Source organism: Streptomyces sp. NPDC007907 (assembly GCF_042959365.1).
Taxonomy (GTDB): Bacteria; Actinomycetota; Actinomycetes; order Streptomycetales; family Streptomycetaceae; genus Streptomyces; species Streptomyces indiaensis.
Genome location: NZ_JBIBKR010000009.1, coordinates 151588 through 264066, shown reverse-complemented (window position 1 = coordinate 264066; position 112479 = coordinate 151588). Strand labels below are relative to the sequence as shown.

Sequence of the window (112479 nt, the reverse complement as noted above, 5' to 3'; positions counted from 1 at the left end):
GAGCCGATCGCCGTCACCCTCTGGTCGCCGCACTGGGCGTACAGCGACTACGAGCTGACCAAGCTGAAGGACCCGAAGAAGGCCTTCGGCGAGGGCAATACCATCCGCACCATCTCTCACACCCGGTTCCCCGACGAGTACCCGCAGCTCACGAAGTGGATCAAGAACTTCACCATGAGCGAGGAGGAGCTCGGGAGCCTGGAGAGCGAGATCAAGGACCGCGGTCAGGGCCATGAGGAGGAGGCCGTGGCCGACTGGCTCCAGCAGCGCCCCGACATGGTGGGGAGGATGACTCCGCAGTAGGGTTCCGGGGTGGGACGCGCGACACGCCGCGTCCCGCCCCGGCCCTCGCTCCACGAGCGGGATCCGGACAACCACAGAGTGCTACCCCACCCCCAGAACCCCCTCTCCCCGCCTGTTACCACAGCGGCCGGGCCACCTGCCCCGCCCGGCTCGGCGCGGATCACCTGGCGTGAAGTGTGAGGTCGCGCACCGTCCCGTATGACGGCTATGTGACGGCCGCCTGCAACGGTTTGCCGAACATGCGTAGGGTGCAGACAACTCAACAGAAGCAGTGCGCCGGGACACCGTCGCACGGGGAGCGGATCGACGGGCGAAGGAGGGAGCCGGAGCGATGGGCGACCACAAAGAGCAACCCCTTCGGGTGGGCGCGGCCGTGCGCCGGCGGCGCCGCGCGCTGGACCTCACCCTCGCCGTCGTGGCCGCGCGCAGCGGCCTGTCGGTCCCGTTCCTGAGCCAGATCGAGAACGACCGGGCGCGGCCCAGCACCAGTTCCCTGGAGAAGGTCGCCGACGCCCTGCGCACCACCGCCGTGGAGCTCCTCGCCGCGGCCGACCCCGCGTGCAGCGTGGACGTCGTCCGCGCCGACGGCACCGAACCGGAGCCGCTGCCGCGGACCCGCTCCCTGGTCCGCGGCCATCACCAGATGCACGCCTCCGAATTCACCGGCGACCATGACGCCGGCCGCGAATTCCAGTACCGCAACGACCAGTTGTTGTACGTCGCCGACGGCGCGGTGGAGATCGAGGCGGAAGGCCGCGCCTACCGCCTCGGCCGGGGCGACACGCTGTACCTGACCGGCGGCGTACGGCACCGCTGGCGGGCCGCGGATTCCGACACGCGCGTGATCGTCGTCGCCGTCGCCGAGCACATCGAGGCGGTCCGCGACCGGCCGCGGCGCCGGTGAGGGTCGTCTCGCTGGTCCCCTCGCTGACCGAGGCCGTGGCCCGCTCCGCGCCCGGCATCCTGGTCGGCGCGACCGACTGGTGCACGCATCCCGCGGACCTGGACGTCGTACGCGTCGGCGGCACCAAGAACCCGAAGACGGACCGCATCCTCTCCCTCGCGCCCGACCTGGTGATCGCCAACGAGGAGGAGAACCGGGCACCCGACCTGGCGGCCCTGCACGCGGCGGGCACCGAGGTCCTGGTGACGGAGATCCGCGACGTACCGCAGGCCTTCCGGGAGCTGGCCCGGGTGCTCGACGCCTGCGGGGTGGCGGCCCGCCCCCGCTGGCTGGACGAGGCGGAGGAGGTCTGGTCGGCCCTGCCGGAGCCCGGGACGCGGCGGACGGCCGTCGTGCCCGTCTGGCGCCGCCCGTGGATGGTCCTGGGCCGCGACACCTTCGCGGGTGACGTCCTCGCCCGCCTCGGCGTGGACCCTTTGCACGCGACGCACCCCGAGCGCTACCCGCGCGTTGCCGTGGAGGACCTGCGCGCCGCCGCGCCGGACGTCGTGGTCCTGCCGGACGAGCCGTACCGCTTCACCGCGGACGACGGCCCCGAGGCCTTCCCCGGCCTGCCCTGCGCGCTCGTCAGCGGACGGCACCTGACGTGGTACGGGCCGTCACTGGCCGAGGCACCACGGGTGCTGCGCCGGGCGCTGCGAGCAGCTCGCCCCTGAGCAGCCCGCGCACGGTGCCCGCGACGGCCGTGCCCCACGCCGCGGCCAGCACCGCGGAGAGCAGCACCGCCGCACCCGCGTAGGCGACGAGCCCCGTGTGCCGTGCCAGCGCCTCGCAGCCCGTGACACAGGTGCCGACCGGGAAGGTGAACGACCACCAGGTCATCGAGAACCGCATCCCGTTCCGCCGGGCGCGCAGCACATGGGCGGCGGCCAGGCAGAACCACAGCAGCGCGAATCCCATGACGGGCACGCCGTAGAGCACGGCGAGGGCACCGAAGCCCTCGCTGTACGGCTCCGGTACGGCACCGGGCGCGACGTCCGCGAAGGCGCCGACGGCGGTGGTGGACTGCCCGAGCGGGCCCAGCACCAGGAACAGTGTCGGGGTGAGGGCGAGGGGCAGCGGCCCGCCGGCGAGGGACCGGGCGAAGACCAGCGGCAGCATGACCAGGGTGGCGAGCAGGCTGAGCCCGAACAGCGCGAAGCAGCCGAGCAGCAGCGTCTCGCGGGCCTGACCGGGCGGCAGGTGCGGCACCAGCTGCGGCCCGACGGCGGCCGACACCATGGGCGCGACGAGCGGCAGCAGCCAGACCGGTGTGGCCTGCCCCGGCTCCACCCGGTGCCGTACGGCCATCAGGTACGGCACCGCCACGGCCGCGGCGAGCCCGACAGCCGTGCCGGCGGTGAACAGCACCGCGTCCAGCGCCACGGCGGCGCGCAGGCCGATCCAGTCCCGGCCCACGGTGAGGGCACCGCCGCCCACGGCCAGCAGGGCCATGGCGAGGCAGCCGTAGAAGGGCGCCACCGCCGGGTCGAGGAGGTGGGCCACGGCCCGGTCCCGGTGGCGGGCCCAGTGCACGGCCCGGGCGGCGAGCAGCGACAGCAGCAGCACGAGGGACAGGGTCCACACCCCGGCGAGCACGCCGCGCAGCCCCGGGACGTGCGCCGGCAGGGCGGCCCCGGCGGCGGCGACGACGGCGGTGCCCATCACGGTGGCGTACCAGTTGGGTCCGAGATCGCGGACGGAGAGCGGGTACGCGAGGGGCTGGGCTGCGGTGACCATGACTCCACGATCGTTCCGGGCGAGGTGCACCACCAGGGACCATGCCTCTATGGCGGCATAAGCTGGGCTTATGAGCAACGCGGAGGAGCGGGCCGGACAGGGGACGACCGGGTCCCTGGCGCACCGGGTGCCGGATCTGGGCGCCCTGGAACTGCTGCTGGCGGTGGCGCGGCTCGGCAGCCTCGGCGGGGCGGCCCGGGAACTGGGCATCACCCAGCCCGCGGCCAGCAGCCGGATCCGCTCGATGGAACGGCAGCTCGGCGTGGCGCTGGTCGACCGCTCGCCCCGCGGTTCCCGGCTCACGGACGCCGGGGCCCTGGTGACGGACTGGGCGCGGCGGATCGTGGAGGCGGCGGAGGCGTTCGACGCGGGGGCGCAGGCGCTGCGTGTCCGCCGCGATTCCCGGCTGCGGGTGGCGGCGAGCATGACCATCGCGGAGTACCTGCTGCCCGGCTGGCTGCTCGCGCTGCGCGCGCAACGGCCGGACACGGCGGTGTCGCTGCACGCGGGGAACTCGACCGTGGTGGCGGAGCGGCTGCTGTCGGACGAGGCGGACCTGGGATTCGTGGAGGGCCTGTCGGTGCCGGCCGGACTCGACTCGGCGGTGATCGCCCACGACCGGCTGATCGTGGTGACGTCGCCGGGGCACCCGTGGGCCCGGCGCCGGGGTGCGCTGCAGGCGTCGGAGCTGGCCGCGACGCCGCTGATCCTGCGGGAGAAGGGGTCGGGCACGCGGCAGGTCCTGGACGCGGCGCTGGGCGGTCTGGCGCGGCCACTGATCGAGTTGTCCTCGACGACGGCGGTCAAGGCGGCGGCGGTGAGCGGGGCGGGGCCGGCGGTGCTGAGCGAACTGGCGGTGGGGGAGGAACTGGCGATGCGGCGCCTGGTCCGCGTGCCGGTGGAGGGGGCCGCCCTGGCCCGGGACCTCAGAGCGGTCTGGCCGACGGGACACCGCCCCACGGGACCAGCCCGAGACCTGCTGTCGCTGACGCGGGGCTAGTGCCGCGGCAGGCAACGTTCGCCCCGTCGCGACGCCCGGCACGCCCTCTCGCCGCACCGGCCGGAAGCCCAAGTACGTCCAGTACGAGGGCTTCCCGCCGGCACTCCCCCAAGGTCTTCGGGCAGGGGGCACCCCCAGAGCACGCACCGGACGCCGCTCCTTCACGGGCGAACGTTGCCTGCCGCGGCACCAGTTCCTCGCCCCCGCCGCCCCTACCCGTCCCGTCACCAGGGGCGCTGCCCCTTCGACCCCGCCGGGGGTTGCGCCCCAGACCCGCTTCGGCCTGAACGGCGTCGTCCTCGAACGCCGGACGGGCTGAGTCTGTCGAGTCCGGCTTCCCGGCGGACTGTTTCGGGTGGTGGGTGGGCGCAGGCCGGGGGTCCAGGGGGCGGAGCCCCCTGGGGGTCAGCCCCGTGCCGCCGCCTCCACAAGGGCCCCCATCACCCGTGCGTCCTCGCCCATCTCCGGGTGCCACTGCACCCCCAGCACCCAGTTCGCCGACGGCAGTTCGACCGCCTCCACCGTGCCGTCCGCCGCGTACGCCGACGGGACCAGGCCCGTGCCCAGGCGGTCCACGGCCTGGTGGTGGTACGTCGGGACGAACGTCTCCTCCGGCACCACCTCCGCGTACAGACTCCCCGGCACCGGCTTCACCGCGTGCCCGCCGAAGACGCCCACGACCTCCGTGTGCCCCTCGATGTGCTGCAGGAGCGTCCCGCCGAGGGCGACGTTCAGCAGCTGCATGCCCCGGCAGATCCCCAGCAGCGGCAGCCCCGCGGCCAGCGCCGCCTCGATGAGCGCCAGTTCCCACGCGTCCCGCTCCGGCGCCGGCGGCCCCGTCCGCGGCTCGCGCTCGGCCCCGTACCGCACCGGCTCCACGTCCGGGCCGCCCGCGATGACCAGCCCGTCCAGCCGGGCCACGGCGGCCGCCGCGTGCCGCGGGTCGTCCGGCGGCAGCATCGCGGCCAGGCCGCCGGCCCGCTGCACCAGCCGCGGGTAGCCCACCGGCAGCAGCGCGGCCTCCAGCTCCCACACGCCCCAGCGCGCAGCGGACTCCAGGTAGGTGCTGACCCCGATCAACGGCCTGGTCACGAGAACTCCCTCACGGTCAGACGACTCAGTCCCTTGCCAACTCTGCCTCCGCGGCCGCCAGGGCCGCGAACTCCTCCTCCGGCGCCTTCGCCACCAGGTGCTTGCGGCTGTACAGGCCGAAGTAGGCGACGGCCACGGCGTACACCACGAGCGCGATCAGCGCCGCCGTCACGTCCACCAGGAACGTCGCCACGAGCGCGGCGCACGCCAGCACCAGCGCGACCGACGACGTCAGCACCCCGCCCGGCGTGCGGTACGGCCGCTCCAGCTCCGGCTCCCTGCGGCGCAGCACGATGTGCGACAGGGACATCAGCGCGTAGGAGATGGTGGCGCCGAAGACGGCGATGTTCAGCATCCGCGCGCCGTTGCCCGAGACCGCCGCCAGCAGGAAGCCGATCGTGCCGGGAACCAGCAGGCCCAGGTAGGGCGCCTTGCGGCGGCTGGTGAGCGACAGGAACCGGGGCAGGTAGCCCGCGCGGGACAGGGCGAACAGCTGGCGCGAGCCGGCGTAGATCAGGGAGAAGAACGACGCCACCAGGCCGGCGAGGCCCGCGTAGTTCACGATCCGGCTCAGGGTCGTCGCCTCGCCGTTCGGCTGGAGCGCCTCGACCAGCGGGTTGCCCGCCTCCTGGACCGCGGCGGACCCGCGCGCCCCGGCCGCCGCGAAGAACGTGACCACCGCCAGCACCACCAGGATGCCCATCGACCAGCGGATCGCCTTGGGCAGCGTACGGGCGGGGTCCTTGGTCTCCTCGGCGGCCAGCGGCACGCCCTCGACGCCGAGGAAGAACCACATGCCGAAGGGGAACGCGGCCCAGATGCCGAGCAGACCGAACGGCAGCCAGGAGTTCGCCCCCGCGGCGGAGGAGTCCACCGGGATGTCGTCCAGCGAGGCGAGGGAGAAGTCGGGCAGCGCCGCCAGCGCGAACACGATCAGGGCGGCCACGGCGATGCCGGTGACGACGAAACTGAAGCGCAGCGCCTCGCCGACTCCCCACAGGTGGATGCCGAGGAAGATCGCGAAGCAGACCAGGTACATCGGCCAGCCGGACTCCAGGCCGAACAGCCCCAGCGACTCGACGTAGTCGCCGATGAAGATGACGATGGCGGCGGGCGCGAGGACGTACTCGATCAGGATCGCCGTGCCGGTCAGGAAGCCGCCCCACGGGCCGAGCGCCCGCCGGGCGAAACCGTAGCCGCCGCCCGCCGTGGGCAGGATCGACGACAGCTCGGCGAGGGCGAAGACCATGCACGCGTACATCGCGCCCATGAGCACCATGGCGATCGCCAGGCCTCCGAAGCCGCCCTCGGCCAGGCCGAAGTTCCAGCCCGAGTAGTCGCCGGAGACGACGTAGGCGACGCCGAGACCGGTCAGCAGCACCCAGCCGGCGCTGCCGCGGCGCAGTGCTCTGCGCTCCAGATAGTCGTCGCCCTCCGGGGCGGCGGGTGTGACGGTGGGTTCCTGGGGCATGGGTGGTCTCCCGACGGGGCGGCGGCGGTCACGGGGTCGAGCGGGCTCCGAGCCAATGGAATGGAGCCATACCTTTGCGGGCCGACCGGGGGATGGCAAGACCCGTGCGTTAATCGGCGGTAAATCCTCACCGGGGCGACGACACCGCCCGGCTCAGCCGAGGAAGCCGCGCAGCAGCGCCGCCGTGCCCCCGCAGTGCTCGCGCATGATCTCCCGCGCCTGGTCGGCGTCGCCCTCGATCACCGCCTCCACCAGGGCGGTGTGCTGTCGCTGGGAGTGCTCCAGGTTGCGCACCAGCAGCGGGATGCAGTCGAGCAGGTCGTTGACGGTCGCGCGGACGGCCGCGTACTGGGCGGTGAGCGTGGGGGAGCCGGACAGCTCGGCGAGCGTCAGGTGCAGCAACGTGTCCAGGCGGCGGTACTCGGCGAGCGGCGCGTCGTGCGTGCGGGCCAGGGCCTCGCGCAGCCGGTCCGCCTGCTTCTCCTCCAGCCCGTGCGCCGCGCACAGCCCGGCCGCGCCCACCTCCAGCACCTCCCGGAACCGCAGCACGTCCTCGATGTCGACCTCGGCGACCCGGCGCCGCAGCTCGTCCTCGCCGACGGCGTCGGCACGCGGCAGCACGAACGTCCCGCCGTACCGGCCGCGCCGCGACTCGACCAGTCCCTGGTCCTGGAGCACCTTCAGCACCTCGCGCAGCGTCACCCGGCTGATCCCCAGCCGCTCCGCCAGCTCCCGCTCGGCCGGCAGCCGCTCGCCCCCCGGCACCAGACCCAGCCGTACGACCTGGAGGATCTGCTCCAGCGCCTCCTCGAAGCCGTTGCCCGCGCGCACCGGCCGCAGCACCGGCGTCAGCCCGTCCCGCACCCCGCCGCCCCCAACTTCCTCCGGCATGTGGCCGTGCCCCCTTCCCAAGCAATGGTTCTCGGCAATACCTTATGGCTCCCGGCGGATCCAAGGCAGCGGATCCAAGGAGCCTAGGAGGCCTTCCCGTGGCAGACCGCACACCCCCGCTGAGCGTCGAGGAACTGCACACCCTCGTCGCCGGCGGTGAGATCGACACTGTCGTCCTGGCCTTCCCCGACATGCAAGGGCGGCTCCAGGGCAAGCGGTTCGCCGCACGCTTCTTCCTCGACGAGGTCCTCCACCACGGCACCGAGGGCTGCAACTACCTTCTCGCCGTCGACACCGAGATGAACACCGTCGACGGCTACGCGATGTCCTCGTGGGACCGCGGCTACGGCGACTTCGCCATGCACCCGGACCTGTCCACCCTGCGCCGCGTCCCCTGGAACGCGGGCACGGCGATGCTCCACGCCGACCTCGCCTGGAACGACGGGTCCCCGGTTGTCGCCGCCCCCCGCCAGATCCTGCGCCGCCAGCTGGAGCGCCTGGCCGAACTCGGCTACACCGCCCAGGTCGGCACCGAGCTGGAGTTCATCGTCTTCAAGGACACCTACGAACAGGCCTGGGACGCCGGCTACAAAGGCCTGACCCCGGCCAACCAGTACAACATCGACTACTCCGTCCTCGGCACCGGCCGCATCGAGCCCCTGCTGCGCCGCATCCGCAACGAGATGGCGGGCGCCGGCCTCACGGTCGAGTCCGCCAAGGGCGAGTGCAACCCCGGCCAGCACGAGATCGCCTTCCGCTACGACGAGGCCCTGGTCACCTGCGACCAGCACTCCGTCTACAAGACCGGCGCCAAGGAGATCGCCGCCCAGGAGGGCATGTCGATCACCTTCATGGCCAAGTACAACGAGCGCGAGGGCAACTCCTGCCACATCCACCTCTCGCTCGCCGACGCCGACGGCACCAACGCCATGGCGGGGGATCTCGAAGGCGGCATGTCCGAGGTCATGCGCCACTTCCTCGCCGGCCAGCTCGCCGCCCTGCGCGACTTCTCCCTCCTCTACGCCCCCAACATCAACTCCTACAAGCGGTTCCAGCCCGGCTCCTTCGCCCCGACCGCCGTCGCCTGGGGCCAGGACAACCGCACCTGCGCGCTGCGCGTGGTCGGCCACGGCCGCTCCCTGCGCTTCGAGAACCGCCTGCCCGGCGGCGACGTCAACCCCTACCTCGCCGTCGCCGGGCTGGTCGCGGCCGGACTGCACGGCATCGAGCAGAAGCTGGAGCTGCCCGAGCCCTGTCCCGGCAACGCCTACGCCGCCGACCTCGACCACGTCCCCACCACCCTGCGCGAGGCCGCCGAGCTCTGGGAGAACAGCCCCATCGCCCGGGCCGCCTTCGGCGACGAGGTCGTCGCGCACTACCGCAACATGGCGCGCGTCGAACTGGACGCCTTCGACGCCGCGGTGACCGACTGGGAGCTGCGCCGCTCCTTCGAACGCATGTGAGGTCCTTCGTGTCTTCCGAGCACCTTCTGGAAGTACTGAACCCCGCGACCGAGGAGGTCGTCGCCGCCGTCGCCGGGGCGAGCCCGGCCGACGTCGACACGGCCGTCACCTGGGCCGCCAGAGCGCAGCGGACCTGGGCCGCCCTGGCGCCCGCGGACCGCGCCCGGCTGCTGCGCCGCTTCGCGGCCGCCGTCGACGACCATCTGGAGGAACTGGCCCGCCTGGAGGTCCGCGAGGCCGGCCACCTCATCGGCAACGCCCGCTGGGAGGCCGGCAACGTCCGCGACCTGCTGGACTACGCGGCCGGGGGAGTGGAGCGGCTCACCGGCCGTCAGATCCCGGTCCCCGGCGGCCTGGACGTCACGATCCTCGAACCGCTCGGCGTCGTCGGCGTGATCGCGCCCTGGAACTTCCCCATGCCGATCGCCGCCTGGGGCACCGCCCCCGCCCTCGCGGCCGGCAACGCCGTCCTCCTCAAACCCGCCGAGACCACCCCGCTCACCGCGCTGCGCCTGGCCGAACTCGCCCTGGAGGCCGGTCTCCCCGAGCACCTCTTCCAGGTCCTGCCGGGACGCGGGGACATCACGGGCGACGCCCTGGTCCGCCACCCGGGAGTCGCCAAGATCGTCTTCACCGGCTCCACCCGCACCGGGACCCGCGTCGCGGCCCTCGGCGCCGAGCAGGTCAAGCCCGTCACCCTCGAACTCGGCGGCAAGAGCCCCAACGTCGTCTTCGCCGACGCCGACCTCAAGACCGCCGTCGACCCCTTCTCCTTCCTGGACAACTCCGGCCAGGACTGCTGCGCCCGCACCCGCATCCTGGTCCAGGAGCAGGTCTACGACGAGGTCCGCGAACTCCTCGCGAAGAGCCTGGCCGACGTGGTGGTGGGCGACCCGGCCGACGAGAAGACCCAGATGGGCCCGCTGATCTCCCGGCAGCAGCTCGACCGGGTCCGCGGCTTCGTGCCCGACACCGCCGAGGCCTTGCGCGGCAGCGCACCCGAAGGACCCGGCTTCTGGTTCCCGCCGACCGTCCTCACCGGCGAGAGCCCCGACTCGGCCGCCGCCTGCGAGGAGATCTTCGGCCCCGTCGCGGTGCTCCTGCCCTTCACCGACGAGCAGGACGCGATCCGGCTGGCCAACGACACCCCCTACGGCCTCTCCGGCTCCATCTGGACCCGCGACGTCGGCCGTGCCCTGCGCGTCTCCCGGGCCGTCCGCGCCGGCAACCTGTCCGTCAACTCCCACGCCAGCGTCCGCTACTGGACCCCGTTCGGCGGCTACAAGCAGTCCGGCGTCGGGCGCGAGCTCGGCCCGGACGCCCTGGCCGCCTTCACCGAAACCAAGAACGTCTTCATCAGCACGGAGGGCCCCGCACAGTGACTGCCCAGGAGAACATCTGCCGCCGTCTGGTCGGCCGTACCGCCGTCGTCACCGGAGCCGGCAGCGGCATCGGCCTCGCCGCGGCCCGCCGCCTCGCCTCCGAGGGCGCCCACGTCGTCTGCGGCGACGTCGACGACACCCGCGGCAAGGCGGCCGCCGAGGAGGTCGGCGGCACCTTCGTGAAGGTCGACGTCACCGACCCCGAGCAGGTCGAGGCCCTCTTCAAGACCGCCTACGACACCTACGGCAGCGTCGACATCGCCTTCAACAACGCCGGCATCTCCCCGCCCGACGACGATTCCATCCTGGAGACCGGCCTGGAGGCCTGGAAGCGCGTCCAGGAGGTCAACCTCACCTCCGTCTACCTGTGCTGCAAGGCCGCAATCCCCTACATGCAGCGCCAAGGCCGGGGCTCGATCATCAACACGGCGTCCTTCGTCGCCCGGATGGGCGCGGCGACCTCCCAGATCTCGTACACGGCCTCCAAGGGCGGCGTCCTCGCCATGTCCCGTGAACTGGGCGTGCAGTTCGCCCGCGAGGGCATCCGCGTGAACGCCCTGTGCCCCGGCCCGGTCAACACCCCGCTCCTCCAGGAACTGTTCGCCAAGGACCCGGAGCGGGCCGCGCGCCGCCTGGTGCACATCCCGCTGGGGCGGTTCGCCGAGGCCGAGGAGATCGCCGCCGCCGTGGCCTTCCTCGCCAGCGACGACTCCTCCTTCGTGAACGCCACCGACTTCCTGGTCGACGGCGGGATCGCGGGGGCGTACGTCACACCCCTGTAGGCCGTGTCCCGGGGGGCCGGGTCGCGCCCTACAGTGCCGGGATGAGCATGACGCCGCCGCCCGGCTGGTACCCCGACCCGCACGCCCCCCACCGGCAGCGCTGGTGGGACGGTACGGCCTGGACCGAGCACCGCAGCGCGCCCGGGGCCCCCGCCGCCCCGCCGCCGGGCAGCGGCACGGCGGGCCGGACGAAGGCGATCGCCCTGACCGCCGCAGGCGCCGTCCTGGTCGCGGCGATCGTCACCGGTGCCGCCGTCGCCCTCGGCGGGGGCGACGGCGACGGCACGGAGACCGGGACGGCCCCCACCTCCGCGCCCGGGACCGGGCCCGGCTCGCCGGAGCCGGCCCCCGGGGCGTCCACGTCGAAGCCGTCCGCGGCCGACTCCGCCGTCGTCGAGGACCAGCTCAACGGCATCACGTTCCCGCTCCTCGACGGCTGGGTCCGCCCGCAGTACGTCGCCCAGGACGACGTCGTCATGACCACCGACGGCACCTACGACTGCCCCGCCGGCGTGGGCCTGTGCCGCCACGGCATGGTCTTCTCCCGCACGGTGACCGAGAACGACGAGAAGTCCCCCGAGGTCCTCGCCCGGGCGGACATCTCCGAGGCCGCCGACGAGGCCTACGACCGCGACCGGCTCGGCCGCGAACTCCACGGCGGTCTCACCTCGCACCAGGTCGTCAAGTCCGGGCCGGTCGCGGTGGCGGGCCGCGCCGGGTACCTCGTGCGCTGGCGCGTGAAGACCGCCAAGGGGCCCGGCGGCTACGTCCAGTCGCTCGTCTTCCCCTCCAGCGTCGGCACCGAGTCACCCGTCCTCGTCCGCTACGTCTTCGACGCGGGCGAGGACGGGCCGCCGCTCGCCGACATGGACCGCATCACCAAGGGCATCCGCCCGTTCGGCGACGCGGACACGGGCGGCGGCGTGGGCAGCAGCATCGGCCCGGCGGACTGACGCCCCACGGGACTCAGAGGAACGTGTGACCCTCGCCGCGGTACGTCGGCACCGTCTCGGTCACCGCGTCGCCCTGGATCAGGTGCAGCCGGTCGAACCGCTCGCACAGCTCACCGGCCTTCGCGTGCCGGAACCACACCTTGTCCCCGATCAGCAGATCGTCGGCCGGCGAGCCGAGCAGCGGCGTCTGCACCTCGCCGGCGCCCTCCTGCGGGTCGTAGCGCAGCCCCTCGGGCAGATACGGCACGGGCGACCGGTCGGGTCCGGCCGCACCCGAGGCGGGATACCCACCGCCCAGGACCGTCACCACTCCCACCCCCGGCCGCCGCACCACCGGCTGGGCGAAGAGAGCCGCCGGACGGCCGCTGAACGACGTGTAGTTGTCGAACAGCCGCGGCACGTACAGCCCCGACCCGGCGGCGATCTCGGTCACCGCGTCCTCGGCCGCCGTGTGCTGGACCGAGCCCGTGCCCCCGCCGTTGACGAACTCCAGCCCCGGCACGACGGCCCGCACCGCCCGCACCACCTCCGCACGCCGCTCGGCCAGTTCACGCCTGGCGGCGGCCTGCATCAGCCGGATGGCGCGCGACCGCAGCGGCCGTCCCGCCACCGCGTCCCCGACACCGGCGACATGACCCTCGTACGCCATGATCCCCACGACCTCGAAGCCGGGCCGCCGGGTCACGGCCCGCGCCACCTCGGCGACCTCGGCGGGGGAGTGCAGCGGCGAGCGCCGGGCCCCGACCCGCACCCGCCCGCCGAGCAGCTTCAGCGAGGTGTCCAACTCCAGGCACACCCGCACCACTTCACGTCCGCCGCCCCGGGAGGCGTCGATCAGGTCCAGCTGGGCGACGTCGTCGACCATGACGGTCACGGCGGCGGCGAGCTTGGGATCACCGGCGAGTTCGGCGTAGGCCGCGCGGTCGGCGGACGGGTAGGCGAGCAGCACGTCGTCGCATCCCGACCGGGCCAGCCACAACGACTCGGCGAGGGTGAACGACATGATCCCCGCGAAGCCCTCCCGGGCCAGGACGCGTTCCAGCAGCGCCCGGCAGCGCACCGACTTGCTGGCGACCCGGACGGGCTTGCCCCCGGCACGGCGCACCAGGTCGGCGGCGTTGGCGTCGAAGGCCTCGAGATCCACGATCGCGAGAGGGGCCTCGAGATGGGCGGTGGCCCGGTCGTAACGGGCCCGGTCGGAGGCGCGCGCAGTCATGAACGCAGCCTGCCAGACCGGATTACCGCAGGGTAGGGGGACGTTCCGGGCAGATGCCCCGGCCTCGCGGACTGGTTCCCGTTCGCCCAGGAACAAGCCGTAGAGTGACGCGCACGTACGGCGGATGACGCCGGCCGGGAATCCGAGCCGGGATGACGCTCCGTCCGTACGGGTAGGTGTGCCCGGGACGCCTGTGTACCGGGCCTCGGGCAGGACGACACCGGCCCGCGCGAGACGAGCGGCCCGGGGACGCGGAAACGGGGGGTGCATGAGCACGGAAGCGCAACGCGCCTCTTTCCCCCCGCGCCCCACCACCCCACCCCGTCCGTCGCACCCCCCGGCCGCGCAGCAGGACCCGGCGGACCGGCGGGACACGGCGGCCACGGCCTCCGACACCGCGACGGCCCCGGAAGCCGCCCCCGCCGGCACGGCCGGAGTCACGCACGGCGAGAAAGCCGCCGACAGCCCGAACGGCCACCCCCGATTCCCGAGCCTCGGCGCCACCACACCCGCAGCCGTCACACCCCGGCGCACCGAGTCCCCCGGACTCCGACGCCCCGAGCCCGCACCCCGGCGCCCCGAGCCCGCCGCACCCGTGCGGCCCTCGTCCGCCGCGCCCGGGCGTGCCTCGTCCGCCGCGCCCCTGCGCACCGAACCGGATGCGCCCCCGCGCCCCGAGTCCGCCGCGCCCCGGCACCCCGAATCAGCCGCGCCCCGGCACCCCGAGTCCGCCGCGCCCCGGCGGGCCGAGTCCGCCGCGCCACCCCCGCCCCGCGCCTCCAGCCGCCTTCCGGACGCGCCGCCGAGCGTCGGCGGCGCCTCGCGCCCGATCCCGCCCGCACCGTCCGGTGCCGGTGCCGGTGCCGGTGCCGGTGCCGGTGGCTCGGCCCGGCCCGGGCCGAGCATGCCCTCCACCCGCCCGGACCCGCCCACACCGTCCGGTGCCGGTGGCGGGGCGCGCCTCGATGCGAGCATGCCGTCCACTCGCCCGGCCCCGCACACACCCTCCGGTGCCAGTGCAGGGGCGTACCCCGATGCGCGCAGGTCCGCCACCTCCCCGGCATCCGGCTCCGTCCCTCCGCGGCCGCGTCACCTCCCCACAGCGGACTCCTCGGCGGGGACCGGGCCGGAGGCGACCTCCCGGCCCTTCCGCCTCTCCGTACCCGGCCGTCCGGACGCGTCGGCGGAGTCGGCCGGTCGGCCGTTCCGCCTGCCCACGCGCCGCCGCACCGACGCCCCCGGCGAGCGTTCGTCCGAGACGGCAGCGGGCCTGCGCCCGCTCCCCACCGACCCGGCCCCGGACGAGCCCGCCGCTCCCTCCGGCCGCCCTGCCGCGCACACGACGCAGGCCCGCCCCGGCCCCGCGCGCCCCACCGCCCCGCCGCGCCCCGCGCACGAGCCGTCCGTACCGGCCGGTGCCGATCCGGGCGCCACGGCCGGGCCGGGCCTGCGCATGCCCCCGGCGCCCGACCGGCGGCCCGCCCCCTCCGCACCTCCCCGCACCCCCGCCCCCGACCCCGCACTGTCCTGGAGCGCCACGCGCCCTCTGGTGTCGTTCGGCGAGCCCGAGGGTTACGACGGTGACGCCCGGCCCCGTCCGCTCGGGCGGCGCGCAGCGCCCCGGGCCGCCGCGGCCGCCGTCTGCCTCGTGCTCGGCCTGGGCCTCATCTCGGGGGCCGTCACCGGCAGTTGGCTCGTCGGGGACTCCGGCGCCGAGGGCTCGCCCAGCGCCTTCGCCGCCGCCGGCAGCCTCTGGCACCGCGTCCCGGTCGACCAGCTGTTCCCGCCCACCGTGCAGGGCCGGGGCGCCGGGCCCGGTGGAGCCGACCGCACCTGGACCCGGATCGCCGTCGCCCCGGACACCGGCTGCAAGGACGCCTTCGACCCGCTGCTGCGCAAGGCCCTCGCGCCCGTCGGCTGCGACCGCCTGCTGCGCGCCACCTACACCGACGCCACCGAGAGCTACGTGACCACCGTCGGTCTGCTCTTCACCACGGCCGACGCCCCCGGCATGACCGCCCTCGCGAACCGTTTCCGCAAGGAACGCCTGGACCGCCGCAACGACCTGATGCCCCTGCCCTACGCCGCGAAGGGCACACCGGCCGCGGACTTCGGTGCCCGGCAACGCGCCTCCTGGACCGTCTCCGTGCTTACCGAGGCCCCCGTCGTCGTCTACGCCGTCTCCGGCTGGGCCGACGGCCGCACCGTCGACGACCCGCAGCCCGCCGGGGACGCCGTCGAGGCCGACGCCACCACCGCCGCCGCCCAGGCCGGCCTCGGCTACGAGGCACAGGGCCTGGCCGACCGCGTCGAACGCGACTTCCGCAAGAACGTCCGCTCGGCCTCGGAGCAGCCCTCGTGACCGCCGCGCACAATCCGGCCGGGACCCGCCCGCGCACACCGTCCCGGACGGCCACCGTCCTCTGCGCCCTGCTCACGGCCGCTCTGGTCCTCCTCCCCGTCGCCACCGCCCGGGCCGACGGGATCCGCGCCCAGCAGTGGGCCCTGGAGGCCATGCACACCCAGGAGGCCTGGCAGACCACGAAGGGCCGCGGCATCACCGTCGCCGTCCTGGACACCGGCGTCGAGGCCGACCACCCCGACCTCGCCGGCAACGTCCTCCCCGGCAAGGACCTGGTCCGCTTCGGCGCCGAGCCCGGGGACCGCGCCTGGGCCCGCCACGGCACCGCCATGGCCGGGATCATCGCCGGCCACGGGCACGGCCCGGGTGACGCCGACGGCGTCGTCGGCATCGCCCCCGAGGCGAAGATCCTCCCCGTCCGCGTGATCCTGGAGGACGGCGACCCCTCCCGGGCCAAGGCCCGCAGCACCCGCGGCAACGCCCTCGCCGAGGGCATCCGCTGGGCCGCCGACCATGGCGCCGACGTCATCAACCTCTCCCTGGGCGACGACTCCGCCTCCGCCCACCCCGAACCCACCGAGGACCAGGCCATCCAGTACGCCCTGGACAAGGGCGTGGCCGTCGTCGCCTCCGCGGGCAACGGAGGCGAGAAGGGCGACCACATCTCCTACCCGGCCGCCTACCCGGGGGTCATCGCCGCCACCGCCGTCGACCGCGCCGGAACCCGCGCCTCGTTCTCCACCCGCCGCTGGTACGCCACCGTCAGCGCACCGGGTGTCGACGTCGTCATCGCCGACCCCGACCACAAGTACTACGAGGGCTGGGGCACCAGCGCCGCCGCCGCCTTCGTCTCCGGCGCCGTCGCCCTGGTCAAGGCGGCCCACCCCGGCCTCAAACCGGCCCAGATCAAGTCCCTCCTGGAGGACACCGCCCGCAACGCCCCCACCGGCGGCCGGGACGACTCCCGGGGCTACGGCTTCATCGACCCGGCGGCCGCCATCCGGCAGGCCGCCCGCCTCGAGCCCAAGGATCTGAAGCCGGCGGCGTACGGGGCGGAGTACTTCGGCCCGGGCCCCGACGGGCCGGGGCCGGACGACGGCCCGTCCGGCTGGGCCGCGTGGCTCGCGGGCGCTACCGGCGGCGTCCTCCTGGTCGCGGCGGTGCTCGTGTGGCGCGGACGGCGCGAGGACCGCACCGGCTTCTAGCGAGGACCGCACCGGCTTCCAGCCCGGTCGCCCGGACGGCCTGGAGGAGACAAGGGCAGGCCGCAATCAGGGGTGCCCCGGGGCCGGGCGAGGGCGGCGTCCCGCTCCCGATAGGCTCGACGACCGTGGCGAACAAGAACATCCCGGACTCCGGCTTCTCCGACGACGACGGCTCCGCCGACCCCCGGCTGAGCGAGGCACTCGCCGCCTGGTCCGAGGACCGGGGCGCGCTGGGCCGGGTCCTCACCGCCCTCAAGGACGCCCGGCTGCTCGTGCCCGTCGTGGCGGTGCTGGGCGAGGTCGAGGAGGACGAGAACGGGCTGCGCCGCGAGAAGACCAGCGACATGGCCGTCCCCACCCTCAAGGCCGGCGACCGCACCGCCCTGCCCGCCTTCACCTCCACGGACTCCCTCGCCCGCTGGGACCCGCAGGCCCGCCCCGTCGCCGTACCGCTGCACCAGGCCCTCCAGGCGGCCGCGCACGAGAAGGCCGACACGATCGTGCTCGACCTGGCCGGACCGGTGCCCTTCGAGCTGACCGGCCCCGCCCTGCTCGCCCTCGCCGAGGGCCGCGCGAGCACCGACCCGCTCGTCGACCCGGCCGTCGTCGGAGCGGTACGGGACGCCGTCGCCGCAGAGCCGGCCGTGCTGCGCGCCCACCTCGGCCCCGGGCAGGCCGACGGCACCCTGGCCCTGGTCCTGGACCCGTCCGTGGCCCCGGCCGAAGCCGCCCGCGCGGTGGCCCGGCGGCTCGCCGCCGACGAAACACTGAGGGCCCGCCTGGTGCGCGGCCTCGACCTGGCACTCCTGCCGGCCGAGGCGACGCCCCCGGGCGAGCCCCTGTTCGTGCGCTGAGGTACGGGTCAGACCACGACCTAGCCGTAGACCGGGCCCGTGTACTTCTCGCCCGGACCCTGGCCCGGCTCGTCCGGGACGAGCGAGGCCTCGCGGAACGCCAGCTGCAGCGACTTCAGGCCGTCGCGCAGGGGAGCCGCGTGGAAGGAGCTGATCTCGGTCGCGGTGGCGTCCAGCAGACCGGCCAGGGCGTGCACCAGCTTGCGGGCCTCGTCCAGGTCCTTGTGCTTCTCGCCCTCCTCGGTCAGGCCGAGCTTCACGGCGGCGGCGCTCATCAGGTTGACGGCGACCGTCACGATCACCTCGACCGCCGGGACCTCGGCGATGTCGCGGGCCATGGCGTCGAAGTCGGGGGACTCAGGAGGGGTCTCACTCATGCCCCACACGATAGGCGCAGGGAGCGGCCCGCCCCCACGTGACCCCGGCCCGCACCGATTGGCCGTTCCTGGCCCCTGCTGGTAATCTCGTGTAACGACCGGTCGGACACGTGTGCCTCACAGCCCGCGAGACCGACCCACAAGTGGAGGCTTCGAACTCCCACCCGATCACCCTCAGGGCGGCGGGTCACCGGTCAGGCGGTCCCGCCCCAGCGGCGTCGATCCGTCCGAAAGCGCGCCCCGCGGCCCCCCGCGGCGGTGCTCCGGTAGTTCGAGGAGCCCCGCCTGGGATCGTCCGGGGCATTTTTCTTGCTTCGGCGCGGTTAGGTCTATCGATACAAGACGTTACGCGGCCGTCCGCCAGACCGTCGCGTGGTGCTACCGAGGAGGATCCATCAGCGCCGAGCCCCGCATCAACGACCGGATTCGCGTTCCCGAGGTGCGACTTGTCGGTCCCAGTGGCGAGCAGGTGGGCATCGTCCCCCTGGCCAAGGCACTGGAGCTTGCGCAGGAGTACGACCTGGACCTGGTCGAGGTCGCGGCGAACGCCCGTCCGCCCGTGTGCAAGCTCATGGACTACGGGAAGTTCAAGTACGAGTCGGCCATGAAGGCCCGTGAGGCGCGCAAGAACCAGGCGCACACGGTCATCAAGGAGATGAAGCTCCGGCCGAAGATCGACCCGCACGACTATGACACCAAGAAGGGTCACGTCGTCCGGTTCCTCAAGCAGGGCGACAAGGTCAAGATCACGATCATGTTCCGTGGTCGCGAGCAGTCCCGCCCCGAGCTGGGCTACCGACTGCTGCAGCGTCTCGCGGAGGACGTCCAGGACCTCGGTTTCGTCGAGTCGAACCCGAAGCAGGACGGCCGGAACATGATCATGGTCCTCGGTCCGCACAAGAAGAAGACCGAGGCGATGGCCGAGGCTCGCCAGGCGCAGGAAGCCCGCAAGGCGGAAGCGAAGGCCAACCCCGGCAAGTCGCAGAACGCCGCGGAAGCCGAGGCGCCCGCTGAGGAGCCCGCCGAGGCGTGACTCCCGGGACGCGAGTCCCAGGAAGCAACCGATACAAGACGACGCTCCACCGTGCCCGGTTTCACGACCGGGCACCGGAGCGCCACCGACGAGGAGAGAACGGCGCTATGCCGAAGAACAAGTCGCACAGCGGTGCCAGCAAGCGCTTCAAGATCACCGGCTCCGGCAAGGTGCTGCGCGAGCGCGCCGGCAAGCGCCACCTGCTCGAGCACAAGTCGTCCCGCGTGACGCGTCGCCTCACCGGCAACGCCGAGATGGCCCCGGGCGACGCCGCGAAGATCAAGAAGCTTCTCGGCAAGTGACGTCCGGGCGCGTGAGCGCCGGACGCACAGCAGACCGGGACCCAATCGATTTCGGGTCGTGTGAGGACCCCCACGACCCCGCTACAAGGAGTTAACAAGTGGCACGCGTCAAGCGGGCAGTCAACGCCCACAAGAAGCGCCGGGCGATCCTCGAGCAGGCCTCCGGCTACCGCGGTCAGCGCTCGCGCCTGTACCGCAAGGCCAAGGAGCAGGTCACCCACTCGCTGGTCTACAACTACAACGACCGCAAGAAGCGCAAGGGCGACTTCCGTCAGCTGTGGATCCAGCGCATCAACGCCGCTGCCCGCGCCAACGGCATGACCTACAACCGCTTCATCCAGGGTCTGAAGGCCGCCAACGTCGAGGTCGACCGCAAGATCCTGGCCGAGCTGGCCGTCAACGACGCCGGTGCGTTCGCCGCCCTCGTCGAGGTCGCCCAGAAGGCGCTGCCGAGCGACGTGAACGCGCCGAAGGCTGCGTGACGCCGGCTCGAAGCCGATGTGACTGAAGGACCCGCAGGCCGGATGGTCTGCGGGTCCTGCTGTGCAGCAACCGAGAAAGCGAACAGGATGCCCCCTGCCACCCCCGAGCTCATCTCCCCCCGCTCACCACGCGTCCTGGCCGCGCGGCGCCTGGCCAAGCGGAACTTCCGGGGGAAGGACCGGCTGTTCCTGGCCGAGGGGCCGCAGGCCGTGCGCGAGGCCGCGGGGCACAGCACCGGGGCCGGGGCCACGCTCGTGGAGCTGTTCACGACGCTGGACGCCGCCGAGCGCCACGCCGACATCGTGGGGGCCGCCCGGGAGGCCGGAGCCCGGGTGCACCTCGCCGCCGAGCAGGTCATCGCCGACATCTCCACCACTGTCACCCCGCAGGGCCTCGTCGGCGTCTGCCGGTTCCTGGACACGCCGTTCGAGGAGGTCCTCGCGGCCCGGCCCCGGCTCGTCGCCCTGCTCGCCAACGTCCGCGACCCCGGCAACGCCGGGACCGTGCTGCGCTGCGCCGACGCCGCGGGCGCCGAGGCCGTCGTGCTGACCGACGCCTCCGTCGACGTGTACAACCCCAAGGCCGTCCGCGCCTCCGTCGGCTCCCTGTTCCACCTGCCCGTCGCCGTCGGCGTCCCCGTGGAGCAGGCCGTGGACGGGCTGCGGGGCGCCGGTGTCCGGATCCTCGCCGCCGACGGGGCCGGTGACCGCGACCTCGACGACGAGCTCGACAAGGGCACCATGGGCGGCCCCACCGCCTGGGTCTTCGGCAACGAGGCCTGGGGGCTCCCGGAGGAGACCCGCGCCCTCACGGACGCCGTCGTGCGGGTCCCGATCCACGGGAAGGCCGAGAGCCTGAACCTCGCCACCGCCGCCGCCGTATGTCTCTATGCGTCGGCGCGTGCACAGCGCGCCTCCGGAGGGTGCCGCTCCGTCACCGGGAACTAGTAGGGTGACCAGCTCAGGACCCCTCTGCGGAGCCTTGGAGGTGGGGTACGGGGATGAGCGTCGGCACGAGCAGCGCACCGGGAGCCCAGGACGCCGGGAGCCCGCCCGCCGCGTCCCGGCCGCCCGGTGACCACGCCGGCCTCGGCATCGACCCCGACCAGCTGCCCGACGGGCTCGTCGTCGCCGACGAGCGGGGCCGCGTCATCTGCTTCAACGCGGCCGCCGAGCGCATCACCGCCGTCCGCGCCCGGGACGCCCTCGGGCAGCGCCTGGAGAAGGCCCTGCCGTTAGAGGACCTCGAGGGCCGTCGCTGGTGGCAGCTGACCGACCCCTACGGCGGCCTCGCCATCCGCGTCGGACAGCCCGAGCGCAACCTGCTTCTGCCCGGCGGCCGAGAGGTGCTGGTCTCCGCGCGCTACGTCCGCGCCCGGCCCACCGGACCCGTCCGGCGCCTGGTCGTCACCCTCCGCGACACCGAGGCCCGCCGCCGCACCGAGCGCAGCCACGCCGAGCTCATCGCCACCGTCGCCCACGAACTGCGCTCCCCGCTGACCTCTGTCAAGGGCTTCACCGCCACCCTGCTCGCCAAGTGGGACCGCTTCACCGACGACCAGAAGCGGCTGATGCTGGAGACCGTCGACGCCGACGCCGACCGGGTCACCCGGCTCATCGCCGAGCTGCTCGACATCTCCCGGATCGACTCCGGCCGCCTGGAGGTACGGCGCCAGCCCGTCGACATCGGCGCCGCCGTCGGACGCCACATCCAGGCCTACGTCGCCGCCGGGCAGCCCGCCGACCGGTTCCTGCTACGCGTCCAGCAGCCGCTGCCCGACCTGTGGGCCGACCCCGACAAGATCGACCAGGTGCTCAGCAACCTGCTGGAAAATGCCGTGCGGCACGGCGAGGGAACTGTCACGATCGACGTCACGGCCACGGCGTCCCCGCGTGAGGGCGAGGACACCGGCACGTCGGTCACGGTGAGCGACGAGGGGCCCGGCATCCCGGAGGAGTCCATGAACCGCGTCTTCACCCGCTTCTGGCGGGGCAGCAAGCGCGGCGGGACGGGCCTCGGGCTCTACATCGTCAAGGGCATCGTCGAAGCCCACGGCGGCACCATCGCCGTCGGCCGCGCCCCCGGCGCCGGCGCCGAGTTCCGATTTACGTTGCCCGTGAGCGCTCCGGCCTATCTCGCCTGAGCCCGCGGGCGCATTCCTGTACCTGAGGGGTCCTCTCCGACCGGGCGTCCGAGAGGGACCCTCCACCCCGTTAGACTCGGCCATTGGCACCTTTGTGTCCCACCAGACGGCCGTCCGAGTCGGTGACGGGGACCTTCAGCCAGCCAATCGGAAGCACGGGAAGAGATGTCGGCACCGAATAAGTCGTACGACCCGGTCGAGGTCGAGACGTTGAAACCGGAAGAGATCGAGCGCATGCGGGACGAGGCGCTCGCCGCCTTCGCCGCCGCGGACTCCCTCGAAGCGCTCCACGAGGCCAAGGTCGCCCAGACCGGCCCCACCTCCCCGCTGGCCCTCGCCAACCGCGAGATCGGCGCCCTGCCCCCGCACGCCAAGGCCGAGGCCGGCAAGCGCGTCGGCCAGGCCCGCGGTGCCGTGAACAAGGCCCTCGCCGCCCGCCAGACGGAGCTGGAGGCCGAGCGGGACGCGCGCGTGCTCGTCGAGGAGGCGGTGGACGTCACGCTGCCCTACGACCGCGTGCCGCCCGGCGCCCGGCACCCGCTCACCACCATGATGGAGCGGGTCGCGGACGTCTTCGTGGCCATGGGCTACGAGATCGCCGAGGGCCCCGAGGCCGAGGCGGAGTGGTTCAACTTCGACGCCCTGAACTTCCTGCCCGACCACCCGGCCCGGCAGATGCAGGACACCTTCTTCGTGCAGGGCCCCAAGGGCACCGACGAGTCCGGCTCCGGCGTCGTGCTGCGCACGCACACCTCCCCGGTGCAGGCCCGCGCCCTGCTCGACCGTGAGCTGCCGGTCTACATCGTCTGCCCCGGCCGCGTGTTCCGCACCGACGAGCTCGACGCGACGCACACGCCCGTCTTCCACCAGATCGAGCTGCTGGCGGTGGACGAGGGCCTGACGATGGCCGACCTCAAGGGCACCCTGGACCACATGGTCCAGGCCCTGTTCGGCGCGGACATGAAGACCCGGCTGCGGCCGAACTACTTCCCGTTCACCGAGCCCAGCGCCGAGATGGACATGCTCTGCTACGTCTGCAAGGGCGAGTCCATCGGCAACCCGGACCGCCCCTGCCGCACCTGCTCCTCCGAGGGCTGGATCGAGCTCGGCGGCTGCGGCATGGTCAACCCGCGGGTGCTCACCGCCTGCGGCGTCGACCCCGAGAAGTACAGCGGGTTCGCCTTCGGGTTCGGCATCGAGCGGATGCTGATGTTCCGCCACAACGTCGACGACATGCGAGACATGGTCGAGGGTGACGTCCGGTTCACCCGGCCGTTCGGGATGGAGATCTGATGCGGGTCCCGCTTTCTTGGCTGCGGGAGTACGTCGACCTGCCGGAGACGGAGACCGGTCGTGACGTGCAGGCCAAGCTCATTTCGGCCGGTCTGGAGGTCGAGACCGTCGAGCAGCTCGGCGCCGACCTCAAGGGTCCGCTGGTCGTCGGCCAGGTGGCGACGATCGAGGAGCTGACGGAGTTCAAGAAGCCGATCCGCTTCTGCACCGTCGACGTCGGCCAGGCCAACGGCACCGGCGAGCCCCAGGAGATCATCTGCGGTGCCCGTAACTTCGCCGTCGGCGACAAGGTCGTCGTGGCCCTGCCCGGCGCCGTACTGCCCGGCGACTTCCAGATCGCCGAGCGCAAGACCTACGGCCGGATGTCCCGCGGCATGATCTGCTCCAGCGACGAGCTGAACATGGGCGACGACGGCACCAAGGGCATCATCGTCCTGCCGCCGGAGACCGAGATCGGCAAGGACGCCGTCGAACTGCTGGAACTGGTCGACGAGGTCCTCGACATCGCGGTCACGCCCGACCGCGGCTACTGCCTGTCGCTGCGCGGCGTGGCCCGCGAGACCGCCATCGCCTACGGTCTGCCGCTGCGCGACCCGGCCCTGATCGACGTGCCCGCGCCGAACGCCTACGGCTACCCGGTGCAGATCTCCGACCCCACCGGCTGCGACCGGTTCACCGCCCGCACGGTGACCGGTCTGAGTGCCGAGGCCCGCTCCCCGATCTGGCTCCAGCGCCGGCTGCAGAAGGTCGGCATGCGCCCGATCTCCCTCGCTGTCGACGTCACCAACTACGTGATGATGGAGCTCGGCCAGCCCCTGCACGCCTACGACCGCGGCCTGGTCCAGGGCACGATCGGTGTGCGCCGGGCCGAGGCGGGCGAGAAGCTCACCACCCTCGACGGTGTAGAGCGCACGCTGGACGCCGAGGACCTGGTGATCACCGACGACCGCGGCCCGATCGGGCTCGCCGGTGTCATGGGCGGGGCCAACACGGAGATCGCCGACCACGACGACGTCGAGAACGCCACGGCGGACGTCGTCATCGAGGCCGCGCACTTCGACGCGGTCTCCATCGCGCGCACCGCCCGCCGCCACAAGCTGTCCTCCGAGGCGTCCCGGCGCTTCGAGCGCGGTGTGGACCCGCAGGCCGCCGCTGCCGCCGCGCAGCGCACTGTCGACCTGCTGGTCCTGCTCGCGGGCGGCACCGCCGAGGCCGGCGTCACCGAGGTCGTCGCGCCCTCCGCGCCCCGCACCCTCACCATCCCGGCCGACCACCCCGACAAGGTCGCGGGCGTCGCCTACGGCCGCGAGACCGTCGTCCGCCGCCTCCAGGAGATCGGCTGCGACGTGTACGGGCAGGACGAGCTGATCGTCACCGTTCCGTCCTGGCGGCCCGACATCACCGACCCGAACGACCTCGCCGAAGAGGTCATCCGGCTGGAGGGCTACGAGAACCTGCCCTCCACGCTGCCCAAGCCGCCGGCCGGCCTCGGTCTGACGGACCGGCAGCGGCTGCACCGGCGCGTCGGCCGGGCCCTGGCCGGTGCCGGATACGTCGAGGCGCTGAACTACCCGTTCATCGGCGAGCAGGTCTTCGACCAGCTCGGTCTGGAGAAGGACGACCCGGCCCGCCGCGTCGTCAAGCTCAGCAACCCGCTCAGCGACGAGGAGCCCGCGCTGCGCACCTCGCTGCTGCCGGGCCTGCTCACCGCCCTGCGGCGCAACGACGGCCGGGGCTCGCACGACCTCGCGCTGTTCGAGACCGGTCTGGTCTTCCACCCGCGCGAGGAGCAGCGGATCGCCGCCGTCCTCCCCGTCGACCGCCGTCCGACCGACGAGGAGCTCGCCGAGCTGAACGCGGCGCTGCCCGAGCAGCCGCGGCACGCCGCCGTCGTGCTCGCCGGTGCCCGCGAGCAGGCCGGCTGGTGGGGCAAGGGCCGTCCGGCCGACTGGGCCGACGCGATCGAGGCCGCCCGGTCCGTCGCACGTGAGGCCGGTGCCGAACTCGTCATCCGCAAGGGCCAGTACGGCCCGTGGCACCCCGGGCGGTGCGCCGAGCTGGCGGTCACCGTGGACGGTGCCGAGCGGGTCGTCGGGCACGCGGGCGAGCTGCACCCGCGGGTCGTGAAGGCCCTCGGGCTGCCCGCGCGCACCTGCGCGATGGAGATCGACCTGGACGCGGTGGAGACCGCCGGTGACGCCACGGTCACGGCGCCCCGGATCTCCGCGTTCCCCGTCGCCACGCAGGATGTCGCCCTGGTCGTCGACGCGTTCGTGCCGGCCGCGGACGTCGAGGCGGCGTTGCGGGACGGTGCCGGAGAGCTGCTGGAGTCCATCCGGCTGTTCGACGTGTACGAGAACGCCGAGCAGCTGGGCGAGGGCCGGAAGTCGCTGGCGTACGCCTTGCGGTTCCGGGCGTCGGACCGGACTCTGACCGTGGACGAGGCTTCCGCGGCCCGGGACGCGGCGGTGGCCCTCGCGGGCGAGCGCGTGGGCGCTGAGCTGCGGAGTTAGTGCCGTGCGGGCCTGCGCTTCGTCGTCGGCCGCGGCTTCGCCGTGGCTTGGTGCGCAGTTCCCCGCGCCCCCAGGAAACGGGGCGGGTCACCTCACTCGTTTGAGTGGTCAAGGCGGGTGATCTCCCCCTTTCCCGGCGTGCTGTCGACAGAATCGGACCGGCCTTCTCGGGCCGGTCCGGTTCTGTGTGTCAGGGCCTATTGGGGGGCCATCGGCATGATCCGCGTCAGGGGTCGGGTACGCAGCCTCGGTCTTCCCACCGCGTGGGGCGCGGTGGCCGTCACGTACAAGGTGGTCTGTCCGCTCGCCCAGGAGACCGGTCTCCTGGCGCGGCTCTTCACCTGTGCCGTGTTCTTCGCCGTCGGGACCGCGCTGATCCTTCATGTGCGGCACTCGCTGATGCGGGAACTGCGGCAGGTGCGCCGGATCGCCGGGGCCGCGCAGCGCGCACTGCTGCGGCCGCTGCCGTCGTGGATCGACGGGCTGGACGTGGCCGCCGCGCAGTTGCCGGCGGAGCGGGGTGCGGCGGTCGGGGGCGACCTGTACGAGGTCGTCGCCACCGAGCACGGCGTCCGGGCCGTGATGGGCGACGTACGCGGGCACGGCATCGGCGCGCTCGGGACCGTCGCCGCCGTCCTCGGCTGTTTCCGCGAGGCGGCGCACGACGAGCAGGACCTCGGCGGTGTGCTGCGCCGGCTGGAACGTGCCCTGGACAGGCATCTGCGCCAGGAGCATCCCGCGAGCGCCGCCGAGGAGTTCGTGACCCTGCTCCTCGTGGAGATCCGTCCCGACGGCGAGATGTTCGCGCTGAACTGCGGCCATCCCTGGCCCTACCGGCTGAGCGGCACGCGGGCGGAACAACTCGCCGCCGGCGACCCGCATCCGCCTCTGGGCCTCTCCCCCTGCCGCCGGTTCTGCCGACGGTGGGACTCGGCCGTCTCGAGTCCGATGACGCGCTGTTCCTGTTCACGGACGGTGCGCAGGACGCCCGGGACTCCCATGGCGCGTTCTTCCCGCTTGCGACGGCGCTGACGGGGGCGGCGGCGGACGGTCCGCTCTCCTCGCAGGGCGTCGTCGGAAGGATCTCGGCCGCTCTGCGGCACCACACCCGGGGCACACCGCCGGACGACATCGCGCTGCTCGTCCTGAGGAACGGGCGGTCTGCCCACCTGGGGGCGCGGGGAACTGCGGGAACGACCACGACGCACCCGCAGACCACGACGGCACCTTAGACACCGCGGCGCACGACCCACGGCCGGCGGAGCCGTCCGCCCCGCCACGGAGTGTCGGGCAGGCGGCCGGGCGGACGGCGGAAGCGGGCCGCCGCACTGTACGAGGGGGAGCCGGCGGCCCGGCCGGCCTCTTTCGAGGCAATTCAGTCAACCGGTCCGCGACTGTGAGCGACAGTGCGCACACCGTGCGGATTCGAGCACTCCGTTCACACCCCGTGTGAAGGAGGAACCACTAATCTGTCCGCACCGAGCCACCGGGGGGCCCACATGCAGCCCAACACTCTGCTCGACGCGATCCTGGACGAAGCCGGGATCTCGCACGCGGGGCTGGCCGCACACGTCAACCAGGCAGGGCGGGCCCGTGGCCTGGCCCTGCGATACGAACACACCGCCGTCGCCCGGTGGTTGAAGGGACAGCGCCCTCGCGGCCAGGTGCCCGACCTGATCTGCGAGGTGCTCGCCGCCCGGCTGCAACGACCCGTCACCCTCGACGACATCGGCCTCGGCGTACCCGGCGAGCCGTCCGCACCGCACACCGGCTCCCTGTCCGGGTTCGTCGAACGGGCCACCGCCCTGTGGCGCTCCGACCAGCAACAGCGTCCGCACATCCTGGGCGCGCCCGCGCTCACCGGCACCCCCGCCGTGATGCCGGTGTGGGAATGGGAGAACCCGCCCGAGGACGTGGACGTCTCACGCGGCGGCAGACACCGGGTCACCACGGGCGACTTGGAGATGCTGCGGGCCGCCCGCGCGCACTACGAGCAGATGTACCGCAAGGCCGGGGGTATCGCGACCCGGGCCCGGATCGTCGGCTTCCTCAACGCCGAGGCCGCCCCGCTGCTGCGCGGCAGCTACACCGACCAGACGGGCCGTCAACTGCACCGGGCCACGGGCGGGTTGGTGGCGGTCGCCGGCATCTGCGCCTACGACTCCGACGCCCACGGGCTCGCCCAGCGCTACTTCCACCAGGCGCTGCGGCTGGCCAAGGCCAGCGGCGACCGGGGGCTCGGGGCGTACGTGATCGCCCTGCTCGTCAACCAGTCGCTGTTCATGCGGGAGTACCGGCAGTCGGTGGCCTTCGCGGAGGCCGCGCTGCGGGCCGCGGGCAAGCACATCACCCCGGCGCTCGCCTCCGACCTGTACGCGATGCAGGCCAAGGCGTACGCGCATCTCGGCGACGGCGGCAGCGCCCTGTCCTGCATCCGGCGGGCCGAGCAGGCCGCCGAGCGCATCCGGCGCGGCTACGAGCCCGACGAGACCGGGTATGTCCAGCCCGGGCTGGTGAACGTGCAGGTGGCGGAGGCGCTGTTGAGCCTCGGGGAGATCGCGGCCGCCGGCGAGCACGCCGCGGCCGCCGTGGACAACCCGGCGCACGACCGCGGCCGGGTGCACCGGCTGGCGATGCTCAGCACCATCGAACTGCGGCAGGGCAACGCCGACAAGGCGGTGGCCATCGCGGTGCAGATGGCCGAGCAGGCCCGGGGCATGGAGTCCCAGCGGCTGCGCGACCGGCTGCGCGCGGTGCGGGAGCACCTGGTGCGCAGCGGCTGCGCGGGCACGGCCGAGGCGGCCGAACTCATCGACGGGGCCTTGCGCGTACCGTTGTAGATCCGGGCAGTGGTGCCCGTGTCGCTCCGAGGCGCTTGCCGTGCGCCTGCTGCCAGTCCGTCCCTGCTGCGATATTGCCCCTTACTCGACGGAAGGTGGCAGAACCGTGCAGTGGACGAAACGCAACGAACAAACTGTGTACTCAAACCGCTGGTTCAGCGTCAATCTCGCGGATGTCGAACTGCCCGACGGCAGGCATCTGGACCACTTCCTCATACGGCTGCGGCCCGTTGCGGTGGCCACGGTCGTCAACGAGGCCAACGAGGTGCTGCTGCTCTGGCGGCACCGCTTCATCACCGACAGCTGGGGGTGGGAACTCGCGGCCGGGGTGGTCGAGGACGGTGAAGACATCGCCCGCGCGGCCGCCAGGGAACTGGAGGAGGAGACCGGCTGGCGGCCGGGACCCCTGCGCCACCTCATGAGCGTGGAGCCGTCCAACGGGCTCACCGACGCCCGGCACCACGTGTACTGGGCCGACGAGGGCGAGTACGTCGGGCACCCCGTGGACGACTTCGAGTCGGACCGCCGGGAATGGGTGCCCCTCAAGCTCGTCCCCGACATGGTCGCCCGCGGCGAGGTCCCGGCCGCCAACATGGCGGCCGCGTTACTCCTGCTGCACCATCTCAGGCTCGGTCAGGACGTGTTGCCCTAGCGCCCCAGTGCCTGCCAGATCGTTACGACGAGGGCACCCACGGCGGTGAGGGCGGCGACCGCGGGCAGCGGCCAGCGCGCGTGTTCCAGCGAGTTGATCCGGGTGTTGAGCTCGTCGAGTTCCTTGGCGGTCTCCTCGGTGCGGTGGCTGAGCAGAGCCAGTCCGCCCTCGACGCGGGCGTACGCCACATCGAGGCGGCGTCGTAACTCTGCGAGTTCTCCATGGACGACGGGATGCTCGGGATCGGCGGTCACGAGTCCGCTCCTTTCCGTAGTCGTTTCACATCCCTTGCATGCGCATGTGGAGTCAACTCGCCTGGTGGGCGCCTGGGGAGAGTGTGCGTAGGGCATATGCGAGCCCGGCGCGCACACGGTGTGTGAATGCCGCGGGCCCGGCACCCGTCCCGGTGCCGGGCCCGCCACTTGGCCGAAATCTGACCGTCCGTGACCGGCCGCGACGGGTACCCGGAACGTCATGACGAAGGGGCAGAAGAACGCGGCCTGCACGCTGGCGCTCTACGCACTGGTGGTCGTGATGCTCCGCTCCTCCTCCGTGGAGGAGTGGGACACGGCGCTGCTGATCGCGCTCGTGGTCACACCGCTCGCCCTCTGGATGGGCTGGCTGCGCCGGCGCATGAACGAGCAGGCGGCGGAATGGGGACGCCGCCGGTTCCGGCCGTGGCCGGAGGAGCGGCGGCGTTGAGATGGCCGTGTCAGCCGGTCGGTCAGGCGTATGTGTAGAAGCCCGAGCCCGTCTTGCGGCCCAGCCGGCCCGCGTCGACCATGCGCTGCAGGAGCGGGGGAGCGGCGTACAGGGGCTCCTTGTACTCCTCGTACATGGACTGCGCGACCGAGGCGACCGTGTCCAGGCCGATCAGGTCGGACAGCTTCAGGGGGCCCATCGGGTGGGCGCAGCCCATCTCCATGCCGTTGTCGATGTCCTCGCGGCTGGCGATGCCCGTCTCGAACATCCGGATCGCGGAGAGCAGATACGGGATCAGCAGCGCGTTGACCACGAAGCCGGAGCGGTCCTGGGCGCGGATCGCGTGCTTGCCGAGCAGCTTCTCGGTGAAGAGCTGGGCGCGGCTGATCGTGCCCTCGGAGGTGGTCAGCGCCGGGATCAGCTCGACGAGCTTCTGCACCGGGGCCGGGTTGAAGAAGTGGATGCCGATGACCTGGTCGGGCCGCGACGTCGCCACCGCCAGCTTCACCAGTGGGATGGAGGAGGTGTTGGAGGCCAGGATGGCGTCCGGCCGGGTCACGACCTGGTCGAGCACCTGGAAGATCTCGGTCTTGACCTGCTCGTTCTCGACCACGGCCTCGATCACCAGGTCACGGTCGGCGAACTCGCCGAGGTCCGTGGTGAAGCTCAGGCGGGCCAGCGTGGCCTCCTGCTCCTCCTCGGTGATCTTGCCGCGCTCCGCTGCCTTGGCCAGGGAGGTGAACAGCCGGGTGCGGCCGATCTCCAGGGCCTCGCCGGTGGTCTCGGCGACCATGACGTCCAGGCCGGCCCGGGCGCACACCTCGGCGATTCCCGCGCCCATCTGACCGCAGCCCACGACACCGACGCGTGCAATGTCTCCCGCTGGGATGTCCGTCACATCGTCCCTTTCGCTGCTGATCTACGTCCGGGCAGACCGGCCGGGTCTCGGCGCCTGCTCCGTTCGTGCACGTTACTCCGAAGTATCGATGATCGATCGCGGGGGGCGGGTCCGCTTCGGGCATGCTGGCCCCGGAGTGATCCGCGACCGGGCGGATCCGCGGCTTATTGGGGCATCCGGATGGGACGAGTCTCACGCAGGGCGTTCGCGGTCGCGGCGCTGTCGGCTTTCACGGTGATGCCCCGGGCGTCGGCCGCGTCCGGACGCGGGGGAGGGGTGCCGGATCCCGAGATGCGGGGTGTCTGGATCGCGTCCGTGGCCAACCGCGACTGGCCGTCCAAGGCCGGACTGTCCGCGTCCCGGCAGCGGACCGAACTGCTCACCCACCTCGACACGGCGGTCCGCAACCGGCTCAACACCGTGTTCTTCCAGGTCCGGCCGACGGCCGACGCGCTGTGGCCCTCGCCGTACGAGCCGTGGTCGCAGTACCTCACCGGCACCCAGGGCAAGGACCCCGGCTGGGACCCGCTGGGCACGGCCGTCGAGGAGGCGCATGCCCGGGGTCTCCAGCTGCACGCGTGGTTCAACCCGTACCGGATCGCCGTCCACGCCGACCCGTCCCGGCTCGCGCCCTCCCACCCGGCGCGCCGGCACCCGGACTGGGTGGTGACGTACGGCGGGAAGCTCTTCTACAACCCGGGGCTGCCCGAGGTCCGTGCCTTCGTCCAGGACGCGATGCTCGACGCGGTGGCGAAGTACCCCGTGGACGGCGTCCACTTCGACGACTACTTCTACCCGTACCCCGTGGCCGGGCAGACCTTCGACGACGCCGCCGCCTATGACGAGCACGGCGGCGGCTTCCCGGACCGGGCCGCCTGGCGGCGGGACAACATCGACCGGCTGGTGCGCGAGACGGCGGACCGGGTGCGGGAGGTCCGGCCGGGCACCCGCTTCGGCATCAGCCCGTTCGGCGTGTGGCGCAACGCCTCGACGGACCCGGCCGGTTCGGACACCCGGGCCGGTGTGCAGACCTACGACGACCTGCACGCGGACACCCGGAAATGGGTGCGGGAGGGCTGGATCGACTACGTCGTCCCGCAGCTGTACTGGAACATCGGCTTCGCCGCGGCCGACTACGCCAAGCTGGTGCCCTGGTGGGCGGAGGTCGCGCGCGACAGCCCGACCCAGCTCTACGTGGGGGAGGCGCTGTACAAGGCCGGTGACCCGGCGCAGCCCGCGGCGTGGCAGCAGACGGGCGAGCTGTCCCGGCATCTGACGCTGGCCGGGGAGTATCCGCAGGTGCGCGGGCACGTCTACTTCGCAGCGAAGGACGTGGCGGCCGACCGGATCGGGGCGATGGCGCGGGTCGTCACCGACCACTACGGGCAGCCGGCGCCACCGCCGCGCTGAGCGGCCGACCAGGACGGGCGGGACGCGCAGCCGGTGCCGCGGCGCGTTGAGCGGCCGACGAGCAGGAGCGGCCGCCGCCGCTCCCGCGCCGGGTCACGACCCGGTGGTGATCGCGCCGCGCTACGGTCCGGTGGTGGTCTCCCGGTGCCGGATCTCCGTGTCGGGGCCCGGGGAGCAGACGCCTTCGTGCCCGTCCTCGAAGCGGACGCGGTACGGGGGGTTGCCCTCCTGGCCGAGCACTTCGACGATCTCGCCGATCTTGTCGTGCTGACCGACCACCCTGCCGTGCTGGACAAGCTGGTCGCCCACGGTTGCGCGCATCTGGGGCCTCCTCACGAAGTGCGGAGCAGCGGTCCGTGGCCTCCGAGTCTACGGCGCGGGGCGCCTGCCGGCAGGGGCCGTGCGCGCTCCCGCTCAGCCGCGTGATCGCTGTGTGACGGCGATGCAGACCAGCACCGCCGCTGCCGTCAACGGGGCGGCGACCGTGAGGCGCTCGCCCAGCAGCAGCACCGACCACACCAGTGTGAGCAGCGGCTGGGCGAGCTGCAACTGGCTCGCCTTGGGGATGCCGATGGCCGCCATGCCGCGGTACCAGACGACCAGCCCCACGAACTGCGAGCCCGCCGCGACCCAGAGCAGGCCGGTGACGCTGTGCGCGGTCAGCTGCACGGGCTCGTGTACCAGGGCGAACGCGGCGACCGGCACGGTCAGCGGCAGACACAGCACCAGCGCCCAGCCGATCACCTGCCAGCCCGGCATGACCCGGGCCAGCCGGCCGCCCTCGGTGTAACCGGCCGCGCAGACCAGCAGCGCGGCGAACAGATACAGGTCGGCGGTGGTCAGGGCGCCGCCGCTCTGCTGCACGGTGAAGGCCAGCACGGCCGCCGCACCCGCGAGGGCGGCGAACCAGAACGTGCGCGAGGGCCGGGTGCCGACGCGCAGAGCCGAGAAGAGCGCCGTGGTGAGGGGGAGCAGACCGACCACGACGGCGGCGTGCGCGGTGGTGGAGGTCTCCAGCGCCAGCGTGGTCAGCAGGGGGAAGCCGAGGACGACACCGCCTCCGACCACCGCGAGGCCCGGCCGGTGCCGCCGGGCGGGCAGGGGCACCCGCAACGCCAGGAGGGCGGCGCCCGCGATCACCGCGGCCAGCACGCTGCGCACGGCGACCAGGGACCAGGGGCCGAACCCTTCCAGTCCCCAGGCCGTGGCGGGGAACGTGAGCGAGAAGGCGACCACGCCGAGGGCCGCCTGGAGGGTGCCGAAGCCGCGGCTCTCCGGACCCGGGGTGGCGACTGCTATCGCAGGTGCCGCAGTAGCGCTACTCTGTGCTCTCATGCAAGAGCGTAGCAGTGTGGCTGAACTGGCGGAACAGCTGCGGCGGGAGCTCGACCGCTACTCACCCGGTGGAAAGCTCCCGTCGAGTCGGGCTCTGGTCGAGCGGTTCCGGGTGAGCCCGGTGACGGTGTCCCGGGCCCTGGCCCGGCTCGCCGCCGAAGGGCTGGTGGTCACCCGGCCCGGCGCGGGCGCGTTCCGCGCGCGGCCCCGGACGGCACCGGCGCCCGCGGGCGACACCTCCTGGCAGGAGGTCGCGCTCAGCGCGGACGGCACCGCCGACCTCGTGCCGCGCTCCGTGGACGCCTCCGGGGTGCTGGCGTCACTGGCCGCCCCACCCCCCGGCGTCATCGAGTTCAACGGCGGCTACCTGCACCCGTCCCTTCAGCCCGAGCGGGCGATGGCCGCCGCCCTGTCGCGGGCCGGACGCCGCCCCGGCGCCTGGGGACGACCGCCCATGGAGGGGCTTCCGGAGCTGCGTGAATGGTTCGCGCGGGGCATCGGCGGCCCGGTCACGGCCGCCGAGGTGCTGATCACCGCGGGCGGGCAGTCCGCGCTCACCACCGCCCTGCGCGCCCTCGCCCCGCCCGGCGCGCCCGTCCTGGTCGAGTCCCCGACCTACCCGGGCATGCTCGCCATCGCCCGCGCCGCGGGGCTGCGCCCGGTGCCCGTCCCCGTGGACACCGACGGCGTGCGGCCGGAGCTGCTCGCGGACGCGTTCCGCGCCACCGGCGCCCCCGCCTTCGTCTGCCAGCCGCTCTTCCAGAACCCCACCGGCGCCGTGCTCGCGCCCGAGCGGCGCGCCGAGGTGCTGCGCACCGCCCGGGAAGCGGGCGCGTTCGTCGTCGAGGACGACTTCGTGCGGCGGCTGGTGCACGAGGACGCGGGGCCGCTGCCGCGCCCGCTGGCCGCCGACGACCCCGACGGCGTCGTCGTCCACGTCTCCTCCCTCACCAAGGCGACCTCGCCGAGCTTCCGGGTCAGTGCCCTGGCCGCCCGCGGGCCGGTCCTGGAACGGCTGCGCGCCATCCAGGTCGTCGACACGTTCTTCGTGCCGCGCCCCCTCCAGGAGGCCGCCCTCGAACTCGTCGGCTCGCCCGCCTGGCCGCGCCACCTGCGGGCCGTCTCCGCCGAACTGAAGGCCCGCCGGGACGCGATGACCGGCGCCCTCGCCCTGCACCTGCCCGAGTTCGTCCTGCCCCGCGTCCCGTCCGGCGGCTACCACCTGTGGCCCCGCCTGCCCGACGGCACGGACGAGTCGGCCCTCACCTCCGCGGCCCTGCGCGCCGGTGTCGCCCTCGCACCCGGCCGGCCCTACTTCAGCGCCGAACCACCGGCCGCGCACGTCCGGCTGAGCTTCGCGGCGGTCGCCGGGACCGGGGAGATCGCGGAGGGCGTACGGCGGCTGCGGTCGGCCTGTGACAAGGTGCTGGGATAACCGCTCGACGCGCCCTCCGGCGGCCTGCGAGCATCGCCGGCATGACCGACACACCGAGCCTGCCCGAGGGCTACGAGATCTCCACCGACCCCGCCCGCGTCGACCGTGAGCGCGTGCACCACTGGCTGTCCACCGACGCCTACTGGGCACTGGGGCGCCCCCGGGAGAAGCAGGACCTGGCGATCGACGGGTCGCTCAACTTCGGGGTGTTCGACACGGTCTCGGGGGAGCAGGTCGCCTACGCCCGGGTGATCACCGACCGGGCGACCTTCGCGTGGCTGTGTGACGTGTACGTCGATCCGTCGGTGCGCGGCAAGGGGGTCGGAAGCGCTCTCGTGGCCGCCGTGCGGGACGAGACGCGGTCGTACGGGGTGCGGCGGGTGCTGCTCGCCACCCATGACGCCCACGGGGTCTACGAGAAGATCGGGTTCGCCCCGCTGGAGCGCCCCGAGCACTGGATGGCGCTCATCTTCCACCAGTGAGGGTCGCGGCACCCTCGGTAACGCGTAGGTGACGCCTCTTGACCTGCGCACTTGCTGCGCTCACCATCACCGCATGCCACTTCGGGTCACCTTCGTCGCCGCCGCGCGCAGCTCTCCGCTGCTCGCCGAGCGTTTCGAGGACGACCGGCCGCTGGACCAGGCCGGCTGGGGCGAGGTGGAGCGCGTCGCCCGGGACCTGCTGCCGCTCGCCGCGGCCGAACTGCGCTACTGCTCGCCGACCCCGCGCAGCCGGGCGACGGGGGAGGGCCTCGGGTACGCGCCGCTGGTGCAGCTCGGCCTGCGCGACTGCGACATGGGCCGGTGGCGCGGGCTGACCCTGGGCGAGGCGATGGCCCGGGAGCCGGACGCCGTCGACGCCTGGCTGGCGGACCCCCGCGCCACCCCGCACGGGGGTGAGTCGCTGGTCGACTTCATCACCCGCGTCGGCGGCTGGCTGGACACCCGGCCCGTCGAGGACGGCTGCCGGGTGGTGGCGGTGGCGGAGCCCTCCGTGATCCGGGCGGCCCTGGTGTACGCCCTGAAGGCACCGCCGTCGACGTACTGGAACATCGACGTCCGCCCGCTGTCGACGACCGCCGTCACGGGCCGGGCGGGCCGCTGGAACCTGCGCCTGGACGGGGTGCCGGCTCAGCCCTCGCGCGCGTAGTCGGTCCGCAGGACCAGGTCCTTGGCGGGACCCCGGACGCGCCACACCGTCCGCCAGTGGTCGCTGTCGCGGACGGTGAACTCGCCGCGGTAGAGGTCCGCCGAGCAGGGATGGTCGGCGACGTGCCGTCCGGACGTCAGGTCCAGGTCGTGGAACGGCCGCCCGTCGGCGAACCGCACCTCCGCCGTGCCGCCCGGGCCCCGCAGGAACCGCAGGGTGCGCTCCGCGGGCCGGGCGACGCCCTGCCAGACGAAGGTGCCGGACTCGTGGTGCAGCAGCCCGCCGGGCGTCTCCTCCTCCGCACGGAACTCGGTGGTTCCGGCGAACTCCCCGTCCGCGCCGCTCGCCAGATCCCGCACCGACCGCGACACGCTCCAACGCCCGGCGAGATACGCCAGTACGTCCGGTACCGGCCAGAACTCCCCCATCCTGCCTCGCTCTCCGTGCCGGCCGTCGCGTGCGGCCCATTGACGCGCATCCGCCCCCTCCCTATCTTGCCGTTCGAAGTGCTGATCAATGTCTGATATTTCGAACACCTCTAGCAGAGAGCCGCGGAGTATCCATGCCACGCACCGACGCCCGCACCCGAGGGAGACGGGGTCTCACGACCACCGCCCTTCTGACGGCGGCAGCCCTCGTACCGGCCCCCGCACACGCCGAGGACGTGACCGACTACGTGATCACCGTCGACCCGTCCGCCCGGGGCGCGAAGATCGACGACACGATGTACGGCGTCTTCTTCGAGGACATCAACCGCGCCGCCGACGGCGGTCTCTACGCCGAGCTCGTGCAGAACCGGTCCTTCGAGTACTCCACCGTCGACAACGGCTCCTACACGCCCCTGACCTCGTGGACGGCCGGCGGCACCGCCCAGGTCCTGAACGACGCCGGCCGCCTCAACGAGCGCAACCGCACCTACCTCTCCCTGGGCGCCGGTTCGTCCGTCACGAACTCCGGCTACAACACCGGCATCCGCGTCGAGCAGGGCAAGCGCTACGACTTCTCGGTGTGGGCCCGCGCCGCGAGCGGCAGCACCCTCACCGTCTCCCTGAAGGACGCCTCCGGCAGCCTGGCCACCGCCCGCCAGGTCGCCGTGCAGGGCGGCTGGGCCACGTACAAGGCCACGTTCACCGCGACCCGCACGAGCAACCGCGGCCGGCTCGCCGTCGCCTCGGCGAATGCCGCCGCCCTCGACGAGGTGTCGCTGTTCCCGCGCGAGACGTACAAGAACCAGCCGAACGGCCTGCGCAAGGACCTCGCCGAGAAGATCGCCGCGCTGAAGCCGGGCTTCGTGCGCTTCCCCGGCGGCTGCCTGGTCAACACCGGCTCCATGCAGGACTACAGCGGGGCTTCGAACTGGCAGCGCAAGCGCAGCTACCAGTGGAAGGACACCATAGGCCCGGTCGAGGAACGCGCCACCAACGCCAACTTCTGGGGCTACAACCAGAGCTACGGCCTCGGCTACTACGAGTACTTCCGCTTCTCCGAGGACATCGGCGCCATGCCGCTGCCCGTCGTCCCCGCCCTGGTCACCGGCTGCGGCCAGAACAAGGCCGTCGACGACGACGCGCTGCTCGGGCGGCACATCCAGGACACCCTCGACCTGATCGAGTTCGCCAACGGCCCGGCGACCTCCGAGTGGGGCAAGGTCCGCGCGGCGGATGGGCCACCCCAGGCCCTTCCACCTGACCCACATCGAGGTCGGCAACGAGGAGAACCTCCCCGAGGAGTTCTTCGCCCGCTTCCAGCAGTTCCGGGCCGCTGTCGAGGCGAAGTACCCGGACATCACCGTCATCTCCAACTCGGGCCCCGACGACTCGGGTTCCACCTTCGACACCGCCTGGCGGCTCAACCGCGACGCGAAGGTGGACATGGTCGACGAGCACTACTACAACAGCCCGAACTGGTTCCTGCGGAACAACGACCGCTACGACTCCTACGACAGGAACGGTCCCAAGGTCTTCCTCGGTGAGTACGCCTCCCAGGGCAACGCCTGGCAGAACGGCCTGTCCGAAGCCGCCTTCATGACCGGCCTGGAGCGCAACGCCGACGTCGTCAAGCTCGCCTCCTACGCCCCGTTGCTCGCCAACGAGGACTACGTGCAGTGGCGGCCGGACCTGATCTGGTTCAACAACCGGGCCTCCTGGAACTCGGCCGACTACGAGGTCCAGAAGCTGTTCATGAACAACGTCGGCGACCGTGTCGTGCCCTCGAGGGCCACGACCACGCCGAACGTGAGCGGGCCCATCACCGGTGCCGTCGGCCTGTCGACGTGGGCGACCGGCGCCGCGTACGACGACGTGAAGGTCACCTCGGCCGACGGCTCGACCCTGCTGAGCGACGACTTCTCCGGTGACGCCGCGCAGTGGAAGCACACCGGAACGGGCAGCTGGAGCATCCGGGACGGCCAGTACGTCCAGACCGACACCGCCGCCGAGAACACCATGGTGACGGCGGGCGACCCCGCCTGGAAGGACTACGACCTGCGGGTGAAGGCCACCAAGATGTCCGGCAAGGAGGGCTTCCTCGTCGCCTTCGGCGTGCAGGACACCGGCACCTACCACTGGTGGAACCTGGGCGGCTGGAACAACACCCGGTCCGCGGTCGAGCAGGCCGTCGACGGGGGCAAGAGCACCCTGATGGCGAAGGCCGGCTCGATCGAGACCGGCCGGGCCTACGACATCCACATCAAGGTACGCGGCCGCCAGGTCACCCTGTTCCTCGACGGCAAGGAGTGGGGCAGCTTCACCGACGACAAGCCGGCCGAGCCGTTCCGCCAGGTCGTCACCGAGGACGCCAAGTCCGGGGACCTGATCGTCAAGGTCGTCAACGCCCAGGCGGCCGAGGCCCGCACGGCCGTCGACCTGGGCGGCACGAAGGTCGCGTCCACCGCCCGCGTCACCACGCTGGCCGCCGACGAGGACGCCGTGAACACCGAGACGGAAACCCCGGTGACGCCGGTGACCTCCACGTTCCGCGGGGTGGCGAAGAAGTTCACCTACACCTTCCCCGCCCACTCCGTGACGTTCCTGCGGATCAAACAGAGGTGACATCCCGCCGCGCGGCCACCGTCCCCGGGGCGGTGGCCGCGCGGCGCCGTCACCGCGTGCGGCCGGAACCATGGGCGGGGCCGTCGGCAGTGCCGTCACCGCGTGCGTGTCACCTGCCCGACTTCCGTCCGGGGACCGTCGGCAGCACCTTCTCCGCGACCCGCGGCAGCACCGCGTCGTCCGGCACCACTCCGTCCGCGCGCCACAGGGTGACGTCGAGGGAGCCCCCGCGGTCCTCCGCGTCCCGTGCCACGGTCACGGCCCGGGCCGGAACGCCGGGGCCCGCTGTCGACGTCCTCGCCGTGGAGCCGGAAACTGATGCTGATGGTGCGGGTCGAGTAGAGCACCCCCGGTCGGCCCAGCACCTTCTGCGGAGCGGCGTCCCTCCCGAGCAGCGTTTCCGAGCCGGCCACCGCAAGGCCGTCGTAGGTCGCCGAGAGCGTCACGGCGAACGTCTCGAACACGACCTGAGCCTGCGGGGTGGCGATCTTCCCGATGGAACTGCCGCTGCCGGAGGCCGTCTTCGCGATCTCCGCCGGCGTGCCCAGCAGGGCGGCCAGGTCGGACCGGTTCAGCGCCTCGCACAGCTGCGCGCCGGAGAGGTGCCTGCCCTTCGCGGCGAGGTCCCGCCCCCGGGGCAGGCGGCCGGCCTCGGCTCGCTGCTCTCCTCGGACGACGTCCGCGCGAGGCCCCAGAAGCCGGCACCGAGCGCCCCACCAGTGCCACCGCCGCGAGCGCCTGCCCCGCGCGTTCGCGCTCGTCACGGGCGCGTCGATCTCCCCGGTCATGTTCCCCCACCCACCGTCGTCCCGGAGATGCGCCCGCGGACCTTAACCTGTGGTCATGGTCAGGACAAAGCCGGATTCCCGGACCGGCAGCGGCGAACGCGCCACCCCTGCATGGGATTGCATAAACGTGCAGCGAAACGTATAGTCATGCCCTCTAAGGAGGAGGTTCCATGGCGGTGCGTGCGGCAGTGGCCGGAGCGAGCGGATATGCGGGCGGGGAACTGCTGCGTCTGCTCCTGACCCACCCCGAGGTCGAGATCGGTGCCCTGACCGGCAACTCGAACGCGGGACAGAGGCTCGGTGCGCTCCAGCCGCACCTGCTGCCCCTGGCCGGCCAGGTCCTCCAGGAGACCACCCCGGACGTGCTCACCGGCCACGACGTCGTCTTCCTCGCGCTGCCGCACGGCCAGTCGGCCGCCGTCGCCGAGCAGCTCGGCCCGGACGTGCTCGTGATCGACATGGGCGCCGACTTCCGCCTGACGGACGCCGCCGCCTGGGAGCGGTTCTACGGCTCCCCGCACGCCGGCACCTGGCCCTACGGCCTCCCCGAACTGCCGGGCGCCCGCGCCGCGCTGGAGGGGTCCAAGCGCGTCGCGGTGCCCGGGTGCTACCCCACCGCCGTCTCCCTCGCCCTCTTCCCCGCGTACGCGGCGGGCCTGGCCGAACCCGAGGCCGTGATCGTCGCCGCGTCCGGCACCTCCGGCGCGGGCAAGGCGCCCAAGCCGCATCTGCTGGGCAGCGAGGTCATGGGGTCGATGTCCCCCTACGGAGTCGGCGGCGTGCACCGGCACACCCCCGAGATCACCCAGAACCTCAGCGCGGCGGCGGGGAAGCCGGTCTCCGTGTCCTTCACGCCGACCCTCGCGCCGATGCCCCGCGGCATCCTCGCCACGTGCAGCGCCAAGGCCGCCGACGGCGTCACGGGCGAGTCGCTGCGCGCCGCCTACGACAAGGCCTTCGCCGACGAACCGTTCGTGCACCTGCTCCCCGAGGGCCAGTGGCCCGCCACGGCGTCCGTCCACGGTTCGAACGCCGTTCAGGTGCAGGTCGCGTACGACGCGGACGCCGGGCGGATCATCGTGATCAGCGCCATCGACAACCTCACCAAGGGCACCGCGGGCGGTGCCGTCCAGAGCATGAACATCGCCCTGGGTCTCGACGAGACCACCGGACTGACGACGATCGGAGTTGCGCCGTGAGTGTGACGGCAGCAAAGGGATTCACGGCGGCGGGCATCGCCGCCGGGATCAAGGAGAACGGCAACCCCGACCTGGCCCTCGTGGTCAACACCGGCCCCCGCCGCGCCGCCGCGGGCGTCTTCACCTCCAACCGAGTGAAGGCCGCCCCGGTCCTGTGGTCCGAGCAGGTACTGAAGAGCGGCCAGGTGTCCGCCGTCGTCCTCAACTCCGGCGGCGCCAACGCCTGTACGGGCCCCAAGGGCTTCCAGGACACCCACGCGACCGCCGAGAAGGCCGCCGAGGTCCTCGGCCGGGGCGCCATCGAGGTGGCCGTCTGCTCCACCGGCCTCATCGGCGTCCTGCTCCCCATGGACAAGCTGCTCCCGGGCATCGAGACGGCCGCCGGGTCCCTGAGCGAGCACGGCGGGGAGAAGGCCGCCATCGCCATCAAGACCACCGACACCGTCCACAAGACGTCCGTCGTCACCCGGGACGGCTGGACGGTCGGCGGCATGGCCAAGGGCGCGGGCATGCTCGCCCCCGGCCTCGCCACCATGCTCGTCGTCCTCACCACCGACGCGGCCCTGGAGAACGACGTCCTGGACAAGGCCCTGCGCGCCGCCACCCGCACGACCTTCGACCGGGTCGACTCCGACGGCTGCATGTCCACCAACGACACCGTGCTGCTGCTCGCCTCCGGCTCCGCCGGAGTCACCCCGGAGTACGAGGAGTTCGCCGAGGCCGTGCGGCAGGTCTGCGACGACCTCGGACAGCAGCTCATCCGGGACGCCGAGGGCGCCAGCAAGGACATCAAGATCGAGGTGGTGGGCGCCGCGACCGAGGACGACGCCGTCGAGGTGGGCCGCTCCATCGCCCGCAACAACCTCCTCAAGTGCGCCATCCACGGCGAGGACCCCAACTGGGGCCGCGTGCTGTCCGCGATCGGCACCACGCAGGCGGCCTTCGAACCGGATCGGCTGAACGTCGCCATCAACGGCGTGTGGGTCTGCAAGAACGGCGGCGTGGGCGAGGACCGCGACAAGGTCGACATGCGCTACCGCGAGGTGCACATCGTCGCCGACCTCGCCGCCGGGTCCGAGACCGCCACCATCTGGACCAACGACCTCACCGCCGACTACGTCCACGAGAACAGCGCCTACAGCTCATGAGCACTCCGACCCGCAAGCACACCGCGCTGCCCAAGGCGCAGATCCTCATCGAGGCCCTGCCCTGGCTGGTCCGGCACAACGGCAAGACGGTCGTCATCAAGTTCGGCGGCAACGCCATGATCGACGAGGACCTCAAGGCGGCCTTCGCCCAGGACGTGGTGTTCCTGCACCACGCCGGCCTCAAGCCCGTCGTCGTGCACGGCGGCGGCCCGCAGATCAGCGCCGCCCTCGACCAGCACGGCGTCGTCAGCGAGTTCAAGGCCGGCCTGCGGGTGACCACCGAGGACGCCATGGACGTCGTACGAATGGTGCTGGCCGGGCAGGTCCAGCGGGAACTGGTCGGGCTGCTCAACCAGCACGGGCCGCTCGCCGTGGGCCTGACCGGCGAGGACGCCCACACCATCACCGCCACCAAGCACCAGCCCGAGATCGACGGCGAGCTGGTCGACATCGGGCGGGTGGGCGAGATCACCGCGATCGACACCGGCGCGATCGAGGCCCTGCTCGCCGACGGCCGCATCCCGGTCGTCTCCTCGATCGCCCGGAGCCAGGACGACGGACATGTCTACAACGTCAATGCTGATACGGCGGCTGCGGCACTCGCTGCTGCACTGGACGCCGAAACCCTCATGGTCCTCACGGACGTCGAGGGCCTTTACGAGGACTGGCCACACAGCGACGAGGTGATCAGCCGCCTCACCGCCGCCGAGCTGGAGCGGCTGCTGCCGGACCTGTCGTCCGGCATGGTGCCGAAGATGGAGGGCTGCCTGCACGCCGTACGCAACGGCGTCACCACCGCCCGCGTCATCGACGGCCGGGTCCAGCACTCGATCCTGCTGGAGATCTTCACCGACGAGGGCATCGGCACGATGGTCGTGCCCGACGAGCAGGAGGGGGACGCCGCATGACCGCCCACCAGGAGTACGCCGAGCGGTGGCAGGGCGCGCTCATGAACAACTACGGCACCCCGCTGCTGCCCCTGGCACGCGGCGCGGGCACCCAGGTGTGGGACGCCGACGGCAACGCGTACCTCGACTTCGTCGGCGGCATCGCCACCAACGCCCTCGGCCACGCCCACCCGGCGGTCGTCGAGGCCGTCACCCGGCAGATCGGCTCCCTGGGCCACATCTCCAACTTCTTCATGGCCGAGCCGACCGTCGCCCTCGCCGAACGGCTGCTCACCCTGTTCGGCCGGGACGGCAAGGTCTTCTTCTGCAACTCCGGCGCCGAGGCCAACGAGGCCGCCTTCAAGATCGGCCGGCTGACCGGCCGGACCCACATCGTCGCCACCGAGGGCGCCTTCCACGGGCGGACCATGGGCGCCCTGGCGCTCACCGGCCAGGCCGGCAAGCGCGAGCCGTTCCTGCCGCTGCCCGGCGACGTCACCCACGTGCCGTTCGGAGACGCGCAGGCCCTGGCCGCGGCGGTGACGGACGAGACCGCGCTCGTCGTCCTGGAACCGATCCAGGGCGAGCTCGGCGTGGTCGTCCCGCCCGCCGGATACCTCAAGGCGGCCCGGGCCATCACGGCCGCGACCGGGGCGCTCCTCGTCCTGGACGAGGTGCAGACCGGCATCGGCCGGACCGGGCACTGGTTCGAGTACCAGGCCCACGAGGGCGTCCTGCCCGACGTGGTCACCCTCGCCAAGCAGCTCGGCGGCGGGCTGCCGCTCGGCGCGACCGTCGCCTTCGGGCGCGCGGCCGACCTGCTCCGGCCCGGCCAGCACGGCACGACCTTCGGTGGCAATCCCGTGGCCTGCGCCGCCGGGCTCGCCGTCCTCGACACCATCGAGAACGAGGGGTTGCTGGAGAACGTCAAGCGGCAGAGCGAGAGATTGCGGGACGGAATCGAGGGCCTCGGCCATCCGTTGATCGATTTCGTCCGGGGTACGGGACTCCTCCTGGGTATCGTGCTCACCGAGCCGCTCGCGCCGCAGGTGCGCCAGGCGGCTCAGGAGGCCGGATTCCTGGTGAACGCGCCCGCCCCCGACGTCGTCCGGCTGATGCCGCCGCTGAACCTCCGCGACGACGAGGCGGACGCGTTCCTCGGGGCGCTGCCCGGCATCCTCCAGGCAGTCAGCGGGGACGGACGATCCGGGGAATGAGACGACGATGAGCCAGGCGCAGGACAACGAGCAGCCGGGGGCGAACGGGCCCGCCGTGCCGCAGACCCGCACCGCCCGCCACCGCCGGATCGTGGACATCCTCAACCGGCAGCCGGTCCGGTCGCAGAGCCAGCTGGCGAAGCTGCTCGCCGACGACGGGCTGAGCGTCACGCAGGCGACGCTCAGCCGGGACCTGGACGAGCTGAACGCGGTGAAGATCCGCAATGCCGACGGCGACCTGATCTACGCGGTGCCCAGCGAGGGCGGGTTCCGCACGCCCCGGGCACCGCTGGGCGGTTCGGCGAAGGAGGAGCGGATGCGGCGGCTCTCGCAGGAGCTGCTGATCTCCGCGGAGGCCTCGGCGAACCTCGTGGTCCTGCGGACGCCTCCGGGGGCGGCGCAGTTCCTGGCCTCGGCGATCGACCAGGCCGAGCTGCACGACATCCTGGGGACGATCGCGGGTGACGACACGCTGATGCTGATCAGCAGGGACCCGACGGGTGGGCAGGCCCTGGCCGACCATTTGCTGAGGCTGGCCCAGAACGGTCACTGAGCGCCGTGGGGGAGCGGGGCGGGTGTCCGTGTGCGGGTGCGCTGTGGCTGGTCGCGCAGTTCCCTGCGGCCCTGAGGGGTGTGCCCCCGGCTGGATGTGCGGTGGGGGTGCGTTGTGGCTGGTCGCGCAGTTCCCCGCGCCCCTGGGTCGGCCCCGCGCTGCCAGGGGCGGCGCCCTCTCAAGGAGAGCGGCGCCCCGCTACGCTCTGAGCTGCGGGGCATGCGTGCCGCTAGGGGCGGCACGGGTGGGCGTGGGGGTCCCCCCTGCTCGAACGAAGCCGAGAGCTTGGGGGAGGCACCCCGTTTCGCCGGGCTGCGTAACGCCCCGCCCCCAGCCCCAGCTCAGCCCAGCCTCGCCGCCAACCCCCCGGTGCAGCGCACCTCGTCGCCGGCAGTGATCAGCAGTGCCTCGACACCCGGCAGCGACTCCAGCCACGCCAGCCCCTCCCGCGACCCCATCGCGAACGCCGCCGTGGCCCAGCAGTCCACCCACGTCAGCCGGGGCCCCACCACCGTCACGGAGACCAGGTCCGTCACGGCGGAACGACCCGTTCGAGGATCGACGATGTGGTCTCCCCGCTCCGCCGTACCGGACGTGGCCACGGACAGCTCCGACACCCCGGCCGCCGAGACCACCGCCGCCAGGCCGCCCGGCCGCAACGGGTCGGACACCCCCACGCGCCACGGCCGCTGCCCACCCGGTGTCCCGAGCAACTGCACATCGCCGCCGCCGTTGAGATTCACCCCGCACACCCCGGGCACCTCCGCCAGCCGCCGCGCCGCCCGTTCGACCGCCCAGCCCTTCACGATGCCGGTCGGATCGAGGCGGCCCTGGTACGACGTGCTGAACCAGCCGTGACTGAGCCGCTCCGCCTCCGCGGCCAGTTCCAGCACCTCGGCGACCTCGGGATCGCACTGCGCGACACTCACCTCACCGCGCTGCAGCCGCGAGATCTGACTGTCCTCGCGGTACGTGCTGAACACCGCGTCCACCCGGTGCAGCCCGGCCACGGCCTCGTCCAGGGCCGCACGCACGGCGGCCGGTTCCCCGCCGCGGACGTCGAAGGAGAAGACGGTCCCCATCGTCTCCTCGGCATGACGTACCGCGGCGGGAGCCTGTGCGGAGTCGGCCACCGTCTCAGCCACCGGCCTGGTCCAGCGCCGACTGGAGGGACTTCTTGTAGCCGGCGCTGGTGTACGTGGCTCCGGAGACGGCGTCGATGTCGGCGCTTCCGGCCGCGACGGCCGCCTGGTTGAGGCGGGGGACGGAGGAGGAGGTGATCTGGTCGCTGCGGCCGCCCTTGGGTGCCTGCACGGCCTCGGCCTTGGTGATCTTCCCGCCGGCCACGGTCACCCGCACCTGCACCGGCCCGTACTGCGTCTGCGCCACACTGCCGGTGAGCGTCTGCGTCGCCGCCTGACCGCCCCCGGACCCCGCCGCCTGACCGCCCCCGGACCCCGCCGCCTGACCGCCCCCCGAACCCGACGCCTGAGAGGAACCGCCCCCGGCCGGGGCCTTGTCCAGGGCCGACTGGAGGGACTTCTTGTAGCCGGCGCTGGTGTACGTGGCTCCGGAGACGGCGTCGATGTCGGCGCTTCCGGCCGCGACGGCCGCCTGGTTGAGGCGGGGGACGGAGGAGGAGGTGATCTGGTCGCTGCGGCCGCCCTTGGGTGCCTGCACGGCCTCGGCCTTGGTGATCTTCCCGCCGGCCACGGTCACCCGCACCTGCACCGGCCCGTACTGCGTCTGCGCCACATCGCCGGTCAGCGTCTGCGCGCCGCCCGCCCCCTGCTGGGCCCCGCCCGACGCCTTCGCCTTGTCCAGCGCCGACTGGAGGGACTTCTTGTAGCCGGCGCTGGTGTACGTCGCCCCGGAGACCGCGTCGATGTCCGCGCTCTGCGCCGCGACCACCGCCTGGTTCAGCCGCGGCACCGAACTGGCCGTGATCTGGTCGCTGCGGCCGCCCTTGGGTGCCTGGACCGCCTCGGCCTGGGTGATCTTGCCGTTGTTCATCGTCAGGCGGACCTGCACGGCGCCGTACTGCGTCTGCGCCGCGTCACCGGTGACCGCTCCGTTCACACCGCCCTGCGGTGCCTGCCCGGCCGCCGCGGGCGGAGCCTGCCCCGCCGCCTGGGCCGACCCCGGGTCGGAGGCCGGCTTGAGGGACAGCAGCAGCACGATCCCGGAGACGGTGGCTGCGCCGGCGAGCACGGCACGCCGGACGGGGTGAGACTTCCTCATCGTTTCCCAAACTCCTGAAGGGCCGTTGGTGTCCCGTCGCTCACATCTCGAACGACTCGTGATGGATACGGCGGGCGGGTACTCCCGCGCCGCGCAGTGCCTCGTAGACCGACTGCGCGAAGCCGGGCGGCCCGCACATGAAGACGTCGTGGTCGCCGATGTCCGGGATCTTGCGCTGGAGGGACTCCGCCGAGATGTCGGGGCGCTCGCCTTCCGGGCTGTTGACCGCGTACATCAGCCGCGCGCCGCGCTCGTCGGCGATCTTGGCGAGTTCGCCCCACAACGCCAGGTCCTGGGTGGTGTTGGCCCGGTACAGCAGGGTGATGTCGCCGGACGCGCCCGGCAGCGTCTCGAACAGCGCCCGCATCGGGGTGATGCCGACACCGCCCGCGACCAGCAGCACCTTGCCGCGGCTGCGCCGCTGCGCGGTCATCGCGCCGTACGGGCCCTCGGCCCACACCTTGGTGCCGGGCTCGAGGTCGCGCAGCCGGGAGGTGTGGTCACCGATCGCCTTGACCGTGATCCGCAGCATGTCCGGGCGGGGCGCCGCCGACAGCGAGTACGGGTGCGAACTGAAGCGCATGCCCGGTGCCTTGAACCGCCAGCGGAAGAAGTGCCCGGCCTCCGCGCCCATCCGGTGCAGCTTGCGCCCACTGATCAGCACGGACACGATCCCCGGCGTCTCCTCGATGACCGCCGCGACCCGCATCCGGTGACGCAGGTTCAACCGGATCGGGGTGAGGATCCGGTACCAGAGGACCAGCGCGGTCACCACGCCGTACAGCCCGTACCAGAAGGTCTTCGCGGCCGGCTCGACGGCGAACTCGTTGCCGGTCGTGATCTGGTGCCAGAACGTCATGTACACCGACGCGTACGTGAGCAGGTGCACGTGGTACCAGGTGTCGTAGCCGATCAGGCGCCGCACCCCGCCGATCGACAGGATCCCGATGAGGAACAGCAGGCCCGTGCCGATGGCGGCCTTGCCCATGTCCGGCAGCTGGTTGACGGAGTCCACCGTCTGCTGGACGACGTCACCGAGCCCCTTGCCCGCCTGGAGCGCGTAGCCCCACATGGTGAGGAAGACGTGGGCCAGCACCAGACAGAGCGTGTAGCGGCCGGTCATCGCGTGCCAGCGCGCCACCCGGTCGGTCCCCACCCGGCGCTCCAGCGCGGGCACCCGGGCCATCTGGAGCACCACGAGCGCCATGAGGTACCCGGCGAGCAGACCGGTGATCCGGCCCGCGGCCAGGATCTTGCTCGTGTTGTCGGCGAGGGACGGCGTGTTGTCCCACCACAGCCACAGCACGGCCGCCGCACCGGCCCACAGGGCGATCAGCAGCGGGACGGCGGGTGAGCGGCGCGGGCGGATGCGGCGCATCGTCTGGCGGCGGGCGGCACGTCCGCCTGCGAGCGTGGTGGTCACGGTTCCTCCGTGGGGACTTGACCCTTGGCCCACACATACGTGCCGGGGCACGGGAGCGTTCAGCCGCGCGCCGACTCGGGCACGAACAGGAGTGACCGTTGGTAACACTCACACGGTCGGCGCCCCCGTCACACGCGGGTGACGGCCGTGCTCCCGCTCCGCGTGCCCACGGCGATGTGCGGCCGCCGCGCGGGGTCGGCCCAGACGAGGATCCGCCGCATCGCCTCCCCGGGCACCGACACACAACCGGCGGTCGCCCCCCGCCCGTTGACGTGGAGGAAGATGCCCGCGCCGCGCCCCCGCACCGGACGCTTGTAGTTGAAGCCGACGACGAGCGCGTGCGCGTACTGCGTCGCGTAGCCGATCAGGTGCTCGGACTCGGCGGCCCGGCAGTCCGCCGCGCGCGGCTCGGTCCAGCGGTTGTAGGAGCGGGAGTCGTTGTCCTGGCACCACCAGGAGTCCTGGTGCACCCGTCGGTAGGGGTACGCCGTCCCGCGCGGCGCCGCCTCGATCCCGAAGGCGTACGGCAGGTCGTAGAGGCCGGTCGGTGTGGTGTTCGTGCCCTGCGTGCGGCCGGCGCCCGCGACGAGCCCGTTCGCTCCGAAGCGGGCGGGCGCGGAACCCCGCTTCACCCAGCGCCCGCCCGAGCGGTCCCACCAGGTGACGGTCCCCGTCGTCGAGGCCCGCGTCGGGGCCACCGCGGTGATGAGCTGGGTGCCGCCGCCGGTGTGGGCCATCCGCGCGGGCAAGGGCGGCGGGGGCGCGGGCGGCCCGGCACCGAGCACGATCAGAGAGGAGACGGCGAGGGCGACGGCACCGGGGCGCATGCCTCAGACCGTAGAGGGCGGCAGCGGCAACGGCAGCCCGGGTAGTCCGTCCAGGCTGCTGGCGATGTGCTCCTTCCTGCTGAAGTAGGCGCTGAGGGACGCGTCGTCCTCCCGGGCGAAGCGCTTTCCGTGCAGGTCCCGCTCCTCCTCGTACGTCATGAAGGGAACCGCGTAACCGCAGGTGTCGCGGATGAGTTCGGCGGTGACGACGATGATCGCGCGCAGGCCGTGCCGCGCCGGGTCGATGTCGGGGAAGCGCCCGAGCAGCTCTCCGAAGCGGGGGTCGTCACGGAAGACCGGCTCGCCCCTGCCGTGCACGCGCACGATGTTCGGCGGGCCCTGGAAAGCACACCACATCAGCGTGATCCGCCCGTTCTCCCGCAGGTGGGCGATGGTCTCGGCGTTGGAGCCGGCGAAGTCGAGGTAGGCCACGGTGTGCTCGTCCAGCACCGCGAACGAGCCCTTGAGGCCCTTGGGGGAGAGGTTGACCGTACCGTCCGCCGCCAGGGGCGCGGTGGCGGTGAAGAAGACCGGCTGCCCCTCGATGAACGTGCGGAGTCGGCCGTCTATGCGCTCATGAGTCTTTCCCATGTCGAACGATTATGGCCGTGAACCTTTCGAGCGTCTAAGGAATTGCGGGGTCCGGTCACCTCGGCCGGACCCCGCGGGCAGGCGTCGTCCATGGCCGCCCCGGCCGGCGCTCCCGCGGGGCGGCCACAGCGCCTGTCACCTCACTTGTTGAGGGTGCACGCGGCCAGGGCCTCCAGGCCCTGCGGCTTGGCGGCGGTCCGTCCGATGGCGGTGGCGATGCGGTTGACGGTCGAGACGCGCTTGTCCTTGAGGGGGCCGAGGATGGCGTTCTGGACGAAGTTGGGGCCGCCCTGGCCGACGGTGTCGACCAGACGCTTGTTGGCCTCCTGGATCTGCGTGTTGAGCAGGGTGAGGTTGCGGTCGACCTCGGCCTTGGCGGAGGCGGGCACGGCCGGGAGCTTGGAGCGGACGTCCGGGCAGGTGATCGTGCCGGCACCGGCGTTACCGGCGTTCCCCGGATTGCCGACGTTGCCCGCGTTCCCTGCATTGCCGGCGCTGCTCGCGTTGCCGCCCGCCTGCGGCTTGCCGGCCGCGCCGCCGCCCGCGTTGGTACCCGCGCCGTTCAGCGTGCAGGCGGCCAGGGCCTCCAGGCCCTGCGGCTTGGCGGCGGTCCGTCCGATGGCGGTGGCGATGCGGTTGACGGTCGAGACGCGCTTGTCCTTGAGGGGGCCGAGGATGGCGTTCTGGACGAAGTTGGGGCCGCCCTGGCCGACGGTGTCGACCAGACGCTTGTTGGCCTCCTGGATCTGCGTGTTGAGCAGGGTGAGGTTGCGGTCGACCTCGGCCTTGGCGGAGGCGGGCACGGCCGGGAGCTTGGAGCGGACGTCCGGGCAGGTGATCGTGCCCGGCCCGGCCAGCGTCCGGGCGTTCTCGGCGCCGCTGTCGGGCGTCTCCCCGGCGAGGGCGAAGCCGGCGATCACCGTGCCGGACAGTGCCACCGCGGCGGCGCCGCCGATGAACGTGACGCGACGCTTGTTGTACTTCGGAAGAGCCCTGGACATGCGGATGCCTCACTAGGGGTCGTGGTGTCATCGGTGTCGTAACGCGGCGCCTGCGTTCGGCGAGAGGTACGAGTAAGCGGTTTCTCGCGTTCAAAGGATCTTCAAATTGCTCTCACGTGGCCGGAAACCGCCTGCCGGCCCTGCTGGATTGACGAATCATGCAGAAGTCTGCATACTCATGCATGACGGTGAGGCACATCCACCCCCCTTGAGGAGCGCAGCAGGTGAGCAGCAACAGCGGTGACGTCCGGCTCTGGGGCGGCCGGTTCGCCGACGGTCCCGCCGAGGCCCTGGCGAAGCTGTCCGCGTCCGTCCACTTCGACTGGCGGCTCGCGCCGTACGACATCGCCGGTTCGCGTGCCCACGCGCGCGTGCTGCACAAGGCGGGCCTGCTCACGGAGGACGAGCTGACTCGCATGATCGCCGGCCTCGACCAGCTGGAGGCGGACGTCGCCGACGGCTCGTTCGTGGGCACCATCGCCGACGAGGACGTCCACACCGCCCTGGAGCGCGGCCTCCTGGAGCGCCTCGGCGCCGGCCTCGGCGGCAAGCTGCGCGCGGGCCGCTCCCGCAACGACCAGGTCGCGACCCTCTTCCGCATGTACCTGCGTGACCACGCCCGGATCGTCGGCGGCCTGATCGCCGAGCTCCAGGACGCGCTGATCGGTCTGGCCGAGGCCCACCCCGACGTGGCGATGCCCGGCCGCACGCACCTCCAGCACGCCCAGCCCGTCCTCTTCGCCCACCACGTCCTGGCCCACGTCCAGTCCCTCTCGCGGGACGCGGAGCGGCTGCGCCAGTGGGACGCGCGGACCGCGGTCTCGCCCTACGGCTCGGGCGCCCTGGCGGGTTCCTCCCTCGGGCTGGACCCGGAGGCCGTGGCGGAGGACCTCGGTTTTGAACACGGCTCGGCCGGCAACTCCATCGACGGCACGGCCTCCCGGGACTTCGTCGCCGAGTTCGCCTTCATCACGGCGATGATCGGCGTCAACCTCTCCCGGATCGCCGAGGAGGTCATCATCTGGAACACGAAGGAGTTCTCCTTCGTGACCCTGCACGACGCCTTCTCGACGGGCTCGTCGATCATGCCGCAGAAGAAGAACCCGGACATCGCCGAGTTGGCCCGGGGCAAGTCGGGCCGCCTGATCGGCAACCTCACGGGCCTGATGGCCACGCTCAAGGCGCTCCCGCTCGCGTACAACCGCGACCTCCAGGAGGACAAGGAGCCGGTCTTCGACTCCATCGACCAGCTGGAGATCCTGCTCCCGGCCTTCACCGGCATGATGGCCACCCTCACCGTCCACCGCGAGCGCATGGAGGAACTGGCCCCGGCCGGCTTCTCCCTCGCCACGGACATCGCCGAGTGGCTGGTGAAGCAGGGCGTGCCGTTCCGGGTGGCCCACGAGGTCGCGGGCGAGTGCGTGAAGGTCGCCGAGGCCGAGGGCAAGGAACTGGACGAGCTCACCGACGAGCAGTTCGCCAAGATCTCCGCCCACCTCACCCCCGAGGTCCGCACGGTCCTCAACGTCCCCGGCGCCCTGGCCTCCCGCAACGGCAGGGGCGGCACGGCCCCGAGCGCGGTCGCCGTCCAGCTGGCGGAGGTGAAGGCCGACGTGGCGGCCCAGCACGAGTGGGCGGTGGCCAGGAAGCAGGCCTGAGGGGCACGCCCCCTCAGGGGCGCGGGGCTGTACCGATGTGCGGCTCCGCCGCGTGGGCGCGAACAAGCGAAGACGACCCGCACTCGCCGAAACACCGCAACGGCCGAGCTCCGAGGCGAAGGTCATCGCGGGTACGTTGGTCGGAAGCCGTACCGGAGCCGACCGAACGGAGCCCGCGATGCCCTTCGCCCGCCTGGCCACTGCGACCACCCCCACCTGCCACATCGGCCTCGGCCTCGCCGCCGTAGGGCGCCCGGGCTACATCAACCTCGGCCGGGACGAAGACCTCGGAGAAGACCGGAGCGTCGAGACGCTCCGCACCCGCACGCACGAACTCCTCGACGCCGCCTACGCCCAGGGCGTCCGCTACTTCGACGTGGCCCGCTCCTACGGCCGCTCCGAGGAGTTCCTCGCCGACTGGCTGAAGGACAGGCCCGGCCTCGACGACATCGTCGTAGGCAGCAAGTGGGGCTACACGTACACCGCCGACTGGTCCACCGACGCCGAGAAGCACGAGGTCAAGGACCACAGCCTCGCCACCTACGAACGCCAGCGCGCCGAGAGCGACGCCCTGCTCGGCGACCGGCTCGACCTCTACCAGATCCACTCGGTGACCCCGGACAGTCCGGCCCTCACCGACAAGGAGCTGCACGCGAAGCTCGCGGAGGCCGCCGCGCAGGGCCTCACCGTCGGGTTCTCCACCAGCGGCCCCACCCAGGCGGACGCGATCCGTGCCGCCCTCGCGGTGACGGTCGACGGCGAACCCCTCTTCCGTACCGTGCAGTCCACGTACAACGCGCTGGAGACCTCCGCCGCGCCCGCCCTCGCCGAGGCCCACGACGCCGGACTCACCGTGATCGTCAAGGAGGGCATGGCCAACGGCCGGCTCGCCGGACCGCACGCCCCCGGCGCCCTGCGGGAGATCGCCGACCGGACCGGGCTGGGCTGCGACGCCGTCGCCCTGGCCGTCATCCTCCGGCAGCCCTGGGCCGGTGTCGTCCTCTCCGGTGCCGCCACCACCAACCAGCTCGCCTCGAACCTGCACGCGGCGGTCGTCGACCTCGACGACGACCAGCTGACCCGCCTCGCCGCGCTGGTGGAGGAGCCGCACGCCTACTGGCAGCGGCGGGCACAGCTGCCCTGGCACTGATCACACCGGCACCGCACCACCACGGCAGTGGTGAGTCACGCATGCCCCGCGTGAGACATTCGTGTCTCATATGGGTTAGGCTTGTCTCATGGCTGTCGACCCTGAGCACGTGCTGCGCGCCGCCGCCGCCCTGCTGACCCGCAAATCCACCGCGACCATGGACGAGGTCGCCAAGGCCGCCGGGATCAGCCGGGCCACGCTGCACCGACACTTCGCCGGACGCGATGCCCTCGTCCGGGCACTGGAGGCGCTCGGCATCGCGGAGTGCGAGGCGGCGCTGGACGTGGCCCGGCTCGACGAGGGCACGGCGAGCGAGGCGGTCCGCCGCCTGGTCGGGGCCATGGAGCCCGCCGCCGGACTGCTCGCGTTCCTCTACACCGAGAACCAGCTGTTCGAGGGCGAGGGCCAGAACGCCGGCTGGGCCACGATCGACGACCGGATCTCCGGCCTGTTCCGCCGCGGCCAGCTCGGCGGCGAGTTCCGCATCGACCTCACGCCCGCGTGGCTCACCGAGGCGCTCTACGGCCTCATGGCCTCCGGCGCCTGGATGGTGCACAGCGGCAAGGGCGCACCCAAGGACTTCCAGCACATGATCGTCGAGCTGCTGCTCGGCGGCGCACTCAGGAGAGAGGAATCATGACCAGCACCCTGCAGGCGGCGGAGACGACCGAGGCGGTGAAGCGCCCGGGCCGCTGGCTCGCGCTCGGCGTCCTCGTGCTCGCCGTGCTGCTGGTGGCCGTCGACGCGACCGTCCTCGGTCTCGCGACCCCCTACATCAGCGAGGACCTCAAGCCCTCCGGCACCCAGCTGCTGTGGATCGGCGACGTGTACTCGTTCGTCATCGCCGGTCTGCTCGTGTCCATGGGCAGCCTCGGCGACCGGATCGGCCGCAAGCGGATCCTGCTGGTCGGGGCCACGGCGTTCGGCGCGATATCCGTCGTCAACGCCTACGCCGGCACGCCCGAGATGATGATCGCCGCACGGGCGCTGCTCGGCGTCGCCGGAGCGACCCTCATGCCGGCGACGCTCGCCCTGATCCGCAACCTCTTCCACGACCCGCGCGAACGCAGCCTCGCCGTCGGCATCTGGGGCGCCACCGCCTCCGCGGGTACGGCGGTCGGTCCGATCGTCGGCGGGTTCCTGCTGGAGCACTTCTGGTGGGGTTCGGTCTTCCTGATCAACCTGCCCGTGATGGCCGTCCTGGTCCTCGTCGGCATCAAGCTGCTGCCCGAGTCGCGCACCGCGAACCCCGGCCCCTGGGACCTGGTCAGCGTCGTGCTGTCGCTGGTCGGCATGATCGGCGTCGTGTACGCGATCAAGGAGGCCGCCACCCACGGCTTCGGCTGGAGCACCCTGGCGGCGGGCCTGCTGGGCGCGGCCGCCCTGTACGGATTCGTACGCCGTCAGCTCAGGCTGCCCGCCCCGCTGCTGGACATGCGGCTGTTCCGGCACCGCGGCTTCAGCGGGGCGGTGCTGGCCGATCTGCTGACCATCCTCGGCCTGTCCGGGCTGGTGTTCTTCCTGTCCCAGTACCTGCAACTCGTCCAGGGCAGGGGGCCGTTCGAGGCCGGGCTCGCCGAACTGCCCGCAGCCGTCGGTGCGGTGGTGGCCGGACTGGTCGCGGGGCGTGCGGCCCGGCGCTTCTCGGTGCGGGCCGTGGTCTCCGGGGGCCTCGCGGCGATCGGCGCCGCGCTGGCCGTGCTGACCGTGCTCGGCCAGTCCACCGGCTACCCGCTGCTCGGGGCGGCGCTGCTGGTGGTCGGTGTCGGGGCCGGCTTCTCGTTCACCGTGACCGCCGACGTGATCCTCTCCAGTGTGCCCAAGGAGCACGCGGGCTCCGCGTCCGCCGTGTCCGAGACGGCGTACGAACTCGGTGCGGCACTCGGTATCGCCGCGCTGGGCTCCATCGTCACCGGCGTCTACCGCGACTTCACCGGCCCGACGGGCACACCGGCCGCGGCCCACGAGTCACTGGGCGGCGCGGTGGAGTCGGCGGCGCACATGCCGGCCCACAGCGCCGAGGCGATGCTGGAAGCGGCCCGTACGTCCTTCGTCGACGGCCTGGCCCTGGCAGCCGGCGCCGGCGCCGCGGTCCTCCTGGCGGCAGCGGTGGCGGCCTGGTTCCTGCTGAGGGGCCAGAACCTGGAAGACAGCGAACCGACCCACCATTAAGAACCACGCCCCAAAGGGGCGCGGGGAACTACGCGAACCGGGCACGGGGGGTCCAACCCCACAACGCCCGGGGAGCGAGGCCCAAAGGGGCGCGGGGAACTGCGCGAACCGGGCACGGGGTGTTACCCCACAACGCCCGGGGAGCAATGCCCCAAAGGGGCGCGGGGGACTGCGCGACGAGCCCCCACAACCCGCAGCCGCCGACGAACCGGTCCCCCCGACCCCACCCGCGCCCCGAAGAACCTACGCCGCTTCTTTCGCCTTGCTCGCGTACATGTCCACGTACTCCTGCCCCGACAACCGCATCACCTCGGCCATCACCGAGTCCGTCACGGCTCGCAGTACATAGCGATCCCGGTCCATCCCCTCGTACCGGGAGAACTCCATCGCCTCACCGAACCGCACCGTGACCTTCCCCGGCCGGGGCAGCCCCGCCCCACCCGGCTGCAGCTTGTCCGTACCGATCATGGCGAACGGCACCACCGGCGCCCCCGTCATCAGGGTCAGCCGGGCGATCCCCGTCCGCCCCCGGTACAGCCGCCCGTCGGGCGACCGCGTCCCCTCGGGGTAGATCCCGAAGACCCGGCCTTCCTCCAGCACCCGCCGGCCGGTCATCAGCGCGGCGACACCGCCCCGCCCACCGTCCCGGTCGACCGGGATCATGCCGACACCGGTGAAGAACCAGGCCATCAGCCGCCCCTTGACCCCCTTCCCGGTCACGTACTCGTCCTTGCCGATGAAGAAGACCTGACGGTCGCAGACCAGCGGCAGGATCATCGAGTCGATGAACGTCAGGTGGTTGCCGGCCAGGATGACAGGGCCGTCGCCGGGAATGTGCTCCGCACCCTCCACCTGTGGGCGGAACATCAGGCGCATGATCGGGCCGAGCACTGCCTTGATGAGCGCGAAGCGGGACAACGGACCCTCCGGTGTCAAGGGGTTCTGTATGAGTCTGTGCAGGTGAGGACGATACTCGTGGCCCCGGTCATCGCGCACATCGGGCACGGCGACTTCACCGATGCCTTACGCACTGTTGACGCGTGTTTACCTGCGGTGGTGCACGGCCGACGGTACGTAACGCGACCGACATGCTGTGACGCACATCGCCCCGGAGCCCACCGCACGCGTTCCCAGAACGGCACGCCCGAATCGAACATGATGCGACGAGCCATCAACTCATGCTCCTCACCAGGCACTACGACATCCCGCGTCACCCGCGTGTTCCACCCCGGGTCTCCCACCGGTCATGTACGCGCCCCTACGATCGGCCCGCACGGACGAGCCGCGACGGCAGGAAGGGCGCTCATGGGAACGCAGGAGTCGAACGAAGAAACGAGCGGTACGGGACGGCGGGCCCTGCTCGGCGCCGCGGTGCTCGGGGCGGGCGGAGCGGTCCTCGGCATGGCCGGCACGGCCCGCGCCGACGGAGCCCGGCACGGTGGCGGCGGATTCAAGAGCCTGCCCAAGCCGACGATCATCGGCCACCGCGGCGCCAGTGGCTACCGCCCCGAGCACACCTTCGGTTCGTACCAGCTCGCCCTCGACCTGGGTGCCGACATCGTCGAGGCGGGCGACCTGGTGCCCACCAAGGACGGGCACCTGGTCTGCCGTCACGAGCCGGAGATCGGCGGCACCACGGACGTCGCCGACCACCCCGAGTTCGCCGACCGCAAGACGACCAAGCTGCTCGACGGCGTCTCCACCACCGGCTGGTTCACCGAGGACTTCACGCTCGCCGAGCTGAAGACCCTGCGCGCGGTCGAGCGCATCCCGGCCAACCGCCCGCACAACACCCTCTACAACGGCCGCTGGGAGATCCCCACCTTCGACGAGGTCCTCAGGTGGCAGGACGAACAGACCCGCAAGCGCGGCAAGCAGGTGTGGATCTACCCCGAGCTGAAGCACCCCACCTACTTCCGCAAGCAGGGTCTGCCCCTGGAGGAGCGGGTCGCCAGGCTGCTGCGCACCTACCGCAAGGACCGGCGCAGCTCCCCGGTCATCCTCCAGTCCTTCGAGCCGACCAGCATCCAGCGCTTGCACAAGATCGTCGACAATCCGCTGGTCGTCCTGCTGTCCTCGGCCGGCTCCCGCCCCTGGGACTTCGTCGAGACCGGCGACCCGCGCACGGTCGCCGACCTGGTCAAGCCGGCCGGCCTTCGTGAGATCGCCTCCTACGCCCAGGGCATCGGCCCGACCCTGGACCTGGTCGTCCCGCGCGACGCCCAGGGCAGGCTCACCACGCCGACGACCCTGGTCGCCGACGCGCACCGGGTCGGTCTCGTCCTGCACCCGTACACCATGCGCAACGAGAACCCCTTCCTGCCCGCGGACTTCCGCAAGGGCACGGACGCGGACGCCTACGGTGACGTCTTCGGCGCCTACAAGGCGTACTTCGCGACCGGCATCGACGGCGTCTTCACCGACCAGCCCGACACGGGTCTGCTGGCCCGGGAGGACTTCAAGGGCTGACCCCCGTCAACAGCCGGGGCCACACCCCCCGGTCGAGTGAGCTTCGGCCGCCCGGGCAACCCGCCGCCCGGGCGGCCGCGTCGCTCCGCATATGACGCACGACCTGGTCACCGCCCTGCGCCCGCTGCTCACCGCGGAGGCCTGCGCGGAGGCACATTTCAGCGGAACCGAGCCGGGTGATCTGGAGCAGGCGGTCTGGCTCCGCCTGCTGGAGCGCCTCGACGCGGAGGACCCGCCGCTCGACCCCGAGCAGTGGCTGCGCCGCGCCGTCCGCTCCGAGGTGCGCCGCACCCGCCGCAGGCACCGCCTCGAACGGCCGTACGCCGGTGAACCGGTCGACGACCAGGACCCCGACCCCGAACAGCTCGCCCTCACGGCGGCCCGTGGCCGGGCCCTGCGTGAGGCGGTGCGCCGCCTCCCGGGCCGCTGCCCCCGGCTCATGGAGGCCCTGCTCTCGCCTGAGGACCTGACATACCGGGAAATCGCAGGGGAGTTGGGTATCTCACAGGGGAGTCTTGGCCCGGAACGTTCCAGATGCCTGGGATGTCTCAGGAGATTGCTGTCGCCGGAGGTTGCGGCCCGCTGAGGACGGGGATAGGAGTGGGGACGACAGGTGATCAGATGAGCGGGAGGCGTGCGCACATGGGCATGAGCGTGATCATCTCTGCGGCGGCCGAGCAGGACGCGGAGCAGATCTTCAGGCTGCAGTACCTGTGCTTCCAGTCGGAGGCGGCGCTGTACGGGAACTACCGCATCGACCCGCTCGTCCAAAGCCTCGACTCGGTCCGCGAGGAGGTCACCCGCGACTGCGTCTTCGTGGCCCGGCTCGGCGAGGAGGTCGTCGGCTCGGTCCGCGGCTCCGTCACCGAGGACGGCGCCGCCGCGATCGGCAAGCTCTGCGTCCACCCGCGCCTCCAGGGACACGGCATCGGAGCCCGCCTCCTCCGGGCCGCCGAGTCGGCCCTCGCCGACCAGCACGGCGCCACACGCTTCCGTCTCCACACGGGCCACCGCAGCGAGGGCAACCTCCGCCTCTACCGCAAGGTCGGCTACGAGACGGTGGGCAGGTCCCAGGGCGCCGACGGCGTACCGATGATCATCCTGGAGAAGCCGGCCGGCACCTACGCGGCGACAGCTTGATCCGCCCCTTCAGGGGCTCGGGGAACTGCGCGAACGACCCCCACACGGTCCGCGGCCGCCTGACGGACCTCAGGCGGCATCCTCCTTGGGCGCACCCTTGCGCAGCCAGTAGATGGCGGACAACGGCAAGAGCACGGGAATGAAGAGGTACCCCATCCCGAAGTCCGACCACACCGTCGCGTCCGGGAAGGCGGACGGCTCGACCAGGGTCCAGGTCCCCACCGTCAGCACCCCCACCAATTCGGCGACACAGCACGCGAGGGCGACCCTCCGCGCCGTCTCCCCACCCCGCACCAGCGTGTACGTGATGAACCCGTACACGACACCCGCCACGGCCGACAGCGAGTACGCCAGCGGCGCGCGGTCGAACTCCGTCGCGATCTGATACGCGGACCGCGACACCGCTCCCACGACCATCACGCCGTACAGCCACACCAGCAGCGTGCCCGGTCCGCTGATCAGCCGGCGCCGGCTCACCTCAGCCTCCCCAGATGTCATAGAGACGCACCTCCAGCACCGCCAGCACCACACCACCGGCGGCCACCGTCACGGAACCCCACCGGGTCCGCTCGGCCAGCGACATGAACCCCGCCGCCGGGACACACGCGAACGCCCCCAGCAGATACGCCACGAAGATCGTCGTGCCCTGCTCCGGCTTCTCGCCCTGCGCGAGCAGCACGATCCCCACGACCAACTGGATCAGCGACAGCAGGGTGACCACGGCCATCCCGATGAAGTGCCAGTCCTTCGTCGGCTGGTCGCGGTAGGCCGCCCAGCCGCACCAGGCGGCGAGCAGCAGCGCGGCGACGCCGGTCACCAGCGTCAGGGCATTCAGCATGCAGCGACCTTATTACGGCCGAAAAGGCCCCCTGCGTCCGGCCCTGGCCTGCACCGTAGGGTCGAGGGCATGACGATCCACGCCCGGGCCCTGCTGTTCGACAACGACGGAACCCTCGTCTCCTCCCTCGCCTCGGTGGACCGCTGCTGGACGCGGTGGGCCGAGGAGTACGGGATCACGGCCGAGGCGTTCGCACGCATCGAACTGCACGGCCGGCCGGCCGCCGAGATAGCCGCCGACCTGCTGCCCGCCGAGGTCGTACCGGCCGCCGTCGCGCGGATCGAGGATCTGGAGGTGGCGGACGTGCCCCACGGCGGCGTGCGGCTGCTGCCGGGCACCCGGGCCTTCCTCGACGCGCTGCCCGCCGAATGCTGGGCCGTCGTCACCTCGGCCACCCGGCGTCTGGCCGAGGCCCGGCTCGACGCCGTCGGCATCCTGCCCAAGACGCTCGTCGCCGCCGACGACATCACCCGCGGCAAGCCCGACCCGGAGCCCTACCTGCTCGCGGCCCGCACCCTCGGCGTCGACCCCGCGCACTGCGTCGTCTTCGAGGACGCCCCCGCGGGCCTGGCGGCCGGGCGCGCCGCGGGCATGACCACCGTGGCGTTGACCACAACCCACCAGGCCCACGAACTCCGTGCCGATCTGGTCGTCGAGAACCTGTCGGCCCTGTCCGCGCTGGTCACCGAGCAGGGCGTGGAGATCTCCGTGTGCCGCTGACGGCCCCGGATTCCGTCCACCGCTGTCCAGCATGCGGACAGCGGAGGGTTGGTCAGGACCGTACGCATGTTTTACTGACGACATGACCACGACGAGCGACCGCATCCCCGCGACCGAGGCGACCCTGACGCCCGGTGCTCGTTGTATGTGTCGAATGTGCGCCTTCTAGAGGGCCCCTGCACCACCCCTGAGCTCGCGCCCCGAAGCGAGACGCGGCCCGTCCGCACGCCCTGAGCGCTGCGTGACCCGAGGCCGCCCCGCGCACATGTTTCTCCCGGTTCCACTCTTCAGCGAGAACCGTGTCGCGTCCCTGACCGAATGCACCTGTGCCCGGGCACACCCACGCCCGCGCACTCGACAGTGACGGAATCCCAGTGATCACCACCTCGGGCCTGACCAAGGTCTACCGTGCACGCGGCCGCGAGGTCACCGCCCTGGACGGCGTCGACCTGCACGTCCGCGAAGGCGAGGTGTACGGCGTCATCGGCCAGTCCGGCGCCGGCAAGTCCTCGCTCATCCGCTGCGTCAACCTGCTGGAACGCCCCACCGCCGGCACCGTGACCGTCGCCGGGCAGGACCTCACCGCCCTGGCCGGCCGCGGCCCGCGCGCCGGCCGGGAACTGCGGCAGGCGCGCAGCCGCATCGGCATGGTCTTCCAGCACTTCAACCTGCTGTCCTCCCGGACCGTCCAGGACAACGTCGAGCTGCCGCTGGAGATTCTCGGGAAGTCCGGCAAGGAACGCTCCCGCAAGGCGCTGGAACTGCTCGACCTGGTCGGCCTCGCCGACAAGGCGAAGTCCTACCCGGCGCAGCTCTCCGGCGGCCAGAAGCAGCGCGTCGGCATCGCCCGCGCCCTCGCCGGCGACCCCAAGGTGCTGCTGTCCGACGAGGCCACCAGCGCCCTCGACCCGGAGACCACCCGCTCGATCCTGGCCCTGCTGCGCGACCTCAACCGGCAGCTCGGCCTGACCGTCCTGCTCATCACCCACGAGATGGACGTCGTGAAGTCGGTCTGCGACTCGGCCGCCCTCATGGAGAACGGGCGCATCGTCGAGTCGGGCACGGTCAGCGAACTGCTCGCCACCCCGGGCTCCGAGCTGGCCGCCGCGCTGTTCCCGCTCGACGGCGAGGCCTCCGGCGACGACCGCACCGTCGTCGACGTCACCTTCCAGGGCGAGAGCGCCACCCAGCCCGTCATCTCGCAGCTCGCCCGCACCTACAACATCGACATATCGATCCTCGGCGCCGCCATCGACACCGTCGGCGGCCTCCAGGTCGGCCGGATGCGCATCGAACTGCCCGGCCGCTACGAGGACAACGTGGTGCCCATCGGCTTCCTGCGCGAGCAGGGCCTCCAGATCGACGTCCCGGGCCACGAGTCCGCACTGGTGAAGGAGAGTGCCAAGTGACCTGGTCCGAGATGCAGCCCCTGCTGGAGCAGGCGTGTTGGGACACCCTCTACATGGTCGGCTGGTCCACGCTCATCGCCGTCGTCGGCGGACTGCCGCTCGGCATCCTGCTGGTCCTCACCGACCGCGGCGGCCTCCTGCAGAACGTCGCCGCCAACAAGGTGATCGGGCAGATCGTGAACATCGCCCGCTCCCTGCCGTTCATCATCCTGATGGTCGCGCTGATGGGCTTCACCCGCTCGATCACAGGGACGACCATCGGCGTCGAGGCCGCCATCGTGCCGCTCGCCGTCGGCGCCATCCCGTTCTTCGCGCGCCTGGTCGAGACGGCCGTCCGCGAAGTGGACCACGGGCTCGTCGAGGCCGTGCAGGCCATGGGCGGCAACACCTGGACCGTCGTCCGCAAGGTCCTCGTCCCCGAGTCCCTGCCGTCGCTGATCTCCAGCACCACCACCACGATCGTCGCCCTCATCGGCTACTCCGCCATGGCGGGCACGGTCGGCGCCGGGGGCCTCGGGGACATCGCGATCCGTTACGGCTACCAGCGCTTCGAGACCCAGCTGATGTGGATCACCGTCGCGATCCTCGCCGTCGTCATCTCGGTCATCCAGTTCGCCGGCGACTACGCGGCCCGCTCCCTGCACCGCCGCGGCGCCCACTCCGGCCCCGCCCCCAGACTGCGGCTCCTCAAAGCCGCCTCCTGAACCCCCCGTGCACCCACCACGGGGTCGCATCACTCGCAAGGTCATAAGGAAAGGCACTTTTCGTGCGTAACACCGCCAAGATCACCACCGCCGTTCTCGCCGCCGGAGCCCTCACCCTCGGGCTCAGCGCCTGCGGAGCGGACAGCTCCGACACCGACGGACCCCTGATCGTCGCCGCCAGCCCCGTCCCGCACGCCGAGATCCTCACGTTCGTCAAGGACAACCTGGCGAAGAAGGAGGGCCTCGACCTGCAGGTCAAGGAGTTCACCGACTACGTCACGCCGAACACGGCGACGCAGGACGGCTCCGTCGGCGCCAACTACTTCCAGAACAAGCCGTACCTCGACGACTTCAACAAGAAGAACGGCACCGACATCGTGCCCGTCGTCACGGTCCACCTGGAGCCGCTCGGTCTCTACTCCCACAAGGTCAAGAAGGCCGACGACCTGAAGAGCGGTGCGACCGTCGCCATCCCCAACGACACGGTCAACGAGGCCCGCGCCCTGAAGCTCCTCGCTGCCAACGGACTCATCACGCTCAAGGACGGCGTCGGCAACGAGGCGACCCCCTCCGACATCACCAAGAACCCCAAGAACCTCAAGTTCAAGGAGCTGGAGGCGGCCCAGACCCCGCGCTCCCTCGACGACGTGGACGCCGCCGTGGTCAACGGCAACTACGCCATCGAGTCCGACCTCGAGCCGTCCAAGGACGCCCTCGTCCTGGAGTCCCCGAAGAACAACCCCTACGGCAACTTCCTCGCCGTGAAGAAGGGCAACGAGGACGACCCGCGCGTGAAGAAGCTCGCGAAGCTCCTCACCTCGCCCGAGGTCAAGAAGTTCATCCAGGAGAAGTACGCCGGCTCCGTGCTCGCCTCCTTCTGAGCCCACGTCCGGCACCCGCGCACGGGACCTTCCCCACCCCACCGGGTGAGGAAGGTCCCGTGGTGCGGATCAGTGCTTTCATGCTGCATGCTGGGCAGTTCAGCATGCCCTGAAGGTTCACCGAAGGTTACGGAGCGGCGCATGACGAGCACCTTCCCCAACATCTCCATCAGCACGGAGCGGTTGGTGCTGCGTCCCCTCGACGAAGACGACGTCCCTTCCCTGACCGCGATGATGAACGACGAACAGGTGGCGGCCTGGACCTCCGTGCCCCAGCCCTTCACGGAGAGCGGCGCCCGCACCTGGATCACCGAGTACGCCCCCACGCAGCGCACCGAGGGACACGGCATCGACTTCGCCGTCACCGAGTTCCTCACCCAGCGCCTGGTCGGCGTCATCCAGCTCACCAGGACCAACTGGCACGTCCGCTCCACCGAGCTGTCGTACATCATCGCCCCCTGGGCGCGCGGCGAGGGCTACGCCTCCGAGTCCGCCCTGGTCACCGCCCAGTGGCTCTTCACGGACCAGAAGTTCGAGCGCATCGAACTGCGCACGGCCGCCGACAACACCGCCTCCCAGCAGGTCGCCCAGAAGATCGGCTGTATCAGCGAGGGCGTCCTGCGCAACGCCTGCATAGCCCGGGCCCGTGCCGAGGACGGCACATGGACCGACGTACGCACCGACTTCATCGTCTGGAGCCTGCTCCCCGAGGACCTCGAGGGTGTCGGCGAACAGCTGCGGGACGGCTTCACGTCCTTCGGCGACTGGAACTGACCGGAACCACCCGCAGGACGCCGGAGACGACGCCACCGGCGCTCCCCCCGACACCTCCAACGGGTACCCTCACGGAGCCCGCCCCCGGGCTGCTCCCCACCACGCCACACAGACCACCTGCGCAAACCCCTGGAGACTGACGACGATGGCCGACCGGGTCACGGTGATCGGCTGGGACGGTTCGCCGCTGACCGCCGCGGCGAGGGCCGCCCTGGGCGCCGCCACGCTCGTGGCCGGCGCCGCCCACCACCTGGCGCTCCCCGAGGTGCCCGCCGGCGCCGAGCGCATCCGCCTCGGCAGTGTCGCCCTCGCCGCCCGCCGTATCGCCGCCCACCGCGGCACGGCCGTGGTCCTCGCCGACGGTGACCCGGGCTTCTTCGGCGTCGTACGCGCCCTCCGGGCCCCCGAGTTCGGCCTCGAGGTGGAAGTCGTCCCCGCCGTCTCCTCCGTCGCCGCCGCCTTCGCCCGCGCGGGCATGCCGTGGGACGACGCACAGGTGGTCGTCGCACACCCCCGCACCCTGCGCCGCGCGGTCAACGTATGCCGAGCCCACACCAAGGTGGCGGTTCTCACCTCACCCGGCGCCGGCCCCGCCGAACTCGGCCTGCTCCTCGAAGGAGTCCACCGCTCCTTCGTCATCTGTGAGGAACTCGGCACCACCCGCGAGCGGGTCTCCGTCGTCACCTCCGACAAGGCCGCCGACCACACCTGGCGCGACCCCAACGTCGTCATCGTCCTGGGCGGCCCGGCCCGGCCGGACACGGCGGGGGAGTCCGGCGGCTGGATCTCCGGCCGCGACCCGTCCGCCGGACCGCGCGGCTGGACCCTGCCCGCCGACGCCTACGGCGTGCACCTCGGTGAGGGCGAGACCCAGCTGCTGCGCGCCTCCCAACTCGCCCACCTCGGGCCGCGCGTCGGCGACCTCGTCTGGGACATCGGCTGCGGCAGTGGCGCCTTCGCCGTCGAGGCCGCCCGCGCCGGTGCGGCCGTCCTCGCCGTCGACGGCGACCGGACCGCGTGCGTGCGCACCGACGCCACGGCCCGCCGCCTCGGCGTCCAGCTCCAGATCGTGCACGGCATCGCCCCGCACATCCTGGAGAACCTTCCCGAACCCGACGTCGTCCGCGTCGGCGGCGGGGGAGCGGCCGTCGTCTCGGCGGTCGCCGACCGCCGCCCGCAGCGCATCGTCACGCACGCCGCCACCCGTGACGCCGCCGAACTCATCGGGCGCGACCTGACCGAGCACGGCTACAACGTCGAGTGCGCTCTCCTCCAGTCCGTCGAACTCGACACCAAGGCCTGGACGGAGAAGGAGCGGAGCGTCGCGTTCCTGCTCAGCGGCGTCCTGCCGAAGCGCGGCGCCTGACCCCGCGTCCGTCCCCAGGACCGTCCCCGTGATCGGTTTGTCGTACTGCGCGCGGTAGGCTGGCCGATCGCTGCACCGCACAAGGACGCCCGGCGCTTCGTCGGTCAATGTCCGGAAAACCCGCCCGTTTTGGGGTGTGTGTGGTACGGCAGAACGGGAGGACGCGCAACGTGGCGCAGTCCACAGCGGAACCGTCGCGGATCAAGCTGCCGTGGGGGTGGTTCGACCGCGACAATGCCAGTGAATGGCTTTGTCGCCTTTTCCGGGCGGACCGTTCGTGCCGCTGGGGACGCACGCTCGTTCTTCACCGCGGGGCGGTCGGTGCGCCGTTCCGGGCGAGCTGGTCGTAGGAGCACTAACCGATGGGCGAGGGGTACGCATGACCGACACCGGCCAGGTCCCGGGCGAGGGGCTGCCGGAGAGCGCAGGCATGGTGGAGCAGCCGGACGCCCCCGCGCCCGGTGCGTACACCTACCTCTCCGAGACCCCCGCCGAGGACGACGATCTGCTGCTGTTGCCGGGCGCCCAGGGCGCTTGGGGCAACGAGGTCCCCCCGCCCGCGCCGGAGCCGGTCCAGGAGACCGCGCACCAGCCCGGCCCGCACGAGATCTCCGGCCGGGACAGCGGCTCGGTCGACCTCAGCGGTGTGCGTCTGCCCGACCCGCCGCCGATCCCGCCCATCACCCCGCGCCGGCCCCTGCACCTCGGTCCGCCGCTGCCCGACAGCTCGGCCAGCCCGGTGCGCTCCCTCGCCGACCGCGGTCCCGCGGACGCGCCGGTACGCCAGCCGGCACCGCCCACCGCGGGCCCCGAGTACCTCGACGGTCCCCGCGCCTCCGAGCCGGGGACGCAGCCCGCCGCGCCCTGGGGCACGCCGGCCACGCACCCGGCCCCGGTGGGCGCAGGGGCGATGCCTGCGGAAACGGTTGTTCCGGCCACGGCACCGATGGCCACCGCCCAGGCGGTCGCGACCCACGCGACGACGGAGACCGGCCATGCGATGCCGCAGGCTGCGGAGTCGGTGCCGGCAGAGGCATCGGCATCGGCACCGGCATCGGCATCGGCATCGGCATCGGTTGAGGCTGTGCAGCCCGCTGCCGTCGACCAGGCCGTGGTGTCGGCGCAAGCGCAGGCTGCCGAGGCCGTCGCCGGCCAGGCTCCTGTGAGTGCCGGCCCGGACGGGGCGCACGTCCCCGTCGCCGAGCAGGTCGTGCCCGTTCCGGGGGCGGACGCCGTGGACCCGGGCCTGGACGCGGCCGCGGGCCGGGTGAGCGCCGTCCAGGCGGGACTGGCCGCCGCCGATGAGCCCGCTGGTGTCGTAGAGGCCCCGGCTGCCGAGGCCGGGCACCCGGTTCCTGAGCAGGGCGCTGCCGTCGGGAGCGACCCCGCTGCGACCGGCGTCGGCGCGGACGCGGGTCCGGTGGCTGCCGCCGAGGGTGCGGCCGTGGCCGCTCCGGAGCAGGTTGCGCCGCCCACCGCGGAGGTTGGGCCGGTCGTCGAGAGTCCTGCGCAGGGTGGTGAGTCCGAGTCTGCCGGTGGGGCTCCTGAGGGTTCCGTGCCGGCGGCGGCCGCCGAGCAGGCCACGCCCGTGGCTGCCGACCAGGCCGTGGCTCCAGCTCCTGCCCCCGAGGCCGGGCAGGTCGCTGAGGCCGTCCCGTCCCCTGAGGCGGTCCCGGACCCTGGGGCCGCCCCCGCCTCCGAGACCGCCCCGACCCCCGAGGCTGTTCCGCTCCCCGAGGCCACCGCCGTTCCGGACCACGCCGCCGTCACTCCGCCCGAGGCCGTCGGCGCGGAAGCTGCCGCCCCGGAAGCAGCCGCGGAGCCGCCGGCCGCCGACGTCGCCCCCGCTCCCGAGCCCGTCGCCCCGGAGCCGGACGTCACCGCCGAAGCGGCTGCGCCCCAGCCCCCGGCGGCAACTGACGCCGTGCCAGTCGCGCAGGAACCCGAGGCGTCGGCTCCGCAACCCACCACGCCGGCTCCTGTAGCGCCCGGCCATGCCGCCATGGTCCCGGCCGCAGAGCCGGCCGGTCAGGAGGCGGCTGCTCCTGCCGCAGAGCCGGTCGGCCAGGAAGCAACCGTTCCGGCCGCCGAGACGGTCCCCGCTCCGGAGCCGACCCCGGCCGCCGAGGGCGTCGCCCCCGCGGAGACCGACCTGGTCGAGGCCCCGGAACCTGTGGCCCAGGCTGGCCCACCCGCCGACGCGCCGGCCCCCGCCGGCCCCGCCACGCCCGCAGCCCCGGGCACCGCCCAGGACGCGACCGCATCGGCTCAGGTCACCGCAACGGCCCCCGGCGAGGTCCCCGCAGAGGCCCCCGAGCCCACCGCACAGGCGCCAGAAGCCCCCGTGCCCACCCCCACCCCCGCCCCGACCGCCGAAGCAGTCGAGCCCGACCCGACCCCCCAGGCCGCCGGCACCGACACCCCGGCACCCACCCCCGAGGACGTCACCGTCGTACTCCCGGCCCCGCCCGCGGACGAGCAGCCGGGGCAGTCCGCACAGCCCGGCGAGCCGGTACAGGGCCCGCAGCAGTCGCAGCCGGTGGCGACGAACGAGACGCCGGAGCCCCACGCGCCGGCCGTCACCGTCCCGGCACCCCGCGACGGCGACGCCGAACTCGTACAGAACGCCGACGACCTGGACACCCGGGGCGCCGAACAGGAAGACCTGGCCGACCAGGAACGCCGAGAAGAGAGCGCGGCCGCAGTGGCAGAAGCCCGACAGTCCACGGGCCCCGCGGCCCCCGGCTACGACCCCGCAGAGCGCGAGGCCGTCCTGAAGGTCATGCGTGAACGCCGCGACATCCGCAACGGCTTCCGCAACGACCCGATCCCGCACGAGGTGCTGTTGCGCGTCCTGGAGGCCGCCCACCACGCGCCCTCCGTCGGCCACTCGCAGCCGTGGGACTTCGTCGTCATCCGCTCCGCCGACACCCGCCGGGCGATGCACGAACTCGCCATGCGCCAGCGCGACGCCTATGCGAAGTCCCTCCCCAAGGGCCGGGCGAAACAGTTCAAGGAACTGAAGATCGAGGCCATCCTCGACACGCCGGTGAACATCGTCGTCACCGCCGACCCGACCCGCGGCGGCCGTCACACCCTGGGCCGCCACACCCAGCCCCAGATGGCCCCCTACTCGGCCGCCCTGGCCGTGGAGAACCTCTGGCTCGCCGCCCGCGCCGAAGGCCTCGGCGTCGGCTGGGTCAGCTTCTTCGACGAGCGCGAGATGGTCCGCGCCCTCGGCCTGCCCGAGCACCTGGAGATCATCGCCTACCTGTGCGTCGGCTACGTCGACGCATTCCCGGACGAGCCCGAGCTGTTGCAGGCCGGCTGGTCCAAGCGCCGCCCACTGTCCTGGGTCGTGCACGAAGAGACGTACGGCCGCCGTGCCCTGCCCGGAGAGGAACCCCACGACCTGCTCGCCGAGACCGTCGCGCAGATTCGCCCGCTGGACGCCAAGGCGCTCGGCGAGGCGTGGGAGCGCCAGAAGCGTATGACCAAGCCGGCCGGTGCCCTGGGCATGCTGGAGATCATCTCCGCCCAGCTGTCCGGCCTGTCCCGCCAGTGCCCGCCGCCCATCCCGGAGCCCGCGGCCGTCGCCATCTTCGCGGGCGACCACGGGGTGCACGCCCAGGGCGTCACCCCCTGGCCGCAGGAGGTCACGGCCCAGATGGTGGCCAACTTCCTGGGCGGCGGCGCCGTGTGCAACGCCTTCGCCACCCAGGTCGGTGCCGAGGTGTGCATCGTGGACGTGGGCGTCGCCGCCGACCTCCCGGCCACCCCGGGTCTGCTGCCCCGCAAGATCCGTGCGGGTACGTCCGACCTGACGACCGGCCCCGCGATGACCCGCGAGGAGGCCAAGCAGGCCATCGAGGTCGGCATCGAGACCGCCCGCGACCTGGTCGCCGCCGGCAACAAGGCCCTGCTGACCGGTGAGATGGGCATCGCGAACACCACCGCCTCCGCCGCCCTGATCTCCGTCTTCACGGGCGCGGACCCGGCCGAGGTCACGGGCCGGGGCACCGGGATCAACGACGAGACCCTCGCCCGCAAGACCGAGGTCGTGCGCCGCGCCCTGGAACTGCACCAGCCGGACCCGGCCGACCCCCTCGGCGTGCTCGCCGCGATCGGCGGTTTCGAGCACGCGGCCATCGTCGGCCTCCTCCTCGGCGGCGCCTCCCTGCGCACGCCGGTGATCCTGGACGGCGTCAGCGCCGGCGCCGCCGCCCTGGTCGCCCGGGCGATCGCCCCGGAGGTCCTGGCCGCGTGCATCGCGGGCCACCGCAGCGCCGAGCCGGGCCACGTCGCCGCGCTCAACAAGCTGGGTCTGCGTCCCCTGGTCGACCTCGACCTGCGCCTCGGTGAGGGCACCGGCGCCCTCCTCGCCCTCCCGCTGGTCCAGAGCACGGCCCGGGCGATGCACGAGGTGGCGACCTTCGATTCGGCAGGCGTGACGGAGAAGTAGGGCTCCAGTCGCCCCCGAGGATGCGTGGGCGGACGTTCCGCAGACCGGAGCGCCCGCCCACGGACCCCTCACGGCCCGCCCCCGGACCCCACGCCCCGCCCCCTCGGGACGGTCCCGGCCAGCCCCCGGGTCCCGACCGGTCCGGCCCCGCCCCCAGGACCGCCCCGCCCCCCCGAAACCCCCTGCCGTACGCCCACCGGCGGCACCCCGGTGCCCAGTCACTGGACCACCTGGGCCACTTCCCCTCCCGCCCACTAAAATCCGCACGTCAGGGCACTGCACACCGCCGCAACAGGAGCCGCACCTCATGGCCGAACACCCCGCCTACCCCGTAGGCCTCCGCCTCGCCGGCCGTCGCGTGGTCGTCCTCGGCGGCGGCCAGGTCGCCCAGCGCCGCCTCCCGGCACTGATCGCGGCGGGCGCGGACCTCCTCCTCGTGTCCCCCGAGGCCACCCCCTCGGTCGAGGCCATGGCGGACGCCGGTGAGATCACCTGGCACCGGCGCCCCTACCAGGAGGGCGACCTCGCGGACGCCTGGTACGCCCTGATCGCCACCAGCGACACGGACGCGAACAACAGGGCGTCGGCCGAGGCGGAACGCCACCGCGTGTGGTGCGTCCGGTCCGACGACGCCGACCTGGCGACGGCCTGGACTCCGGCCACCGGCCACAGCGAGGGCGTCACGGTCGCCGTCCTCACCACCGACGCCAAGGGACGCGACCCCCGCCACACCGCCGCCGTCCGCGACGCGGTCGTCGAGGGCCTGCGGGACGGCACGCTCGTCGCACCGCACTACCGCACCCGCACCCCCGGAGTCGCCCTGGTCGGCGGCGGCCCCGGCGACCCGGACCTGATCACCGTGCGCGGCCGCCGCCTGCTCGCGGAGGCGGACGTGGTGATCGCGGACCGCCTCGGCCCGCGCGACCTCCTCGCCGAACTTCCGCCCCACGTCGAGGTGATCGACGCCGCGAAGATCCCCTACGGCCGCTTCATGGCCCAGGAGGCCATCAACAACGCGCTGATCGAGCACGCCAAACTGGGCAAGTCGGTCGTTCGGCTGAAGGGTGGCGACCCGTACGTCTTCGGCCGCGGCATGGAGGAGCTCCAGGCCCTCGCCGAGGCCGGCATCCCCTGCACGGTCGTCCCCGGGATCTCCAGCTCGATCTCCGTCCCGGGCGCGGCCGGCATCCCGGTCACCCACCGCGGTGTCGCCCACGAGTTCACCGTGGTCAGCGGCCATGTCGCGCCCGACGACGAGCGGTCCCTGGTCGACTGGCCGTCCCTGGCGCAGCAGACCGGCACGCTGGTGATCCTCATGGGCGTCGACAAGATCGGAAAGATCGCGGAGACGCTGGTGGCCCACGGAAAGCCGGCCGGCACCCCCGTCGCCCTCGTCCAGGAGGGCACGACCGCCGCCCAGCGCCGCGTCGACGCGACCCTCGCGACGGTCGCGGAGACCGTACGGACCGAGGACGTGAAGCCCCCGGCGGTCATCGTCATCGGCGACGTCGTGAAGGTCGGCCCTCCGGTCCCCGCGACAAGCGAGTAACCCGGGGTAACCAACCCGTCCCGAGCCGTTGGCACCACACCCAGGACAAGGCAGTATCACCCTGTGGCCGAACTCATCACCGTCGAGGATCCTGACGACCCGCGTCTGCGCGACTACACCGGCCTGACCGATGTGGAGCTGCGCCGCAGGCGCGAACCCGCCGAGGGCCTCTTCATCGCCGAGGGCGAGAAGGTCATCAGACGGGCCAAGGAAGCCGGCTACGAGATGCGGTCCATGCTGCTCTCGGCCAAGTGGGTCGACGTCATGCGCGACGTCATCGACGAACTGCCCGCCCCGGTCTACGCCGTCAGCCCGGAGCTCGCCGAGCAGGTCACCGGCTACCACGTGCACCGCGGCGCGCTCGCGTCCATGCAGCGCAAGCCGCTGCCCACGGCCACCGACCTCCTGCGGACGGCCCGCCGCGTGGTCGTCATGGAGTCGGTCAACGACCACACCAACATCGGCGCGATCTTCCGGTCGGCCGCCGCCCTCGGCATGGACGCCGTCCTGCTCTCACCCGACTGCGCCGACCCGCTGTACCGCCGCAGCGTGAAGGTCTCCATGGGCGCCGTCTTCTCCGTCCCGTACGCCCGGCTGGACAGCTGGCCCAAGGGGCTGGAGTCGGTCCGGGAGGCGGGCTTCACGCTGCTCGCCCTCACCCCCGACGAGAAGGCCCGGTCCCTCGACGAGGCCGCTGCGCACACCATGGACCGTGTGGCGCTCATGCTCGGAGCGGAGGGCGACGGCCTGTCCACCCAGGCCCTGGTCGCCGCCGACGAGTGGGTCCGCATCCCCATGTCCCACGGCGTGGACTCCCTCAACGTGGGTGCGGCGGCCGCCGTGGCCTTCTACGCCGTGGCCACCGGCCGGCCCACCAGCTAGGGGCGGCCGGCTGTGGAGCAGCGCGACGCGATCGTCGCCGTGGTCCTGCGCGGAGAGCGGCTTCTGGCGATCCGGCGCGGCCCGGCCGTCGCCCGGCCCGGCTACTGGCAGCCCGTCAGCGGCAAGGTCGAGCCGGACGAGACCCAGGAGCAGGCGGTCGTGCGGGAGGTCCACGAGGAGGTCGGACTCGTCGTCGTACCGGAGGCGAAGGTCTGGGAGTCGGAGACCGACGACCACCGGTTCCGTCTCCACTGGTGGACCGCCCGCGCCGACACCGGCGAGGTGCTTCCCGACCCGGGCGAGGTGGCGGAGACCCGCTGGGTCACCCCGCCCGAATTCCTGGCACTGGACCCGGTCTTCGACGGCGACCGCGCCTTCTTCGAGCGGATCCTGCCCCGGCTGTGACACCCCGCTGAAGCAGGTCGTCGCCCCACGGCCGCAGTCGCGCGCCGGACTCCTACGGCTCGAAGTTCCCTGCGCGGTCGTCCTGCTGGGCGTGCTCCTGCCGTACGCCGCCCCCGTCGCCGCCGAGACCACGCGCCGGGCCCTGGCAGCCCTGCACCAGGGCGATGCCGACCGCCACCAGCAACGTCACCACGACGAACACGAACAGCCGCTGCCGCAGCAGCCGCGGATTGGCGGGCCGCAGTCGGGTCCCCGTGTTCCTGGACGTGGGGCGCCCGGTGCCGCTGTGCGGGGCGGGGCGTGCGCCGCTGCCGGACCGGGTCCCGTCGCGCCCGGTGGGCGTCGGCCGCGACCCCGACCGCGACGGAGTGCCGCCCCGGGCGGCACCTGGGCCGCGCCCCGGGATCCTGCCGCGGCTTCCGCTCCCTGTCGCCCGGTTCCCGCCCCGCGCACCCGTCCCGCCCTGGGACGCCGTACCGTCCGGAGCATGGCCGTCCCGGGAGGGGACGGAACCCCGCGGTGGGGGAGTGACCCGGCCCCGCTGGGCCCCGGACGTGCCGGCACTGTGCTGACCCTGGGGACGCCGGGACCGCTCGGGGTAGGTGTCGACGGGCCGGTCGCCCTCGGCGCCACGCGGCGCGGGCGGCCGGACACCAGCGAGGTCCTGTGACTCCCGGGCCGCGATCTCCTTGAGGCGCAGCGACAGTTGGAGCGTGCTGGGCCGCTCCTCGGGGTCCTTCGCCAGACACGCCCGCACGAGCGGGGCCAGCGCGTCGGGCACACCGTGCAGCTGCGGCTCCTCGTGCACCACGCGGTACAGCATCACCTCGGAACTGCCGTGCCCGAAGGGCGAGTCGCCCATCGAGGAGTACGCGAGCGTGGCGCCCAGCGAGAACACGTCCGTGGCGGGGGTGACGGCGGCACCGCGCACCTGCTCCGGCGCGAGGAAGCCGGGCGAGCCGACCGCCGTGCCGACATGGGTGAGCGTGGAGGCGCCGGTGGCCCAGGCGATGCCGAAGTCGATGATCCGAGGCCCCTTCGGGGACAGCAGGATGTTGGACGGCTTCAGGTCCCGGTGCACCACCCCGGCCTCGTGCACCGCGACCAGGCCCTCCGACAAGGCGGCACCCACGGCGGCGACATCGGCCGCGCAGAGCGGACCCTCGGCCGCGACCTTGTCGTGCAGGGACGGGCCGGGCACGTACTGCGTGGCGAACCAGGGCCGGTCCGCGTCGAGGTCGGCCGCCACCAGCCGGGCCGTGCAGCCGCCACGGATCCGCCGGGCCGCCGAGACCTCACGGGCGAACCGGGAGCGGAACTCCTGGTCCTCCGCCAGGTCGGGGCGGATGACCTTCAGCGCGACCCGCTGCCCCTTCTTGTCGGAGCCCAGATAGACCACGCCCATCCCGCCCGCGCCGAGCCGTCTGTGAAGCTTGAACGAGCCGACGACGCGCGGGTCCTCGCGCCTCAGGCGCATCATCGCCATGTTCATCCCCGCTGCCCGGTCCTGTGACGAGCCACAGCTTACGTTTCCACGGCCGCCCGCGCGCAGAGGCCGCGCCCTCTCAGCTTGATGGATTGTCAGTGGTGGGTGGGAGACTTGAAGAGTGGTCAGGGAGGGCGCGAAGAGGCGGACTTCGCGTGGAGCGTGATCCCAACCACCCGTCGCAGAAGGGGGATTGGTCCTGTGAAGGGTGATCGCGTGGAGATAGTCGTGGACGCGGGGGACACGACGCGCACGTATGAGGTCGTGGCGAGCAGAGCGGGCCGCAGGGTGGAGACGGCGGTACGCCGAGGTGTCGTGGAAGTGAGCGAAGTCACCCGAAGCGGGACGGTCGTGCGTACCGCGCGCTTCATGGCGAATCGGGTGCTCGCACTGGTGGAACAGCCTGTTCCGCGGGAGGAGGGCTCGGACAAAGAGGGGTGATCCGGGCGTCCCGTCGGGGAAGACCCTGAGACCCGCGCCCCCGTCTCCACCCAGGGGAGTACATCGCAGGTGGCGGCTCATCCTCGGGGAGGCCCGGCAATCGGTACGAGGGCATGACGCCGGGCAGGGGCCGGGCGCCTAGATTTGAGGTCAAGCGGCGGGTGGCAGCACTCGTCCCCCGAGGTCAGACGCCCGCCGCTGTCAACGACAACTGAGAACGGTCAGGAGAGGGACCATGGCCCAGACGGCACCGCGGACACTGCTCCGCGAGGAGGGACGCAAGGCGTACGCCGCCGCGTTCCGCCCCCGCCGCCAGGGCCGCCGCCACCCGCTGGTGGCGACACTGATGGCCCTTCCCCTGGCGGTCCTGCTCCTCCTCGTCTTCGACGGGTGGGAGACAGTGGCCACACAGGCGTCGTCCGTGGGCGAGATGCTGGGGCGCTGAGCGGCGACCCCAGGCCCGGAAGAGCGGTCCGGGCGGGGACATCACACCCATGAAACCCCGTGGGGACGGGGGTGCGACGGACGGCACAGATGCCGGCGCAGCTGGGGAGCTGCGCCGGCATTGCTTTTCCCCTCCGCCGGTCACCCCCACCTCGCCTGTTCCTCGGCCCGAGGGCACCGGAAGCCCGCTCGCGGCTGTTCCTGACGCCGCGCCCCCCACCCCACGTACTCTCACCCCGTGACCCCCGCCCCCCTCATGCACGCGCTCGCCCTCAGGGCCCGAGCGGTCGCCCACGCCCGCTCGTCGGCCTGCCCCTGCGGTGCGGCCACGCTCGCGGACCGCCCGGACGGCATCGTCGTACGCCACGCGGACACCGTCGCCAAGGCGCACCCGCCGGACAGCGACCCGGCCGGACTCCGCGCCCGCCTCTGGGTGGCCGCGCGCCTCCCCGACCTCCTCCTGGCGCCGCTCGACGATTCCCCGGTCACCCTGCACGGCCGCCTCGTGACGTTCTGGCCGTACGGCACCCCCGTGGACCCGGACGACCCGGACGCCGCCCCCTGGGAAGCGGCCGCCACCCTCCTCGCCCGCCTCCACCGCAGCCCGGTCCCGCAGGGGATGCCCCCCATGCGCGGTCCCGCCAAGGCGGCCCGGGCGATGGCCCGGCTCCACGCAGTCGGCCCGCACCCGGCCGCCGCCCCCGTCCTGCGCGCCTGGGCCACCCTCCCGGCCTGGGCCCGCGGCGAGGCCCCGATGCCGCACACCGGCACCCTCTGCCACGGCGACCTCCACCTGGGCCAGCTCATACGCCGCCCCGCGCCCGACGGCCCCTGGCTGCTGATCGACGTGGACGACCTCGGGGCCGGGGTCCCCGCCTGGGACCTCGCCCGCCCCGCCGCCTGGTACGCCTGCGGCCTGCTCCCGCCCGGGGAGTGGGACCGGTTCCTCACCGCCTACCGGCAGGCCGGCGGCCCGGCCGTCCCCGCCGAGGGCGATCCCTGGCCCGCACTCGACGTCGCCGCCCGGGCCCTCACCGCGCAGACCGCGGCCCGGGCCGTCGCCAAGGCGGTCGAGGCCGGCCGGCCGCTGGACGAGGTGGAGCGGTCGGTCGTGGACGCCTGTGACCGAATGGCTACCGTCCCGCCACAGTTGACGCCGGAGCACGCGAAGTAGGGTGCAACCGACCACAGCGGGACAGAGTCTGTCCTGGCGACACCTGAAGCAGGACCGACCGGCGAGGAGTTGAACGACCATGCAGTGTCCGAAGTGCCACGCACCGATGCACACGTACAACCGCAACGGCGTACAGATCGAGCAGTGCAGCGGCTGCCGCGGCATCTTTCTCGACTACGGCGAGCTGGAGTCCCTGACCCGCCTGGAGTCCCAGTGGTCCCAGGCCGCCCCGCCGCCCCCGCCCGCCCCTCAGGCCTACCCCGCGCCGCCGGCCCCGGCCTGGGGCGCCCCGCACGGGGGCCACGGACACCACGGCCATCACGGACACCACCGGCACAAGAGCTTCGGGCACATGCTGTTCTCGTCCTGAGTCATGGCACGACAGGAGCCCCCGGCCGCGGACGGCCGGGGGCTCCTGTGTGATGTGGACGATACTGGGATTGAACCAGTGACCTCTTCCGTGTCAGGGAAGCGCTCTCCCGCTGAGCTAATCGTCCTCGGGGCCATGAACACGGACCGCATCCGGTCATGGGCACTGCGTGCGCGATACTGGGATTGAACCAGTGACCTCTTCCGTGTCAGGGAAGCGCTCTCCCGCTGAGCTAATCGCGCGGGAAGGATCTTGAAAGATCCAGTGGACGATACTGGGATTGAACCAGTGACCTCTTCCGTGTCAGGGAAGCGCTCTCCCGCTGAGCTAATCGTCCTTGGAGGTGGAGACGGGATTTGAACCCGTGTAGACGGCTTTGCAGGCCGTTGCCTCGCCTCTCGGCCACTCCACCAGGAGTGTAGGGGACCGGGAAGCCCCCTCTTCCTTCGAGCGGACGACGAGGTTCGAACTCGCGACCTCAACCTTGGCAAGGTTGCGCTCTACCAACTGAGCTACGTCCGCCTGTCGTTTCGTTCCGCTCTCGCGGCCCGGCGACGTGTTGAACTCTAGCGGATACCGGGGCCAGTACAAAAACGCGTTTGTGCAGCGTGCTGCGCTTCCCCTGCTCACGGAGGTCACAGGGCCGTCCGACGGGACATCCCCCGGTCACCTGTGAGACACCCGCCCTAGACTCGACTGCGTGCTCGACCTCCCTCCTCTCGCCCGCTTCGGCGACCGCGTCGCCACCGGGCTCCTCGACGTCACCGACGATCCCGAGGCCCTGGAGTCCAGCGGCTTCTGGGCCGTCTGCGCGGACTTCGAGGGCCGTCTGACCTGCGCCCGCTTCGCGCAGATCCGGACGGCGGACGTGCCCGCCGCAGTCCCCGGCGCCTGGCACGGCCCGGCCGCCGGTGACTGGACGTCCTCGCTCGACCGCGCCGCGTACACCTCCGCGGTGCGCAGGATCCGTGACCACATCGCGGCCGGCGAGGTCTACCAGGCGAACCTGTGCCGGGTGCTGTCCGCACCCGTCCCGCCCCGCGCCGACGTGGACGCCCTCACCGCACTGCTCGCCCGCGGCAACCCCGCCCCCTACGCGGGGACCATCCGCCTGCCCCGGCACGGCGTGGAGATCGCCACCGCCTCCCCGGAACTGTTCCTGCGGCGCGAGGGCCGGATCGTCGAGTCCGGACCGATCAAGGGCACCGGCCGGACGGAGGCCGACCTGCTGGAGAAGGACTACGCCGAGAACGTGATGATCGTGGACCTCGTCCGCAACGACATCGGGCGGGTGTGCGCCACGGGCAGTGTGTCGGTGCCCGACCTGTGCGCCGTCGAGAAGCATCCGGGGCTGGTCCATCTCGTCTCGACGGTCCGCGGCGAGCTGGCCGACGGGGCGGGCTGGGCCGACCTGCTCGGCGCCGCCTTCCCGCCCGGCTCGGTCACCGGCGCGCCCAAGTCCAGCGCGCTGCGGATCATCGACGCCCTGGAGACGGCGCCCAGAGGCCCCTACTGCGGCGGAATCGGCTGGGTCGACGCCGACCGGGGGACCGGAGAGCTCGCCGTCGGCATCCGTACCTTCTGGATCGACCGGGCCGCCGGCATGCTGCGCTTCGGTACCGGCGCGGGCATCACCTGGGGCTCCGACCCCGAGGGGGAGTGGCGGGAGACCGAGCTCAAGGCGTCCCGGCTGCTCGCGATAGCGTCGGGCACGTACGAGGTGAATGGAGAGGACCTGACGTGAAGATCTGGCTCGACGGCGGGCTGCAGGACATCGAGTCCGCCCGCGTCTCCGTCTTCGACCACGGGCTGACCGTGGGCGACGGCATCTTCGAGACGGTGAAGGCCGTGGACGGCCGGCCGTTCGCCCTCACCCGGCACCTCGACCGGCTGACCCTCTCCGCGCGCGGCCTCGGCCTGCCCGACCCGGACCACGACGAGGTGCGCCGCGCCTGCGCCGCCGTCCTGGAGGCCAACCCCGTACCGCTCGGCCGGCTGCGCATCACCTACACCGGCGGCCACGGCCCCCTCGGATCCGACCGCGGCGACCACGGCCCGACCCTCGTCGTCGCCCTCGGCGCAACGTCCCGCCGCCCCGACTCCACCGCCGTGATCACGGTCCCCTGGACCCGCAACGAGCGCGGCGCGCTCACCGGCCTGAAGACCACCTCGTACGCCGAGAACGTCGTCGCCCTGGCCCGTGCCCGGGAACAGGATGCCTCCGAGGCCCTGTTCGCCAACACCGTGGGGCAGCTGTGCGAGGGCACCGGCTCGAACGTCTTCGTCGTCCTCGACGGCGAGATCCACACGCCGCCGCTCGCCTCCGGCTGCCTCGCCGGCATCACCCGCGCACTGACGGCCGAATGGACCGGCGCGAAGGAGACCGACCTGCCGCTGGACGTCCTGGAACGGGCCGAGGAGATCTTTCTGACGTCCACGCTGCGGGACGTGCAGGCCGTGCACCGCGTCGACGGCCGTGAGCTGCCCGGCGCGCCCGGTCCGGTGACCGCCAAGGCCATGCGGATCTTCGAGGAGCGGGCGGGGAACGACCTCGACCCCTGAGACCCCCCGAATTCGGCTGACCACGGGCGTGGTTGCGGGTAGAACACCCCTGATGACCACGACCCTGCGGCCGACCGAGCCGCTTCAGCAGAACGCCGACGGGACGCGCTCACGCCGCTACCAGGTGTGCGTGAACAGCCGTCCCGTGGGGGCGATACACCTCGGCACGCATCCCCTGTTCGGCGACGCGGTGGCCCGGATCATGAAGCTGCACATCGAGGAACCGGACCGCAGGCGGGGCCGGGCCACGGTCGCCGCACTCGCCGCCGAGGAGGTGGCGCGCGGCTGGGGGTGCCGCCGCATCGAAGTGACGGTCCCGGCCGCGTCCGAGGCCGGGCTCCGGCTCGCCACGGCGCTCGGCTACGTCGTGCGCAACCGCGGCATGGAGAAGGCCCTCGCCGACACCCCGCCGGACCTGCCGGAGGGCAGCCGCGCCCGCCCCATGACCGAAGCGGAGTTCGGCCCCTGGCTGGCCAAGGGCATGGAGGACTACGCGCACAGCTGGATGGAGCGAGGTGTCCCGGAGGCCGAGGCCCGGGCCAAGTCCGAGCGCGACCACGCCACCCTCCTGCCCGACGGGCTCGCCACCTCCGGCATGCTCATCAGCGTCGTCGAGCACCTGGGCACACCGGTGGGCACGCTGTGGCTGGCGGTGCGCGAGAGCAGCGCGTTCGTCTTCGACGTCGAGACCGACGCGGCCCACCGGGGGAAGGGCCACGGCCGCACCCTGATGCTCCTGGCCGAGGCCCAGTCGATCGCCGAGGGCAGGCGGACCCTCGGCCTCAACGTCTTCGCCGGCAACACCCCGGCCGAGCGGCTCTACGACTCACTCGGCTACATGACCACGCAGTACGCCATGTACAAGCCGCTGCTGTAGCGGCCCGGGGGCCGGCGGCCGGGCCAGGGGGAGGTCAGTGTTCCTGCTGCCCGGCCAGCAGCCGGTCGGCGATCCCCTCGATCCGCTCACGCAGCCCCTCCTGGCTCTTGCCGCCGTCGAGCCGCTCCCCACCGATCACGTACGTCGGGGTGCCGGTCACGCCGATCGCCTTGCCCTCGGCCTGGTCGGCGTCCACGAACAGGATGTGCCGGCCGTCGATCAGCGCGGTGTCGAACTCCTCGGCGTCCAGATCCAGTTCGCGGGCCAGCTCGACCAGGAAGGGTTCTCCCCGACGCCCCAGCTCCTCGACCCGGCCGAGGAGCGCCTCGACGTACGGCCACCCCCGGCCCTGCTCCCACGCCTCCTCGGCGGCCTGGGCGGCGGCGAAGGCGTGCTTGTTCTTCTCCAGCGGGAAGTGCCGCAGCCGGACCTCCAGACGCTCCCCGTAGCGAGCGCGCAGGGCGCGCAGGTCGTCCAGCGCGGTGCGGCAGTCCGGGCACTGGAGGTCGCACCAGACCTCGAGGACGGGGGCGGGGGCGGTGGAACGGTCGGAGGAGGAGTCGCTCATACCGACAGTCTTCCAGCAGGTGCCGCAGGGGGCGCAGCCCGCACCGGCACCTGCGGAGGAGGAGACCCGGAGATGTCCCTGATGTAGGGCCCGGAGCATGGCCCGCCGGGGTGCCGCGGGTGCAGGATGGAAGGGACGAAGTGCCCGACCCGACCGCGTGACGCCTGGAGGACCGGATGATTGCCGAGACCGTCTGCTCCGCCGTGTCCGCGGCAGGCCTGGGCATCGCTGTCGTCACGGCGTACCGCAAGCGCTACCTCACCGCGGTCCGTATCGCGGCCTACTCCCTGGTGCCGATCGGCCTGGTGATGACGGGCGTCGTCGAGTGGCTGGCCGACAGCGCGTTCAGCCCGACGGCTTGGGCCGGGTTCGGGGTCCTCGGTGTCGCCTGGGTGCTCTTCATGACCACACGGGCCGTGGAGCGCCGGCGCGGCGGCACCCGCAAGGAGCGCAGGGCCGCTGCCCGCGCGGCCGGCGGGCCCGACGCGGCGGCGCCCGCCTCGCCGCCCTCCCTGGGCCAGGGCGCCCGCCCGACGACCCGGCCCGCGCCGGCCAACCGGGGCGAGGACGACTTCAGCGACATCGAGGCCATCCTCAAGAAGCACGGCATCTGACGCCCGCCCCGCGCGCGTCTGCACCGTCACGGGGCTGGATGGCCATGCGGCTGAATCGTCACAGTGGGTCCGCTGACGCGCGAAAGTGATCACAACCCGAACCGGACCTCGCTCAATCGGAGCACTCCCGCACGATACGAGGGCAATGATCGCGTTCGGCGGGGCGACTGCGCCATCATCGCAGCGAGATGCTGGACACGACGAAACAGAGCCACCCCGCACCGCCGCAGGACGAGCCCCGTCCTCCGCGGGATGATTCCTTTCTCCCCCGGGACGAGCCCCGTCCCCGGCAGGACGAGCCGCGCGGTTGCCTCTTCGCCCTCTCCCAGCCACCGCTGATGATCTTCCTGGCGGTGATCGGGAGCCTGCTGCTCATGGCCTCGTTGCACGATCTGCTGTTGCTGTGAGCCTCACCCGCGGTACCCGGCGCCACCCGCCGGGGCCGCGTCGGCATCGACGGCCTTCGCCCCGGCGCCCCGGCGACGGCGGTCAGCCCGCCGCCTCCTTGCGGCGCGCGCGGTACGCGGCCACGTGCAGACGGTTTCCGCAGGTGCGGCTGTCGCAGTAGCGCCGCGAGCGGTTGCGGGAGAGGTCGACGAAGGCACGCCGGCAGTCCGGCGCCTCGCACCTGCGCAGCCGCTCCTGCTCGCCGGCGACCACGAAGAACGCCAGGGCCATCCCGCAGTCGGCGGCCAGGTGATCGGCGACGGAGGCACCGGGTGCGAAGTAGTGCACATGCCAGTCGTAGCCGTCGTGGTCGGTGAGCCGGGGTGTGGTGCCGGCGGCCGCGACCAGGTCGTTGATCTGACCCGCGGCGGCCCGGGCGTCGGGGGCGGCGAAGACGGCGGCGAAGCGGGAGCGGATCTTGCGCACCGCGGAGAGGTCGATCTCCGAGAGCACCCCGACATCGCTGATCTCGTGATTCCGCACGAAGTCCACGAGGGTCGCCACATCCGGCAGCCCGTCCGCCGCCGTGTCGTCCTCCGGTGCGGTGTTCACCAGATCGACCACGGTGTCGAGGGCGCACCGGGTGTCGTGGGTGATCAGCACGATTCGCTCCCTGGCCTGAGGGTCGGGCGGGCGCCCGCCGATGCTGGCCGATGGTAACGGCTCCACCACCACCGAACCGCCCACATGCCCGCACACGACTTCGATGACAACGCCGGAGGACCGGCCATGGTTCCCGCGAGGCGAGGGCCGGGGGAGCGGGGAAGGGGCGTACAGGGAGTGAGGGAGGGGCGTACAGAGAGCGAGTGGGGGCGTACCCGTGCGCCCCCACGCGAACCGGCGCCGGACCGCGTGAGCCGCGGTATCGGCGCCGGTGTCATGCCGTATGCAGTTGTCCGAGCCCGAGCCGTCTCCCCGAGTCGACGGCGCCGGGCGGCTTTGTGGGTGCCTCGCCCTAGCTTTCCGCCAGGATGTGCGAGAGCTCCTGGTCGAGGTCGAAGTGCCGGTGTTCCGTGCCGGGCGGCACGGCGGCGTCGGTCCGCTTCAGGAAGGACTCCAGGGCCCGTGCCGGGGCCTCCAGCAGGGCCTCGCCCTCCGGCGAGCTCAGGGCGATGCACACGACGCCCTGGCCGTGACTGCGCGACGGCCAGACGCGGACGTCGCCGGTGCCCGTAGGGCGGTGAAGTCCCTCGGCGAGGAGGTCGCGGGCGAACACCCACTCGACGGTTTCCTCGGCTCCGGTGTGGAAGGTGGCGTGCACGGCGTAGGGGTCGGCCGTGTCGTACCGCAGGCCTGCGGGGACAGGCAGGGAGGACTCGCTCGACACAACGAGGCGCAGGTGCAGCTCGCAGCTGACCGTGGTGTTCATAAGCGCCAGGGCCTTTCGCTCAGTGTGCGCTCGGGGATTCGCACGTCGGCGAAATCGACATGCCACCTACGGTGCCGTTGTAAACCCCTCTGAGTGTTTTGCGTGCCTTTACGTAACTCTTCCGGCCGAGAGATCGTTCGAGTCGTGCGTCCATTCCGGTGACTGGTTTCGCTCGGGTAGTGTTTGGCCGTATGAATACGGGGAGTGACCAGCCGGGCGAGGTGGCCGTGGCGTCGGACGAGACGGGGACGGACGAAGTGCACGGCGAGGAGCACCGCGGGCTCGGCTCGCGGGCGCCGGAGTTCATCAAGGCTCGCAGGGCGCTGCACGTGAGCTGGCAGGTCGGGGTCTTCATCATCGGGCTCGCGGTCGTCGGGGCCGGCATCATCATGCTGCCCCTTCCCGGGCCGGGCTGGGTCGTGATCTTCGGCGGCATGGCGATCTGGGCGACGGAGTTCGTCTGGGCCCAGCTGGTGCTCCGCTGGACCAAGCGGAAGGTCACCGAGGCGGCCCAGCGGGCCCTCGATCCCAAGGTGCGGCGACGCAACATCATCCTGACGTCCGTCGGGCTGGTGATCGTGGGCGTCATCGTCGGCGTCTACCTGTGGAAGTTCGGCATCACCATGCCGTGGAAGATCAAGGACCAGTGAGCGTCACAGGCACCCCCTGACATGGGGTAATGTTCTTCCTGCGTCCGGGCGATTAGCTCAGTGGGAGAGCGCTTCGTTCACACCGAAGAGGTCACTGGTTCGAACCCAGTATCGCCCACCCGGACCGGCGGCCCACCTGCGTCATCGTAGGTGGGCCGCCGTCGTTGCATCCAGGCAGGGGCAGGGGCAGGGGCAGGGGCAGGGGCAGGGGCAGGGGCAGGGGCAGGGGCAGGGGTTCGGGTCCCGGGGCTGTCCTCACGGAAGCTGCGCGGCGGTCATCACCGTTTGTCGAGTGGCGGGAGCACTGTCCCCGCCGGACGGTCGGTGACGATGCCTGCCGCGGCCGGCTGGTGGCGATGTCTGTCGGCGGCGACCGGTGTCGGCGAGTTCCGCCGCCGAGGGCTGTCGCATCCCCAGCAGGATTCCGCCGGCGCCCCGTCCGCTGTGCAGCGCCCCGCCCGGCTCGCCGGTCACCCGGACCCGTTCGCGTCCCTCCCCCTCCGTCGCCCTGAGGCCGCCCTCAGCCCGTCGGCGCCACGCCCGGAACGCCCCCGCGCAACGCCCCGCACGGCAGGCCCCATGGCCGGAACCGGCCCCCCGGCCCCGCAGCCCTCCCCAGCCACACAGGGTCGCTTTTCGGTCGCGCACGACACCGGTCCGGCTCGCCCGCTCCGTTCGGCATCCCGGCCGCGTCGTCGCCACCAGCGAGGTCGCCCGGCCCCGCCCCCGGCCCGGCCTCCGCGTCCCGCTCCGTGACTCACTGCCTCGGCAAGAAATTCTTGTCCGCGTCATTGACGCACTCTCAGCCCCTCCGTACCTTGTGCCAGCAAGCGCTTACTCGATGGCGACGGAGGGGCCTCCGCGGACGGGACGGTGACGATCCGTTACGCGTGATGGGGTGCGGAGGGCCGTGCCCAGCGCAGCAACAAGACCATCGCGCTGTTCGAGAAGAAGTACCCGAAGATCAAGGTGAAAACGGACTTCCAGCCTTATCTCGACTTCTGGGAGAAGTTCAACACCCAAGCCTCCGGCGGGAATCCGCCGGAGGTGTTCCAGAATGCCATCGGTTTCCTCAGGAAATACGACGCGAAGAACGTGCTGCTGGATCTCAGCGAGCAGGCCCAGGCCGGCCACCTCCGGATGGACGGATTCCGCGCGCAACTCGAGAAGTGCGGTGAGATCGACGGGGAGCTCCCGGCGTTCCGGTCGGTTCGGACTCCATGGCGCTCGTCATCGACGAGCCCGTCTAGGCGCGCGCCGGGGTGAAGCCGGAGCAGCGTCACCGGAGCCGCCGCCCATTCCAGCCGGGCGCCGAACGGTGTGTACCGCAAGGACCAGACTTTCGCCCTGACGGACGCCTCCGGCAGGGCCGTACCCGTGCAGTCCTGGCGCCTCGCCTACTGGCCCGACGGCTCCCTCAAGTGGACCGCTCACGCGGTCGCCTCGGGCGACGGCACACTCACCCTCGCCGCCGGGACGCCCGCCGCACCCGAGAAGAAGGTTGGCCCGCTACGGCTCCGACTTCGGCAGTCTGCTGCTGTTCCAGGGCCACTCCCGCCTGGACGCGTACGCGGCCGTCAAGACCGGCGACGTGAAGCTCGCGACCCGGGCCTGGGAGAAGCTCTACCACTACGACGGCTACCAGGAGTCGGCGCCCTGACGGAGAGAAGGTGAGCGGTCCGGCCGCGCTGGTGCCGGGCAGCGAGGCCACCTGGGTGTCCACGAACGACACCGCGCTGTACGGCCTCGCCGCCATCGAGAACCTGGCCCTGCCCGGCGACACGATGCCGTAGCGGAAGGCTGAGACGAGCGGTTCCCGTGGCCACGCCTTGCCGGAAACCGCTCGCCCTAGTCGATGATCTGGTGGAAGAACAGCACGGCCGGTGCCGTCACCCCGCCGCCCACGCTCACCGCGACGGGCCATGTGTTGCCGGCCAGTGCCGACAGGACGGTGGCACCGATGCCGACCAGGGCCGCGAGCAGGAAGACGATGGCGGCGCGCTGGGTGAGGAGCGGCCCGTCCCGGCCGGTGCGCCGACGGTTGGCCTGTGCCACCCGAGTGCTCCCTACCTCACTCCGACAGCGGGTTCGAGCACGGGTACGTCCCACGGGTCCTGAGCGGGACGCAGGAGCTCGAAGCGGACACCTCCGCCGACACCGTCCGTCCGGACCCCGTGCACGGCGGGCTCGGGCAGGCTGTTGTAGTGGAACGGCGTCGAGAAGTAGTAGGCGCCCGTGTCCGGGACGGCGATGAGGTCACCGGGCTCCAGCAGCGGCAGCGCACGGTCGCGCGCCAGCAGGTCACCGGCGAAACAGGCAGGTCCCGCGATGTCCTGACGGACCGGCCCACCCCGCTTGGCCCTGCCGCTTCCCTCGTGCGCCTCGATGCGCAGGGGCCAGGCGTCGGGGTTGAACACCGTCCGCGTGGCGACCTGCACCCCGGCGTGGGTGACCGCGATCGGCCGGCCGCCCATGCTCTTCGTGTACTCCACGTACGCGGCGGTGAACCCGTTCTTGGCGAGGACGGACCGCCCGAACTCGGTGACGAGTTCGTACCCGCCGGAGAACAGGGCGGGAGCTTGGGCGCGCAGGTGCCGGACATACGTGTCGAAGGTCGGCGTGGTCTCGTCGTCGGCGAAGTTGACGGGGAGACCACCGCCGATGTCGATGCCGACGACTTGGCGCCGCCCCAGCGAGGCGTTGACCTCCTCGGCGAACGCCACGGCCTGCGCGACCCCGCCGGCCATGAGGTTGAGCGGGCAGCCCTGCGAACCGGCGTGCGTGTGCACCCAGGTGAGCCACGGGTGGTCGTGGTACGCGCGCAGCAGCCGCTGCCGGCTTCCCGGGTCCGCCAGGGGCACGCCGAACTTCGACGTGCTCGTCGCCGTGCTCATCGCGGCGATGCTGCCGCCGCCGAGCTGGGAGTTGACGCGCACCCCGATCCGCGAGAGCGGGACGCTGTCGCCGAGCGCCTGGTCGATCCTCGCCAGTTCCTGGTAGTTGTCCACGTTGACGGTCACCCCCAGGTCGAGGGCGTGCCGCAGTTCGGCCTCCGTCTTGGCCGGTGAGTCGAAGACGATCCGCTCCGGCGCGAATCCGGCGGCCAGTGCGCGGGCCAGCTCGCCCTCGGTGGCCACCTCGCAGCCCATGCCGAGCCGCCGCAGCTCCGCCAGCACCGGCACCAGACAGTTCGCCTTGGCCGCGAACGCGTGCAGGACACCGGGAGAGGAGGGGAAGGCTCGATGCAGGGAGGCGACGGTCGCCGCGACGCCGTCCAGGTCGACGAAAGCGGCCAGTGGGGACCGCTCGGCGTCCAGCAGTCCCTGCCGCACCGCCTCCTGGAGGATCCGTTCGCGTCGCTCGGCGGCAGTCAGTCCGGTCATGGTGTGCCCTTCCGGTGTCGTAGGCGCGGCGCCCCGGACCGCCCGGGGTGGACCACCAGGCTCCTGTCCGCACCCGGCCGGCGTCATCGTCGAATCGTCAAAGCCGTGAGCCGCACGAGCGGTGGCTGACGGCGACAACCCACGCGCCGGGCACAGGCGTTGTCCGATACGACAACGGGGCAGCCCCCTGGATGGTGGCCGCGGCCAAACGACCGACCGCCCGTGTGGACGAGCCTCGGTGCGGGCGTTCAGAGGCGGGTGCCGCCGGCCTCGCCACCCAGACGCAACTGCACCTGGGCCAGCAGCCGGGCGTCGGGGCTGTCCAGATCCAGCCCGGACACCTGCGTGATGCGGCGCAACCGGTAGCGCAGGCTGTTGGAGTGCACGCCCAGGGCACGCGAAGCGGCGGACACGTCACCGAAGTGGTCGAGGTAGGCGCGCAGGGTCTCCACCAGGCAGCTGCCGCCGTGCTCGGCGTCGAACTCCCTCAGCCGGGCCACCGACGTCCGCGCCGGCAGAGACAACTCGCGCAGGGCGTCGACGACTTGGAGGATGCCCACGGTGTCCGCGACGTCCTCGCTGCGCGCCACGGTGTGCGGTCCGCCGGACGCGATGAGCGCCTGGAGGGCCTGCTCGGCCGACCTGCGGGACTCGGGCGCCCGTGCCAGGCCGGGGACCACGTCACCGAGCCCTGCCTTCACCGTCGTGCCGATCGTCGCCGACAGCTGCTCGGCCAGGGCGTTCCCGAGCCGTCTCACCTGGGCGTCGGCCCGCTGCGGGTCGCCTTCCAGCCCGGTCAGCAGCACCAGGGTCCTGCCGCCCGCCGGAACCACCACGACCCGGTGGCCGAGGGCCGCGCAGTGCAAGGTCAGCAGGCCGTGCAGCCCGGCCGGATTGTCGTCCGCGGGGCGGCCGGTGCCGGTCCCCACCGCCAGGACGGCACAGGGCTCCCGGGGCGGCAGCCAGGCCCGCTCCGCGAGCACCTCGACCGATCCGCGGTCCTCCAGCAGCGCCCGGGCCGCGTCCTCCACCAGCCGGCCCTCGGAGCGGTGGGTGCGGTGGTGCAGCAGATGGGCGGCGGCGGCCCGGACCGCCGCGCGCAGTGTCTCCGCGGCGTCCGGCGACAGCGGCCGGCCGGCCACCGCCGCCACCCAGATGGATCCGAGCGCCTCTCCGCCCGCCCGCACGGCACCGACCAGACGCTCCGGGTCCTGTCCTCGGGCGGGCCGGTGCAGCACATCGTCCGCACCCCACAGCGCCTGGAAGAACCCCGCCTCCCGCATGGCCGCCACCCGCCAGGGCGGCACGCGACGGCCGAGGATGGTCAGCCGGCGCATCTCGTCGACGTTCTCCTCCGTGGAGGAGTAGGCCAGCACCCGCGACTCCGTGTCCTCGATCGTCACCGAGCCTCCCACCAGGGCGGCGACCGCGTCGGCCAGCGAGTCCAGATCGCCCAGGCGCACATCGCCGGCCATGGGCACCGCGGGCGCGCCCGCCGCGGCCAGTCCCGCCCTCAGCACCCCCACCAGTTGCGCCCACGTGCACCAGGCGGTGCGGAAGAGCACCGCCGTGCCGCTCTCCTGCGCGACCGCCTGCAACGCCCGCGCGGCGGCCTCCGGACGGCCCGGACCGAACACCACGCCCGCCGCACCGGCCTCACCCGCCTGCCGCACCACGTCGACCGCGTGCGCGGAACGCGGGTCCACTCCGACGGCGAGCAGCAACTCCCGCGCACGGATCGCCGGTTCCAGGGCGTCCAGCACATGGACACCCGTGACCTTCGTGCGCAGTCCCTCCGGGGCCGTGTGCAACTCCACGGCCCCCGCCCCCACCACCGAGAGCAGACGCTCCAGCGTCCCTCCGTCCTCGGCGCCCGGGCCCCGGCCCGACGATTCCCCCAGGTCCGTCACGGTGCCTCCCCGTCCCTGCCCGACCGTGCCGCTGCCCGGCGGCCGTTCGGAGACCACGTATGACATCACGGGCCCGGTTCCCCGTCGAGGGGCCTTCGGGGCACACGGAGGCGCCGACGGCGCGCACCGCGGGGAGCCGCGCGCCCCTAGTGCATCCTCCCCAGGACCTCCCGCATCCGCCGGACGTCCCGGATCCGCTGCTCGTACGTCGCCCCCAGAGCCAGCAGCAGGACGCCGGCCAGGGCGGGAGGCGCCCAGCGGGGGAGGGCCCCCGTCACCTGAACGACATACGGGGCGAGTTCGTGCAGGGCCACCAGGGCCAGCACCCAGCCGCCGAGCACCAGCGGCGCCCGCAGCCGGTACCGGGCGCCCAGCAGGGTGATCAGCAGCGCCGCGACGCCCAGCAGCAGCGGCCGGGTCCACATCGGGTCCGCCCAGGCCGCCACCAGGCTCGGCAGGAGGGTCGCGGCGAGCCCGGCGCCGTACGCCGTCCAGGAGGAGGCCTGAGCGTCGCGGCGCCGCCGCAGCGCTCCGACGAGCAGCGCAGGGACGGTCACCGGAAGGGTGTAGGCCTCCGGTGTGCCCACGTCCCAGGCGGCAAGGCGGACCCAGGCGGCCAGCACGAACAGGGCCGTGGCCGCGTAGCCGACGGGACGGCGCTCGGCGCGCAGGGCCGTGCCCGCGGCGATCACCCCGCACAGGGCCAGCACCAGCGCGAGCATCGGGGGGTCGGTGAGCACCAGAGCCACCGCGAACAGCCCGAGGGCGGCCCCCACGGTCTCGACCGGCACCGTCGCCCGGGACGCGCCGAGACGCGCCGCCAGCAGGGCCGCGGCAGCGGCGACCAACAGGACCAGCAGGGCGGTCCGGGCCGCCGGCCAGTCCGCGGCGGCACCCGACGCCGAGGCCAGCGCGCCGGCGTACACGACGGACACCGGGGCGGTGAACGGGGCGACGTCCGCCCGCCACGAGGCCGCGGCGAACAGCGTCGTCAGCGCGGACAGCACGGCGAGGGTCGCGGACTGGGACGCGAGGGAGACCAGGGTGAGACCGGCGGCCGTGACCAGGGCGAGGACGAGTGCGGTGACCTGCGCGGCCGACGCCGTGATCCGGCACGCGTACAGCGCGGCCCCCGTCAGCACGCCCAGGACCAGCAACCCGGCGGCGTACGGGAGTTCCAGGATCGCCGCGAGGATCAACGCCGTGGCCCAGAGCAGGCCGAGAGCACCGAGCCGGGCCCGCGGGCGCCACACCTCCGTGCGGACCGCCAGGGCGAGCACCGCCGCCACGGCCACCAGCACCACCGGAGCCGCCGTCGCGTGCGGCGGCCAGGGCACGTCGACGGTCACCGCCGCACGGGCGTCCGACGGCGCACCGCTCCACACCCGGGCCAGCCGGCCGGCCGGACCCAGCAGCACCACCACGACCACGGGCAGGGTCGTCAGCACGGCCAGCGCCTGTACGGCACCGGAGGCCCACGCAAGCCCCCGCCGCAGCGCGTCCGGCAGCCGCCCGGCCCGGACCGCCGCCAGCAGGGTGATGCCGACGGCGAGATGAGCCGGGACCACCCACGCCGACGGCACCACGGAACGCACCACACCGCCGAGCGCGCCCACGACGAGCAGCCCGGCCGTGACCGCGAGGCCGAGGGCGTGCCTGACGCCCGGACCCCGCCGGGCCGAACCCACGGCGATCACCGCCGCGAGCAGGAGCAGCGCCCCGGCACGGCAGGCGTCACCGGGACCGCCGGCCGTCACGGACAGCCAGCTGGCCCCCAGAACGCCCCAGCCCCCCATGCCGTAGGCGCCGACGACGGCGGTGATCCGCACCGCCCCGGCCGTCAACCGCGCCACCGCCACCGCGTCCAGCCCGGCCGTCACCAGCATCGCGGCCGTGATCAGGTGGGGGCCTGCGTCGGCGGCCACGGCCCACAGCAGAAGCGGGGACTGGGCCGCCGCCAGGGCGCAGGGCAGGGGCAGACGCAGCGCGGACGTGGCCGGCAGCAGGCCGTACGCCGTCCAGGCCGCCGCGAGCACCGCGGTCGCGGCGGCCGCGTACCCGGTCCCGTCCGTTCCGGCGAGGGCCGCCGCGTGCAGCGCGTAGGCGTCCAGGACCGTCAGGGCGAGCCCGAGGCCCGCCACGGACTCGGCCGTCGACCGCAGCCCCCGCTTCAGCAGGGCCACGGGCGCGGCGAGGGTGGCCAGCGTGACCGCGCCGAGCACCAGGGCCCGCCCGGCGATCCCCATGTGCCCCCAGCTGACCAGGGTGAACACCGCCGCCGCGAGCGTGAGCAGGACACCTCCGAGGACCAGCAGCACGTTCTGCACGCTGGGCGCGGCCGTCTCCGGCCGGGCCGGTGCGGCCTGCGGCGGCCACGGCGATGCCTGGGCGTGCGGGCGCTGCTGTGCTTGGTGCAGGGCCGCTACCAGCCAGGCGCGGCGGGTCAGCAACTGGGCGCGGCGGGCGTCCAGTTGTCGGAGCTCGGCATCGAGGAGCCGCAACTCCTCGGCCGGGGGCGGAAGGTGGGTCATGGACCGCAGTGTGGTCCGGGTCACCCCGCACGGCATGAGTGCCGCTACTCAGGCGCGTACTCAGACAGCCCACGTCACGAGTGGGCAGACTGCGGGAATGGACTGGAACCACTACCGCTTCCGCAGTCGGTGGACCCTGCCCGCACCCCCCGCCACCGTGTACGGCGTGCTGGAACGCCCCGAGGACTATCCGCACTGGTGGCGCCAGGTGAGGGAGGTGACCCGGCTCGACGACACCACCGGCGTGATCCGCATCCGCTCCGTCCTGCCGTACGACATGACCTTCACGGCGCGCGAGGTGCGCCACGACCCCGCGGCCGGTGTGCTGGAGACGTCCCTGTCCGGGGACATCGAAGGCTGGGCGCGCTGGACCGTGACACCACGCGGGAAGGGCAGCCTCGCGCGGTACGACCAGGTCGTCCGCGTGCACAAGCCGCTGCTGCGGCGGCTCGCCGTGCCGGGACGCCCCGTCTTCCGCGTCAACCACGCGCTGATGATGCGTTCCGGGCGGCGCGGACTCCTCAGGCACCTGCGAGCGGTTTGAAGGAAGCGTGCCCGGGCCTGTATGGTTCAGTGCGTTCCCGGGCGATTAGCTCAGTGGGAGAGCGCTTCGTTCACACCGAAGAGGTCACTGGTTCGAACCCAGTATCGCCCACCGGAAACAGCCGGTCCGTCGCAGACGGACCGGTTTTTTCACGCCCGCGCGCCCCTGTGGGCCCCGCGTCCGGCGCGCCGGACGCTCAGGCCGCCGCCGGCAGACCCGGACGCAACGGCCACGCCGGGTCGACCGCCTCGTCCACACCGCTGCGCGCGAACCACGCCTGCAGACCCCGCGCCTGCGCCGCGTGCCACACCGCCTGCAGCGTGTGCAGCTCACCCGGGGCGAGGCGCTCCAGCCGGGACGCGAACCGGCGGCCCACCGCCCGGGTGACCTCCAGCGCCGCCACCGCGTCGGCCGCCGCGTCGTGCGCGCCCTCCAAGGCGACGCCGTAGTGTGCACACAGGTCGGTCAGGGTCCGGCGGCCCTTGCGGTAGCGGTCCAGGTGCTTGTCCAGGACCCGCGGGTCCAGCACGGACAGCTGCGCCGACTCGAACCAGCGGCCGAGCGCCGAAGCCCGATGCCGGCGCAACTCCCGATCCAGCAGGGTCAGATCGAACGGCGCGTTCATCACCACGACCGGCCGCCCCGCGTGCGCCTGCTCGGCCAGCGCCTGCGCTATCTCGTACATCACCGGCGCCGGCCACCGGCCGTTGCGCTGCAGGTGCTCCTCCGTCAGCCCGTGCACCGCCGTCGCCTCGGCGGGCACCGGCACCCCCGGGTTCACCAGCCAGCGGCTCACCCGCGGCCGGATGCCCGGCGCATCCTGGACCACGACGGCGGCCGACACGATCCGGTCGGTCTCGACGTCCACGCCCGTCGTCTCCGTGTCGAAGGCGGCCAGCGGCCCTTCGTACCAGCACGTCGTCATCGCCACACAACCCCTCGTTCACCTTCGGCAGTTGACGCACCGTCCGCTGCCCGATCCGGTGATACCCGGGCTGTTTGCGCCGTACGCCGGAAGGAGACAACAGGAGTACGGGTTGATGCAGTTCAGCGGCCCGCAGCGGGGAATCACTTGTTCTGGAAGGCTGTTGGCCATGGCCATTGCGCAGCCCGAACGGGGCGGGCTGCTGCCCGAGCGCACGGCTCCCTCTCGCGGCACTCTCGCCACCACCGCCTGCATGGAGACACTGCAGGTCGGCTATCTGCACGCCGTCGCGGCCGCCGCGGGCTGTTCGCTGTCCCAGCCCTTTCCCGACAACGGCATCGACTGGCACGTCAGCCACAGCGCCCCCGGGCACACGGTCGACGACGAGGTCACGATCAAGGTGCAGCTCAAGGCCACCTCCCAGGTGCCGCCCCACCCTCCGGGCCGCACCTTCTCCTTCACGCTCGACAACGACCACCTGGCGAAGCTCGCCCGCACCCCCGTGTCGGTCCACAAGATCCTGGTGGTGATGCTGGTGCCGCGCTCCCGGGACGACTGGCTGCGCGCCGGCCACGACCGGCTCGACCTCAGGCACTGCTGCTACTGGACCAACCTCGCCGGACAGCCGATCACCGGCCGCCGCCGCACCACCGTGCGCATACCGACCTCACGCATCTTCGACGACCGGGCCCTGTGCGAGATCATGACGCGGGTCGGGACGGGAGGGAAACCGTGACGCACCGCCCGACCGAGGAACCACTGCGGCAGGTCCGGCCGCACCCCGTCGACACCACCTGGAACGGCGCCCCGCCCGAGCCCGCCGACATCGACCCGGACGTGCTGGGCACCCTGCTGCGCCGGCACGGCTGGCAGCGCCGCGGCGGCGCCCCGGGACGCTACGGCCGCTGGACCCCGCCCGGCCCGGGCGCCGGCGGCACCAGCCTCCTGGTGCCGGAGAGCCGCGCCTTCCCCGACAGCGGCGAACTGCTCGGCGAGGCCCTGCTCGCCCTGTCCCGCAGCGGCTCGCCGTCCGCCCGTGAGGTGCTCGTCTCCCTCGCCGTGCCCAGCGACGAGATCCGCTGGTGGCACGACGTCCCGGCCGGGCCCGCCGGCGCCGCGACCTGGACCGTCGAGGACCGGCTGCGCGGCGCCGCCCGCCGGATGCTGCTCGCCGCGGCCCTCGCCACCCGCGCCCGGGCCGGCTACCACGGCGCCCGGCACCGCCGCGCCGCCGCCGCGGCCCTGGAGAACGTCCTGGTCGGCTCCGCCGCCGACGGCCGCCTCACCGCGTTCGTGCCGGTGGCCGGCGGCCGCCCCCTCGCCGTACGCCTCCACCAGGCCCTGTTCGCCGCCCGGGAGGCCATCGACTACCAGCGGGCCACCGGCGGCATGGACGGCTTCGGCACCGCGGTGGAGGCAGGGGTGAGCCACGAGCTCACCGAGGCCCTGGTGGCGCTCGTCCGGGGCACGGAAGGCGCCCGGATCGCTGTCGAGTGGGCCCCGGCGGCCGGTGTGCCCGAGGGGTGCGCCGCCTCCGCCGAGCCCGTGGAGTTCTCACCCGGCGACCTGCCCGTGCTGCGCGAGGCGGGCGCCCGCTATCTGCGCGAGGAACCCGCCGTGCCGGTGCGGATCACCGGAGCGGTGGTACGGCTGCGCAGGTCCGGGCCGCGCGGCGAGGGCACGGTACGGCTGCGCGTGCTGGCCGGTGCCGACGTGCCGAACGTACGGATCACCCTCGACGAGGAGGCGTACCGGATCGCCGGGCACGCCCACCTCGTCGGACTGCCGGTCCGGGTGCAGGGGCGTCTGGAGAGCCGGGGCGGATTCCGCCGCCTCACCGGTGCCCACGGCGTCGTGCCCGTCCAGGTCGACGACGCCGAGCGGGACCGCATGATGAAGGAGCTCCACGAGAACCTCGACTTCTTCGAGGACGCCTGCGGAGGGGACTGAGGAGACCGGGGGAGAGGATGCGCGAGGCCCCGGGGAGGGGCCGGCGAGCCCTGTGGACGGGCACCGGCAAGGCCGGAGAGGGGGACCGGCAAGGCCGGGGACGGGGATCGGCAAGGCCGGGGACCGGCAAGGCGGGGGAAGGCGACCGGCGAGGGCCGGGAGGTCGACCGGCGAAGCCCGGGGGCAAGGGGCTGCGCAGATCGATTTCGCGTCGAGTGGTCCCGGGTCGGTACGATCCTTACTCGTGCGCGCGCTCGGGTATGGCGCCGCAGCCCCCTTCAGTCAGGAGAGACCGGTGTCAGACGTCCGTGTGATCATCCAGCGCGATTCCGAGCGGGAAGAACGCGTGGTGACGACGGGCACTACGGCCGCCGAGCTCTTCGCCGGCGAGCGTTCGATCATCGCCGCGCGCGTGGCCGGCGAGCTCAAGGACCTGTCGTACGCCCTGTCCGACGGCGACGAGGTCGAGGGCGTCGAGATCTCCTCCGAGGACGGTCTGAACATCCTGCGCCACTCCACCGCGCACGTCATGGCGCAGGCCGTGCAGGAGCTCTTCCCCGAGGCCAAGCTCGGTATCGGCCCGCCCGTCAAGGACGGCTTCTACTACGACTTCGACGTGGAGAAGCCCTTCCACCCCGATGACCTCAAGGCCATCGAGAAGAAGATGCAGGAGATCCAGAAGCGCGGGCAGCGCTTCTCCCGCCGCGTGGTCACCGACGAGGCCGCCCGCGAGGAGCTGGCCGGCGAGCCGTACAAGCTGGAGCTGATCGGCCTCAAGGGCTCCGCCTCCTCCGACGACGGCGCGGACGTCGAGGTCGGCGCCGGCGAGCTGACGATCTACGACAACCTGGACGCCAAGACCGGTGACCTGTGCTGGAAGGACCTCTGCCGCGGTCCCCACCTGCCCACCACCCGCAACATCCCGGCGTTCAAGCTGATGCGCAACGCGGCCGCCTACTGGCGCGGCAGCGAGAAGAACCCCATGCTCCAGCGCATCTACGGCACCGCCTGGCCCACGAAGGACGAGCTGAAGGCGCACCTGGAGTTCCTCGCGGAGGCCGAGAAGCGCGACCACCGCAAGCTGGGCAACGAGCTGGACCTGTTCTCCATCCCCGAGCAGATCGGCTCCGGCCTCGCCGTCTTCCACCCCAAGGGCGGCGTCATCCGCCGGGTCATGGAGGACTACTCGCGCCGCCGCCACGAGGAGGAGGGCTACGAGTTCGTCTACACCCCGCACGCCACCAAGGGGAAGCTCTTCGAGACCTCGGGCCACCTGGACTGGTACGCCGACGGCATGTACCCGCCCATGCAGCTCGACGAGGGCGTGGACTACTACCTCAAGCCCATGAACTGCCCGATGCACAACCTGATCTTCGACGCGCGCGGGCGTTCCTACCGTGAACTGCCGCTGCGCCTCTTCGAGTTCGGGACCGTGTACCGGTACGAGAAGTCGGGCGTCGTGCACGGCCTGACCCGGGCCCGCGGCTTCACCCAGGACGACGCGCACATCTACTGCACCCGCGAGCAGATGTCCGAGGAGCTCGACAAGACGCTCACCTTCGTGCTGAACCTGCTGCGCGACTACGGCCTGACCGACTTCTACCTGGAGCTGTCCACCAAGGACCCGGAGAAGTTCGTCGGCTCGGAAGAGGCCTGGGAGGAGGCCACCGAGACGCTGCGCCAGGTCGCCGAGAAGCAGGGCCTGCCGCTGGTGCCCGACCCGGGCGGCGCCGCCTTCTACGGCCCGAAGATCTCCGTCCAGGCCAAGGACGCCATCGGCCGCACCTGGCAGATGTCGACCATCCAGCTCGACTTCAACCTGCCCGAGCGCTTCGACCTGGAGTACACGGGCGCGGACGGCACCAAGACCCGCCCGGTCATGATCCACCGCGCGCTGTTCGGCTCCATCGAGCGCTTCTTCGCGGTCCTCCTGGAGCACTACGCGGGCGCCTTCCCGGCGTGGCTGGCCCCCGTCCAGGCGGTCGGCATCCCGATCGGCGACGCGCACGTGGAGTACCTGGAGAAGTTCGCCGCCGCGGCCCGGAAGAAGGGCCTGCGCGTGGAGGTCGACTCCTCCTCCGACCGCATGCAGAAGAAGATCCGCAACGCCCAGAAGCAGAAGGTGCCCTTCATGGTCATCGCGGGCGACGAGGACATGTCCCACGAGTCCGTGTCCTTCCGCTACCGCGACGGCTCGCAGGAGAACGGCATCCCCTTCGACGAGGCCATCGCGAAGATCGTGAAGGTCGTCGAGGAACGCGCTCAGGTCTGACCGAACCGTGCACGGGCCCCCGGGGGAGATCCGGGGGCCTTTGCCGTCCCCCCAGCTCGACGCCATATGCTGCACTGCATGACGAGTGAGCCGGAGCAGCAGCTGGGAGTGGGGACGCAGGACGCGTTCCAGCGTCTGTGGACGCCCCACCGGATGGCCTACATCCAGGGTGAGAACAAGCCCACCGGCCCGGGCGCCGGCGACGGCTGCCCCTTCTGCTCGATCCCGGCCAAGTCCGACGAGGACGGGCTCGTCGTCCGGCGCGGCGAGCAGGTCTACGCGGTGCTCAACCTCTACCCGTACAACGGCGGCCACCTGATGACCGTGCCCTACCGGCACGTCGCCGACTACACGGACCTCACGGCGGGGGAGACCGCCGAGCTCGGCGAACTCACCAAGCAGGCGATGACGGCCCTGCGCACGGCCTCCGGCGCGCACGGCTTCAACATCGGCATGAACCAGGGCACGGTCGCGGGCGCAGGCATCGCCGCACACCTCCACCAGCACATCGTGCCGCGCTGGGGCGGCGACACGAACTTCATGCCGGTGGTGGGACACACGCGGGTGCTGCCGCAGCTCCTGGCCGACACACGGAAGATGCTGGCGGAGGCCTGGCCGACCGTTTGATCCCGGCCGGGGTGGACTTCCCGGCCCGTCCGGCGCTCGAGGGCGAAGCCGTTCAGGCCGATGGGGGTCCGGGGGCGCAGCCCCGGGAACACCGGCCCCCACCGTCCCGCGGACGATCGACTACGCGTCGTACACATCCGCCTTCTTCGGTGAGGCCTCCTGCACCGCCCCACTGAGCGCCGCCGACCTGGACCCGAACTTCTCCACGTCCACGCCGTTCTCCCGCAGCACCTTCAGCGCCGCCGCATGCACCACCCGCAGCACGGGCGTCGCAGCCCGCAGCGCGTCGTCGGCCATGAACCGGTGCCGCCAGGGCTGGTCGGCCCACGCGTGGCGCAGACCGAACGGCTCCGGCAGCGTCAGACTGCCGCCGAGCCAGTTCAGCAGCGGCGGGTACCAGGTCAGCGGGGCGCGCGCGGCCAGCCGCACCACCTCGTCGGCGTCGATCAGCGGCAGCTTCACGGTCCGGGTCTCCCAGAACCGGAAGGCCTTCTGCACCGCCTTCTCCTTGGCCGCCGGCTTCTCGTTGAACAGGGAGTTGACCGGCCCCAGAGCATGCCCGGTGACCTCGATGCGGAGCGTGTCGTGCAGCACGGTCACCGTGATCAGCATCGTGATCACCAAGTGGCCGTCCCACAGGGTCCACTGCACACCCAGGTAGTGCCGGTCACCGCTGCCGAACTGCTGCTTGTTGCAGATGTCCTGTATGGCGTGCGTGCGCACCGTGTACGCGTCGACGTCCGTACCGCTCGGCCGGGACACCTCCGTCGCCTTCTCGCCGATCGGCGTGACGACCCAGTGCGTGATCGACGGCTTGGGGAAGCCGCCGGTGTTGATGGACGTACGCTCCAGCATCCCGAGCCCGCCCTGGATCGCCACGATGACGTCCCAGCTGCGGAAGGGGTGGAACTCCTTGCCCGGCTCGGCGGAGACCAGCTCCTCGGCCAGCTGCCAGCTGCCCCACCGCGTGCCCATGCCGAGGATGCCCTTGGGGCCGGCGTAGAAGACCGAGTTGGAACGCTGCTCGGCGGCCAGCCGGGCCAGCTCCTTGCGGACCTGCTCGGCCGCGTCACCCGGGTTGCCGGGGACCGCCTCGGGGATCTTGGCGCCGACACCGCCGCCCGACAGCAGGCTCGACCAGCGCTCCCGCAGGTCCCGGGCGGTCCGCTCGCAGATCTGCTTGGCCCAGAACCAGCCGACGACCGGCATGATCACCGCGGCGCGGCCGTACAGGGCCCAGAAGCCGCTGAACGGCATACGGATCAGGAACAGCACGGCGAGCGCGCCGACGGCGACCAGCAGGGTCGTGGCGAGGGCGCCCGTGCGCTTGTCCTCCCGCTTGGCCATGGTGGTGCGCAGCGTGAACACCAGCAGCCACACGAGGAAGCCCGGCAGGAACAGCAGCCCGCAGATCACCGTGATCGCCGAGAGCCAGTTGTCGCGGTCGCGGCGGATGCGGTGGGCCGCCAGGCAGTGCTCCACGACGACCTGCGGCTCGATGCCGAAGGACTGGATGACCGGATTGCGCCCGGCACCCAGCATCCGGTCGATCACCGCACGGGAGAAGGCCTCACCGAACCTGGGCCGGAAGATCTTCGCCCAGGGGCGCGGGGGGGTCACCTTCGACTGGTGCCACTCGTTGTCCGCCTTCAGGATCTTGGTGACCTCGTCGTCGCGGTACGCGGCGGCGGCCAGCGCATAGGTCGCCGCCGTCTGGCCGCTCGCACCCGCGAGAGGCACCTGGGCCCCCGGGCTGAAGTCGAATCCGTCCGTCACTGCCGCCCCCATCGCTGCCGCATCCGCATCTGCGGCCTTCCCGACTTCCGCGCTCCGCACACCTGTTGATCAGGTCATCAGCGTATCCGTCCGCACCGGCGAGCGGGGGCGGGCGGCCCGTCAAGCCGCCCGCCCCCGCGGAGGGGAGCCCCCAGGAGGGAACTTGGTGGCACCCGGCGCCAACTACGAGGCCACGCGCTCCTCTTCACGCACCCGGTCCGCCACCTGCTGCGGCATCGGTTCGTGCCGCGCGTACCGCCGGCTGAACCCCGCCGTGCCGTGCGCCATCGACCGCAGGTCGATCGCGTACCGGCCGATCTCGATCTCGGGCACCTCGGCCCGGATCAGCGTGCGCCCGCCGGGCGTCTGCTCGGTGCCGAGCACCCGCCCGCGCCGCCCCGACAGGTCGCTCATCACGGCGCCCACGAACTCGTCGCCGACCAGCACCGACACCTCGGCCACCGGCTCCAGCAGATGGATCCGCGCGTCTGCCGCGGCCTCCCGCAGCGCGAGCGCGCCCGCCGTCTGGAAGGCGGCGTCGGAGGAGTCGACCGAGTGCGCCTTGCCGTCCAGCAGGGTCACCCGTACGTCGATCAGCGGGTACCCGGCAGCGACCCCCTTGGCCGCCTGCGCCCGTACGCCCTTCTCCACCGACGGGATGAACTGCCGGGGCACCGCGCCGCCCACGACCTTGTCGACGAACTCGATGCCGGACCCGCCGGGCAGCGGCTCGACCTCGATCTCGCAGATCGCGAACTGCCCGTGTCCGCCGGACTGTTTGACGTGCCTGCCGCGGCCCGTCGACTTGGTCGCGAACGTCTCGCGCAGGGACACCTTGTGGGGCACGACGTCGACCTGGACGCCGTAGCGGCTGCGCAGCCGCTCCAGGGCGACGTCGGCGTGCGCCTCGCCCAGGCACCACAGGACCACCTGGTGGGTGTCCTGGTTCTGTTCCAGCCGCATCGTCGGATCCTCGGCCACCAGCCGGGCCAGGCCCTGGGACAGCTTGTCCTCGTCCGGTTTGCTGTGCGCCTGGATGGCCAGCGGCAGCAGCGGGTCGGGCATCTGCCACGGCTCCATGAGCAGCGGATCGTCCTTGGCGGACAGGGTGTCGCCGGTCTCGGCGCGGCCCAGCTTCGCCACGCAGGCCAGATCACCCGCGATGACGTGCGACACGGGCCGCTGCTGCTTGCCGAACGGCGTGGACAGGGCGCCGATCCGCTCGTCGACGTCGTGGTCCTCGTGCCCCCGGTCGGCCAGGCCGTGCCCGGACACGTGGACGGTCTGGTCGGCGCGCAGGGTGCCGGAGAACAGCCGGATCAGCGACAGCCGCCCCACGTACGGGTCGGAGGAGGTCTTCACGACCTCCGCGACCAGCGGAGCGTCCGGATCGCACGGCTTGAGCTCGCGCGGCTTGCCGTCGATGGTCGTGACCCGCACCGTCTCGTGCTCCAGCGGTGTCGGGAAGCCTCGCGTGATCAGCTCCAGCAGCTCCAGGGTGCCGAGCCCCTGCCGGGCGCCCTCGCCTGCAGGCGCGGCGGCCAGGACGGGGAAGAAGACGCCCCGCGCGACGGCCCGCTCCAGGTCCTGGATGAGCGTGGCGACGTCGACCGGCTCCCCGCCGAGGTAGCGGTCCATGAGGGTCTCGTCCTCGCTCTCGGCGATGATCCCCTCGATGAGCCGGTTGCGGGCCTCCTCGATCACCGGCAGCTGGTCCTCAACCGGCTCGGACTCCTTGCGCTCGCCGGTCGAGTAGTCGAACAGTTTCTGCGACAGCAGCCCGATCAGGCCGGTCACCGGCGCGTGCCCGTCCGGTGCCGGGGGGCCGTGCAGCGGCAGGTAGAGCGGCAGGACCGCGTCGGGGTCGTCCGCGCCGAAGGCTTCCGCGCAGGTCCGGGTCATCTCCTCGAAGTCGGAGCGCGCCGACTCCAGGTGCGTGACGACGATGGCCCGGGGCATCCCCACGGCCGCGCACTCCTCCCACACCATGCGGGTCGAGCCGTCCACGCCGTCCGAGGCCGAGACGACGAAAAGGGCCGCGTCCGCCGCGCGCAGACCGGCCCTGAGCTCACCGACGAAGTCGGCGTATCCGGGGGTGTCGAGGAGATTGACCTTGATGCCGTCCCACTCGACGGGCACCAGGGAGAGCTGTACCGAGCGCTGCTGCCGGTGCTCGATGTCGTCGTAGTCGGAGACGGTGCCGCCGTCCTCCACGCGGCCCGCCCGGTTCACCGCCCCCGCCGTGAGTGCGAGGGCCTCCACCAAGGTGGTCTTGCCCGATCCGGAGTGGCCGACCAGCACCACATTCCGTACGGACTGAGGGTGGTCGGCCGCTTGTGCCCTGCCGGCGGCCCCAGGGTGTGTCTGTACCTTGTCGCCCATGATCCTGCCTCCCGTGCACGGTGAGGTCACTGTGGGCGCGGACTCGCGGGAGCCGCGTGCGGTGGCGGCTCCGGCGACGCCCGCGGTCATTCGACCTTCCCACTCCCGTCACGGTGCGTCCATACGAACGACGTGATCCCACCGCCCACCAGCGGCTCGCGGGTTCCCCCGAAAGGGGTCCGGGTGCCCGCACCTCGCCCATGCGCGCGCGTGACTACGATGGGCCAGCCGGTGGCCAGCAGGGGCCAGACGGCGACACCGACCCTCGGGAAGGCCATGCTGAACAAGTACGCGCGTGCATTCTTCACGCGTGTCCTCACACCGTTCGCCGCGTTTCTGATCCGGCGGGGGGTCAGCCCCGACACCGTCACGCTCATCGGCACCGCCGGTGTGGTCGCGGGCGCGCTGGTCTTCTACCCCATGGGCGAGTTCTTCTGGGGCACGGTCGTGATCACGCTGTTCGTGTTCTCCGACCTCGTCGACGGCAACATGGCCCGCCAGCTCGGCCGCTCCAGCCGCTGGGGCGCCTTCCTGGACTCCACGCTCGACCGGGTCGCCGACGGGGCGATCTTCGGCGGCTTCATCCTCTGGTACGCCGGCGGCGGTGACGACCTGGTGCTCTGCGCCGTCTCGATCTTCTGCCTGGCCAGCGGGCAAGTGGTGTCGTACACCAAGGCCCGCGGCGAGTCGATCGGTCTGCCGGTCGCGGTCAACGGGCTCGTCGAGCGGGCCGAGCGGCTGGTGATCTCCCTGGTCGCGGCCGGACTCGCGGGCCTGCACAAGTTCGGAGTGCCCGGCATCCAGTACCTGCTGCCCGTCGCCCTGTGGATCGTCGCCGTGGGCAGCCTCGTCACGCTGATCCAGCGGGTCGTCACGGTCCGCCGCGAGTCCGCCGAGGCCGAGGCCGCGGCCGCCGCGCAGCAGGACGGGCAGGGCGGCGAGGACGAGCAGCAGAACGCCTCCCACGGGAGCGAGGCGGCCACGTGAGCGCTCAGGACCGGCTGACGGACGCGCTGTACGGCCTCGGCTGGGGCACGGTCAAGAAGCTCCCCGAGCCGGCCGCCGCACGGCTCGGCCGGACCATCGCCGACCTGGCCTGGAAGCAGCGCGGCAAGGGCGTCCAGCGCCTGGAGAGCAACTACGCGCGCGTGGTGCCGGACGCGAGCCCCGAGCGCCTGGCCGAGCTGTCCCGCGCGGGCATGCGCTCCTACCTGCGCTACTGGATGGAGTCGTTCCGCCTCCCCGCCTGGAGCAAGGAACGGATCAGGGGCGGCTTCGACCCCAAGGACCTGCACCACCTCACCGAGGGCATGGCCGCCGGCAAGGGCGTCGTACTCGCCCTGCCGCACCTCGCCAACTGGGATCTCGCCGGAGCCTGGGTCACCACGAAGCTCGGCATCCCCTTCACCACGGTCGCCGAACGCCTGAAGCCCGAGACGCTCTACGACCGGTTCGTCGCCTACCGCGAGGGCCTCGGCATGGAGGTCCTGCCGCACAGCGGCGGCACCGCCTTCGGCACCCTGGCCCGGCGGCTGCGCGACGGGGGCCTGGTCTGCCTGGTCGCCGACCGCGACCTGTCCGCCTCGGGCGTCGAGGTGGACTTCTTCGGCGACACGGCCCGGATGCCGGCCGGCCCCGCCCTGCTCGCCCAGCAGACCGGTGCCCTGCTGCTGCCCGTCACCCTCTGGTACGACGACTCGCCCATGATGCGGGGCCGCGTCCACCCGCCGGTCGAGGTGCCCGAGTCGGGTACGCGCGCCGAGAAGACGTCCGTCATGACACAGGCGCTGGCCGACGCCTTCGCCACCGGGATCGCCGACCATCCGGAGGACTGGCACATGCTGCAACGCCTGTGGCTCGCGGACCTCGACCCCGCGAAGGGACGCCCGTGAGAATCGGCATCGTCTGCCCGTACTCCTGGGACGTACCGGGCGGCGTCCAGTTCCACATCCGTGACCTCGCCGCGTACTTCATCCGCCTCGGTCACGAGGTGTCTGTGCTGGCCCCGGCCGACGACGACACCCCGCTGCCGCCGTACGTGGTCTCGGCCGGGCGCGCGGTGCCGGTTCCGTACAACGGGTCCGTGGCCCGGCTGAACTTCGGCTTCCTGAGCGCCGCGCGGGTGCGCCGCTGGCTGCACGACGGCGCGTTCGACGTCATCCACATCCACGAGCCGACCTCCCCGTCGCTGGGCCTGCTGACGTGCTGGGCCGCCCAGGGGCCGATCGTCGCCACGTTCCACACGTCGAATCCCCGCTCACGCGCGATGATCGCCGCGTACGCGATCCTCCAGGCCGCCCTGGAGAAGATCAGCGCCCGCATCGCGGTGAGCGAGTACGCCCGCCGCACGCTGGTGGAGCACCTCGGCGGCGACGCGGTCGTCATCCCCAACGGCGTCGACGTCGACTTCTTCGCCGAGGCCGAGCCCAAGGCCGAGTGGCAGGGCGACACCATCGGCTTCGTCGGGCGCATCGACGAGCCCCGCAAGGGACTCCCGGTGCTGATGAAGGCGCTGCCGAAGATCCTCGCCGCGCGCCCGCAGACCCGGCTGCTGGTCGCCGGGCGCGGTGACGAGGAGGAGGCCGTGGCGTCCCTGCCTGCCGAACTGCGCTCCCGGGTCGAGTTCCTCGGCATGGTCAGCGACGAGGACAAGGCCCGCTTCCTGCGCAGCGTCGACCTGTACGTCGCGCCCAACACCGGCGGGGAGAGCTTCGGCATCATCCTCGTCGAGGCCATGTCCGCCGGCGCCCCCGTCCTCGCCTCCGACCTGGACGCCTTCGCCCAGGTCCTGGACCGCGGAGCGGCCGGCGAACTGTTCCCCAACGAGGACGCGGACGCGCTGGCCGACGCGGCCGTACGGCTCCTGGCGGACCCCGAGCGACGGGCGGAACTGCGCGCGCGGGGGAGCGCCCACGTCCGGCGCTTCGACTGGTCCACGGTCGGCGCGGACATCCTGTCCGTCTACGAGACGGTGACGGCCGGAGCGGCAGCGGTCGCCGAGGACGAGCGCACGACCGGGCTCTGGGGCCGGCTGGGGTTCGCGCGGGACTGAGACCGGGGGCGGCTGGGGTTCGTGCGGGGCGGAGACCGGGGGCGGCTGGGGTTCGCGCGGGCCGGCACCGGGTCTGCCGGGGGCAGCAGGGAGGCGCATGGGACTGACCCGGCGGGCCTGCCGGGGCCGCCCGGGGCGTGACGCCCGCCCGACCTGTCGGCCCCGCCTTGCGGCCACGCGTGGGGTGGGGGTGAACTCCGGGGGCGTCCGTGACGCTAGCCTTGCCGCCCGTGACCACCACTCTCATCTGGATCGCCGTCGCCCTGGTCGCGATCGGGCTCTACCTGAGCTGGACCGCAGGCCGGCTCGACCGCCTCCACGCCCGGATCGACGCCGCCCGGGCCGCCCTGGACGCGCAGCTGCTGCGCCGGGCCTCGGTGGCGCAGGAGCTGGCGACCTCGGGGGTCCTGGACCCTGCCGCCTCGATCGTGCTGTACGAGGCCGCGCACGCCGCCCGGCAGGCCGAGGAGGAGCAGCGGGAGGTCGCCGAGAGCGAACTGAGCCAGGCGCTGCGGGCGGTCTTCGGGGAGACCCCGCAGGTGGAGGCCGTGCGGGAGGCACCCGGGGGAGAGGAGGCGGCCCGGGAACTCACCGAGGCGGTCCGCAGGGTGCCGATGGCCCGGCGCTTCCACAACGACGCCGTACGGGCGGCCCGTGCCCTGCGCCGGCACCGCAAGGTCCGCTGGTTCCGCCTGGCCGGCCACGCCCCCTTCCCGATGGCCTTCGAGATGGACGACGAGCCTCCCGCGGCCCTGGTGGACCGGGCCGCCTGAGCCCCGTTCACCCGGCGTTTTCCCGCCGCCCGCCGGAAAAGGATCCACGGCGTTCCCATTGGCCCTTGATGTGGCCTGGTCCTCTCACGTTTCCTCAGTGCTTGCAGAAACCCTCTTTACCCATCAGCGAGGTCACCCGTGTCCATCTCCGAAAACCAGGCTCCCGAGACCGGTACCGCCCGTGTGAAGCGCGGCATGGCCGAGCAGCTCAAGGGCGGCGTCATCATGGACGTCGTCACGCCGGAGCAGGCGAAGATCGCCGAGGACGCGGGCGCCGTCGCGGTCATGGCCCTGGAGCGGGTCCCGGCCGACATCCGCAAGGACGGCGGCGTGGCCCGCATGTCCGACCCGGACATGATCGAGGGCATCATCGACGCCGTCTCGATCCCGGTCATGGCCAAGTCCCGCATCGGCCACTTCGTCGAGGCCCAGGTCCTGCAGTCCCTCGGGGTCGACTACATCGACGAGTCCGAGGTCCTCACCCCGGCCGACGAGGTCAACCACTCCGACAAGTGGGCCTTCACCACGCCGTTCGTCTGCGGTGCCACCAACCTGGGCGAGGCCCTGCGCCGCATCGCCGAGGGCGCCGCGATGATCCGCTCCAAGGGCGAGGCCGGCACCGGCAACGTCGTCGAGGCCGTCCGCCACCTGCGCCAGATCAAGAACGAGATCGCCCGCCTGCGCGGCTACGACAACAACGAGCTGTACGCCGCCGCCAAGGAGCTGCGCGCGCCGTACGAGCTGGTCAAGGAAGTCTCCGAGCTCGGCAAGCTCCCGGTCGTGCTGTTCTCCGCCGGCGGCGTCGCCACCCCGGCCGACGCGGCCCTGATGCGTCAGCTCGGCGCCGAGGGCGTCTTCGTCGGCTCCGGCATCTTCAAGTCCGGCGACCCGGCCAAGCGCGCCGCCGCCATCGTGAAGGCCACCACCTTCTACGACGACCCGAAGATCGTCGCCGACGCGTCCCGCAACCTCGGCGAGGCCATGGTCGGCATCAACTGCGACACCCTCCCCGAGGCCGAGCGCTACGCCAACCGCGGCTGGTAAGGCACAGGAATCCATGAGCGACACCCCCGTCATAGGCGTCCTGGCCCTCCAGGGCGACGTACGGGAGCACCTCGTCGCCCTGGCCGCGGCCGACGCCGTGGCCAGGCCGGTGCGGCGCCCCGACGAACTCGCCGAGGTGGACGGTCTCGTCCTCCCCGGCGGCGAGTCCACCACCATCTCCAAGCTGGCCGTCCTGTTCGGCCTGATGGAGCCCCTGCGCGCACGCGTACGGGACGGCATGCCCGTGTACGGCACCTGCGCCGGCATGATCATGCTCGCCGACAAGATCCTCGACCCGCGCTCGGGCCAGGAGACCATCGGCGGGATCGACATGATCGTGCGCCGCAACGCCTTCGGACGGCAGAACGAGTCGTTCGAAGCGGCCGTCGACATCCGGGGCGTCGAGGGCCATCCTGTGGAGGGCGTGTTCATCCGCGCCCCCTGGGTGGAGTCCGTCGGCGCCCGGACCGAGGTGCTCGCCGAGCACGACGGCCACATCGTCGCCGTCCGTCAGGGCACCGCGCTGGCCACGTCGTTCCACCCGGAACTGACCGGTGACCACCGCGTCCACGCCCTGTTCGTCGACATGGTGCGGGCGAACCGGACAGCGGACTCCTTGTAGGATTCCTGCGTTCGTTGCTGAGATGGGTTACGCGAAGGAGACAGGCAGATGTCCGGCCACTCTAAATGGGCCACGACGAAGCACAAGAAGGCCGTCATCGATGCCAAGCGCGGCAAGCTCTTCGCGAAGCTGATCAAGAACATCGAGGTCGCGGCGCGGATGGGCGGCGTCGACCTCGAGGGCAACCCGACGCTCTACGACGCCGTCCAGAAGGCCAAGAAGCAGTCGGTCCCGAACAAGAACATCGACTCCGCGATCAAGCGCGGCGGTGGTCTCGAGGCCGGCGGCGCCGACTACGAGACGATCATGTACGAGGGCTACGGCCCGAACGGCGTGGCCGTGCTCATCGAGTGCCTCACCGACAACCGCAACCGCGCGGCCTCCGAGGTCCGCGTCGCCATGACCCGCAACGGCGGCTCCATGGCCGACCCGGGCTCGGTGTCCTACCTGTTCAACCGCAAGGGCGTCGTGATCGTCCCCAAGGGCGAGCTGACCGAGGACGACGTGCTCGCGGCCGTGCTCGACGCGGGCGCCGAGGAGGTCAACGACCTCGGCGAGTCCTTCGAGGTCCTCAGCGAGGCCACCGACCTGGTCGCGGTCCGCACCGCCCTCCAGGACGCGGGCATCGACTACGACTCCGCCGACGCCAACTTCGTCCCGACCATGCAGGTCGAGCTGGACGAGGAGGGCGCCAAGAAGATCTTCAAGCTGATCGACGCGCTCGAGGACAGCGACGACGTGCAGAACGTCTTCGCCAACTTCGACGTGAGCGACGAGGTCATGGAGAAGGTCGACGCGTAGCGCCGGGCTCCACCGAGTCAACGGGCCGACGGGACACACCCCGTCGGCCCGTGGCGTTGTCGGTGGTACCCGATAGCCTGCACAAACAGGTGAGCGAAAGGGAGGGCGCGTGCGCGTACTGGGGGTGGACCCGGGGCTGACCCGGTGCGGTGTCGGCGTGGTGGAGGGCGTCGCCGGGCGGCCGCTCACGATGATCGGCGTCGGCGTCGTCCGTACGCCGTCCGACGCCGACCTCGGCCACCGCCTCGTCGCCGTCGAGCAGGGCATCGAACAGTGGCTGGACGAGCACCGGCCGGAGTTCGTCGCCGTCGAGCGCGTCTTCAGCCAGCACAACGTCCGTACGGTGATGGGCACCGCCCAGGCCAGCGCCGTCGCCATGCTCTGCGCCGCCCGCCGCGGGATCCCCGTGGCGCTGCACACCCCCAGCGAGGTCAAGGCGGCCGTCACCGGAAGCGGCCGGGCCGACAAGGCACAGGTGGGCGCCATGGTGACCCGGCTGCTCCGGCTCAGCGCACCGCCCAAGCCCGCCGACGCGGCCGACGCCCTCGCCCTCGCCATCTGCCACATCTGGCGCGCACCCGCGCAGAACCGACTCCAGCAGGCCGTCGCCCTGCACACATCGAAAGGCCGGACGGCATGATCGCCTTCGTCAGCGGCACAGTGGCCGCACTCGCCCCGGACGCCGCGGTCGTCGAGGTCGGCGGCGTCGGCATGGCCGTCCAGTGCACGCCGAACACGCTGTCCACGCTCCGCATGGGCCAGCCGGCCAAGCTGCACACCTCCCTGGTCGTCCGCGAGGACTCCCTCACGCTGTACGGCTTCGCGGACGACGACGAGCGGCAGGTCTTCGAGCTGCTCCAGACCGCGAGCGGCGTCGGGCCGAGACTCGCCCAGGCCATGCTCGCCGTGCACAGCCCCGACGCGCTGCGCCGAGCCGTGTCGACCGCCGACGAGAAGGCGCTCACCACCGTCCCCGGCATCGGCAAGAAGGGCGCCCAGAAGCTCCTGCTGGAACTGAAGGATCGGCTCGGCGCGCCCGTCGGCGCCCCCGTGGTCGGCGCACCGGTCAGCTCCGGCTGGCGCGACCAGCTGCACGCCGCCCTGATCGGCCTCGGGTACGCGACCCGGGAAGCCGACGAGGCCGTGACCGCCGTGACCCCGCAGGCCGAGGCCGCCGGGGGCACGCCCCAGGTGGGGCAGCTGCTGAAGGCGGCCCTGCAGACGCTGAACCGCGCCCGCTGACCGCGCCCGCCGATCCACGACCCTCTGAGGCACTTTCATGAACTGGGACGACACGACCGACACCACCGCCGGCGAGCGGCTGGTGGACTCCGTCGCCGACCGTGACGACCAGGCCGTCGAGGCCGCCCTGCGCCCCAAGGACCTGGACGAGTTCATCGGTCAGGAGAAGGTCCGCGAACAGCTCGACCTCGTCCTGCGCGCTGCCCGCGCGCGCGGCGCCACCGCCGACCACGTGCTGCTCTCCGGCGCCCCCGGCCTCGGCAAGACCACCCTGTCGATGATCATCGCGGCCGAGATGGGCGCCCCCATCCGCATCACCTCGGGTCCCGCCATCCAGCACGCCGGCGACCTCGCCGCGATCCTCTCCTCCCTCCAGGAGGGCGAGGTCCTCTTCCTCGACGAGATCCACCGCATGTCCCGGCCCGCCGAGGAGATGCTGTACATGGCGATGGAGGACTTCCGCGTCGACGTCATCGTCGGCAAGGGCCCCGGCGCCACGGCCATCCCCCTGGAGCTTCCGCCCTTCACCCTGGTCGGCGCCACCACCCGGGCCGGCCTGCTGCCGCCCCCGCTGCGCGACCGCTTCGGCTTCACCGCCCACATGGAGTTCTACGAACCGGCCGAACTGGAGCGGGTCATCCACCGCTCGGCCAACCTCCTGGAGGTGGAGGTCGAGCCGGAGGGCGCCGCCGAGATCGCCGGACGCTCCCGCGGCACGCCCCGTATCGCCAACCGGCTGCTGCGCCGCGTCCGCGACTACGCGCAGGTCAAGGCCGACGGGCTGATCACCCGGGACATCGCGGCGGCCGCCCTCGCGGTGTACGAGGTGGACGCGCGCGGCCTCGACCGCCTCGACCGCGGCGTGCTGGAGGCCCTCCTCAAACTGTTCGGCGGCGGCCCGGTCGGCCTCTCCACGCTCGCTGTGGCGGTGGGGGAGGAACGTGAGACCGTGGAGGAGGTCGCCGAGCCCTTCCTCGTACGGGAGGGCCTGCTGGCCCGGACCCCCCGCGGCCGGGTGGCCACACCCGCCGCATGGGCGCACCTCGGCCTCACCCCGCCACGTTCCCAGAGCGCCGGAAACGGACAAGGGGACCTGTTCGGGGCGTGACGACGCCGTCACGCCCGCGGGGCGGCGAGGTCAGTGGCCGGAGGGGGAACCCCGGTGCCATGCTGAGCGTTGTTCCATGCGCGCGGACTCGCTTAGACTCCGCCGATGCCGCCTTTGACGGCGGCGTACACACCCCCAACCATCTGGCCGCTCACAGCGCGGTCGTGTGAAGGAAGTACCGACCCGTGAGTCTCCTGACCCTCCTCCCGTTCATCGTGCTCATCGGGGCCATGTTCCTGATGACCCGATCGGCCAAGAAGAAGCAGCAGCAGGCCGTGGAGATGCGGAACCAAATGCAGCCCGGCAGCGGCATCCGCACCATCGGGGGCATGTACGCCACGGTCAAAGAGGTGAACGAGGACACCGTCCTCGTCGACGCCGGTCCCGGCGTCGAGCTCCTCTTCGCCAAGAACGCCATCGGCGCCGTCCTCACCGACGACGAGTACAACCGCATCGTCCACGGCATCGAGCACGACCTGAAGTCCGACGCCGACCTCGTCCCGGACGACGCCTCCTCCCTCACCGGGTCCGACGACTCCGCCGCCGACGCCCCCGCTGACGACAAGGCCGTCGACCTCGGCAAGAAGGACGCGGCCGACGAGCAGTCCGACGAGGCGACCGAGGCGAAGACGGACGCGGAGCCGAAGAAGACCGACGGCGACTCCGAGGCGAAGTAGTCGTGGGCCCGGGGGGGGGGGGGGGCGCCCCCCCCCCCCCCCCCCCCCCCCCCCCCCCCCCCCCCCCCCCCCCCCCCCCAAACCCCCCCCCCCCCCCCCCCGGGGCCGGGGCCCCGGCGGGCGGGGAGGAGG

At 72.4% G+C, this 112479-nt stretch carries 107 protein-coding genes, 7 tRNA genes and 5 pseudogenes (1 of these 119 only partly in view); 81 read left to right on the top strand and 38 right to left on the bottom strand.

Annotated features, from left to right (window positions below):
- The 3 genes from ACFZDI_RS32905 to ACFZDI_RS32895 all read left to right on the top strand — a co-directional run.
- Window positions 1–303: the end of a glycine betaine ABC transporter substrate-binding protein gene (locus tag ACFZDI_RS32905; protein WP_391255633.1), read on the top strand. Its footprint begins 2313 nt before the window's first position; the window shows 303 of its 2616 coding nt (coding positions 2314–2616); its start codon lies off the left edge, out of view; its stop codon occupies window positions 301–303.
- A 331-nt stretch (window positions 304–634) separates the two neighbouring features.
- Window positions 635–1207, top strand: a complete 573-nt coding sequence (locus ACFZDI_RS32900; protein ID WP_234850447.1) for a helix-turn-helix domain-containing protein — start codon at window positions 635–637, stop codon at window positions 1205–1207.
- The gene (locus ACFZDI_RS32895; protein WP_391255629.1) at window positions 1204–1923 is read left to right on the top strand and encodes a helical backbone metal receptor; all 720 of its coding nucleotides are present in this window, start codon (window positions 1204–1206) and stop codon (window positions 1921–1923) included. The genes ACFZDI_RS32900 and ACFZDI_RS32895 overlap by 4 nt, the downstream gene beginning before the upstream one ends.
- Here ACFZDI_RS32895 and ACFZDI_RS32890 read toward each other — a convergent pair.
- Window positions 1835–2986, bottom strand: a complete 1152-nt coding sequence (locus ACFZDI_RS32890) for a TDT family transporter (protein ID WP_391255626.1) — start codon at window positions 2984–2986, stop codon at window positions 1835–1837. The genes ACFZDI_RS32895 and ACFZDI_RS32890 overlap by 89 nt on opposite strands.
- Window positions 2987–3056: 70 nt before the next feature.
- Between ACFZDI_RS32890 and ACFZDI_RS32885 the strand changes: the two genes are divergently transcribed.
- Window positions 3057–3986 carry a LysR substrate-binding domain-containing protein gene (locus ACFZDI_RS32885; RefSeq protein ID WP_391255623.1) on the top strand — a complete coding sequence of 310 codons (930 nt, stop codon included), beginning with the start codon at window positions 3057–3059 and terminating at the stop codon, window positions 3984–3986.
- A gap of 405 nt (window positions 3987–4391) precedes the next feature.
- Here ACFZDI_RS32885 and ACFZDI_RS32880 read toward each other — a convergent pair whose 3' ends face one another.
- The 3 genes from ACFZDI_RS32880 to ACFZDI_RS32870 form a co-directional block, all read right to left on the bottom strand.
- Window positions 4392–5066 (bottom strand): gamma-glutamyl-gamma-aminobutyrate hydrolase family protein, encoded by a 675-nt coding sequence (locus tag ACFZDI_RS32880; RefSeq protein ID WP_391255953.1) that lies wholly within the window; start codon window positions 5064–5066, stop codon window positions 4392–4394.
- Between the two features lie 37 nt (window positions 5067–5103).
- Window positions 5104–6549 (bottom strand): ethanolamine permease, encoded by a 1446-nt coding sequence (gene eat, locus ACFZDI_RS32875; protein WP_234850443.1) that lies wholly within the window; start codon window positions 6547–6549, stop codon window positions 5104–5106.
- A gap of 153 nt (window positions 6550–6702) precedes the next feature.
- Window positions 6703–7440 carry a FadR/GntR family transcriptional regulator gene (locus ACFZDI_RS32870; RefSeq protein WP_234850442.1) on the bottom strand — a complete coding sequence of 246 codons (738 nt, stop codon included), beginning with the start codon at window positions 7438–7440 and terminating at the stop codon, window positions 6703–6705.
- A gap of 98 nt (window positions 7441–7538) precedes the next feature.
- On the opposite strand from ACFZDI_RS32870, the gene ACFZDI_RS32865 reads away from it, so the two are divergent.
- The 4 genes from ACFZDI_RS32865 to ACFZDI_RS32850 are packed head-to-tail and all read left to right on the top strand — an operon-like array spanning window position 7539 to window position 12020.
- The gene (locus tag ACFZDI_RS32865; RefSeq protein ID WP_391255615.1) at window positions 7539–8903 is read left to right on the top strand and encodes a glutamine synthetase family protein; all 1365 of its coding nucleotides are present in this window, start codon (window positions 7539–7541) and stop codon (window positions 8901–8903) included.
- 8 nt (window positions 8904–8911) lie between these two features.
- On the top strand, window positions 8912–10285 hold the full coding sequence (locus ACFZDI_RS32860; RefSeq protein ID WP_391255612.1) for an aldehyde dehydrogenase family protein: 1374 nt from the start codon (window positions 8912–8914) through the stop codon (window positions 10283–10285).
- The gene (locus ACFZDI_RS32855) at window positions 10282–11067 is read left to right on the top strand and encodes a 3-oxoacyl-ACP reductase (RefSeq protein ID WP_234850439.1); all 786 of its coding nucleotides are present in this window, start codon (window positions 10282–10284) and stop codon (window positions 11065–11067) included. The genes ACFZDI_RS32860 and ACFZDI_RS32855 overlap by 4 nt, the downstream gene beginning before the upstream one ends.
- 47 nt (window positions 11068–11114) lie before the next feature.
- Complete coding sequence (locus ACFZDI_RS32850; protein ID WP_391255950.1) at window positions 11115–12020, top strand: DUF2510 domain-containing protein; 906 nt, start codon at window positions 11115–11117, stop codon at window positions 12018–12020.
- A 13-nt stretch (window positions 12021–12033) separates the two neighbouring features.
- On the opposite strand, the gene ACFZDI_RS32845 is transcribed toward ACFZDI_RS32850, so the two are convergent.
- Entirely contained in the window at window positions 12034–13236 is a 1203-nt protein-coding gene (locus ACFZDI_RS32845; RefSeq protein WP_234850438.1) for an amino acid deaminase/aldolase, read from the bottom strand.
- A gap of 268 nt (window positions 13237–13504) precedes the next feature.
- Between ACFZDI_RS32845 and ACFZDI_RS32840 the strand changes: the two genes are divergently transcribed.
- From ACFZDI_RS32840 to ACFZDI_RS32830, 3 genes are all read left to right on the top strand, one after another.
- Window positions 13505–15598: a hypothetical protein gene (locus ACFZDI_RS32840; protein WP_391255608.1), complete on the top strand. Its 2094-nt coding sequence runs from the start codon at window positions 13505–13507 to the stop codon at window positions 15596–15598.
- Between the two features lie 68 nt (window positions 15599–15666).
- A complete protein-coding gene (gene mycP, locus ACFZDI_RS32835) occupies window positions 15667–16803 on the top strand; it encodes a type VII secretion-associated serine protease mycosin (protein ID WP_234847329.1) in 1137 nt (378 codons plus the stop codon).
- A 125-nt stretch (window positions 16804–16928) separates the two neighbouring features.
- Complete coding sequence (locus ACFZDI_RS32830) at window positions 16929–17657, top strand: SseB family protein (RefSeq protein WP_391255605.1); 729 nt, start codon at window positions 16929–16931, stop codon at window positions 17655–17657.
- Between the two features lie 20 nt (window positions 17658–17677).
- Here ACFZDI_RS32830 and ACFZDI_RS32825 read toward each other — a convergent pair whose 3' ends face one another.
- Window positions 17678–18034: a DUF1844 domain-containing protein gene (locus tag ACFZDI_RS32825; protein WP_062925865.1), complete on the bottom strand. Its 357-nt coding sequence runs from the start codon at window positions 18032–18034 to the stop codon at window positions 17678–17680.
- Window positions 18035–18428: 394 nt separating this feature from the next.
- Here ACFZDI_RS32825 and infC point away from each other — a divergent pair, with 394 nt between their 5' ends.
- The 11 genes from infC to ACFZDI_RS32770 all read left to right on the top strand — a co-directional run bounded on the left by infC (window position 18429) and on the right by ACFZDI_RS32770 (window position 29293).
- On the top strand, window positions 18429–19067 hold the full coding sequence (gene infC / locus ACFZDI_RS32820) for a translation initiation factor IF-3 (protein WP_234847330.1): 639 nt from the start codon (window positions 18429–18431) through the stop codon (window positions 19065–19067).
- Window positions 19068–19174: 107 nt separating this feature from the next.
- Complete coding sequence (gene rpmI, locus ACFZDI_RS32815) at window positions 19175–19369, top strand: 50S ribosomal protein L35 (RefSeq protein ID WP_003977225.1); 195 nt, start codon at window positions 19175–19177, stop codon at window positions 19367–19369.
- A gap of 98 nt (window positions 19370–19467) precedes the next feature.
- Complete coding sequence (gene rplT, locus ACFZDI_RS32810) at window positions 19468–19851, top strand: 50S ribosomal protein L20 (protein ID WP_003989074.1); 384 nt, start codon at window positions 19468–19470, stop codon at window positions 19849–19851.
- An 87-nt stretch (window positions 19852–19938) separates the two neighbouring features.
- On the top strand, window positions 19939–20799 hold the full coding sequence (locus ACFZDI_RS32805) for an RNA methyltransferase (RefSeq protein WP_234847286.1): 861 nt from the start codon (window positions 19939–19941) through the stop codon (window positions 20797–20799).
- A 53-nt stretch (window positions 20800–20852) separates the two neighbouring features.
- Window positions 20853–21995 (top strand): ATP-binding protein, encoded by a 1143-nt coding sequence (locus ACFZDI_RS32800; RefSeq protein WP_391255600.1) that lies wholly within the window; start codon window positions 20853–20855, stop codon window positions 21993–21995.
- A gap of 165 nt (window positions 21996–22160) precedes the next feature.
- Complete coding sequence (gene pheS, locus ACFZDI_RS32795) at window positions 22161–23288, top strand: phenylalanine--tRNA ligase subunit alpha (RefSeq protein WP_391255597.1); 1128 nt, start codon at window positions 22161–22163, stop codon at window positions 23286–23288.
- A complete protein-coding gene (gene pheT / locus ACFZDI_RS32790; protein WP_391255594.1) occupies window positions 23288–25801 on the top strand; it encodes a phenylalanine--tRNA ligase subunit beta in 2514 nt (837 codons plus the stop codon). The genes pheS and pheT overlap by 1 nt, the downstream gene beginning before the upstream one ends.
- 216 nt (window positions 25802–26017) lie before the next feature.
- Window positions 26018–26833 (top strand): SpoIIE family protein phosphatase, encoded by an 816-nt coding sequence (locus tag ACFZDI_RS32785; RefSeq protein WP_391255592.1) that lies wholly within the window; start codon window positions 26018–26020, stop codon window positions 26831–26833.
- Entirely contained in the window at window positions 26725–27033 is a 309-nt protein-coding gene (locus ACFZDI_RS32780; RefSeq protein ID WP_391255588.1) for a SpoIIE family protein phosphatase, read from the top strand. Before ACFZDI_RS32785 ends, ACFZDI_RS32780 begins: the two co-directional genes overlap by 109 nt.
- A 267-nt stretch (window positions 27034–27300) precedes the next feature.
- Window positions 27301–28641: a transcriptional regulator gene (locus ACFZDI_RS32775; RefSeq protein WP_234847291.1), complete on the top strand. Its 1341-nt coding sequence runs from the start codon at window positions 27301–27303 to the stop codon at window positions 28639–28641.
- A gap of 106 nt (window positions 28642–28747) precedes the next feature.
- Window positions 28748–29293 carry an NUDIX domain-containing protein gene (locus ACFZDI_RS32770; RefSeq protein ID WP_391255584.1) on the top strand — a complete coding sequence of 182 codons (546 nt, stop codon included), beginning with the start codon at window positions 28748–28750 and terminating at the stop codon, window positions 29291–29293.
- On the opposite strand, the gene ACFZDI_RS32765 is transcribed toward ACFZDI_RS32770, so the two are convergent.
- Complete coding sequence (locus tag ACFZDI_RS32765; RefSeq protein ID WP_234847293.1) at window positions 29290–29547, bottom strand: hypothetical protein; 258 nt, start codon at window positions 29545–29547, stop codon at window positions 29290–29292. The two genes, ACFZDI_RS32770 and ACFZDI_RS32765, sit on opposite strands and share 4 nt — an antisense overlap.
- A 220-nt stretch (window positions 29548–29767) precedes the next feature.
- Here ACFZDI_RS32765 and ACFZDI_RS32760 point away from each other — a divergent pair, with 220 nt between their 5' ends.
- A complete protein-coding gene (locus ACFZDI_RS32760; RefSeq protein WP_391255579.1) occupies window positions 29768–29995 on the top strand; it encodes a hypothetical protein in 228 nt (75 codons plus the stop codon).
- A 22-nt stretch (window positions 29996–30017) separates the two neighbouring features.
- On the opposite strand, the gene ACFZDI_RS32755 is transcribed toward ACFZDI_RS32760, so the two are convergent.
- A complete protein-coding gene (locus ACFZDI_RS32755; RefSeq protein WP_185009286.1) occupies window positions 30018–30893 on the bottom strand; it encodes a 3-hydroxybutyryl-CoA dehydrogenase in 876 nt (291 codons plus the stop codon).
- A gap of 180 nt (window positions 30894–31073) precedes the next feature.
- Between ACFZDI_RS32755 and ACFZDI_RS32750 the strand changes: the two genes are divergently transcribed.
- The gene (locus ACFZDI_RS32750; RefSeq protein ID WP_391255576.1) at window positions 31074–32303 is read left to right on the top strand and encodes a family 10 glycosylhydrolase; all 1230 of its coding nucleotides are present in this window, start codon (window positions 31074–31076) and stop codon (window positions 32301–32303) included.
- Window positions 32304–32423: 120 nt separating this feature from the next.
- Here ACFZDI_RS32750 and ACFZDI_RS32745 read toward each other — a convergent pair whose 3' ends face one another.
- Both ACFZDI_RS32745 and ACFZDI_RS32740 read right to left on the bottom strand, forming a co-directional pair.
- Window positions 32424–32624, bottom strand: coding sequence for a DUF1918 domain-containing protein (locus tag ACFZDI_RS32745; protein WP_053668217.1), 201 nt, complete (start codon window positions 32622–32624; stop codon window positions 32424–32426).
- Window positions 32625–32717: 93 nt separating this feature from the next.
- Window positions 32718–33638 (bottom strand): EamA family transporter, encoded by a 921-nt coding sequence (locus ACFZDI_RS32740; protein ID WP_391255573.1) that lies wholly within the window; start codon window positions 33636–33638, stop codon window positions 32718–32720.
- Between ACFZDI_RS32740 and ACFZDI_RS32735 the strand changes: the two genes are divergently transcribed.
- The 3 genes from ACFZDI_RS32735 (at window position 33637) to ACFZDI_RS32725 (ending at window position 36222) form a co-directional block, all read left to right on the top strand.
- Complete coding sequence (locus ACFZDI_RS32735; RefSeq protein WP_391255570.1) at window positions 33637–35073, top strand: aminotransferase class I/II-fold pyridoxal phosphate-dependent enzyme; 1437 nt, start codon at window positions 33637–33639, stop codon at window positions 35071–35073. The two genes, ACFZDI_RS32740 and ACFZDI_RS32735, sit on opposite strands and share 2 nt — an antisense overlap.
- Window positions 35074–35114: 41 nt before the next feature.
- Complete coding sequence (locus ACFZDI_RS32730; protein WP_234847298.1) at window positions 35115–35555, top strand: GNAT family N-acetyltransferase; 441 nt, start codon at window positions 35115–35117, stop codon at window positions 35553–35555.
- 73 nt (window positions 35556–35628) lie between these two features.
- Entirely contained in the window at window positions 35629–36222 is a 594-nt protein-coding gene (locus tag ACFZDI_RS32725; RefSeq protein WP_234847299.1) for a histidine phosphatase family protein, read from the top strand.
- Here the strand turns inward: ACFZDI_RS32725 and ACFZDI_RS32720 are convergent.
- Window positions 36204–36650, bottom strand: coding sequence for a DUF6314 family protein (locus ACFZDI_RS32720; protein WP_391255566.1), 447 nt, complete (start codon window positions 36648–36650; stop codon window positions 36204–36206). The genes ACFZDI_RS32725 and ACFZDI_RS32720 overlap by 19 nt on opposite strands.
- A 134-nt stretch (window positions 36651–36784) precedes the next feature.
- Between ACFZDI_RS32720 and ACFZDI_RS32715 the strand changes: the two are divergent.
- A pseudogene (locus ACFZDI_RS32715) lies at window positions 36785–39272 on the top strand (alpha-L-arabinofuranosidase C-terminal domain-containing protein).
- Between the two features lie 109 nt (window positions 39273–39381).
- Here ACFZDI_RS32715 and ACFZDI_RS32710 read toward each other — a convergent pair.
- Window positions 39382–39531 (bottom strand): hypothetical protein, encoded by a 150-nt coding sequence (locus tag ACFZDI_RS32710; RefSeq protein WP_391255977.1) that lies wholly within the window; start codon window positions 39529–39531, stop codon window positions 39382–39384.
- Window positions 39532–39715: 184 nt separating this feature from the next.
- A pseudogene (locus tag ACFZDI_RS32705) lies at window positions 39716–40060 on the bottom strand (DUF6215 domain-containing protein); the annotation flags it as partial.
- A 170-nt stretch (window positions 40061–40230) separates the two neighbouring features.
- On the opposite strand from ACFZDI_RS32705, the gene argC reads away from it, so the two are divergent.
- Genes argC through ACFZDI_RS32680 form a run of 5 tightly spaced genes read left to right on the top strand, consistent with a single transcriptional unit; the run spans window position 40231 to window position 45064 of the window.
- Window positions 40231–41259, top strand: a complete 1029-nt coding sequence (gene argC / locus ACFZDI_RS32700) for an N-acetyl-gamma-glutamyl-phosphate reductase (RefSeq protein ID WP_391255563.1) — start codon at window positions 40231–40233, stop codon at window positions 41257–41259.
- Window positions 41256–42407, top strand: a complete 1152-nt coding sequence (argJ, locus tag ACFZDI_RS32695) for a bifunctional glutamate N-acetyltransferase/amino-acid acetyltransferase ArgJ (protein ID WP_234847304.1) — start codon at window positions 41256–41258, stop codon at window positions 42405–42407. The genes argC and argJ overlap by 4 nt, the downstream gene beginning before the upstream one ends.
- A complete protein-coding gene (gene argB, locus ACFZDI_RS32690) occupies window positions 42404–43315 on the top strand; it encodes an acetylglutamate kinase (protein ID WP_391255559.1) in 912 nt (303 codons plus the stop codon). The genes argJ and argB overlap by 4 nt, the downstream gene beginning before the upstream one ends.
- Complete coding sequence (locus ACFZDI_RS32685) at window positions 43312–44511, top strand: acetylornithine transaminase (protein ID WP_391255556.1); 1200 nt, start codon at window positions 43312–43314, stop codon at window positions 44509–44511. Before argB ends, ACFZDI_RS32685 begins: the two co-directional genes overlap by 4 nt.
- Window positions 44512–44518: 7 nt before the next feature.
- The gene (locus ACFZDI_RS32680) at window positions 44519–45064 is read left to right on the top strand and encodes an arginine repressor (RefSeq protein ID WP_234847307.1); all 546 of its coding nucleotides are present in this window, start codon (window positions 44519–44521) and stop codon (window positions 45062–45064) included.
- 341 nt (window positions 45065–45405) lie between these two features.
- Here the strand turns inward: ACFZDI_RS32680 and ACFZDI_RS32675 are convergent, their stop codons facing one another.
- The 6 genes from ACFZDI_RS32675 to ACFZDI_RS32650 all read right to left on the bottom strand — a co-directional run bounded on the left by ACFZDI_RS32675 (window position 45406) and on the right by ACFZDI_RS32650 (window position 51147).
- Window positions 45406–46209 (bottom strand): FAD:protein FMN transferase, encoded by an 804-nt coding sequence (locus ACFZDI_RS32675; RefSeq protein ID WP_234847308.1) that lies wholly within the window; start codon window positions 46207–46209, stop codon window positions 45406–45408.
- Window positions 46202–47305, bottom strand: a complete 1104-nt coding sequence (locus tag ACFZDI_RS32670) for an FMN-binding protein (RefSeq protein WP_391255552.1) — start codon at window positions 47303–47305, stop codon at window positions 46202–46204. The genes ACFZDI_RS32675 and ACFZDI_RS32670 overlap by 8 nt, the downstream gene beginning before the upstream one ends.
- Window positions 47306–47345: 40 nt before the next feature.
- Window positions 47346–48728, bottom strand: a complete 1383-nt coding sequence (locus tag ACFZDI_RS32665) for a ferric reductase-like transmembrane domain-containing protein (protein ID WP_234847310.1) — start codon at window positions 48726–48728, stop codon at window positions 47346–47348.
- A gap of 128 nt (window positions 48729–48856) precedes the next feature.
- On the bottom strand, window positions 48857–49555 hold the full coding sequence (locus tag ACFZDI_RS32660) for a L,D-transpeptidase family protein (RefSeq protein WP_391255548.1): 699 nt from the start codon (window positions 49553–49555) through the stop codon (window positions 48857–48859).
- A gap of 3 nt (window positions 49556–49558) precedes the next feature.
- Window positions 49559–50146, bottom strand: a complete 588-nt coding sequence (locus ACFZDI_RS32655; protein ID WP_391255545.1) for a pyridoxamine 5'-phosphate oxidase family protein — start codon at window positions 50144–50146, stop codon at window positions 49559–49561.
- A 140-nt stretch (window positions 50147–50286) separates the two neighbouring features.
- Window positions 50287–51147 (bottom strand): hypothetical protein, encoded by an 861-nt coding sequence (locus ACFZDI_RS32650; protein ID WP_391255543.1) that lies wholly within the window; start codon window positions 51145–51147, stop codon window positions 50287–50289.
- 224 nt (window positions 51148–51371) lie between these two features.
- Between ACFZDI_RS32650 and argH the strand changes: the two genes are divergently transcribed.
- From argH to ACFZDI_RS32630, 4 genes are all read left to right on the top strand, one after another.
- Window positions 51372–52805, top strand: coding sequence for an argininosuccinate lyase (gene argH / locus ACFZDI_RS32645; RefSeq protein WP_391255542.1), 1434 nt, complete (start codon window positions 51372–51374; stop codon window positions 52803–52805).
- A gap of 178 nt (window positions 52806–52983) precedes the next feature.
- Window positions 52984–53955, top strand: a complete 972-nt coding sequence (locus ACFZDI_RS32640; RefSeq protein ID WP_391255540.1) for an aldo/keto reductase — start codon at window positions 52984–52986, stop codon at window positions 53953–53955.
- Between the two features lie 88 nt (window positions 53956–54043).
- On the top strand, window positions 54044–54595 hold the full coding sequence (locus tag ACFZDI_RS32635) for a TetR family transcriptional regulator (RefSeq protein ID WP_391255537.1): 552 nt from the start codon (window positions 54044–54046) through the stop codon (window positions 54593–54595).
- Complete coding sequence (locus ACFZDI_RS32630) at window positions 54592–56127, top strand: MFS transporter (protein WP_391255534.1); 1536 nt, start codon at window positions 54592–54594, stop codon at window positions 56125–56127. The genes ACFZDI_RS32635 and ACFZDI_RS32630 overlap by 4 nt, the downstream gene beginning before the upstream one ends.
- Before the next feature lie 243 nt (window positions 56128–56370).
- Here the strand turns inward: ACFZDI_RS32630 and ACFZDI_RS32625 are convergent, their stop codons facing one another.
- A complete protein-coding gene (locus ACFZDI_RS32625; RefSeq protein WP_234847318.1) occupies window positions 56371–57045 on the bottom strand; it encodes a 1-acyl-sn-glycerol-3-phosphate acyltransferase in 675 nt (224 codons plus the stop codon).
- Window positions 57046–57432: 387 nt separating this feature from the next.
- Here ACFZDI_RS32625 and ACFZDI_RS32620 point away from each other — a divergent pair, with 387 nt between their 5' ends.
- The 3 genes from ACFZDI_RS32620 (at window position 57433) to ACFZDI_RS32610 (ending at window position 59736) form a co-directional block, all read left to right on the top strand.
- Complete coding sequence (locus tag ACFZDI_RS32620; RefSeq protein WP_391255529.1) at window positions 57433–58596, top strand: glycerophosphodiester phosphodiesterase family protein; 1164 nt, start codon at window positions 57433–57435, stop codon at window positions 58594–58596.
- A 91-nt stretch (window positions 58597–58687) separates the two neighbouring features.
- Window positions 58688–59182, top strand: coding sequence for an RNA polymerase sigma factor (locus tag ACFZDI_RS32615; protein WP_234847320.1), 495 nt, complete (start codon window positions 58688–58690; stop codon window positions 59180–59182).
- 56 nt (window positions 59183–59238) lie between these two features.
- A complete protein-coding gene (locus tag ACFZDI_RS32610; RefSeq protein WP_234847331.1) occupies window positions 59239–59736 on the top strand; it encodes a GNAT family N-acetyltransferase in 498 nt (165 codons plus the stop codon).
- A gap of 69 nt (window positions 59737–59805) precedes the next feature.
- Here the strand turns inward: ACFZDI_RS32610 and ACFZDI_RS32605 are convergent, their stop codons facing one another.
- The gene (locus tag ACFZDI_RS32605) at window positions 59806–60234 is read right to left on the bottom strand and encodes a hypothetical protein (protein ID WP_391255527.1); all 429 of its coding nucleotides are present in this window, start codon (window positions 60232–60234) and stop codon (window positions 59806–59808) included.
- Window positions 60215–60574, bottom strand: a complete 360-nt coding sequence (locus ACFZDI_RS32600) for a hypothetical protein (protein WP_234847322.1) — start codon at window positions 60572–60574, stop codon at window positions 60215–60217. Before ACFZDI_RS32600 ends, ACFZDI_RS32605 begins: the two co-directional genes overlap by 20 nt.
- A 69-nt stretch (window positions 60575–60643) precedes the next feature.
- On the opposite strand from ACFZDI_RS32600, the gene ACFZDI_RS32595 reads away from it, so the two are divergent.
- The 10 genes from ACFZDI_RS32595 to ACFZDI_RS32550 all read left to right on the top strand — a co-directional run bounded on the left by ACFZDI_RS32595 (window position 60644) and on the right by ACFZDI_RS32550 (window position 73726).
- A complete protein-coding gene (locus ACFZDI_RS32595) occupies window positions 60644–61294 on the top strand; it encodes an HAD-IA family hydrolase (protein ID WP_391255524.1) in 651 nt (216 codons plus the stop codon).
- A gap of 374 nt (window positions 61295–61668) precedes the next feature.
- Entirely contained in the window at window positions 61669–62703 is a 1035-nt protein-coding gene (locus tag ACFZDI_RS32590; protein ID WP_234847324.1) for a methionine ABC transporter ATP-binding protein, read from the top strand.
- Window positions 62700–63407: a methionine ABC transporter permease gene (locus ACFZDI_RS32585; RefSeq protein WP_234847325.1), complete on the top strand. Its 708-nt coding sequence runs from the start codon at window positions 62700–62702 to the stop codon at window positions 63405–63407. Before ACFZDI_RS32590 ends, ACFZDI_RS32585 begins: the two co-directional genes overlap by 4 nt.
- A 62-nt stretch (window positions 63408–63469) precedes the next feature.
- Window positions 63470–64288, top strand: coding sequence for a MetQ/NlpA family ABC transporter substrate-binding protein (locus ACFZDI_RS32580; RefSeq protein WP_361116979.1), 819 nt, complete (start codon window positions 63470–63472; stop codon window positions 64286–64288).
- A gap of 141 nt (window positions 64289–64429) precedes the next feature.
- The gene (locus tag ACFZDI_RS32575) at window positions 64430–65062 is read left to right on the top strand and encodes a GNAT family N-acetyltransferase (RefSeq protein ID WP_391255519.1); all 633 of its coding nucleotides are present in this window, start codon (window positions 64430–64432) and stop codon (window positions 65060–65062) included.
- Between the two features lie 145 nt (window positions 65063–65207).
- On the top strand, window positions 65208–66428 hold the full coding sequence (gene cbiE, locus ACFZDI_RS32570; protein WP_391255517.1) for a precorrin-6y C5,15-methyltransferase (decarboxylating) subunit CbiE: 1221 nt from the start codon (window positions 65208–65210) through the stop codon (window positions 66426–66428).
- Window positions 66429–66807: 379 nt separating this feature from the next.
- Window positions 66808–70890: a nicotinate-nucleotide--dimethylbenzimidazole phosphoribosyltransferase gene (gene cobT, locus ACFZDI_RS32565; RefSeq protein WP_391255515.1), complete on the top strand. Its 4083-nt coding sequence runs from the start codon at window positions 66808–66810 to the stop codon at window positions 70888–70890.
- A 307-nt stretch (window positions 70891–71197) separates the two neighbouring features.
- Window positions 71198–72439, top strand: a complete 1242-nt coding sequence (cobA, locus tag ACFZDI_RS32560) for a uroporphyrinogen-III C-methyltransferase (protein WP_391255512.1) — start codon at window positions 71198–71200, stop codon at window positions 72437–72439.
- Between the two features lie 63 nt (window positions 72440–72502).
- Window positions 72503–73321 carry a TrmH family RNA methyltransferase gene (locus ACFZDI_RS32555; protein WP_391255508.1) on the top strand — a complete coding sequence of 273 codons (819 nt, stop codon included), beginning with the start codon at window positions 72503–72505 and terminating at the stop codon, window positions 73319–73321.
- 12 nt (window positions 73322–73333) lie between these two features.
- On the top strand, window positions 73334–73726 hold the full coding sequence (locus ACFZDI_RS32550; RefSeq protein ID WP_391255506.1) for an NUDIX domain-containing protein: 393 nt from the start codon (window positions 73334–73336) through the stop codon (window positions 73724–73726).
- Between the two features lie 52 nt (window positions 73727–73778).
- Here ACFZDI_RS32550 and ACFZDI_RS32545 read toward each other — a convergent pair whose 3' ends face one another.
- Window positions 73779–75218, bottom strand: coding sequence for a protein kinase (locus ACFZDI_RS32545; RefSeq protein WP_391255503.1), 1440 nt, complete (start codon window positions 75216–75218; stop codon window positions 73779–73781).
- Window positions 75219–75413: 195 nt separating this feature from the next.
- Between ACFZDI_RS32545 and ACFZDI_RS32540 the strand changes: the two genes are divergently transcribed.
- The 4 genes from ACFZDI_RS32540 (at window position 75414) to ACFZDI_RS32525 (ending at window position 77641) form a co-directional block, all read left to right on the top strand.
- Window positions 75414–75653, top strand: coding sequence for a hypothetical protein (locus ACFZDI_RS32540; RefSeq protein ID WP_234850829.1), 240 nt, complete (start codon window positions 75414–75416; stop codon window positions 75651–75653).
- A gap of 235 nt (window positions 75654–75888) precedes the next feature.
- Window positions 75889–76098 (top strand): hypothetical protein, encoded by a 210-nt coding sequence (locus ACFZDI_RS32535; RefSeq protein WP_053668257.1) that lies wholly within the window; start codon window positions 75889–75891, stop codon window positions 76096–76098.
- A 255-nt stretch (window positions 76099–76353) separates the two neighbouring features.
- Window positions 76354–77271: a phosphotransferase gene (locus tag ACFZDI_RS32530; protein ID WP_391255945.1), complete on the top strand. Its 918-nt coding sequence runs from the start codon at window positions 76354–76356 to the stop codon at window positions 77269–77271.
- A gap of 79 nt (window positions 77272–77350) precedes the next feature.
- Window positions 77351–77641 carry a zf-TFIIB domain-containing protein gene (locus tag ACFZDI_RS32525; protein ID WP_344368180.1) on the top strand — a complete coding sequence of 97 codons (291 nt, stop codon included), beginning with the start codon at window positions 77351–77353 and terminating at the stop codon, window positions 77639–77641.
- Between the two features lie 55 nt (window positions 77642–77696).
- Here the strand turns inward: ACFZDI_RS32525 and ACFZDI_RS32520 are convergent.
- From ACFZDI_RS32520 to ACFZDI_RS32500, 5 genes are all read right to left on the bottom strand, one after another.
- Window positions 77697–77768: transfer RNA gene (locus ACFZDI_RS32520), tRNA-Val, on the bottom strand.
- 43 nt (window positions 77769–77811) lie between these two features.
- A tRNA-Val gene (locus tag ACFZDI_RS32515) sits at window positions 77812–77883 on the bottom strand.
- A 23-nt stretch (window positions 77884–77906) separates the two neighbouring features.
- Window positions 77907–77978 (bottom strand) — tRNA-Val (locus tag ACFZDI_RS32510).
- A 1-nt stretch (window position 77979) separates the two neighbouring features.
- Window positions 77980–78053, bottom strand: a tRNA-Cys gene (locus ACFZDI_RS32505).
- Between the two features lie 37 nt (window positions 78054–78090).
- A tRNA-Gly gene (locus ACFZDI_RS32500) sits at window positions 78091–78163 on the bottom strand.
- A 178-nt stretch (window positions 78164–78341) separates the two neighbouring features.
- Between ACFZDI_RS32500 and ACFZDI_RS32495 the strand changes: the two genes are divergently transcribed.
- The 3 genes from ACFZDI_RS32495 to ACFZDI_RS32485 are packed head-to-tail and all read left to right on the top strand — an operon-like array spanning window position 78342 to window position 81080.
- A complete protein-coding gene (locus tag ACFZDI_RS32495) occupies window positions 78342–79385 on the top strand; it encodes a chorismate-binding protein (RefSeq protein ID WP_361116951.1) in 1044 nt (347 codons plus the stop codon).
- Complete coding sequence (locus ACFZDI_RS32490) at window positions 79382–80203, top strand: aminotransferase class IV (RefSeq protein WP_234850917.1); 822 nt, start codon at window positions 79382–79384, stop codon at window positions 80201–80203. Before ACFZDI_RS32495 ends, ACFZDI_RS32490 begins: the two co-directional genes overlap by 4 nt.
- 52 nt (window positions 80204–80255) lie before the next feature.
- Window positions 80256–81080 (top strand): GNAT family N-acetyltransferase, encoded by an 825-nt coding sequence (locus tag ACFZDI_RS32485; RefSeq protein ID WP_391255499.1) that lies wholly within the window; start codon window positions 80256–80258, stop codon window positions 81078–81080.
- A gap of 34 nt (window positions 81081–81114) precedes the next feature.
- Here ACFZDI_RS32485 and ACFZDI_RS32480 read toward each other — a convergent pair whose 3' ends face one another.
- Window positions 81115–81648, bottom strand: coding sequence for a DsbA family protein (locus ACFZDI_RS32480; protein ID WP_391255496.1), 534 nt, complete (start codon window positions 81646–81648; stop codon window positions 81115–81117).
- A gap of 176 nt (window positions 81649–81824) precedes the next feature.
- Between ACFZDI_RS32480 and ACFZDI_RS32475 the strand changes: the two genes are divergently transcribed.
- Entirely contained in the window at window positions 81825–82262 is a 438-nt protein-coding gene (locus ACFZDI_RS32475; RefSeq protein ID WP_391255493.1) for a hypothetical protein, read from the top strand.
- Between the two features lie 188 nt (window positions 82263–82450).
- On the top strand, window positions 82451–82669 hold the full coding sequence (locus ACFZDI_RS32470) for a hypothetical protein (protein WP_234850947.1): 219 nt from the start codon (window positions 82451–82453) through the stop codon (window positions 82667–82669).
- Between the two features lie 82 nt (window positions 82670–82751).
- Here the strand turns inward: ACFZDI_RS32470 and ACFZDI_RS32465 are convergent, their stop codons facing one another.
- Both ACFZDI_RS32465 and ACFZDI_RS32460 read right to left on the bottom strand, forming a co-directional pair.
- Window positions 82752–83312: a CGNR zinc finger domain-containing protein gene (locus ACFZDI_RS32465; RefSeq protein ID WP_234850946.1), complete on the bottom strand. Its 561-nt coding sequence runs from the start codon at window positions 83310–83312 to the stop codon at window positions 82752–82754.
- 352 nt (window positions 83313–83664) lie between these two features.
- On the bottom strand, window positions 83665–84078 hold the full coding sequence (locus ACFZDI_RS32460) for an SsgA family sporulation/cell division regulator (RefSeq protein ID WP_004002642.1): 414 nt from the start codon (window positions 84076–84078) through the stop codon (window positions 83665–83667).
- 191 nt (window positions 84079–84269) lie between these two features.
- On the opposite strand from ACFZDI_RS32460, the gene ACFZDI_RS32455 reads away from it, so the two are divergent.
- From ACFZDI_RS32455 to ACFZDI_RS32435, 5 genes and pseudogenes are all read left to right on the top strand, one after another.
- Window positions 84270–84728 (top strand): TIGR02611 family protein, encoded by a 459-nt coding sequence (locus ACFZDI_RS32455; protein WP_391255490.1) that lies wholly within the window; start codon window positions 84270–84272, stop codon window positions 84726–84728.
- A 46-nt stretch (window positions 84729–84774) separates the two neighbouring features.
- A tRNA-Val gene (locus ACFZDI_RS32450) sits at window positions 84775–84846 on the top strand.
- 725 nt (window positions 84847–85571) lie between these two features.
- Window positions 85572–85975, top strand: a pseudogene (locus tag ACFZDI_RS32445) (ABC transporter substrate-binding protein); the annotation flags it as partial.
- A 73-nt stretch (window positions 85976–86048) separates the two neighbouring features.
- Window positions 86049–86171, top strand: a pseudogene (locus ACFZDI_RS32440) (hypothetical protein); the annotation flags it as partial.
- A gap of 61 nt (window positions 86172–86232) precedes the next feature.
- A pseudogene (locus ACFZDI_RS32435) lies at window positions 86233–86521 on the top strand (Tat pathway signal sequence domain protein); the annotation flags it as partial.
- Between the two features lie 55 nt (window positions 86522–86576).
- Here the strand turns inward: ACFZDI_RS32435 and ACFZDI_RS32430 are convergent.
- From ACFZDI_RS32430 to ACFZDI_RS32415, 4 genes are all read right to left on the bottom strand, one after another.
- The gene (locus ACFZDI_RS32430; RefSeq protein ID WP_053668272.1) at window positions 86577–86783 is read right to left on the bottom strand and encodes a hypothetical protein; all 207 of its coding nucleotides are present in this window, start codon (window positions 86781–86783) and stop codon (window positions 86577–86579) included.
- Between the two features lie 11 nt (window positions 86784–86794).
- Entirely contained in the window at window positions 86795–88111 is a 1317-nt protein-coding gene (locus tag ACFZDI_RS32425) for a diaminopimelate decarboxylase (RefSeq protein ID WP_391255488.1), read from the bottom strand.
- 248 nt (window positions 88112–88359) lie between these two features.
- Window positions 88360–90021: a helix-turn-helix domain-containing protein gene (locus tag ACFZDI_RS32420; RefSeq protein WP_234850619.1), complete on the bottom strand. Its 1662-nt coding sequence runs from the start codon at window positions 90019–90021 to the stop codon at window positions 88360–88362.
- Window positions 90022–90167: 146 nt separating this feature from the next.
- Window positions 90168–92552 carry an SCO7613 C-terminal domain-containing membrane protein gene (locus ACFZDI_RS32415; RefSeq protein ID WP_391255485.1) on the bottom strand — a complete coding sequence of 795 codons (2385 nt, stop codon included), beginning with the start codon at window positions 92550–92552 and terminating at the stop codon, window positions 90168–90170.
- Between the two features lie 97 nt (window positions 92553–92649).
- Here ACFZDI_RS32415 and ACFZDI_RS32410 point away from each other — a divergent pair, with 97 nt between their 5' ends.
- Complete coding sequence (locus tag ACFZDI_RS32410; protein WP_391255483.1) at window positions 92650–93096, top strand: SRPBCC family protein; 447 nt, start codon at window positions 92650–92652, stop codon at window positions 93094–93096.
- 39 nt (window positions 93097–93135) lie between these two features.
- Window positions 93136–93207, top strand: a tRNA-Val gene (locus ACFZDI_RS32405).
- Window positions 93208–93292: 85 nt separating this feature from the next.
- Here the strand turns inward: ACFZDI_RS32405 and ACFZDI_RS32400 are convergent.
- Window positions 93293–94021, bottom strand: a complete 729-nt coding sequence (locus tag ACFZDI_RS32400; protein ID WP_234850621.1) for a 3'-5' exonuclease — start codon at window positions 94019–94021, stop codon at window positions 93293–93295.
- A 169-nt stretch (window positions 94022–94190) separates the two neighbouring features.
- Here ACFZDI_RS32400 and ACFZDI_RS32395 point away from each other — a divergent pair, with 169 nt between their 5' ends.
- The 4 genes from ACFZDI_RS32395 to ACFZDI_RS32380 all read left to right on the top strand — a co-directional run bounded on the left by ACFZDI_RS32395 (window position 94191) and on the right by ACFZDI_RS32380 (window position 98870).
- Entirely contained in the window at window positions 94191–94757 is a 567-nt protein-coding gene (locus ACFZDI_RS32395; RefSeq protein ID WP_391255478.1) for a DUF4365 domain-containing protein, read from the top strand.
- Window positions 94754–95971, top strand: coding sequence for a hypothetical protein (locus ACFZDI_RS32390; protein WP_391255475.1), 1218 nt, complete (start codon window positions 94754–94756; stop codon window positions 95969–95971). Before ACFZDI_RS32395 ends, ACFZDI_RS32390 begins: the two co-directional genes overlap by 4 nt.
- Before the next feature lie 295 nt (window positions 95972–96266).
- Window positions 96267–98243, top strand: coding sequence for a threonine--tRNA ligase (gene thrS, locus ACFZDI_RS32385; RefSeq protein WP_234845053.1), 1977 nt, complete (start codon window positions 96267–96269; stop codon window positions 98241–98243).
- A gap of 66 nt (window positions 98244–98309) precedes the next feature.
- Window positions 98310–98870 (top strand): HIT domain-containing protein, encoded by a 561-nt coding sequence (locus ACFZDI_RS32380; protein ID WP_234845054.1) that lies wholly within the window; start codon window positions 98310–98312, stop codon window positions 98868–98870.
- Between the two features lie 120 nt (window positions 98871–98990).
- On the opposite strand, the gene ACFZDI_RS32375 is transcribed toward ACFZDI_RS32380, so the two are convergent.
- Window positions 98991–100658, bottom strand: coding sequence for a cytochrome d ubiquinol oxidase subunit II (locus tag ACFZDI_RS32375; RefSeq protein WP_234845055.1), 1668 nt, complete (start codon window positions 100656–100658; stop codon window positions 98991–98993).
- Window positions 100659–100829: 171 nt separating this feature from the next.
- A complete protein-coding gene (locus tag ACFZDI_RS32370) occupies window positions 100830–103028 on the bottom strand; it encodes an elongation factor G-like protein EF-G2 (RefSeq protein ID WP_391255470.1) in 2199 nt (732 codons plus the stop codon).
- 219 nt (window positions 103029–103247) lie between these two features.
- Here ACFZDI_RS32370 and pgsA point away from each other — a divergent pair, with 219 nt between their 5' ends.
- From pgsA to yajC, 11 genes are all read left to right on the top strand, one after another.
- Window positions 103248–104015 carry a phosphatidylinositol phosphate synthase gene (gene pgsA / locus ACFZDI_RS32365; RefSeq protein ID WP_391255942.1) on the top strand — a complete coding sequence of 256 codons (768 nt, stop codon included), beginning with the start codon at window positions 103248–103250 and terminating at the stop codon, window positions 104013–104015.
- A complete protein-coding gene (locus tag ACFZDI_RS32360) occupies window positions 104012–104920 on the top strand; it encodes a phosphatidylinositol mannoside acyltransferase (RefSeq protein ID WP_234845057.1) in 909 nt (302 codons plus the stop codon). Before pgsA ends, ACFZDI_RS32360 begins: the two co-directional genes overlap by 4 nt.
- A complete protein-coding gene (locus ACFZDI_RS32355) occupies window positions 104917–106080 on the top strand; it encodes a glycosyltransferase family 4 protein (RefSeq protein ID WP_385665297.1) in 1164 nt (387 codons plus the stop codon). Before ACFZDI_RS32360 ends, ACFZDI_RS32355 begins: the two co-directional genes overlap by 4 nt.
- Window positions 106081–106310: 230 nt before the next feature.
- Complete coding sequence (locus tag ACFZDI_RS32350; RefSeq protein ID WP_234845059.1) at window positions 106311–106853, top strand: hypothetical protein; 543 nt, start codon at window positions 106311–106313, stop codon at window positions 106851–106853.
- 138 nt (window positions 106854–106991) lie between these two features.
- Complete coding sequence (gene pdxS, locus ACFZDI_RS32345) at window positions 106992–107897, top strand: pyridoxal 5'-phosphate synthase lyase subunit PdxS (RefSeq protein WP_053668287.1); 906 nt, start codon at window positions 106992–106994, stop codon at window positions 107895–107897.
- Between the two features lie 13 nt (window positions 107898–107910).
- Window positions 107911–108519 carry a pyridoxal 5'-phosphate synthase glutaminase subunit PdxT gene (gene pdxT, locus ACFZDI_RS32340; RefSeq protein WP_391255465.1) on the top strand — a complete coding sequence of 203 codons (609 nt, stop codon included), beginning with the start codon at window positions 107911–107913 and terminating at the stop codon, window positions 108517–108519.
- A gap of 48 nt (window positions 108520–108567) precedes the next feature.
- On the top strand, window positions 108568–109320 hold the full coding sequence (locus ACFZDI_RS32335) for a YebC/PmpR family DNA-binding transcriptional regulator (protein ID WP_234845061.1): 753 nt from the start codon (window positions 108568–108570) through the stop codon (window positions 109318–109320).
- 109 nt (window positions 109321–109429) lie between these two features.
- A complete protein-coding gene (ruvC, locus tag ACFZDI_RS32330; RefSeq protein ID WP_391255462.1) occupies window positions 109430–109960 on the top strand; it encodes a crossover junction endodeoxyribonuclease RuvC in 531 nt (176 codons plus the stop codon).
- Window positions 109957–110562 (top strand): Holliday junction branch migration protein RuvA, encoded by a 606-nt coding sequence (gene ruvA, locus ACFZDI_RS32325; protein WP_391255459.1) that lies wholly within the window; start codon window positions 109957–109959, stop codon window positions 110560–110562. The genes ruvC and ruvA overlap by 4 nt, the downstream gene beginning before the upstream one ends.
- A gap of 37 nt (window positions 110563–110599) precedes the next feature.
- Window positions 110600–111670, top strand: a complete 1071-nt coding sequence (gene ruvB / locus ACFZDI_RS32320) for a Holliday junction branch migration DNA helicase RuvB (protein ID WP_391255457.1) — start codon at window positions 110600–110602, stop codon at window positions 111668–111670.
- Between the two features lie 185 nt (window positions 111671–111855).
- A complete protein-coding gene (yajC, locus tag ACFZDI_RS32315) occupies window positions 111856–112347 on the top strand; it encodes a preprotein translocase subunit YajC (RefSeq protein ID WP_234845065.1) in 492 nt (163 codons plus the stop codon).
- The last annotated feature ends 132 nt before the right edge of the window (window positions 112348–112479 follow it).

Excerpts from the sequence above, each read along its gene's own strand:
- ACFZDI_RS32900 (WP_234850447.1), top strand. The coding sequence starts at position 635 with ATGGGCGACCACAAAGAGCAACCCCTTCGGGTGGGCGCGGCCGTGCGC.
- ACFZDI_RS32890 (WP_391255626.1), bottom strand. The coding sequence starts at position 2,986 with ATGGTCACCGCAGCCCAGCCCCTCGCGTACCCGCTCTCCGTCCGCGAT.
- ACFZDI_RS32885 (WP_391255623.1), top strand. The coding sequence starts at position 3,057 with ATGAGCAACGCGGAGGAGCGGGCCGGACAGGGGACGACCGGGTCCCTG.
- eat (WP_234850443.1), bottom strand. The coding sequence starts at position 6,549 with ATGCCCCAGGAACCCACCGTCACACCCGCCGCCCCGGAGGGCGACGAC.
- ACFZDI_RS32870 (WP_234850442.1), bottom strand. The coding sequence starts at position 7,440 with ATGCCGGAGGAAGTTGGGGGCGGCGGGGTGCGGGACGGGCTGACGCCG.
- ACFZDI_RS32850 (WP_391255950.1), top strand. The coding sequence starts at position 11,115 with ATGACGCCGCCGCCCGGCTGGTACCCCGACCCGCACGCCCCCCACCGG.
- ACFZDI_RS32845 (WP_234850438.1), bottom strand. The coding sequence starts at position 13,236 with ATGACTGCGCGCGCCTCCGACCGGGCCCGTTACGACCGGGCCACCGCC.
- ACFZDI_RS32840 (WP_391255608.1), top strand. The coding sequence starts at position 13,505 with ATGAGCACGGAAGCGCAACGCGCCTCTTTCCCCCCGCGCCCCACCACC.
- ACFZDI_RS32825 (WP_062925865.1), bottom strand. The coding sequence starts at position 18,034 with ATGAGTGAGACCCCTCCTGAGTCCCCCGACTTCGACGCCATGGCCCGC.
- rpmI (WP_003977225.1), top strand. The coding sequence starts at position 19,175 with ATGCCGAAGAACAAGTCGCACAGCGGTGCCAGCAAGCGCTTCAAGATC.
- ACFZDI_RS32805 (WP_234847286.1), top strand. The coding sequence starts at position 19,939 with ATGCCCCCTGCCACCCCCGAGCTCATCTCCCCCCGCTCACCACGCGTC.
- ACFZDI_RS32800 (WP_391255600.1), top strand. The coding sequence starts at position 20,853 with ATGAGCGTCGGCACGAGCAGCGCACCGGGAGCCCAGGACGCCGGGAGC.
- pheS (WP_391255597.1), top strand. The coding sequence starts at position 22,161 with ATGTCGGCACCGAATAAGTCGTACGACCCGGTCGAGGTCGAGACGTTG.
- pheT (WP_391255594.1), top strand. The coding sequence starts at position 23,288 with ATGCGGGTCCCGCTTTCTTGGCTGCGGGAGTACGTCGACCTGCCGGAG.
- ACFZDI_RS32785 (WP_391255592.1), top strand. The coding sequence starts at position 26,018 with ATGATCCGCGTCAGGGGTCGGGTACGCAGCCTCGGTCTTCCCACCGCG.
- ACFZDI_RS32775 (WP_234847291.1), top strand. The coding sequence starts at position 27,301 with ATGCAGCCCAACACTCTGCTCGACGCGATCCTGGACGAAGCCGGGATC.
- ACFZDI_RS32760 (WP_391255579.1), top strand. The coding sequence starts at position 29,768 with ATGACGAAGGGGCAGAAGAACGCGGCCTGCACGCTGGCGCTCTACGCA.
- ACFZDI_RS32750 (WP_391255576.1), top strand. The coding sequence starts at position 31,074 with ATGGGACGAGTCTCACGCAGGGCGTTCGCGGTCGCGGCGCTGTCGGCT.
- ACFZDI_RS32745 (WP_053668217.1), bottom strand. The coding sequence starts at position 32,624 with ATGCGCGCAACCGTGGGCGACCAGCTTGTCCAGCACGGCAGGGTGGTC.
- ACFZDI_RS32735 (WP_391255570.1), top strand. The coding sequence starts at position 33,637 with ATGCAAGAGCGTAGCAGTGTGGCTGAACTGGCGGAACAGCTGCGGCGG.
- ACFZDI_RS32740 (WP_391255573.1), bottom strand. The coding sequence starts at position 33,638 with ATGAGAGCACAGAGTAGCGCTACTGCGGCACCTGCGATAGCAGTCGCC.
- ACFZDI_RS32730 (WP_234847298.1), top strand. The coding sequence starts at position 35,115 with ATGACCGACACACCGAGCCTGCCCGAGGGCTACGAGATCTCCACCGAC.
- ACFZDI_RS32725 (WP_234847299.1), top strand. The coding sequence starts at position 35,629 with ATGCCACTTCGGGTCACCTTCGTCGCCGCCGCGCGCAGCTCTCCGCTG.
- ACFZDI_RS32720 (WP_391255566.1), bottom strand. The coding sequence starts at position 36,650 with ATGGGGGAGTTCTGGCCGGTACCGGACGTACTGGCGTATCTCGCCGGG.
- argC (WP_391255563.1), top strand. The coding sequence starts at position 40,231 with ATGGCGGTGCGTGCGGCAGTGGCCGGAGCGAGCGGATATGCGGGCGGG.
- argB (WP_391255559.1), top strand. The coding sequence starts at position 42,404 with ATGAGCACTCCGACCCGCAAGCACACCGCGCTGCCCAAGGCGCAGATC.
- ACFZDI_RS32685 (WP_391255556.1), top strand. The coding sequence starts at position 43,312 with ATGACCGCCCACCAGGAGTACGCCGAGCGGTGGCAGGGCGCGCTCATG.
- ACFZDI_RS32680 (WP_234847307.1), top strand. The coding sequence starts at position 44,519 with ATGAGCCAGGCGCAGGACAACGAGCAGCCGGGGGCGAACGGGCCCGCC.
- ACFZDI_RS32670 (WP_391255552.1), bottom strand. The coding sequence starts at position 47,305 with ATGAGGAAGTCTCACCCCGTCCGGCGTGCCGTGCTCGCCGGCGCAGCC.
- ACFZDI_RS32660 (WP_391255548.1), bottom strand. The coding sequence starts at position 49,555 with ATGCGCCCCGGTGCCGTCGCCCTCGCCGTCTCCTCTCTGATCGTGCTC.
- ACFZDI_RS32655 (WP_391255545.1), bottom strand. The coding sequence starts at position 50,146 with ATGGGAAAGACTCATGAGCGCATAGACGGCCGACTCCGCACGTTCATC.
- ACFZDI_RS32650 (WP_391255543.1), bottom strand. The coding sequence starts at position 51,147 with ATGTCCAGGGCTCTTCCGAAGTACAACAAGCGTCGCGTCACGTTCATC.
- ACFZDI_RS32640 (WP_391255540.1), top strand. The coding sequence starts at position 52,984 with ATGCCCTTCGCCCGCCTGGCCACTGCGACCACCCCCACCTGCCACATC.
- ACFZDI_RS32635 (WP_391255537.1), top strand. The coding sequence starts at position 54,044 with ATGGCTGTCGACCCTGAGCACGTGCTGCGCGCCGCCGCCGCCCTGCTG.
- ACFZDI_RS32630 (WP_391255534.1), top strand. The coding sequence starts at position 54,592 with ATGACCAGCACCCTGCAGGCGGCGGAGACGACCGAGGCGGTGAAGCGC.
- ACFZDI_RS32620 (WP_391255529.1), top strand. The coding sequence starts at position 57,433 with ATGGGAACGCAGGAGTCGAACGAAGAAACGAGCGGTACGGGACGGCGG.
- ACFZDI_RS32615 (WP_234847320.1), top strand. The coding sequence starts at position 58,688 with ATGACGCACGACCTGGTCACCGCCCTGCGCCCGCTGCTCACCGCGGAG.
- ACFZDI_RS32610 (WP_234847331.1), top strand. The coding sequence starts at position 59,239 with ATGGGCATGAGCGTGATCATCTCTGCGGCGGCCGAGCAGGACGCGGAG.
- ACFZDI_RS32605 (WP_391255527.1), bottom strand. The coding sequence starts at position 60,234 with ATGACATCTGGGGAGGCTGAGGTGAGCCGGCGCCGGCTGATCAGCGGA.
- ACFZDI_RS32600 (WP_234847322.1), bottom strand. The coding sequence starts at position 60,574 with ATGCTGAATGCCCTGACGCTGGTGACCGGCGTCGCCGCGCTGCTGCTC.
- ACFZDI_RS32595 (WP_391255524.1), top strand. The coding sequence starts at position 60,644 with ATGACGATCCACGCCCGGGCCCTGCTGTTCGACAACGACGGAACCCTC.
- ACFZDI_RS32575 (WP_391255519.1), top strand. The coding sequence starts at position 64,430 with ATGACGAGCACCTTCCCCAACATCTCCATCAGCACGGAGCGGTTGGTG.
- cbiE (WP_391255517.1), top strand. The coding sequence starts at position 65,208 with ATGGCCGACCGGGTCACGGTGATCGGCTGGGACGGTTCGCCGCTGACC.
- cobT (WP_391255515.1), top strand. The coding sequence starts at position 66,808 with ATGACCGACACCGGCCAGGTCCCGGGCGAGGGGCTGCCGGAGAGCGCA.
- cobA (WP_391255512.1), top strand. The coding sequence starts at position 71,198 with ATGGCCGAACACCCCGCCTACCCCGTAGGCCTCCGCCTCGCCGGCCGT.
- ACFZDI_RS32545 (WP_391255503.1), bottom strand. The coding sequence starts at position 75,218 with ATGAACATGGCGATGATGCGCCTGAGGCGCGAGGACCCGCGCGTCGTC.
- ACFZDI_RS32535 (WP_053668257.1), top strand. The coding sequence starts at position 75,889 with ATGGCCCAGACGGCACCGCGGACACTGCTCCGCGAGGAGGGACGCAAG.
- ACFZDI_RS32530 (WP_391255945.1), top strand. The coding sequence starts at position 76,354 with ATGCACGCGCTCGCCCTCAGGGCCCGAGCGGTCGCCCACGCCCGCTCG.
- ACFZDI_RS32525 (WP_344368180.1), top strand. The coding sequence starts at position 77,351 with ATGCAGTGTCCGAAGTGCCACGCACCGATGCACACGTACAACCGCAAC.
- ACFZDI_RS32485 (WP_391255499.1), top strand. The coding sequence starts at position 80,256 with ATGACCACGACCCTGCGGCCGACCGAGCCGCTTCAGCAGAACGCCGAC.
- ACFZDI_RS32480 (WP_391255496.1), bottom strand. The coding sequence starts at position 81,648 with ATGAGCGACTCCTCCTCCGACCGTTCCACCGCCCCCGCCCCCGTCCTC.
- ACFZDI_RS32475 (WP_391255493.1), top strand. The coding sequence starts at position 81,825 with ATGATTGCCGAGACCGTCTGCTCCGCCGTGTCCGCGGCAGGCCTGGGC.
- ACFZDI_RS32470 (WP_234850947.1), top strand. The coding sequence starts at position 82,451 with ATGCTGGACACGACGAAACAGAGCCACCCCGCACCGCCGCAGGACGAG.
- ACFZDI_RS32460 (WP_004002642.1), bottom strand. The coding sequence starts at position 84,078 with ATGAACACCACGGTCAGCTGCGAGCTGCACCTGCGCCTCGTTGTGTCG.
- ACFZDI_RS32455 (WP_391255490.1), top strand. The coding sequence starts at position 84,270 with ATGAATACGGGGAGTGACCAGCCGGGCGAGGTGGCCGTGGCGTCGGAC.
- ACFZDI_RS32425 (WP_391255488.1), bottom strand. The coding sequence starts at position 88,111 with ATGACCGGACTGACTGCCGCCGAGCGACGCGAACGGATCCTCCAGGAG.
- ACFZDI_RS32415 (WP_391255485.1), bottom strand. The coding sequence starts at position 92,552 with ATGACCCACCTTCCGCCCCCGGCCGAGGAGTTGCGGCTCCTCGATGCC.
- ACFZDI_RS32410 (WP_391255483.1), top strand. The coding sequence starts at position 92,650 with ATGGACTGGAACCACTACCGCTTCCGCAGTCGGTGGACCCTGCCCGCA.
- ACFZDI_RS32400 (WP_234850621.1), bottom strand. The coding sequence starts at position 94,021 with ATGACGACGTGCTGGTACGAAGGGCCGCTGGCCGCCTTCGACACGGAG.
- ACFZDI_RS32395 (WP_391255478.1), top strand. The coding sequence starts at position 94,191 with ATGGCCATTGCGCAGCCCGAACGGGGCGGGCTGCTGCCCGAGCGCACG.
- ACFZDI_RS32380 (WP_234845054.1), top strand. The coding sequence starts at position 98,310 with ATGCTGCACTGCATGACGAGTGAGCCGGAGCAGCAGCTGGGAGTGGGG.
- ACFZDI_RS32375 (WP_234845055.1), bottom strand. The coding sequence starts at position 100,658 with ATGGGGGCGGCAGTGACGGACGGATTCGACTTCAGCCCGGGGGCCCAG.
- ACFZDI_RS32370 (WP_391255470.1), bottom strand. The coding sequence starts at position 103,028 with ATGGGCGACAAGGTACAGACACACCCTGGGGCCGCCGGCAGGGCACAA.
- pgsA (WP_391255942.1), top strand. The coding sequence starts at position 103,248 with ATGGGCCAGCCGGTGGCCAGCAGGGGCCAGACGGCGACACCGACCCTC.
- pdxT (WP_391255465.1), top strand. The coding sequence starts at position 107,911 with ATGAGCGACACCCCCGTCATAGGCGTCCTGGCCCTCCAGGGCGACGTA.
- ACFZDI_RS32335 (WP_234845061.1), top strand. The coding sequence starts at position 108,568 with ATGTCCGGCCACTCTAAATGGGCCACGACGAAGCACAAGAAGGCCGTC.
- ruvA (WP_391255459.1), top strand. The coding sequence starts at position 109,957 with ATGATCGCCTTCGTCAGCGGCACAGTGGCCGCACTCGCCCCGGACGCC.
- ruvB (WP_391255457.1), top strand. The coding sequence starts at position 110,600 with ATGAACTGGGACGACACGACCGACACCACCGCCGGCGAGCGGCTGGTG.